Genomic DNA, 90269 nt, shown 5'->3' with positions numbered 1-90269 from the left:
TTGTCCACGTCGACCTCGACCGGCATCAGCTCGTTGTCGACCGGCCTCAGCTCGACCGACAGCTCGGTTGCTTCGCTGTCGACTTCGACGTCGACGGGGCTGTCGTCGGCAACCAGCTCGATCAGTTCGCTGTCCACCTCGACCTCGACCGGCATCAACTCGTTGTCGACCGGCCTCAGCTCGACCGATAGCTCGGTCGCCTCGCTGTCGACTTCCACGTCGACCGGCCTCTCGTCGGCGACCAGCTCGATCAGCTCGCTGTCCACTTCGACTTCGACCGGCATCAACTCGCTGTCGACCGGCCTCAGCTCGACCGATAGCTCGGTCGCTTCGCTGTCGACCTCCACGTCGACTGGCCTCTCGTCGGCGACCAGCACGATCAGCTCGCTGTCCACTTCGACTTCGACGGGGATCAACTCGCTGTCGACCGGCCTCAGCTCGACCGATAGCTCGGTCGCTTCGCTGTCGACTTCGACGTCGACGGGGCTGTCGTCGGCTAACAGCTCGATCAGCTCGCTGTCCACTTCGACTTCGACGGGCATCAGCTCGCTGTCGACCGGCCTCAGCTCGACCGACAGTTCCGTGGCGTCCCTGTCGACCTCCACGTCGACCGGCCTGTCGTCGGCGACCAGCTCGATCAGCTCGCTGTCCACCTCGACCTCGACCGGCATCAACTCGCTGTCGACCGGCCTCAGCTCGACCGATAGCTCGGTCGCTTCGCTGTCGACCTCCACGTCGACTGGCCTCTCGTCGGCGACCAGCTCGATCAGCTCGCTGTCCACTTCGACCTCGACGGGTATCAGCTCGTTGTCGACGGGCCTGAGCTCGACCGACAGTTCCGTGGCGTCCCTGTCGACCTCGACGTCGACGGGCCTGTCGTCGGCAACCAGCTCGATCAGCTCGCTGTCGACTTCGACCTCGACCGGCCTCTCGTCGGCAACCAGCTCGATCAGCTCGCTGTCGACTTCGACCTCGACCGGCCTGTCGTCCGCGACCAGCTCGATCGGCTCGCTGTCCACCAGCCTCAGCTCGACCAACAGCTCGCTGACGTCGTTGTCCACGTCGACCGCAAGCAGCGTCACGTCTCTGTCGACGGGCCTGAGCTCGACCGACAGCTCGGTCGCCTCGCTGTCGACTTCGACGTCGACCGGCCTCTCGTCGGCGACCAGCTCGATCAGCTCGCTGTCCACGTCGACCTCGACCGGCCTGTCGTCGGCAACCAGCTCGATCGGCTCGCTGTCCACGTCGACCTCGACCGGTCTCTCGACGGCCACCAGCACGATCCTGTCGCTGTCCACGTCGACCTCGACCGGTCTCTCGACGGCGACCAGCTCGATCACGTCGCTGTCCACCTCGACCTCGACCGCGATCGAAGCCGCGAAGACGCACTACTACAGCGTCAACGACAACGGCACGCAGCAAGGCAACTACGACAACAAGGGCGCAACGGGCATCAACTCGATGGCAGCCGGCGTGAACGCCAGCGCGGCAGGCGACAGCAGCGTGGCAGTCGGCGACGGCTCGAACGCGCAGACGGCGGGCGCGGTCGCCATCGGCCAGAACGCATCGGCCACCGGCGGCAAGGCGGTGTCGATCGGCTCAGGCAACACCGCGAGCGGCGACGGCGCGGTCGCGATCGGCGACCCGAGCGTCGCAACGGGCACCGGCGCAGTGGCGCTGGGTGCGAACGACACGGCGACCGGCACCGGCGCAGTGGCACTCGGCAACGCGAACACGGCAACCGGCAACAGCGCGCTCGCCCTCGGCAGCTCGAACCAGGCCACCGCGGACAACACGATCGCGCTCGGCAACAAGGCGGTCGCGAGCGCGACCGGCGCCCAGGCCTACGGCTCGGGTGCGTCGGCCACCGCCGCGGATGCGCTCGCCTTCGGCACGAACGCGCAGGCCAATGTCGCCAACTCGATCGCCATGGGCGCGAACTCGACCACGGGCAACGCTGTCGGCGTGTCGAGCGTCACGGTCGGCGGCATCACGTACCCGGTCTACGGCACCTCGCCAGTGGGCGTCTTCAGCGTCGGCGCACCCGGTGCGGAACGCCAGATCACGAACGTCGCGGCAGGCCAGGTATCGGCCACCAGCACGGACGCGATCAACGGCAGCCAGCTCAACGCGACGAACCTGGCGGTCAACAGCCTGTCCACGTCGACCGCGTCGAACATCGCGTCGCTGTCGACCGGCATCGGTTCGCTGTCCACCGGCCTCAGCTCGACCAACAGTTCGCTGACGTCGCTGTCCACGTCGACCTCGACGGCGGTCAACTCGCTGTCGACGGGCCTCAGCTCGACGAACAGCAATCTCACGTCGCTGTCCACGTCGACCTCGACCGGCATCGGCTCGCTGTCGACCGGCCTGAGCACGACGAACAGCACGGTGGCTTCGCTGTCGACCGGCGTGACGAACCTCGGCGATCAGGTGAACCAGTTGTCGACCACGATCAACAACAACACGACGCGTGCGGCGAACAACACCGCCATCGCGGCCGACATGAACGGCACCGGCAACGACAAGCCGACCGTCACCGCCGGCTCGAACTCGGTGGCGATCGGCGCGAATTCGAACGACGGCGGTCGCTCGAACGTGGTGTCGGTCGGCAGCGACCAGCAGCAGCGCCAGATCACGAACGTCGCGCCGGGTACGCAAGGCACCGACGCGGTGAACGTGAACCAGCTGACGCAAGTGCAGACGACGCTGTCGACCGCGCTGTCCGGCCAGCAAGGGCAGATCAACGCGCTGGGTTCGCAGCTGCAGCAGACCGACCAGATGGCGAAGCAGGGTATCGCGGCCGTCGGCGCGATGGCGTCGATCCCGCAGCTCGATCGCGACGCCAACTTCGGGATGGGTGTCGGCACCGCATCGTTCCTCGGCCAGAAGGCGATGGCGGTCAACATGCAGGCGCGCATCACGGAGAACCTGAAGGCGTCGATCAACGGCGGCTTCAGCGGCGGTCAGAAGGTGATCGGCGCCGGCATGCTGTACCAGTGGAAGTAACCCGTCGCACCGCCACGCCGCCGGCTCACGAGCCGTCGGCGCCGGGCGGCCCCGACGGCAGGACGAGCCCGCCGCGCAACGCGCGGCGGGCTTCAGTCAACCCAAGTATTGAGGACGTAACCGTGAACAAACTCGCTCTTGCGCTCGCGCTTTCCGCGATGGCCCTCGCCGCGTGCTCGACCGCATCCGGCCCGACCTACAGCGCATCCGAACTGCAGCCGCGCGACGGCGTGCGCACCTTCCAGGTGGACTGCCACGGCCTGCTGTCGGGCCCGCAGACCTGCATGAAGGCCGCCCGCAAGATCTGCGGCGACCAGCCGGTGCGCACCGTCGATTCCGCCCGCGCGCTGCGCGACAAGTCCGATCCCGCGACGCTGGTGTTCCAGTGCGGCGCCGCGCCGGCCCAAGCTACGTCGGCGGCCGAACCGACCCCCGCGCCCGCCGCGATCGAACACGTCAACCTCGCGGGCGACGCGCTGTTCGCGACGGGCCTGGCCACGCTCACGCCGGCCGCGCGCGCGTCGCTCGACAAGCTGCTGAGCGAACGCGAAGACCGCACGTACACGCAGGTGACGGTCACCGGCTTTACGGATTCGGTCGGCAACGACGCCGCCAATCTCGCGCTGTCGAAGCGCCGCGCGGAAACCGTCGCAAGCTACCTGAAGGCACACGGACTGAAAGCGCAGGCCGTGTCGGTCACGGGCAGCGGCAGTGCCGATCCGGTCGCGTCCAACGCGACGGCCGAAGGCCGCGCGCGCAACCGCCGCGTCGAGATCTCGCTGCAGCGCTGAGCAGCCGGCCGTCGCGGCCCCGGCGCACCCCGCGCCCGCACGCGACGGCCTTGACCGGCAACGCGCAGCCGCCCCGCCGGCCACCGCACCCCACCGCACCGACCCCGCTTCGCCGGGGCCCCGGCTCCCGCGCCGGCGGCTATGTCAAAGTTCGTCAGGCCCCCTCCACAAGACGGCGCCTTCCGTGCCACAATCGCCGCAGACAGCTGCCGAGGCGTTCCGCCCGCGTCGCGCGCCGTGACCCGCCCGACGACACACCGGAATCCGGCGGCCGCCCCGCGATCCGCGCTGCTCGCTCATCTTCCAGCGCGCGCCGGCGCGAACACAACCACGACAATCCACGGCGCGCCGTTTCGCGGCCACGGCCGAACGCACGACGCCGCAGAGGAAACCAACCGGTGACGGATATCAATCAAGCCGCCTCGGGCGGCACCCGCAAGCAACGGCCGGCCGTCGGCATCTCGCTGTTTGCGCGGGACGGCCAGGCGATCTGGGAAAACGGCATTCACCAGAACATCGCGTTCCTCGCGATGATGCTCAAGCGCTCCGATCGCGTCGGCCCCGTCTATTTCCTGAACGGCGGCGACGCCAACGCGTTTCCGGCCGGCCTCGATCTCGACGGCCTCGACGTGCCGCTCGTGAAGCCTTCCGACGTCACGCACGACCTCGACGTCGTGATCGAGATGGGTGCGCAATTGCCGCTCGAATGGCGCAGGCACATGAAGGCGCTCGGCAAGAAACTCGTCGCCTTCTTCTGCGGACACGTCTACGCCGGCCTGGGTGAAACACCGATCTTCGGCAAGCCGTCGGGGCACATCTTCAACGACACGCCGTTCGACGAAGTATGGCTGCTGCCGCAGTACGAGAAGACCGGCGCACCGATGCTGCAAACCCTGTTGCGCGCGCCGGTGCACCTGATGCCGCATATCTGGTCGCCGTACTTCCTCGATCGCCGCATCGCCGCGCTGGCGAGCGAAGGCCTGACGTTCGGCTATCGGCCCGGCCGTCGCCCGTGGAATCTCGCCACGCTCGAGCCGAACATCTCGGTCGTGAAGTCCTGCCACTACCCGATGCTCGCGTGCGACGAGCTCTACCGCGCGCATCCGGACGCCGTGCAGCATCTGTTCGTCGTCAACTCGATGCACATGAAGGCCCATCCGACCTTCGTGCACTTCGCGAACAGCCTCGACCTCGTGCGCCAGCACAAGGCGACGTTCGAGCCGCGCATCGACCTGCCGGGCTTCATGGCGCGCCATGCGGACGCCGTCGTGTCCCACCACTGGGAAAACGCGCAGAACTATCTGTACTACGACGTGCTGTACGGCGGCTATCCGCTGATCCACAACTCGACGCTGATCGGCGACGCCGGCTACTACTACCCGGACTTCGATTCCGCCGCGGGCGGCCGCGTGCTGCGCGATGCCTGGCTGCATCACGACGAGCAGCTCGACGACTACCGCGCGAAAGCCGACCGGCTGCTGCGGTCGGTCTCGATCGACAACCCCGCGAACCTCGACGCGTTCGTCTCGCGTCTGGTCGCCTGAACCGGAGAATACGCATGTCGGACTCCAATGCCCGTCAAGCGCCCGGCGAGGGCAAGCGTCTCGTCATCGGCGTGTCGCTGTTCGTGCGCGGCGCCGGCCAGTCGCTGTGGGAAAACGGCATCTTCCAGAACTGCCTGCTGCTGATCCTGCTGCTGCGCCAGTCGCCGCTCGTCGCGGAAGCCGTGATGGTGAACGGCGGCGAACAGCTCGCCGATCCGCAGATGATGCTGGGCGAATGGGACGTGCCGCTGCTGTCGATGGACGAAGCGCTCGAGCGCTGCGACGTGCTGATCGAAATGAGCGCGCAGTTCGGTGCGGACTACCTGCGCGCGTTCCGCGACCGTGGCGGCAAGGTCGTCACGATGCGGGTCGGCAACGACTACGTGATCGACATCGAGCGCGCGATGTTCGACAAGCCTTCGGGCTTCCTGTTCTCGGGCGCGCCGTACGACGCGGTCTGGACGATTCCGGAATTCGAGCGCTCGTGCCTGCACTATTACCAGACGGGCCTGCGCGCGCCGGTGACGATCGTCCCGCACATCTGGCATCCGATGCTGTTCGACAAGGCACGCGCGACGCTCGGCGCCGGTTTGTCGTTCGGCTATCGACCGGGCAAGCCGCGCTGGCGCGTGACGATGTTCGAGCCGAACATCTGCATGGTGAAGACGAGCATCATCCCGATGCTGGTGACCGAGGAAGCGTATCGCGCGAAGCCCGATTTCGTCGAATTCGTGCGCGTGTGCAACACGTTGCACCTGAAGGAACATACGACGTTCGTCCATTTCGCGAAGAGTCTCGACATCGTGAACCACGGGATCACGACGTTCGAAAGCCGCTACGCGGTGTACGAGTTCATGGCCGCCTACGGCGACGCGGTGGTGTCGCACACGTGGGAAAACGCGCAGAACTACCTGTACTACGAACTGCTGTACGGCGACTATCCGCTGATCCACAACTCGCCGTTCCTCGGCAAGGCCGGGTATTTCTATCCGGACTTCGACTGCCAGGCCGGCGGCCGCGCGCTGCTGCGGGCATTTGCCGAACACGACGCGAATCTGGATGCATACCGCGAGCAATCGAAGCACGTGCTCGACTCGGTCAGCATCTACAACCCCGACAACGTCGCCGCGTATTCCGACGCGATCGCGTCGCTCTATCGCGACGCTTGACGCGCACCGTCCGCCCGGAGCCGCCGATGAAGATCAATGTCGCGATTACGATGAACGTGCAGCGCGACGCAACGCAGTCGATCTGGTACAACGGCGCGAACCAGCATTGCGTGTACCTGTACATGCTGCTGAAACGCTCGCCGCTGATCGGCGAAGTGTGGCTCGCGCACGACGACGGCATCACCGACTACCCGCAGGCGCTGATGATGGACGCGTTCGGCGACGCGCTGCGGCCGTTGTCGGCGATCGTCCACCAGACCGACCTGCTGATCGAGATGAACGCGTTCGTCGACCCGTCGCACACGGACGCGGTGCGCCAGCGCGGCGGCAAGTGCGTGTCGTACCGCTTCGGCAACGACTACGTGATCGCGGTCGAGACGATCAACTTCGAGAAGAACAACTGGCGGCCGAACCCGAACCGCGTGCAGTTCGACGAGATCTGGACCAACCCGCAGCACATGCACACGTGCGCGGCTTACTTCCAGGCCGTGTATCGCGCGCCGGTGATCGAGCTGCCGCACATCTGGTCGCCGTACTTCATCGAACGCAGCCTCGACGCCGACCCCGAGCTGAAGGCGCGCTTCGGCTACCGCAACCACGGTCCGGCCAAGCGCATCGCGTTCTTCGAGCCGAACCTGAACGTCGTGAAGAGTTCGATCGTGCCGATGCTGGCCGCGAACGCGTGCTACGTCGAGCATCCCGAGCTCGTCGAACACGTGTACATGACCAACACGTTTGACAAGAAGGAAAACGTCGCCTTCAAGCATCTCGCGCTCGGGCTCGAGATGGTGCGCGACGGCAAGGCGACGGCCGACGTGCGCGCGCCGTTCGTCGCATGGGCCGCGCATCACACCGACATCGTCGTGTCGCACCACTGGGAAAACGGCCTGAACTACCTGCTGTACGACGCGCTGTACGGCAACTACCCGCTCGTGCACAACTCGCCGTTCCTGCGCGACGTCGGCTATTACTACCCGGACTTCGAGATCTTCGACGCGGCACGCGCGATCGCGACCGCCGCGCAGACGCACGACGCGCGGCTCGACGACTACGCGGCAGCGGCCCGCCGCTGCCTGCAGCAGGTCGACACGCTCGCCGACCACAACGTCCGCGCGTATTCCGAGCAGATCCAGCGCCTGTTCGCCGGGCGCGCGCTCGGCTGACCGCACCCGTCCGCCATCCGTTCATGAAGCACACCGTCCGCCACTTCGTCGTGATCGATTCGATCCACGGCCCGTTCGTCATCGACCGGCACAGCACGCGGCAGGCCGACGCGCTGCTCGAGACCGGCCGGCCGCACAACCAGGGCGAGCTCGACACGATCATGCAGGTGATCGACCAGTTGCCCGACGGCGCGCTCGCGGTGGACGGCGGGGCGAATGCGGGATTCGTCTGCGTGCCGATCGCGCAGCGCTTGCGCGATCGCGGCGGTCACGTCCATGCGTTCGAGCCGCGGCGCACGCTGTTCCATGCGCTCGGCGGCACCGTCGCGCTCAACCAGCTCGACAACCTTCATCTGCTGAACATGGGGCTCGCGAGCCGCAACGGCACGATGACGGTGCCCGACGTCGACGGCGGGCAGCCCGCCGGCGCCGAACCGGCCGCACGTGTCGACGCGCACGCGGCCAACAGCACGCCCGCCCCGACCGTCAGGCTCGATTCGCTCGGCCTGCCGCGCCTCGATTTCCTGAAGCTCGACATCGACGGGATGGAGATCGACGCGCTGCACGGCGCGCGCCAGTTGATCGAAACGCATCTGCCGTGGTGCTGGATCGCCTGCCGGAACGCGGATGACGCACGCGTCATCGATACGTTCGCCGACCTCGATTACACGTTCTACCGGTTCGACGGGCCGAATCTGCTGTGCGTTCCGAACCCGCGTTGGGACCGGCAACGCCTGTTCATCTCGGGCGAGCCCGTCGGCCGCGTATCCGCCCGGGCAGACGATGATGCGAATGCCGCCGTGGCAGCCGAGACCGACGACGCGCCCGAAACGCACTGGAACGTTGCGCTCGACCACGAATCTCGCTGCGAATGGGGCCACGCGATCGCCCGCTGGCTGCGCGCGCGCGGCCGGGGCCTCGACGACGATGCGATCGCGTTCCAGCTCGCGTCGTGCTACGGCTTCGCCGGCGCGCCCGACGCCGGGCTCGCGGCACTCGAACGCATCGGCGAACCGGCCGCGCTGCCCGACGCGCTGCGCGGGCGTGTCGAGCTCGCGCGCTCGGCGCTGCTGCTGCGTGCCGGCCGGCGCGACGAAGCCGCGCGCGCGACCATCGCCAGCGAGAACGTGCTGACGGCCGCACAGTTCGGGCTGCCGACGGAACGGCTCTACGACGGCCAGCCGCTGCACGGCAAGCGGCTGCTCGTGATCAGCTACGGCGGGGTCGGCGACCAGCTCCAGTACGCGCGCTACCTGCATGCGCTCGACGCGCTCGGCAGCGTGGCGGTGACGGTCATCGTCCCCGCCGCGCTGGCCGACCTGATGCGCCATACGTTCCCGCGCATCGAAGTCGTCGCCGCACATGGCGCCTGGGTCGACACGTCGCAGATCGCTCACGACTACTGGTGTTCGTTCCTGGTGCTGGCCGCGCAGTTCGGCTACGCGCCGGCACCGGCCGGCGCGCCGGCCGCCTACCTGTCGTGCCCGCCCGAACGGGCGGCGGCATGGCGCGAACGCGTCGCGCGCGATGGCAGCGCACCGGGCACGCGCCGCATCGGCCTCAACTGGCGCGGCCGCGACGAAAGCGATGCGCGCTTCCTGCGCGCGGCCAGCCTGCGCGACCTCGCGCCGCTCGCGCGGCTGCGCGGCCATGCCGCGTACTGCATCAACCGCGATATCGCCGCGCAGTCCGAGCCGTCGGATCTGCCGGTCACGTTCCCGCATCACGCGATCGGCGATTTCAGCGATCTGGCCGCACTGATGCTCGCGATGGACGCCGTGGTCACCACCTGCACCGCGCACATCCACCTGGCCGGCGCGCTGGGCGTGCCGGCCGTCCTGCTGCTGAGCCCGAAAGCCGATGCGCGCTGGGAAACCGGCTCGCGTACCGCGCTGTACCGGGGCATCCGGATCGTGCGCGCCGCGCATCCGGGCCGATGGGACGATGCGGTCGACCGCGCGCTGGCGCTCGTGCTGGGTGGCTTCGGGAAGGATTGACGAGTGACCTTGCCGCGCGACGCCTGGCGGCAGTACTCCTGAGGAGTGCGATGAGAACCTGACGAGGACGTGATGCGCGAACCGGCGTCAAGCCGGCACACGCTGCCCGCGTCGCTCGGCGAACGCACGGCCATGCCGCCGGCCGATGCGCGCAAGCCTCGCGAAACAACGTGCCGCCGCGGGGCCGACATCGCCGGCCTGTTGCGCCAGACTGCCCGATACACCACACGCGATCGCCGAATCGTCGCCGCAAGCGCCCGCGAACACACCGGCGAAATAGTGTCGCGCCGCGCGCTCGCGACCGTCGGCATCGAGCGGTTTCATCCGGTGAATGTGTTGCGAGACGTTCTTCAGGCCGTCGAGAAACGGCATGACGTCGACCGGTGCATCGGTCGCTTCAATCGCGTCGGCGCCGAGTTGCTCCAGCATCTGGGCCAGTTCGGCGATCGCGACGAGCTCGCGTGCATCGGCCGCCTGCGTGCCCGTTCCGTGCCCGGCCTTCTTCGTCGCCGCCATGCCCACGTCCCCTTTTCAATTCTTCGTTGCCTGATGCCGGCGCGCAGCGCCCGCGCCGCGGCGTCATGCGGCGGCCGGTGACCGCCATGTAAAGCGGATGCCCTGCGCCCATGCGACGCCGGAATCCAGGATGATCTGCCGGTCGATCTCGTTCTCCACGCCTTCGACGACGACGTGCCGCGCGCTTTCGTGCGCGAACGCGATCAGCCGGCGAAACTGGTAGCGCCCGATCGCGTTGCGCTTGATCAGCGACAGGACCGACCTGTCGAGCTTCACGATGTCGGGGTTGCCGACCACCAGGTTGTTCAGCGCGCTGAAGCCGACGCCGAAGTCGTCGATCGCGACGCGGCACCCGGCCTGGCGGAACCGGTTCACGAACGACCGGCCCGCGACGGGGTTCAGCGGCCCCGTCTCGGTGATTTCGACGACCAGCCGCGCCGCGACCGATGGCTCGCGCTCGAGCCGCCTGAACAGGGCGAGCCACGCGTCGTCCACGACTGCGCTCGTCGCCGCGACGTTGCAGCCGTACACGGCCTTCGGATCGGCGCGCAGCGCGTCGATCATCCGGCCCACCACGAGCCGGTCGAACCAGCGCATCAGCCCGAGCGATTCGAGGCGCGGCAGGAACGCGAGCGGCGGCAAGACATCGCGCGCGCCCCAGCGCAGCCGCGCGAGGCATTCGTGATACAGCACGCCGCCCGACAAATCGGCGCGGCAAACCGGCTCTTGCGCGAATCCGAGCCGGCTTTCGACGAAACTGCGTACCGACGCAAGGTCGGGGTGATCGTCAGGCGAGCCGAACACGAGATCGATCTCGTCCCGATTCGCTACGCTATTCGCCTCCAGGCGAGGTTCGACCGCATTCATCCGGCGCTCCGGCAAATGTCGGACCGCCGATGACGGCCCGCGCTCTCGATACATATGGCGCGAGCCGACCACGACACGCACCACCGCCTACCCGGCCCATCCTCTTTTTCGATCTTTTTCGGGAGCGTACTTTTTATTCCGGCGTGCCGTCAAATCAGATATTGTCAACGATATTCAAATATGGAAAATACACCACACGCACACATCGACAACAGTGCGACAGGTTACACAAAAACGTCGACGATACTCCGGTCGATACTGAGTATTTTCCCCACTCGAACATCTTCGGGCGAATCGATTTATCGCAAGATCCGTTTCAAAAATCGGACGTTTGAAATATCGTATGACAAATACACGCCGACGAAACGCTGCCCGGACCCGGCGCCCGGATTCCCCACAATCGCCCGCAAACCGCGCTGCCATTGGGTTGCGACGACGCATTCGGTCTCCGCAGAACTCAATTTGGCCGTTTCAAACGATATTGATAATATTCGAATAATAATCAGGCAAGACTTGAACGATAATCTCCAGTCGAATTATACGACAACCATCGATCGGAAGATATTTAACAATTTTTTCGACTAGTTAACCTATAAAATTGTTTTTGACGGACTTCCCTCGGAGCCGTCAAATTCGTGCCTTCGAAAACCGTCGAATCTCCCCGGTTCGACGGTTTCTTTTTTAACGGCTCATTTCTTCAGACATTAACCCGGGACAATCCGGTTGACGGCAGGCGGCGAAATCGAGCTGACCGCCTCGATCGCGCAAATCGCGATCGAATGCGGCCGCGGGCGGCGACGCGTGCCGTGCCGTGCAGCCTTATGCCGCCGTCGCGCCGATCAGGTTCGCGAGCAGCGCGTCGTAGTCGGCGACGAGCGCGGGGTTCGCCGACGTATAGCGGCGCAGGATCTCGCGCTGTCGCCGCGCGTACCCTTGCCAGTCGTCGTCGTGCGTATGCAGCACGTGCAGCAGCGCTTCCGTGCCCTTCTGCACGTCGTTGTCGGGATAGTAGTAGCCGAGGTCCGGCACGAGGCTCGCGTTGTGTACGAGCGGATAACCCTGCCAGCACACGTCGAAATAGAAGTAGTTGAGCGGATTCGACCATTGATGCGACACGACGATGTCGGTCATGTCGGCCAGGAACAACGGCGTGTCGAAACGCCCGACGAAGCTCGCCTTGCCCGCGCGCACGATGTCCAGGTAGTTCATCAGCGTCACGAACTCGGGGCTGTTGTGCGCGAGGCGATCGGCGTTCGTCACGTGCGTGAAGCAGATCGCGTCGGGGTCGCGGCGATACGCCTCGTCGATGATCAGCATCGGGTACATGCAGAACTTCACGATGTTGTGGTTCGGCTCCATCACCGTCAGCCGCTTGCCCGGTTCGCTGCGCGGCCGGTATTCACCACGCTCCGGCAGCGATTGCGCACGCGCCTCCAGACACATCGGGTCCCACACGAACGGCACGACGCGCCCCGGGCAACGGCGCAGCGACTGCAGGAACGGCAGCGACGACTCCGCGATCTGCGGAATGGCCCACAACTCGTCGTAGCCGCGGTTGATGAACAGCGAATCCCACATGCGGCGGCCGAACAGTATCGATTCCATCGAGGTGATGTACTCGAAGCCGCAGCAGTAGCTGACGATCTTCGCGCCGCGCGCCTTCAGGTAGGCCGTCTGCTCGCCGTCGATCTGACCGCCCAGTTCGATCACCACGTCGAGCGCATCCTTCATCTCGGCGAACGCGCGCGTGTCGTATACGCGGCGATCCCAAGGCAGCGCATCGGTAAGCGCCACGTCGGTCGTGTTGACCAGCGTCACGCGATAGCCATGCGGCGACGCCATCAACAACTTCGCGAGAAACAACGCGTTCTGCTTGATGCCGTTGATCCACAGGCTTTCGTCGGGGGCGCGCAGGCCGATCGTGATACCGATGCGCAGGCCGTTCAGGGCAGGAGACTTCATCTCGTCGGCGGGGTGCGTGATTGAATGGATGCAGTGTAGCTCACGGCAATGGGCCACGTGAGCAATCCGCCAGTCTAGCGGAGCGCCGGCCGCCAGACTGTCAGGCATGGTCATACGCGATGCGGCAGCGCTTTCCAATGGAGCAGGAGCCTGGGCGAGGGTTTGCGGTGGCTCTTGTGTAGCGCCGTTGGCGCGTTTCCAATGCAAATGAGCCCGTTGTTGGCCCGACACGCACGAGTTGACCGACACCGGAGCACCGGGGTGGATGATCATTTACCGGATGATCATCAACTTGAACGAATCGCAAATCCGCGCCCTGGAGGTGCGCGCCGTCCTTGACGGTACACAAACGCTCGACTTTGCACCCGCCGCGTGCCCTCACGAACGTCGCGAATGGGTCGCGTCTGTTCTACGGCGCTTTCGCTACGACCAACTCAAGCGAGCTCACCGGGGGCTCGTGCTGCGCTATCTGCGACGCTTTAGCGGCTTCAGCCGCGCTCACATGACACGGCTGGTACAACGCTGGGTGCAAGGGCAAAGGCTCGCATGGCTGAAGGGCTCGCCCGCGAATGCCTTCGCCCGCCGCTACACCGATGAGGACATCTTCACGCTTGCCGAGACCGAGCGCGAGTACGGCAGGCTTTCCGGCCCAGCGATGGTCGTCGTGCTGCGCCGGATTCATCCGCATCGACAGCGTTCATCAGGGCAACATCGAGGAACAGCCGATGTATGGAGCTTTGCTCGAACACGCAGCGCATAGCCCACGAGGGGAAAGCCGCTACGGGCTACGCCCTTCGCGGCTTCCCCCTCGCGATCGAGTCTCCCCATGCCCTAAAACGCAGCTCCCTTTAACGATCACCCCCCAGAACTTCTCTTCTTCCAGGCTCCTTTTCGGTTTTGGAAAGTACTGACGCAACACGCGATGCTTTCGCAACGGTTATATCCTCCATCGTCCGGTCTCGATTGCAGACTCCATCATTTTAATGGTCAGCGGACGCTCCAGTATTTTATCCCTGGCGCCGGCACTGAACGGAGATCTCAGCACCTCCATCAAAAACTGACCGAATCGCATTTTTCTCGACGGATAGTAATAATCTATATCGAAGTCCGACATATCAACACCAAATTCATCCGAAAGCCTTCTCATTAGCCGCAACATAGCCCGATCGGAAATTTCGAGATCGACACAGAGATCTGTTTCCGGAGAAATTTCGAGCTCGCCCCACAATGGTGAGTCAGCCTCATCCCGCACCATCTCGATTAGACGAGCATCCATTAGATGCGATCCTCCTGCTTGACCAAGTCATTGTACTTGACTGCAGAACGATACATTATGATCGATATGTCGGCAGCGGTAATAACCCATCCAACCACCGGCACGGCCCGCCCGACAAATACACCGAGTTCCCTAGTAAATTTGACTCTCAGAAGCACAAGACTCTTGAATGACGTCACCGTCGGCAAAATTTTGTGCTTGACCTCATAAGGCAGCAATCTCCGCGAAACCCGCGATGCGATCGAGGTTCCCTTGACCGCTCCGCCAAACTTTCCCCTTGTCGGCACGAATCGTTGCCCCAGCAAAATCATTGCGATCCCGACCGCGTCGTCGACACCCAATTCATCGCAGGCTACGTCGATAACAATCAGGAAAAAAAGTTCTGGCGGCGTAAGGTTTCCATGCACCCCATAATTATATTTTTTCGTCATCTCGATTCGTCTCTCGGCAACGCTCATTTGATGAGTGTGCAGCGCACGTGCTGCACCCCGGCTGTTACCGTAGCCTAATCACTCGAACGCGGGCAGGAAGATGCGACCACTTCTCGAACGAGCCTGACCTTTTTGACGCCAACAAACGATGGTTGCTGTGGCTCGCCCCCTTCATTTACAAGAGGAAGAAGCCGGCTTGGCTTGACGAAGCAGTCCGGACAAGTCGGCTGTCAATTCTTCAACAACCGTTGCAGCAAACGAACCAGTGCGAAACGGTGCCGCTGTGCCGCCGGTCAACAGTTGGAAACAGTTGAATTGTCAAAAGACTCGACAGCGTTGCATGCGTATCATTGTTTTTTTTCTGCAGGCAACGAAAGCGACCATCAACACGAAATGCGGATGTCGTCCTGATGCATTTGCGTCGGACATCCCGCTACAGGATGCTGCCGGAACGATTCAGCAGCACGAGCCACGATGGCCGGCGTCGGTCACCGCTGCGACGCCGGGCCTTTTTCTGCATCGAAGCGCGGAGCTTGCGCCATCCGTGAGAGCCGACAGCGGCTCTCACGCACACACGTCACTCAATCTTCCGCCATCATCAGCAACTGCGCGCCATCCGCGACCTGATCGCCGACGCCGTACAGCACTTCCGCGACGACGCCCGCGCCCGGCGCGCCGATCGTGTGCTCCATCTTCATCGCTTCCATCACGATCAGCGGCGTGCCGGCCTCGACCTTCTGGCCCGGCTCGACCAGCACCGCGATCACCTTGCCGGGCATCGGCGCAGTGAGGCGGCCGCCGCCATGCTCGGCATCGCCCGCGTGCGCGAGCACGTTACGCCATTCGAAGGTCTCGGCGACACCCTGCGTGAACACGTGGAAACTGTCGCCGTCCGCATACACGCGGCCGCTGCTGCGCACGCCGTCGAGCGTCACGTCGAAGTCGAGCGGCGTCGCGCCGCGCGTCCACGCGAACGGCTGCGCGGCCGCGTCGCCGTTGGCGAGGCGCGTGCTGCCGCGGTCGTCCTCGTAGGTGACCGTCACGTCCGCTTCGCGATCGGGCGCATGCCATTCGAGCGTGCGGCGATAGCCGCCGTTCAGCCGCCAGTCCGGCAGTGCCCCCCACGGCGACGCGCCTTCCCGTGCGGCCGCGCCGCGTTCGCGCGCGAGCAGTGCCGCACAGGCCAGCGCGAGCGTCGCGCGCGGCGGCTGTTGCGGCGCGAACAGCGCATCGTGGTTGCGCTCGATCAGGCCCGTGTCGAGATCGGCGCTCGCGAACGGCCCGCAGGTGACGATCCGCTGCAGGAACGCGGCATTCGTGTGCAGGCCCACCACCTCGCAGGCCCGCAGCGCGCGCAGCATCCGGCCGAGCGCTTCCGCGCGGTCCGCGCCGTGCACGATCAGCTTCGCGATCATCGGATCGTAGAACGGCGTGATCGCGTCGCCCTCGCGCACGCCGCTGTCGACGCGCACCGGCGCGCCGATCGCGAACTCGACGCCGTCCGGCAGCCGCAGGTGCTTCAGCGTGCCGGTGGACGGCAGGAAGCCGCGCGCCGGATTCTCCGCATACAGACGCGCCTCGATCGCATGACCCTGCACGCGCAGTTCGTCCTGCTTCAGCGGCAGCGGCTCGCCCGCTGCGACGCGCAGCTGCCATTCGACGAGATCGAGCCCCGTGACCATCTCGGTGACCGGATGCTCGACCTGCAGGCGCGTGTTCATTTCCATGAAGTAGAACGCTTCGCCCGTCATGATGAATTCGACGGTGCCTGCACCGACGTAATTCACCGCGCGCGCGGCCGCGACGGCCGCCTCGCCCATCGCCTGGCGCACGTCTTCATGCAACCCCGGCGCCGGCGCTTCCTCGAGCACCTTCTGGTGACGACGCTGCACCGAACAGTCGCGATCGAACAGGTAGACGGTGTTGCCGTGCGTGTCGCCGAACACCTGCACTTCGACGTGACGCGGGCGCGTCAGGTATTTCTCGATCAGCACGCGATCGTTGCCGAAGCTGCTCGCGGCCTCGCGCTGGCACGACGCGAGCGCCGCCGGGAAATCGTCGGAGCGCTCGACCACGCGCATGCCCTTGCCGCCGCCGCCCGCGCTCGCCTTCAGCAGCACCGGATAACCGATCTCGTCGGCTTCGAGATGCAGGTTCGCCGCGTCCTGGTCGTCGCCGTGATAGCCGGGCACGAGCGGTACCGCGGCCGCGTGCATCAGCGCCTTGGCGGCAGCCTTCGAGCCCATCGCCGCGATCGCGTCGACCGGCGGCCCGATGAACGCGATGCCGGCCGCCTCGCAGGCATGCGCGAAATCCTCGTTCTCCGACAGGAAGCCGTAGCCCGGGTGGATGGCCTGCGCACCGGTCGCGCGCGCAGCCTCGATGATGCGCTCGATGCGCAGGTAGCTGTCCGCGGCCGCCGCGCCGCCGATGTGCACGGCTTCGTCGCAGGCGGCGACGTGCTTCGCATTCGCGTCCGCGTCGGAATAGACGGCGACGCTCGCGATCCCGAGACGTTTGCACGTCGCGGCGACGCGGCAGGCGATTTCACCGCGGTTGGCGATCAGAATCTTGTCGAACATGGCTTCGATGTCGTCCGGAAAGTTAGGGGCACGCCGTCATTCACGCCACGAAGGCGTGCGTTTCTCGAGGAAGGACGCGATCCCTTCGCGCGCTTCCGCGCCGGCGCGGGTGCGCGCGATCCAGTCGGCCGTCTGCTCGATCAGCGTCGCGTCGAGCGGCCGGCCAGCCACGTCGGCGACGAGCCGCTTGCACGCCTGCACGGCGTCGGGGCCGTTCGCGACGAGCGTCGCGGCCAGCTTCGCGACCGTTTCGTCGAGTGCATCGGCCGGCACGGCGTCGTGAATGAAGCCGAGCGACGTGGCGCGCGCGCTGTCGAACACCTCGGCCGTCGTGAAGTAGCGGCGCGCCGCGCGCTCGCCCATCGCCCGCACGACGTACGGTGCGATCGTCGCGGGAATCAGCCCGAGCCGCGCTTCGGACAGGCAGAACTTCACGCCGTCGGCGGCGATCGCGATGTCGGCCGCCGCGACGAGACCCACGCCGCCCGCATACGCGTCGCCATGCACGCGCGCGATCACCGGCTTGCCGCAGCGGTGGATCGCCTCGAGCATGCGCGCGAGCTTGCGTGCGTCGGCGCGGTTCTCGTCGTCCGAGTAACCGGCCATCTTCTTCATCCAGTTCAGGTCCGCGCCCGCGCAGAACGCCGCGCCTTCCGCGGCGAGCACGATCGCACGCACGCCGGCGTGCGCGTCGAGCCACTCGAACGCGGTGGTCAGCTCGGCGATCGTCGTCTCGTTGAACGCGTTGCGCACGTCGGGCCGCGCGAGCGTGACGGTCGCCACGCGGCCGGCTTCGCTTACCTTGATCGTTTCGTATCGCATCGGTCAGCCCTCCCGGCCGTTACATGCGGAACACGCCGAAGCGCGTGTCGTCGATCGGCGCGTTCATCGACGCGGCGAGGCCGAGGCCCAGCACGTCGCGCGTCTGCGCGGGGTCGATCACGCCGTCGTCCCACAAGCGCGCACTCGCGTAGTACGGATGCCCCTGGCGCTCGTACTGGTCGCGAATCGGCTGCTTGAATGCCTCTTCGTCCTCGGCCGACCACGCGCCGCCCTTTGCCTCAATACCGTCGCGGCGCACGGTCGCGAGCACCGACGCGGCCTGCTCGCCGCCCATCACCGAGATCCGCGCGTTCGGCCACATCCACAGGAAACGCGGGCCGAATGCGCGGCCGCACATCCCGTAGTTGCCGGCGCCGAACGAGCCGCCGATGATCACCGTGAACTTCGGCACCTTCGCGTTCGACACGGCCGTCACCATCTTCGCGCCATGGCGCGCGATGCCTTCGTTCTCGTACTTGCGGCCGACCATGAAGCCCGTGATGTTCTGCAGGAACACGAGCGGAATCTTGCGCTGGCAGCACAGCTCGATGAAATGCGCGCCCTTCACGGCCGACTCGGAGAACAGGATGCCGTTGTTCGCGACGATCCCGACCGGATGGCCCCAGATATGCGCGAAGCCCGTGACGAGCGTCGTGCCGAAGCGCGCCTTGAATTCGTCGAACTCCGAATCATCGACGATGCGCGCGATCACCTCGCGCACGTCGAACGGCTTGCGCGTGTCGACCGGAATCACGCCGTACAGGCTCTTCGCGTCGTAGCGCGGCGGCTTCGGTTCGCGCAGCGCCACCGGCGACGCGATCTTCGGCGCGAGGTGATCGACGATGTTGCGCGCGATCGACAGCGCATGCGCGTCGTTCTGCGCGAGATGGTCGGCCACGCCCGACAGGCGCGTGTGCACGTCGCCGCCGCCGAGATCCTCGGCGCTCACTTCCTCGCCGGTCGCGGCCTTCACGAGCGGCGGGCCGCCGAGGAAAATCGTGCCCTGGTTCTTCACGATGATCGACTCGTCGCTCATCGCCGGCACATACGCGCCGCCCGCCGTGCACGAGCCCATCACGACCGCGATCTGCGCGATCCCCGCGGCGGACATCGTCGCCTGGTTGAAGAAGATGCGGCCGAAGTGGTCGCGATCGGGAAACACGTCGTCCTGGTTCGGCAGGTTCGCGCCGCCCGAATCGACGAGATACACGCACGGCAGCCGGTTTTCCGCGGCGATTTCCTGCGCGCGCACGTGCTTCTTCACGGTCATCGGGTAGTAGGTGCCGCCCTTGACCGTCGCGTCGTTGCACACGATCACGCACTCGCGGCCCGCGATCCGGCCGATCCCGGTGATCACGCCCGCGCCCGGCGCGTCGTCGTTGTACATGCCGTTCGCCGCGAGCTGCGACAGCTCGAGGAACGGCGCACCCGGATCGAGCAGTTGCGCGATGCGGTCGCGCGGCAGCAGCTTGCCGCGCGACAGGTGCTTGTCGCGCGCGGCCTGGCCGCCGCCTTGCGCGAGCTGTTCGATCTTCGCGCGCAGGTCGGCGACCACCGCCTCCAGCGCCGCGGCGTTCGCGCGGAAGTCTTCCGAACGCGGGTTCAGTTTCGATTCGATGATCGGCATCGACGGGGCTCCGTTCGCGTGACGTGGGGCGTTACATCGTTTCCGCGAACAGCTCGCGGCCGATCAGCATGCGGCGGATCTCGCTCGTGCCGGCGCCGATCTCGTAGAGCTTCGCGTCGCGCCACAGGCGGCCGACCGGGTATTCGTTGATGTAGCCGTTGCCGCCGAGGATCTGGATCGCCTCGCCGGCCATCCACGTCGCCTTCTCGGCCGTGTAGAGGATCACGCCCGCGCAGTCCTTGCGCACCTGGCGGATGTGGTCGCTGCCCGCCGAGTCGAGATGGCGGCCGACCGCGTACAGGTACGCGCGGCACGCCTGGAACGTGGTGTACATGTCGGCGACCTTGCCCTGGATCAGCTGGAATTCGCCGATCGACTGGCCGAACTGCTTGCGGTCGTGGATATACGGCACCACCGCGTCGAGACACGCGGCCATGATGCCCGTCGGGCCGCCCGACAGCACCGCGCGTTCGTAGTCGAGGCCGCTCATCAGCACCTTCACGCCGCCGTTGAGCTGGCCGAGGATGTTCTCCTCCGGCACCTCGACGTCCTGGAACACGAGTTCGCCCGTGTGCGACCCGCGCATGCCGAGCTTGTCGAGCTTCTGCGCGACCGAGAAGCCCTTCATCCCCTTCTCGACGATGAATGCGGTGATGCCGCGCGGGCCGGCGTCGAGGTCCGTCTTCGCGTAGACGACGAGCGTGTCGCAGTCGGGGCCGTTGGTGATCCACATCTTCGTGCCGTTGAGCACGTAATGATCGCCGCGCTTATCCGCGCGCAGCTTCATGCTGACGACGTCGGAGCCCGCGTTCGGCTCGCTCATCGCGAGCGCGCCGATGTGTTCGCCCGACACGAGCTTCGGCAGGTACTTCTGCTTTTGCGCGTCGGTGCCGTTGCGGTGGATCTGGTTCACGCACAGGTTCGAGTGCGCGCCGTACGACAGGCCGATCGACGCCGATGCGCGCGAGATCTCCTCCATCGCGACCATGTGCGCGGTGTAGCCCATGTTCGCGCCGCCGTATTCCTCGGCCACCGTCATGCCGAGCACGCCGAGATCGCCGAACTTCTTCCACAGATCCATCGGAAACTGGTCGGTGCGGTCGACCTCCGCCGCGCGCGGCGTGATTTCCTTCGCCGCGAACGTCGCGACGGCGTCGCGCAGCATCTCGATGTCTTCACCGAGCATGAATTGCACACCGGGCAGGTTGATCATGTCTCCTCCGTCTCCAGAAAGTGGGTCGCACGCGCCGATTTCTGAGTTTCGCTCAAATCGGATCAATGCGTCGATTCATTAAGCCAATACAGCGGAAATTTTGCACAGTTTCGCGCCTCGCCCGGCTTGCCGTCAATAGTTTTTTGAGTGACACTCAGATATCATTGCAGCATGACAGCCGCTACCGCCGACACCATGACCACCACCGCCAAAGCCGACCGCGCCGAGCCGTCGCGCGCACCCGCCGGGCGCAAGTCCCAGCAGCGCGTGCAGGACATCCTGCGCGCCGGCCGTGAAGTGTTCGCCGAAAAGGGCTACGAGCATGCGACGGCCGCCGAGATCGCGCAGCGCGTCGGCGTGTCGGAGGCGACGGTGTTCAGCTACTTCCGCGGCAAGCGCGAGCTGTGCGCGCGTGTGATCGCCGACTGGTATGACGAAATCATTGCCGCGTTCGAACTCGGGATGCCGCAGGACGCGCCGGTGCAGCAGCAGTTCGCGTTCATCGTGCGCACGCACCTGCGGCTGATGCTGGTGAACGGCACGGGGTTGTGCGCGCTGGTGCTGTCCGAGGGGCGTGCGAAGCAGCATGCGCTGAGTGACGAGCTCACCGCGCTGCAGCGCCGCTACACGGCGCCGCTGATGGACGTGCTCGCGCGCGGCCAGGCGGCCGGGCAGGTGCGCCGCGACATGCCGCTGAGCCTGCTGCGTTCGATGGTGTTCGGGCCGATCGAGCACGTGCTGTGGGATGCGATCCTCGGGCACCGCAAGCTCGATACGGAAACGACGGCCACGCAGCTGATCGACATGCTGTGGGCGGCCGTGCAGCCGCCCGCGCCGGAGCAGGCGGCGCTGGTGCGCTTCAGGAACGAAGTCGCGGAAGCGGTGCGGCGGCTGGAAGGCGAAGCGTCACGCCCGTGACGCCGGCAGGCGGTGCGGCGCGCCTGGCGCCTTGCCGCATCACCTGCTCCATCGAGCGGAGCCCAACCGCTACGACTCCTCGCCGACCCGCAGCGGCGCGCGGCTCTGCTCGTTGTTCAGATGGACGAACTTGCGCAACAGGCGCATCAGTTCCTGCGAGTCGTCCTCGCCCATGCCGTCGAACAGGCCGGCACGCAATTCCTTCACCGACGGAATCAGGTGCGTGAGCAGCTCGACGCCCGCCGGCGTCAGCAGCAGGCGCCGCTGACGCCGCGGCAGCACTTCGCGGACGATCAATCCTTTCGCCTCGAGCCGGACCGCGAGATCGGCAGTGGTCGACGTGTCGAGCGCCACCCGCTGCGCGAGCGTCACCTGATCGAGCCCCGGGCACTCGTAGAGCATCCGCAGGACCGCGTACTGCACCGGCGTCACGTCCCGGCCCAGCTTCTCGTAGAACATCGCGACCGCGATCTGGTGCGCGCGCCGGATCAGGTGCCCGGGCTCGTCGTACAGGTCGAGCGGGAAAACCGGCGCGTCGGCGGGATTCGTTTTTTCCATGAATGAGTCGATGACATAGGCGGCGCACGCCGTTGCGTGCGCCGACGGCATGGCGCTGCCTCGCGCCATTTCCCGGGAAAACCAGTATACCGCTCGCCTTGCTCCAGCCAATCTCAATGAGTACACTGAATCACATTCAGTACACGGAATGACGAGTTGCCGCGTACCGGCGGCACCGCCCTGAAGGAGACGAACAACGTGTTTCTCAAGAACGCTTGGTATGTGGCCTGCACGCCCGACGAGATCGACGGCAAGCCGCTGGGACGCAAGATTTGCAACGAATCGATGGTGTTCTACCGCGCGGCGGACGGCCAGGTCGCCGCGCTCGAGGATTTCTGCCCGCACCGCGGTGCGCCGCTGTCGCTGGGCTTCGTGCGTGACGGCGTGCTCGTGTGCGGCTATCACGGGCTCGAAATGGGCTGCAACGGCAAGACGGCCGGCATGCCGGGCCAGCGCGTCGGCGGCTTTCCGCCGATCCGCAGCTTTCCGGTGGTCGAGCGGTACGGGTTCGTCTGGGTCTGGCCGGGCGAGGCGTCCGAAGCCGATCCCGCCAGGCTGCTCGCGCTGCAGTGGGCCGAAGATCCGGCCTGGGCGCACGGCGGCGGCCTGTATCACATCCGTTGCGACTACCGGCTGATGATCGACAACCTGATGGACCTCACGCACGAGACCTACGTGCATGCGACGAGCATCGGCCAGAAGGAGATCGACGAAGCCGCGCCGAAGACCACCAGCAATGGCGACGAAGTCGTCACCAGCCGCTTCATGGAGAACGTGATGCCGCCGCCGTTCTGGCGGATGGCGCTGCGCGGCAACGGGCTGGCCGACGACGTGCCGGTCGACCGCTGGCAGATCTGCCGCTTCACGCCGCCGAGCCACGTGATGATCGAAGTGGGCGTCGCGCATGCGGGCCACGGCGGCTACGACGCGCCGGCGGAGCTGAAGGCGTCGTCGATCGTGGTCGACTTCATCACACCGGAGACGGACACCTCGATCTGGTACTTCTGGGGGATGGCGCGCAACTTCCGGCCCGACGATCACGCGCTGACCGCCGAGATTCGCGAAGGCCAGGGCAAGATCTTCGCCGAGGACCTCGAGATGCTCGAGCGCCAGCAGCTCAACCTCGAGCAGTGGCCGGAGCGCAAGCTGCTCAAGCTCAACATCGACGCCGGCGGCGTGCTGTCGCGCAAGGTGATCGAGCGGCTGCTCGCCGAAGAAGGTGCGGCGAGCCCGCAGCGGCCCGTGATTCCGGTCGCGCAGATCAAGGAGGCGTCATGAGCGCCGCGACGCTGACGGTCCGCGTGGCCCGCAAGTGGCAGGAAGCGCGCGACATCTGCGGCCTCGAATTCGTCAGCGATGACGGTTCGCCCCTGCCGCGCTTCGACGCCGGCGCCCATATCGACGTGCATCTGCCGGGCGGGCTCGTGCGCCAGTACTCGCTGTGCAACCACCCGGAGCACGGCGATCGCTACCAGATCGCGGTGCTGCGCGATGCCGAGGGCCGCGGCGGGTCGCGCGCGATTCACGACCAAGTCCGGCAAGGCGACACCGTGCGGATCGGCATGCCGCGCAATCAATTCCCGCTCGCGCCCGACGCCCCGCACCACGTGTTGCTCGCGGGCGGAATCGGCGTCACGCCGATCCTCAGCATGGCGGAACGGCTGTTCTCGTCCGGCCTGCCGTTCGACATGCACTACTGCGCGCGTTCGACGGATCGCATGGCCTTCGTCGAGCGCATCAACGCCGCCGGGTTCCATGACCGCGTCCGCTTCCACGTCGACGACGGCGACCCCGCGCAACGCTTCGACCTGGCCGCGGTGCTCGCCGCCGCGCCGGACGGCACGCACCTGTACGTATGCGGCCCGCGCGGCTTCATGGATGCGGTGCTGAACGCCGCGCGCGAGCGCAACTGGGCCGAAGCGCGGCTGCACTACGAGTTCTTCGGCGGCGCGGTTGCGTCGTCCGGCGCGGATCGTGCATTCCAGGTCCGGATCGCGAGCAGCGGCAAGGTGATCGACGTGCCGGCCGAATGCACGGTCATCGCGGCGCTGGCGGCCAATGGCGTCGACGTGCTGACGTCGTGCGAGCAAGGCGTATGCGGCACCTGCGTGACGCGCGTGCTCGAAGGCGAGCCCGATCATCGCGATTCGTATCTGACGGACGCGGAACAAGCGGCGGGCGACCAGTTCATGCCGTGCTGCTCCCGATCGCGAAGCGACCTGCTGGTCCTCGATCTGTAGACGGACCGCCCGATACGCGGCGGCCAACCACAATACTGGAGACGATCAATGGAACAACATGCCCGGCCCCCCATCAGTACTGCTCAATTCCTGGTCGACCGATGGTGGGTCGCCGCGCTGTCATCCGAACTGACGGACCAACCCGTCGCCCGCACGCTGCTCGGCCGTCCGGTCGTCCTGTTCCGGTTGCCGTCCGGGGAAGTCGGCGCGCTGGAGGATCGCTGCTGCCACAAGTCGCTGCCGCTGTCGTGCGGCTCGCTCGAAGCGCGCGGCCTGCGCTGCGGCTATCACGGGCTGCTGTTCGACCGCGGCGGCACCTGCGTGGAGATTCCCGGCCAGGAACGCATTCCGGCGAAGGCGTGCGTGGCGTCGTATCCGGTGCAGGAGCAGGACGCGATCGTATGGATCTGGATCGGCGCCGACGCGCACGCCCAACCGACCTGCGCGCCGCCGCGCTATGCGTTCCACACGGATCCGCAATACCGGTTCGGCGGCGGCCACTACCATTACGACGCGCCGTATCAGCTGATTCACGACAACCTGATGGACCTGAGCCACCTCGGCTACGTTCATCTGAAAACGATCGGCGGTAACGCGCCGCTGCATATGGGCGCGGAAACCCGCGTCAGCAGCGACGGCGACACGGTGACGCTGGTCCGCCGGATGCCGGAGTCCGACCCGCCGCCGACCTACACGGCCGCGTGGCCGTTCGCGGGCCGCGTCGACCGCTGGCAGGAAATCGAATTCCACGTGTCGCATATCCGGATCTGGACCGGCGCGATGGACGCCGGCATCGGCGACCTGCACGATCCGGCGCGCGGCGGCTTTCACATGCGCGGCTTCCACGGCATCACGCCCGAGACGGAAACGACGACGCACTACTTCTGGACCGTCGCGACCAATCCGCAACACGACGTCGAACGCATCGCGCGAACGGTCATCGAGCAATCCGCGGCGACGTTCGATGAAGACAAGACCGTGATCGAAGCGCAATACCGGAATCAGTTGCGGTTTCCGCACGGCCGCCAGATCGACATTCATGTAGACGCGGGCCCCAATCGCGCGCGGCGCGTGATCGAGCGGCTGCTGATGCAGCCCGACCCCGCGTAACCCTCGCGCCGGCGCGCGAACGACGCGAGCCGGCGCGATGGGCGTTCCCCGGGTTGGCCATCAACCCACGCATTCGCTTTCGTCCCGTTCGCAGCTGCCGGCTTCGATTTCATCCCATTCGATTAGTCATACTATTTTTATCAAGGATCTTTGACGTGAGCGACAATATCCGCAATACGATCGACGCGTCCCCGATGAGCGCGTTCCAGACGATGGCGGTCACGGCCTGCGTCGTGCTGAACATGCTCGACGGCTTCGACGTGCTGGCCATCGCGTTTGCCGCACCGCACCTGGCCGCCGAGTGGAAACTGAGCGGCAAGGAAATCGGCCTGCTGCTGAGCGCCGGGCTGGCCGGCATGGGGATCGGCTCGGTACTGATCGCCCCGCTGGCCGACCGCGTCGGCCGCCGCCGCATCATCCTGCTCTGCCTCGCCGTGATCTCGACCGGAATGCTGGCCTGTGCGGCCACGCACAGCACGTTGCAACTCGCCGTCGCACGTGCCTATACCGGGCTCGGCATCGGCGGGATGCTCGCAAGCCTGACCGTCATCAGCGGCGAGTACGCCTCGAACAAATGGCGCAGCGCCGCGATCGGCATGCAGTCGACCGGCTACGCGATCGGCGCCACCGCCGGCGGCGTCATCGCCGGTTATCTGCTGTCGGTATGGGGATGGCGCAGCGTGTTCGCGTTCGGCGGCATCCTGACCTTGATGGCGATCCCGATGGTGCTCGCACTGTTGCCGGAATCGCTCGACTTCCTGCTGGCGCGGCGTCCCGACAACGCACTGCAGAAGATCAACCGCATCCTCGCGAGAATGAAGCGCGCGCCGATCGACGCGCTGCCGGCCGCGACTGCGTCCGTCGACACGGCGAGCCCCGCGTCAAGTTGGACGGCCGTGCTGCGCGCGCCGCTCACGCGTCGCACGATCGCGCTGTGGGTCGCGTTCTTTCTCGTGATGGGCAGCTTCTATTTCGTCGTGAGCTGGACGCCGAAGCTGCTGGTCCAGGCCGGCCTGTCGGCCTCGCAGGGCGTGACCGGCGGCGTGCTGCTCAACCTCGGCGGCATCGCGGGTGCGTCGCTGTTCAGCCTGCTGTCGACCCGGTTCCGCCTGCGCAGCCTGCTGGGCGCGACGCTGCTGCTGGGCGGCGCACTGATGGTCGTGTTCGGCGCGAACACCGGCTCGCTCGGCATCGGGATGACCGTCGCGGTGTTCCTCGGCGCCGTGATCAACGCATGCGTTGCCGGCATGTACGCGCTGTCGCCGACGCCGTATCCCGCCGAGATCCGCACGACCGGCATCGGTCTCGCGGTCGGCATCGGCCGCCTCGGCGCGATCCTGTCGCCAATGACGGTCGGTGCGCTGCTGGACGACGGCTGGTCCGTGCCCCATCTCTATTTCGCGTTCCTCGTGCCGATGGCCGGCGCGGCAATCGCCGTCGCCGTGGCGGGCGCGCGTGTCGCGGCGCCGCACCGGCAACGCGATCCGGCGATCTCGTAACACGCGACACCCGCAGTCCTGCCGATACCCGTCGGCATCCCGGGCATGTCCGGGGCAATAAATAAATCGATAAGTAGATCTACATACTGTTTGGAGACAGCCATGAAAACGAAACTGGGCGTCGCACTCGCGACGGCGACGGCGATGGCGCTGGCCGGACCGGCCTGCGCGCAAAGCAGCGTCACGCTGTACGGGATCATCGATACCGGCGTGTCCTACTACAACAACGCCGCGCGCGGCGGATCGTTCACCGGGATGCCGACGCTGACCGGCGAAGTGCCGTCACGCTGGGGCCTGAGAGGCACGGAGGATCTCGGCGGCGGCTACCAGGCCTTCTTCGTGCTCGAAAACGGCTTCCAGCCCGGCACCGGCGTGCTGAACTACGGCGGGCGCCTGTTCGGGCGGCAAGCCAACGTGGGCGTGAACAGCCCGTTCGGCGCGCTGACCCTCGGCCGCCAGATGAACATGTCGATGATCGTGCTGACCAATGCCGACGTGATCGGCCCGTCGATTCATTCGATGGCGGATTTCGACTCGTATCTGCCGAACGCGCGCAGCGACAATGCGATCGGCTACAAGGGCACGTTCCACGGCGTGACGCTCGGCGCGACCTACAGCTTCGGCCGCGACGCGGCCGGGCCGGCGGGGCCGTCGGCGACGGGCTGCGCCGGACAGGTGCCCGGTGACATCGTCGCGTGCCGCCAATACACGGCGATGCTCGCGTATGACGCGAGCAATTTCGGGCTGGCCGCGTCGCACGACGTGATGCGCGGCGGCGGCGGCGCGCTCGCGCCGCTGAACAATCCGGCCTACACCGACACGCGCGATATCGTCGCGGGCTACGTGAAGATCGGCCCCGCGAAACTCGGCGCCGGGTGGATCCGCCGCAACCTCGCGGCGGCCGAGCACCTGCAGGCCGACATCGTGTTCGCGGGCGGCACGTACTACGCGACGCCCTACCTCGCGCTCGACCTGCAGGGCGTGCGCTACCTGCAACGCCGCGAAAACAAGGAAGGCACGAACGCCACGCTGGTCGTCGGGCGCGCGAACTATTTCCTGTCGAAGCGGACGACCGTCTATACGTCGGTGGGCTACATGTTCAACAGCGCGCTGGCCGCGAACGCGGTTGCCGCCGGCGGGACGGTCGGCACCGGGATGAATCAGCTCGGCGTGATGGCCGGCATCCAGCAGAAGTTCTGAACGCCGGACACCGCACCTCGATCAATCGGCGAGCCGGCAATGCGACAGCTTCAGCCCCGGCAGCACCGGCGCGTCGATATAACCTTCGTTCACGCAGCTGAAGCGGAAATTCGCGGACGCCGTGAACGGCTTGATCTCGCCGCCCGGGAATTTCGGTTTCAACGCGGCCTGGTCGGCCGCGTCGAAATGCGTGTCGAACTGCTCGCCGTCGGCCGTCAACGCACCGAAGTACGTGCCGCCCGGGTCGCTGCCCATCCGCATCACCGCGCCGACGAACGCGAGGCGCCTGCCATCGTATTTCGTCTTCGCGGCTGCCATGTCCTGCGTGTAGGCCTCGATCACGGTGGCGTAGTGCGCATCGATCGCGGGCTCGGCAGCCGGCGCGGCGTAACCGCTCTGGTGAACGCCCGCCAGCATCGCGCAGGCAGCCAGCGCGGCCGTCATGAACGGCGCGGAACTCTTTTTCATTGGGTGGTCTCCCGTCAAGCGTGGTGGTTGAAGTAATCGATCGCGGCGCTTCGCCGGCTGGCCGGCGAAACACCACTGAATGATCGTGCTGCCGTTGCGTCAATCGTTCGAATCGTGGAACACGGCTGCGATCACTTCAGCACCCGCACGGTCGGCTGCGGTGCGCGACGTCGCGCGGCACGCGACGTGACAGGAAGATGACATGGTGCGGCCCCCGGCTCTCATTGAATTTCACTGCGTCTGATTTTGGGCGCTACGGTAGCAGACGGCCGGCGGCCCGGCAATCGCGATGCCCGGTTCGAATCGGCCTCTTTACAATTGCAAACGATTCTCATTACGTATATCATGCGCATCCTCCGCGCGACGCAGTAAAGGCGCTGCGGCCCGCGTCATCGTCCTTAGCACTCCGTCCATTCATCGATTCATGCCATCCCGCCGAACGCCCCACCGCGCCCGGACTCTTCGTCCGTGGCGCGCGAGCCTGCCTGCCCTGATCACGTTTTGCGTCGCAAGCGGCGCGCATGCGGATGCCGAACCCGCCGCCACGGCCTCGGCGGCCACGTCCTCGCCCTCGTCGACGCCCGCGCGCCCCGAACGCGAACTGCCGACGATCAGCGTCAGCGCATCGTCAGCCGTCGATCCGACCGTCGGCTACCAGCCGCGCACGAGCAACGTCGCCGGCGGCGACGATCGCCCGCTCAAGGAGATTCCGCAATCGGTAGCCGTGGTCAGCAGCAGCGTGATGCAGGACCAGCAGGCGCGCTCGCTCGATGACGTGCTCGGCAACATCAGTGGCGTCACGCAGACCAACACGCTCGGCGGCACGCGCGACGCGTTCATCAAGCGCGGCTTCGGCTCGAACAACGACGGCTCCGTGCTGGTCGACGGCGTGCGCACGCCGGTGCTGCACAGCTACCTCGCGACGATCGACCGCGTCGAAGTGCTGAAGGGCCCGGCTTCGCTGCTGTACGGGATGCAGGACCCGGGCGGCGTGATCAACCTCGTCACGCGCAAGCCGGAGGATACGTTCGGCGGCTCGATCTCGGCCTCGCGCACGAGCCACGGCGGCAGCAGCGCACAGTTCGACCTGACCGGCCCGCTCGGCAAACCGGGGCAGGTCGCGGGCGGCACGCTCACGTTCCGGCTCACCGGCGAATACGACACGAGCCGCTACTGGCGCAGCTTCGGCCGCGAGCGCAACGCGCTGATCGCGCCCGCGCTGTCGTGGCACGACGCGAACACGTCGATCGACGTCAGCTACCAGTACGTCGACTACACGATGCCGTTCGATCGCGGCACGGTGCTCGTGAACCGCCGCCCCGACGATGCGCTGCGCTATCGCCGCTACGAGGAAGCGTGGGCGCAAAGCAGCGGCATCCAGGAAACGCTGCGCGCGCGCGTCGAGCACCGCTTCTCCGACGCATGGCGCGTGCGCGCGACCTACGGCTGGGGCCGCGACCGCTACGATCAATACATCGCCCGCGCGACCGCCTTCAACAGCACGACCGGCGCGCTGTCGCGCTCGTCCGACGCGAACCTCGGGCGCAACGACTCCGACCAGATCGCGACGCTCGGCCTGCTCGGCAACCTGACGCTCGCGGGGATGAACCACGCGCTCTATATCGGCGGCGAATACGAGCGGCAGCGCAGCTTCCGCGGCGACACGATCCGCGGCACCGCGACGAAGGGCTTCGATCTCTACGATCCCGTCTACGGCCTGCTCGCGCCCGGCGGCACGGTGAGCGCGAAGCAGAGCGATTCGCTCTCGAAGGTCCACACGTATTCGATGATCGTGCAGGACTCGGTGAAGATCACCGACCGGCTCACCGCGGTCGGCGGGCTGCGCTGGGAGGACTGGCAGCAGGAATCGGGAATGGGGCGGCCGTTCGTGTTCGCCGACCGCTCGCACGGCAACGTGTGGCTGCCGCAGTTCGGGCTCGCGTATGCGCTCACGCCGTCGCTGACCGCGTATGCGAACGTGAGCCGTTCGTTCAAGCCGAACGTCGCGTCGAATGTGGCCGCGCCGCTCGCGCCGGAATTCGGCCGCGTGCTGGAAGCCGGCCTGAAGTTCAGCCTGAAGCCCGGCATCACCGGCACGCTCGCGGCCTATCAGATCGACAAGCGCAACGTCGCGGTCGCGGTCACGGTCAACGACATCACGTCGACGATCGGCACCGCGCGCTCGCGCGGGATCGAACTCGACGTCGCCGGGCAGCTCACGCGGCACCTGAGCCTGATCGGCAGCTATGCGTACACGAACGCGAACGACCGCGACAGCAACACGCCGCTCGTCAACGTCGCGCGCCATACCGGCAGCCTGTTCGCAGTGTACGACACGGCGATCGCGAACCTCCCGGGGCGCTGGCGCTTCGGCGGCGGCGCGCGGCTCGTCGGCGCACGGCCCGGCGACACCGCGAACAGCTTCACGCTGCCCGGTTACGTGACCGTCGATGCGTTCGCGGCCTACGAAACGACGATCGGCAAGTTCCCGACGCGCATCCAGCTCAACGTGAAGAACCTGCTCGACAAGACCTACTATCCGTCGAGCAACAGCAACCTGATCGTCGCGGTCGGCGAGCCGCGGCTCGTCACGCTGACGACGACAGTGTCGTTCTGACGCATCTTCGCGCCGGGTGGCCGGGGCCGGGGCCGTGCCACGCGCCCCGGCCGTCGACGCGAGCCGGTCTCAGCCGCCCGCGAAATCGAGCAGGATCTTGCAGCTTTGCTCGGGATTGCGCTCGGCCATCTCGAACGCCTGCGCGACGTCGCGAAAGCCCACCTTGTGCGTAACGATGTGCTCCGGCTGGATCAGCCCGCGGGCAATCCAGTCAATCACCTGCGGGAACATCGCGCAGTTCAGCCGCGATGCCGCGAGCGTCAATTCCTTCTTCGTCAGCTCCGCCTGCACGATCGCCGACGGCTCAGACGAAAACCCGAGCACGCCGATCCGGCCGGCCGGCGCGGCGATCCGCACGGCCTCCTCGAGAATCGACGGATGGCAGACCGCATCGAAGATCAGCGTCGGGCCGCCGTCGACGCCGCGCTTTTCCAGCGCGTCGGGCAACGACTCGACGCTCGTATTGATGATTTCGTCCTCGGCCGCGCCGCACTTGCGCGCGAGCTGAAGCCGTGCGTCGAGCCGGTCGGTAATGAATGCGCGAATGCCGTACACGCGCTTGAGCACCTGCAGGATCGTCAGCCCGACCGTGCCGGCGCCATAGATCAACGCGACGTCGCCCGGCAGCACGCCGGTGCGCGACGTCGCGTTCGCGGCCACCGCGAACGGCTCGACGATCGCCGCGCAGGGTTCGGCGATCGCGTCCGGAATCCGGTACGCATTGCCGGCCGGCACGCACGTGTACTGGCTGAAGCCGCCGTCGCGATGCACGCCGAGCACGGTCAGGTGCCGGCAGACGTTGCGCCGGCCGATCGTGCACGCGTGGCAATGCCCGCAGCTGATCACCGGATCGACCGCGACGGTCTCGCCGAGCCGCGCGGCGTCGACGCCCGCGCCGACCGACTCGATCGTGCCGACGAACTCGTGGCCGATGATGCGCGGATACGACACGAACGGATTCTTGCCGTGAAAGATGTGCAGGTCCGACCCGCAGATGCCCGCATAGCGCACCTTCACGCGCACTTCTCCGGCGGCTGCCGCGGGCAGCGGCACCTCGCGCACGCCCATGCTGTTCGGACGATCGACAACGACGCTCAACATTTCGGTTCTCTCCTTCTGGTCTTCGGCGCTCACCAGTTCCACATCGATCCGTCACGCAACCGGGCGACCGGCAGGTACGCGCGCTCGTACGGATATTTCGCGGCCAGCGTCTCGTCGATGTCGACGCCGAGGCCCGGCACGTCGTCCATCACGAGATAGCCGTCCTCGAAGCGGTAGCTGTGCGGAAACACTTCGTCGGTCAGCGCGCTGTGCGGCATCAGTTCCTGGATGCCGAAGTTCGGCGCCCACAGCCCGAAATTCACGGCCGCCGCCATGCAGACGGGCGACAGGTCGGTCGCGCCGTGGAAACCGGTGCGCACCTGGTACATCGCCGCGTAGTCGGCGATGCGCCGTACGTGCGTGATGCCGCCCGCGTGCACGATGGTCGCGCGGATGTAGTCGATCAGCTGGTCGCGGATCAGGTCCTTGCAATCCCAGATCGAGTTGAATACCTCGCCGACCGCGAGCGGCGTCGTCGTGTGCTGGCGGATCAGGCGGAACGCGTCCTGGTTCTCCGCGGGTGTCGCGTCCTCAAGCCAGAACAGGCGATGCGGCTCGAGATCGCGGCCGAGCCGCGCGGCCTCGATCGGCGTGAGCCGGTGATGCGCGTCGTGGAGCAGGTGCGGCGCATCGCCGACCGCGTCGCGCACCTTGCGGAACAGTTCCGGCGTGTGGCGCAGGTAGAGCGCGGTGTCCCACGGCTCCTCGGGCGGCAGCCCCTTCTCGGCGGGCTCGTACGCGCCGGCCGTCTTGCCGACGCCGTACACCTTGTCGAGCCCCGGCACACCGGACTGCACGCGGATCGCGCGGTAGCCGGCCTCGATGTGCGCGCGCACCGCGTCGACCGCTTCCTCGTGATCGCGTCCGTTCGCGTGGCCGTATACCATCAGGCCGTCGCGGCTCTTGCCGCCGAGCAGCTGATAGACGGGCATGCCCGCGAGCTTGCCCAGGATGTCCCACAGCGCCATGTCGATCGCGGCGATCGCCGTCATCGTCACGGGCCCGCGCCGCCAGTACGCGCCGCGATACAGGTATTGCCAGATGTCCTCGATGTTGCGCGGGTCGCGTCCGACGAGGCACGGAAACACGTGGTCTTCCAGGTACGCGCGCACCGCGAGCTCACGCCCGTTGAGCGTCGCGTCGCCGAGGCCGTGGACGCCTTCGTCGGTCACGATCTTCACCGTCACGAAATTCCGGCCCGGACACGTGACGATGGTCTGCAAGCGTTCGATTTTCACTGCGCTCCTCCAGCGGGCGTTTCAGTCGACAAAGTAATGGGGCGCGCGGCTGCGCACTTCCGGCAGATGCGAGCCGATCCGGTCGACGTGCGCCGCGACCGATGCGCCGAGCAGCGCCATGTTGCGCGACGCGATGTGCGCGAGAATCTGTTCGTGTTCCTGCAGCGCGCGGCGCGCGTGATCCTCGACGCGGTCGAGCAGCAGCCAGCGCACACGATCGAACTGGCGCTTCATCGGCTGCAGCATTTCCCACACGTGCGGCCGGCCCGCGAACGCGAACATCCGGCCGTGCATTGCCTCGTCGAGATCGAAGAACGCTTCGACGTCGCCCACGGCCACCGCCTCGCGCTGCGCGTCGATGATCCGCGACAGCTCCGCGAGCTGCGCCGGCGTGATCTTCTGCGCGAGCTCGACATGGTTCGCGCATTCGAGCGTGCTGCGCGCGAAGCGCCCTTCCTCGAGGATCGACACCGGAATCGGCGCGACCAGCGTGCCGACCTTCCGGATGATCTGCACGAGCCGCTCGTCGGCGAGCTGCGCGAACGCCTCGCGCACCGGGGTGCGGCTGACCTTGATCGTCGTGGAGATCACCGCCTCCGACAGCGCGGTGCGCGGCGGCAGCGCGCCGCGCACGATCGCGTGGCGCAGCAGCGCATGCACCTGCTCCGTATACGACCGGCTCTCGTCCAGCGAGAACCCCTGCAGCGCCGTGACCACGACGTCCGCTTCTTCCAATGCTGCCGTTTCGCTCATGGTTGCGATGGATCCGACTTGATATCGATATCTACCATGGTACATAAGCAGTCGATTTCAGGCGATCTAGCGTTTACACCGATAACTTCGCCGTAAAACTCGAAATAACCTGCAGGCATTCCTCCATCTACCATGGTACGGACCGTTGACGACTGTCATGTTATCTGCCCCCGATTTTCTGCGCACCGCGCCGCCCGGCACGGGCCGTCCCGGTTATGACCGGCAAGCGGTTCGCACGGGTATCGTCCATCTCGGCCTCGGCGCGTTCCATCGCGCGCACCAGGCGCTGCATACGGAAACGGTGCTCGAACAGGGCGACCTCCGCTGGGGCATCGTCGGCGTCGAACTGCGGCGGCGCCATACCGTCGACCTGCTCGCCGCGCAGGATCACCTGTACACGGTGATCGAACGCGATGGCCAAGGCGCGCGCGCGCGCATCGTCGGTGCGGTGCACGACGCGCTGTTCGCGCCCGAATCGCTGCCCGCGCTACTGGCGCTGATCGCCGATCCGGCCGTGTCGATCGTCAGCCTGACCGTCACCGAGAAAGGCTATTGCCGCCGCCCCGGCGGCGGTCTCGATGCCGACGATCCCGCGATCCGGCAGGATCTCGCGACACCCGACACGCCGCGCACCGCGCTCGGCGTGATCGCGGCCGGCCTGCGCCTGCGGTCGGCCCGTGCGCCGCTGACCGTCGTCTGCTGCGACAACATGACGGCGAACGGCGACACGCTGCGCGCGCTGCTGATCGACTACGCGGAACGCATCGACGGCGCGCTCGCGCGGCGCATCCGCGACGACGTCGCGTTCCCGAACAGCATGGTCGACCGGATCGTGCCGGCCGCGACGCCCGAATCGCTCGACTGGGCGCACGCCCATCTCGGCGCGCGGGATGCGGCCGCGATCGTCTGCGAGCCGTTCTCGCAATGGGTGATCGAGGATCGCTTCGCCGGCCCGCGCCCGCGCTGGGAAGACGCCGGCGCGCACCTCGTCGGCGACGTGCGGCCCTACGAAACGATGAAGCTGCGGCTGCTGAACGGCTCGCATTCAGCGATCGCGTATGCGGGGCAGCTGCGCGGCCGCGCGACGGTGTCCGACGCGATGGCCGATCCGGCGATCGCGGCGCTCGTCGACGGCGTGATGACGCGCGACCTGCTCGCGACCGTCGACGTGCCGTCCGGCTATGACGCGCACAGCTATTGCGCGACGCTCGTGCAGCGCTTCCGCAATCCGACGCTCGCGCATCGCACCGAACAGATCGCGATGGACGGCACACAGAAGGTGCCGCTGCGCTGGCTGCCGGCGCTTGGCGAAAGCGCGGCGACCGGTATCGAGCGGCCGTATCTGGAACGCGCGCTCGCGCTCTGGCTGCACTACCTCGCCACCGCGCGCGACGAATCGGGCCGCGCGCTCACGGTCAGCGATCCGGGCGCGGCCGCACTCGGCGCGACGCTGTCGGCAGCCGGCGATGCCACCAGCGCGGTTCGGGCCGCCCTCGGCAGCCTCGCGCTCGCCGGTTCGGCGGCATGGCCCGATGCAGTGATCACGCGCATCGGTGCCCATCTCGCGACGCTACGCGCGAGCGGCACCGATGGGCTGCTCGCACCGTTGTACGCGCGCTGAACGACCGCTTACCCCGGTTCGCAGGATTCCTCAGCGAACCGCGCAGTGCCCCTGCCCGCTGACGCACATGCCGACGCGGCAAACGATCGACAAGACAACCATGACAGCCGGCCCACCGGCACGAAGGAGACGGACATGAAGCAGAAGTCGCAGGCGTGGTTCACGGTATTCCTGCTGTTCCTGGTGTATGGCATCAACTATCTCGACCGCGTCGCGCTGTCGATCGTCGCGCCGATCGTGCAGACCGATCTCGGCATCGACGCCGCGCAGATGGGCCTCGTCTTCAGCACGTTCTTCATCGGCTACGCGCTGTTCAATTTCATCGGCGGGCTCGCGTCCGACCGGCTCGGGCCGAAGCTCGTATACGTACTGTCGGTCGGGCTGTGGTCGGTGTTCTGCGGAATGACCGCGCTCACCGTCGGCTTCGTGAGCCTGCTGATCGTGCGGCTGCTGTTCGGCATGGCCGAAGGGCCGCTGTGCTCGGCCGCGAACAAGATGGTCAACAACTGGCTGCCGCGCGACGCCGCCGCGACCGCGATGGGCCTGCTCAGCGCCGGGTCGCCGCTCGGCGGCGCGATCGCCGGGCCGATCGTCGGCCTGCTGGCCGCGCACTTCGGCTGGCGGCCGGCGTTCTGGATCGTATGTGCGATCGGGCTCGTGTGGGTCGTCGTGTGGATGATGTCGACCTCGGACCGTCCGGCCACGCCGGTCGGCGACGCAGCGGGTGCGCCCGCAGCGACACCCGCCGCCGCGCCCGCCCACGCAGGTGCCGCCGCCGGCCCCGCAACGCCCGCACACACGCTGTCGCATTACGTGCGCCAGCCGCGCATCCTCGCGACGGCCGCCGCGTTCTTCAGCTACAACTACGTGCTGTTCTTCTTCCTGAGCTGGTTCCCGAGCTACCTCGTGCGTGCGCACCATCTGAACATCAAGGAGATGAGCGTCGCCACCGTCGTGCCCTGGCTCGTCGGCACGGTCGGCCTTGCGTGCGGCGGCGCGATCTCGGATGCGCTGTACCGGCTCACCGGCAACCTGCTGCTGTCGCGCCGGATCGTGCTCGTCACCTGCCTGCTCGGCGCCGGCGCGTGCGTGGCCGTCGCGGGCGCCGTGCAGTCGACGCAAGGCGCGGTCGCGCTGATGTCGGTGTCGCTGTTCTTCCTGTACGTGACGGGTGCGATCTATTGGGCGATCGTGCAGGACGTCGTGCATCCGGCGCGCGTCGGCGGCGTCAGCGGCTTCCTGCATTGCATGGGCAGCCTGTCGGGCGTGATCGGGCCGGCGGTGACCGGCTTCATCGTCGAGCGCAGCGGCTCGTTCGCGTCCGCGTTCGTGCTGGCCGGCGCGATCGCACTCGCGGGCGCGGTGCTGGCCGGCGTGTTCGTGCGCAACGCACGGCCGTCGGAAGTGCTGCGCGAACGCACCGCACACTGACCTTTCAAGGCTGACGAAGGCCGCGCGGCGCCGCATGAGTCGGCACCGCGCGGCCTTGTCGTTTCATCCAATCATCGCACCCTCGAATATCTCCCATCCGATATCGCGATTTCCGCTGTCGATCGCGCGCCTCTAGACTGGCTACGCGATGGCGACGCTGCGCAGCGGCACGGCGCTGCGGCACGCCCCCACAAAAACGATATGGGAGAGTTCGATGTCCGACCGGGATGCGCGCCGCGGCGCGCTCAAGACACTCGGCCTCGCGGCCGGCACGGCGCTGCTCGGCGCCGCGCGCGCCGCGCAGGCTGCGACACCCGAATCCGGCGCGCTGCTGGCCGGCGGCGCGACGCGCCTCGCAGACCTCACCCGCCGCCTCGCGGCCACGCCGAGACGACGCGACTTCAAGACGGTGCCGATGATCGTCGAGCGTCCCGATCAATGGGATCACGCGGCGCTCATGGAAGTGATCGGCTATCGCGGCGGCCCGAAGCAGGTGTGGGACAACACCGAGCTCGGCGGCCCGTGGCTGAACCTGATGCGCAATGCGCTGAACGCGCAGGTCTGGGGGTTCGGTCATCCGGACTTCCTCGTCGTGTCGGCCACGCACGGCGCCGCGCATCTCGCGCTGTTCGACCCGGCCGCGTGGGACAAATACGGCCTCTCGACATTCGCCGGCGCCGCGTTCGCGACCAACACGCTGCTCGCCGCGAAACCCGCGCAGTCGAAAGACGCGAAGGATCACGAACTACCTGATGGCGCGTTCTCGTCGCACGACAACAGCATCGCCGCGCTGCAGCAGCGCGGCGTCGTGTTCCTGGCGTGCCACAACGCGATCTGGGAGCTCGCGGAACGGCTCGACCGCGCGAATGCGAATCCGGACAAGCTCCCGCTCGACGCGCTCGCCGCCGACCTGACCAACCATGTGATTCCATCGGCGATCGTCACGCCGGGCGTGGTCGGCACGCTGCCCGAGCTGCAGCACGCCGGTTTCACCTACGCGAAATGAGGCGCTCGATGACACCGATCCGCACGCGCTCTCCGTTGCGACGCCGCTGGTGCATGGCGCTGCACGCCACGCTGGCCGCGCTCTGCTGTGCGTCGACGCTGTCGCTCGCCGCCCCGGCCGATGCTTCAAACAGCGTGTTTCCGCCGTGGCAGGACGGCCGCAACAACGACGCGACGAACCGCGGCCTCGAATTCACGGTGCCGCAGGTCGACGTGCTCGCCGATTTCCACGGCGACCTCACCGCGCCGAAGCTCGTGCTGTACGTCGGCGGCAACTACTTCTTCGCGATGGCGCCGCTCGTCGCGCAGTTCGAGACCGATCATCCGGAATACCGCGGCCGCATCTACTGGGAAACGATCCCGCCCGGCCTGCTCGTGAAGCAGATTCACGCGGGCGGCACGATCACCGTCGGCAACATGACGTGGACGGTCGAGCCCGACGCGTATTTCGCCGGGCTCGGCAAGATCGACGAACTGATCGCCGACGGCACGCTCGACGGTCCGGCCGTGCCCTACGTGACCAACCAGTTGACGATCATGGTGCGCGCGGGCAATCCGAAGCACATCGCGTCGCTGAGCGATCTCGCGCGGCCCGACGTGAAGCTCGCGATGCCGAACCCGGCGTTCGAAGGCGTCGCGCGGCAGATCCGCGCATCGCTCGTGAAAGCCGGCGGCGATACACTCGCGCGCACCGTCTACGACGACAAGGTGCGCGCCGGCACGACCGAACTCACGCACATCCATCATCGCGAAACCGCGCTGTTCCTGATGCAGGGGCGCGCCGACGCCGGCGTGCTGTGGCAATCGGAAGCGGCGTTCCAGGAACAGGTCGGGCATCCGCTGATGCACATCGACATTCCGGCCGCGCACAATACGACGGCGCTCTATGCAGGCGCGATGGTGAAGCACGCGCCGCATCCGGAAGCCGCACGCGCGTGGCTCGCGTTCATCCGGTCGCCCGAGGCGTTCCGGATTTTCGCGCGCTACGGCTTCGGGCGATACGACGCGACGGCACCGACACCGCAGCTTGCGCCACGGCAAGACCGGCCCGACGCGGGCTGACCGCGCAATTGCACAATTGCGCACGCCACAAGACAGACAACAAGGAGGGGACACGTGAACGATTCGGTCGACACACCGCGACGCCGGTTCGGGCCGCTTCTGCTCGCCGCGGCAGCGCTCCTGGCCGGCAACGCGCGCGCGGACGACGTCGCGCTCGGCAAGACCATCGCCACCCGGGGCACGACGACGGGCGTGGCTGCATGCATCGGCTGCCACGGCGCCCAGGGCGAAGGCAACGCGGCCGCCGGCTTTCCGCGGCTCGCCGGCACACATGCCGCCTATCTTTCGGCTCAACTCGCCGCGTTCGCCGACGGCAGCCGCCAGAATCCGGTCATGCAGCCGCTCGCGAAACTGCTGTCGCCGCGCGATCGCGACGCGGTCTCCGCGTACTTCGCGAGCCTGCCCGCGCCGCCCGCCATTGCCGCTTCCGACGCCGCGTCGATCGACCCGGCGAACACCGGCGCGTGGCTCGCGACGCGCGGACGCTGGTCGCAGGGTCTGCCCGCCTGTGCGCAATGCCACGGCGCGGGCGGCCTCGGCGCAGGCACCGCGGTTCCGCCACTCGCCGGCCAGCCGGCCGCGTACATCGCGGGCCAGCTGAACGGCTGGAAGCGCGGCACGCGTGCGCCCGGCCCGATGGCGCTGATGCCGATGGTTGCCGGCAAGCTGTCCGACGCCGATATCGACGCGGTGGCCGCCTACTATGCGCGCGGCGGCGCCGCGAACGGAGAACAACGATGATCGATCGCTCGACGCTGATCCGCGGCGCGCGTGCCGCGCTGCTCGGCGCGGCCTGGCTGCCCGCGCTCGCCTGCGCGGCCGCGCCGCAGGACGCACCGGCCGCCGCTTCCGCCTCCGCCGCGGCCACCGTTCCCGCAACGACGACGGTGAAGCCGTTCACGCCGCCGCCCGAATCCGCGATACCCGCCGACGACTTCGGCAAGACCGTGAAGCTCGGCGAGCAGATCTTCCTGCACACGCCCGAACTCGCGGGCAAGTACGTCGGCAACAAGCTCACCTGCGCGAGCTGCCACCTCGACGCGGGCCGCCGGCCCGATTCGAGCCCGATGTGGGCCGCCTACCTGCTGTACCCGGCCTACCGCATCAAGAACGGCCACGTGAACACGTTCGCCGAACGCCTGCAGGGTTGCTTCAGATACAGCATGAACGGCAAGGCGCCGCCGGCCGGCGATCCGATTCTCGTTGCGCTCGAAACCTATTCGTACTGGCTCGCGAAGGGCGCGCCGGTCGGCACGAAACTGCCCGGCCAGGGTTTCCCGAAACTGCCGCCGCCCGCGCAAAAAGCCGACTACGCGCGCGGTGCCGCCGTCTACACGCAGCACTGCGCGCTGTGTCACGGCGCGGACGGCCAGGGACAATCGAGCGGCGGCAAGCCGGTCTTTCCGGCGCTCTGGGGCGCGCGCTCGTTCAACTGGGGCGCGGGGATGGGCGACATCCGCAACGCGGCCGGCTTCGTGAAGGCCAACATGCCGCTCGGACTCGGCGGCACGCTGACCGATCAGGAAGCGTGGGACGTCGCGACCTTCATGGACAGCCACGAACGCCCGCAGGACCCGCGCTTCACCGGCTCGGTGCAGGACACCCGCGCAAAATTCCACGACACGCCCGACTCGATGTACGGACGCGAGGTGAACGGCCGCGTGCTCGGCGCGCCATGAGACCTGGCCGGCCCGGGCGGCGCGGCGTGCACGATCACGGATGCCAGCGATACACGACGAGGCTCGACCCGTTGTAGTTGTCCTTCGTGATCACGTATTCGCCGGTCGAGCGCAGGTACGCACGGATGCCGTACATCGAGTCGACGTCGTTGCCGACGTCCATCGCCGACGTGTTCGAGTTCGTCAGCGTGGTGACGAGGCTGCCGGTGTTCAGGTCGAACACGTCGACGTTCGGCACCGTGTGCACGTAGCCGACGAACAGGTAGTGGCCGGCCGCCGCCATCGATTTCGGATTCGCGCTCGTCAGGTTGATCGCCACGTTCGGCGTGCTCGTGTTGCCGGCCTTCCAGCCGCGATAGACCTCGATGTGCCCGTTCATCGCGGTCCAGTCCCAGCTGCCCGAGATGCCCTGCGCGAGGATCATCGTGTCGCTGTCGGCCTGGTAGATGATCCGCGTGAGCGGCAGCACGGTGCGCGGAATCGGAATCTGCACCGGCTTGCCCCATGTCGGCTTCCCGGCCGCGTCGAAACCCGTCATCGGATAGTGCGAGATGTTGTTGGTGCGATCGAGCCCGGCCCACACGTCGCCGTTGTCGTCGAGCGCGAAACCGGCCGTTACCTGCAGCGTCGTGTTGAACGGCTTGCCGGGAATCGAGCCGTCCGGAATCGCGATGTAGCCGCTCGCGCCGTTGAAGTGATAGACGTTGTAGTTGCCCGGGTTCTGCCCGGTCGCGACGAGCATCCGGGTGCCCCTTACCAGCGCGAGCTGGCCGAAATGCTGGCCGCGCTGGTAGTCGTTCATGTCGAGGCGCGGGTCCTTCGGATAGCTGAACGGATCGATCGTGTTCGCGACGAACGTGCCGCCCGCGGTGCCGGTGTACACGTTGTTGCCGCTGTAGAAGAACGCGCCGTCGGTCACCGGATCGGGCGCGGCGGCGCCTTCGAAGTTCAGCGCCTGCAGCTTCCATTGCAGCGCGCCCGTCGGGTTGTACGAATGCAGGTCGGTGCTGCCGTTGCGCCCGAGATCCCAGCCGCCGCCCCACGCGTTGTTCAGCACGTACAGGTTGCCGGCCGCGTCCTTGCCGATGCCTGCGACGCGCGTGAAGCGCTTGTCGCCGACCTGCCCCTTGATGCCCGACGTCGTGTCGAGATAGCCGCCCTGCACGCCGAACGTGCCGACCTGCACGGGCTGGCCCGCGAGCGTGTAGATCTTGATGTTCATGTCGGGGCCCTCGTCGCCCACCAGCAACTGCCCGCCCGGCGCATCGAAATACAGCGACGCCGGCCGCGCACGGGCCGCCATCTGGATCGTGTTCATCGCCGTGCCCGTCGGGCCGAACTGCGCGACGACGCCCGCACTCTTGCGCGCGACCCACAGGTTGCCGGCCGCGTCGAGCGCCAGCGCGCCGGGGCCCGATACGCCGATGTCGCGCTGCCACACGCCGTCCGTCGTGTAGACGCGCACGCGGTTGCCGTAGAAGTCGCTCACGTACAGCAGGTTGCCGGTCGTCGCGAGGCCCGTGATCACGTCCGCGTACTGGATGCCCGTCCACGTGCTGACCGGAATGCGCAGGTCGCGCTGGTTCGTGCTGCGGTTGTAGCGGCCGACCGAGCCGCTGCCGAACGTGCGGTTATAGCCGAGCGCGACGAACAGCACGTTCGCGTTGCCGGTGATCGCGCCGCCCTGGAATTCATCATGGATGCCGATCGTGCCGAGCGTCTGCCCGTTCTGGTAGATCGCGACGCCGCCCGCGTTCTCGTCCCAGCGCGACGCCGTATAGATCACGCCCTCGGGGGCGACCCACAGCGAGCGCGCGCCGTTGCCGACGTGCGCGGCGAGCGTGCCGAACGTGTTCGCGAGCCAGTCCGTCGTGTATTGCGCTTGTGCGTGACTGACCGGCGTCAGCATTGCCATGCACAACCCGAGCAATGCCGCGCGAATTTTTTTCGATAACATGAATGATGCTCCCGGACGATCGTTTTTCGACACTCTAATTCGCCGCGTATGAAATATTGGTGATTTTTTCAAAGACCGGTTCAATTGCGCTTCGAATTGTTCATTGCGTTCCTTTACCGCGCAACGCCGGCTGACTGAAGATCGACCGATCCGGAGGTCGCACCGCAGATCCCCGTCAGGCAGCGCTCTCGCGATCCGTTTTCTCCGGCACTTTATTCCGAATCGCCCAATACAAATACGTCATTTTTTCTGATTCTCGCGCATTGAATTTCCATTGCCGGCAAGTCGATTCAATTATTACAAATCGAAATTAAAATGAAAGAGAAAAAATATTGTCCGACGCATGCGACATCACGTCACCAGACGCGCAGGCCGCATACCGTATTGCCGGGAAATCGTGAATAAGTGAAATAAGACGATGCGCAACGGAATGCCGTTGCCGATGCAGGCGGCACGGAAGAGGTGCCGAGAATTCGGCGGAAGGAGACGCGGCCGCAGGTCAACCGGGAAGGCCGCACGCCGGCCGAACGTGAAGGCGATGCGCTCCGGCGCGGGCCGTCGGGCATCGCGCCGTCCGAGCCACCCGGATACGACAGGATTGGATATACGTCGCGCAGCCAGTGGCCCGCATCGAATGCGGGCCACTGGCTGCACATGACATCAGAACTTCTGACGCAGCCCGAGGCTGACGATCGCCTGCGATCGCGAGTCGGACGAGTGGCCGTTCGCCTTGTCCGACACCGATGCGGTCGCGGCCACCGGCCGGCCGAGCGCGTCGAGCGTCGTGCCCGACGCATGCTGGTACGCGCCGAGCAGGTACACGCTGGTGCGCTTCGACAGGTCGTAGACCGCGCCGAGCGTGACGTTGTGATACTGCGCGCGGTTGTCGATACCGTCGACGTCGCTGCCGCGCGTGTAGCTGTAGCCCGCGAACAGTTGCGTCTGCGGCTGCACGTTCCAGCGCGTGAACACGCCCGCGACGTTGAACGTCGCATGACCGCTGAACAGCGACTGGGCACCGCTGCGGTACTGCACGTTGCTGTAGTTCACGCCGACCACGGCCGGGCCGAAGTCGTATGTCGCGCCGGTCGCGATGATCTGCTGCGACTGCGCGCTCGCATAGCCTTCGTTGATCGACGAGTTGAACAGACCGTCGTCGGTGCTCCGCCACTTGCCGGCGGTCGGGTCGGTCGCGCCCGTCTTGCTGTTGTCCGAACGCTCGTAGCCGACGCCCACGCGCAGCGGCCCCGCCGCGTACGCCGCGCCGACGCTCCACGTGTTGCGCTGCTTCATGCTGCCCGGCTGGCTGCCGAAGCCGTACAGCGCGCCGAACGTGAAGCCCGAGTAGTTCGCGCTCGTGTACTTGATCGAGCTGTCGACGCGCGCGGTCTGGTCGAGGTCGTCGATGTCGCCCGGGTGCGCGCCGAAGCCGCCGATGAACGACGACGGGCCGACCGGGCTCACGAAGTCGTCGAGCGACGTGTACTGGCGGCCGAGCGTGACCGTGCCGTAGCGATCGCTGCCGACGCCGACGAACGCCTGCCGGCCGAACTGGCGGCCGCCCTGGCCCGACGTGCCGTTGGTGATGTCGAAGCCGTTCTCGAGCACGAACAGCGCGCGCATCCCGCCGCCGAGATCCTCCGCGCCCTTGATGCCCCAGCGGCTGCCGGACAGGTTGCCGGTCGTCAGGCCGACGTCCGAATGCCCGGTATAGGCGCCCGGCGAGCCGACCCGTTCGTTGCTGCGGTAGGTCACGCCCGCGTCGACAATGCCGTACAGCGTGACGGAGCTTTGCGCGGAGGCGATGCCCGCGAGCGAGAGCAGCAGCGGTGCTGCGATCAGTTGCTTGTTCATGGTTTTAGCGTCTCCGGGCGGTGAGCCCGTTGTTCTATGCGAGTAGCGCGTGCGGTCGGCGAGATCCGCCGGCATGGCGAGGCCGGCAGCGTCCGCACACGGGAATGCGCGCATGCGAAACGCGCGCGCGACGTCGCGGCCAGCATGCCCGCCGCGGCCGCCATGGTAGTTGGAACCGGTTCCGGTCGATAGCGCAATAATGAAAACAGCTTCTTGCCAAAATCGAGATAATCGGCCGCGCGGCGGACGTCCGTGTACAGCGCGTACCTGTCGAACCCCGACGTCGTCCGCCACACGAGCTGGAACCTGCATGCGCGCGACGATCTGCTGCCGCTGTTCGACGGCATCGAATCGGCTCATCCGGATTCGATCCGCCGCCTCGCGATCGTCGACGACGCGTCGGGCGTGCTCGCCGGGACCATCGGGCTGCATACGGTATCCACCGCGAACCGCTCGGCCGAGATCGCGTACGACCTCGCGCCGTCGCACTGGGGGCGCGGCATCGCGAGCGCGATGTGCGCGAGCGTCACCGCGTGGGCGTTCGCCGAAGGCGGCTTCATGCGTATCCAGGGCGTCGTGCTGACCAGCAACGCCGGCTCCGCGCGCGTGCTGCAGAAATGCGGCTACCGGTACGAAGGATTGCTGCGCGCATACCGGATGGTGCGCGGCGCGCCGGGCGATTTCGCGCTGTACGCGCGCCTCGCGACCGACTGACGGGCCGACGCGACGCGCGACATGCCGATCCGCGCGCCGTCGACGCGAATGGACGACCCGCGTCGAATTCGCGACAATCGCCGTTCCCCGCCTCGACTCCTTCGCCATGAAAATCGCCGCGCTGTCCGACATCCACGGCAACCTCGCCGCGCTCGACGCGGTGCTCGACGACGTGCGCCGCCGCGGCGCCGACGTGATCGTCAACCTCGGCGACATCGTGTCGGGCGCGCTCCATCCTGCCGCAACGGCCGACCGCCTGATCGCGCTCGACCTCCCGACCATCAAGGGCAATCACGAACGGCAACTGCTGACCGGCGATCGCGACATGATGCGGCTGTCCGACCGCTGGGCGCACGACACGCTGCGCGACGACCATCGCGCATGGATCGCCGCGCTGCCCGAGCGCCTGACGCTCGGCGACGATGTGCTGATGGTGCACGGCACGCCTGCCAGCGACCTCGTCTATTTCCTCGAGACGGTCACGCCCGACGGCTGCCGCGCGGCGACGCCCGATGAAATCGCGCAGCGTGCGGGCGACGAGACGGCTTCACTGATTCTGTGCGGCCATACGCATGTGCCGCGCCTCGCGAAACTCGACGACGGCCGGCTGATCGTCAACCCCGGCAGCGTCGGACTGCAGGCGTACGCGGACGATCTACCGCACCCGCACCGGATCGAAACGGGTTCGCCGCATGCGCGCTACGCGATGGTGTCGCGCACGCCGGCCGGCTGGCACGCCGAATTCCATGCGGTCGAATACGACTGGCATACGGCCGCCGCCACCGCGGCATCGCGCGGCCGCGACGACTGGACCGTCGCGCTGCGCACCGGCCGGTGCTGACGCATCGCCGCCTGCCATTCACCCGCTTCGTTCACCAGAAGACCGATCCGTCATGCCCGTTCCGTCACAACTGCTGTTCCTGCCCGGCGCATCGGGCAGCACCGCCTTCTGGCAACCGCTCGCGAGCCGCCTCGCGCATCCGGCCGAGCATCGGATCGTCGGCTATCCGGGCTTCGGCGACACACCGCGCGATCCGGCCGTCGACGACTTCGACGGTCTCGTGCGCCATGTGCTGACCGCAATCGACCGGCCGACCGCCGTGATCGCGCAATCGATGGGCGGTGTAATCGCGATGCGCGCGGCACTCGAACGTGCTGCGCTCGTCACGCACCTGGTGCTGACGGTCACGTCGGGCGGCCTCGACATGCAGGGGCTCGGCGCGCAGGACTGGCGCGCCGGCTTCGCGCAAGCGAACCCGCACTTGCCCGACTGGTTCCTGACGTTGCACACCGACCTGTCGCAGGACATCGGCCGCATCGCGCAGCCGACGCTGCTGCTGTGGGGCGACGACGATCCGATCAGCCCGGTCGCGGCAGGCAAACGCCTGCTCGAACGGCTGCCCGATGCACAGCTGCATGTGGTGCCGGGCGGCCGGCACGATCTCGCGGCCGTGCATGCCGAAACGCTCGCGCCGCTCGTCGACGCGCATCTGCAGCGCGTGTGACGCAGCCCGCTTCGACCCCGAAGCCCGCGACGCGCTTGACGCCGCATTACACGGCGTCGCGTCAGGTCGCGTTCACCAGCGTCAACCGCGCTTCGAGTCCGCCGCCGTCCGGCCGGTTGCGCAACGTGAGCGTGCCGCCCATCGCGAGCGCAAGCTGCCGCGCGATCGCGAGGCCGAGCCCCGTGCCGCCCGTCTCGCGATTGCGCGACGTCTCCACGCGCCGGAACGGTTCGAACACCGCGTCGAGCTGATCGTCCGGAATGCCCGGCCCGCGATCGAGCACCGCAATGACCGCGCCGCCGCCCGGCGCCGCCTGCACGTCGATCTCGGCCGCGCCCGCGAACTTCAGCGCGTTGTCGACGAGGTTGCCGACGATCCGGCGCAGCGCCTTCGGCCGCGTGACGAGCGCGAGCGGGCCGCCGCCATGCAGCGCGACGTCCTGCCCCGCATCCGTGTAGTCGCATACGATGCTGTCGAGCAGCGCATCGAGATCGATGCGGCGCGCGGCCTCTTCCGTGCCGTGCAGCGTGCGCGCATACGCGACGCCTTCCTTGACCAGATGCTCCATCTCGAGCAGGTCCTGGCGCAGCTTCGCGCCCTGCGCGTCGTCGTCCATCACGTCGACGCGCAGCCGCATCCGCGTGATCGGCGTCTGCAGGTCGTGCGAGATCGACGCGAGGATCTGCATGCGCTCGGCTATGTACTGCGCGATGCGGTCCTGCATCGCGTTGAACGCCCGCGCGGCCCGCGCGACTTCGGATGGCCCGCCCTCGTTCAGGCGTTCGCCCTTCAGGTCGGGGCCGAGCGCGTCGGCTGCCTGCGCGAGCTGCTTCAGCGGTCGCGTCGCGAGCCGCACCGCGAGCCAGCAGCACGCGGCCAGCACCGCGAGCTGCAGCGCGAGCACGACCGGCAGCCAGCCCGACAGCGGCACCGTCGACATCGGGTGGATGTCGATCGTCAGCGGCGAGCCGTCGGTCAGGCGCAGATGCACCTGCAGATGCTCGCGATCGCCGGGGATCGCGTTCGCCGTCAGCGGATAGTCGCCGCCGATGCCGTCCGAGATCGAACGCTCGACGCGCGCCGAGAGCCGCGCCTCCGGCGGCGTGCCCGTCTCGCCGGGCCCGAGGATGAACGCGTAGCTGCGCCGTGCGAGCCGCGGCAGCCACGCGGCACGCTGGTCGGGCGGCAGGTGATCGAGCAGCGCGACCGAACTCGCGACCTCGCGTTCGATATAGCCCATCATCAGGTTGGTGGTCGCCTGGTCGCGCTCGGTGACGGTGAGCCAGAACGACAGCGTCTGCGCGAGCGCGAGGCCCACGCACAGGATCAGCGCGAGCCGCGCGAACAGCGAGCGCGGCCAGTGCCACGGGGTGCGCGCGCTCATGCGTCGCCTTCGACCGCGGTCACCACCGACGAGAACACGTAGCCCTCGTTGCGCAGCGTCTTGATGTAGCGCGGCTCGCGCGCGCCGTCGCGCAGGCGCTGGCGCAGCCGGCTCACGAGCAGGTCGATCGACCGGTCGAACGGATCGGACTGCCGGCCCTGCGTGAGGTTGAGCAACTGGTCGCGCGTCAGCACGCGCTGCGGATTGTCGAGGAACACGCGCAACAGCCGGTATTCGGCGCCGCTCAACGCGACCAGCGTGCCTTCGGCGTCGAGCAGGTGGCGCCCCGTCGTGTCGAGCCGCCATTCGCCGAACGCGAGCATCGCGGCCGACTCTGTCACCTGCATGCCGGGCGGCAGCATGCGCGCGCGGCGCAGCACCGAGCGGATCCGCGCGAGCAGCTCGCGCACCGCGAACGGCTTCGCGAGATAGTCGTCGGCGCCCATCTCCAGACCGATGATGCGGTCGGTTTCCTCGCCGCGCGCGGTCAGCATCAGCACCGGCACCGTCCGGAACCTGCCCGCGCGCAGATCGCGGCACAGCGTGAGGCCGTCCTCGCCGGGCATCATCAGGTCGAGCACGATCAGGTCGGGCGCGCCGTCATCGAGCACGTTGCGCATCTCGCGGCCGTTCGCGGCGAGCGACACGCGCATGCCGTTCTTCTCCAGGTAGTCCGCGATCAGTTCGCGGATCGCGCGATCGTCGTCGACGATCAGTACGTGGTCGATCTTGTCCATGGGTCGGTGTCGTTGGCGTGATGTTCCGGCTGGCGATGTCCGCTTTTATACCCCACTGCGGGCACGCGTTTGTATCCCAATGTATCGCGCCGCCGTGACGACACACAACATTGCACGCGCGCGGCTTGCCGGACACATCGCAGATACGTCGGCGCGGCCCAATGAGGGCTGTCGAAACCTGTCCGGCCGCCGCCCTCGCGCGGCGGCCGGCCGAACCGGAGAACCGCCATGCCGACCAGACTCAAGACCGCCGCCCTCGTGATCGCCCTCGCCGCCACGGCCGGGCTCGCCGCGTTCGCCGGCACCCGCGACGACGCGGACATGACCGCCTCGCTGGCCGGCACGCCGGCGCCCGACTTCACCGGCATCGAGCGCTGGCACAACAGCGCGCCGCTCAAGCTCGACCAGCTGCGCGGCAAGGTCGTGCTGGTCGATTTCTGGACGTACTCGTGCATCAACTGCATTCATACGATTCCGTACGTGAACGACTGGTACCGGAAGTATCGCGACCAGGGGCTCGTCGTGGTCGGCGTCCATACGCCCGAGTATCCGTTCGAACGCGATGCGAAGAACGTCGCCGATGCGGTCAAGCGCTTCGGCATCCAGTATCCCGTTGCGCAGGACAACCGCTACGACACGTGGCGCGCGTACGGCAACCAGTACTGGCCTGCGCTGTACCTGATCGACGCGAACGGGAAGGTCGTCTATACGCGGTATGGCGAGGGCGGGTATGACAAGACGGAAGCGGCGATTCGGGGAGCGCTGGCGCAGGCGGGGGAAGGGACGACGGGGACGAAGGGCGCGACGCGTACGCAGTAGCGTGCGCCAGCGGGGGCGCGCAATGCGCCCCCGTGCGATTCACCGTGACTCATCCGCGCTTCGCGTCGGCTTCCGCCAGCATCGCCTCCCCGATCGCGAGATTCCCGTCCGCGATCAGCGCGTCGCCCGCGCCGCGAATATCGTCGACCGCCTTGTTCTGCCCGAGCTTGCGCTTGCCGACGAGCCGCGTGATCTCGATCTGCAGCCCGACGATCGACTGCAGCATCGTGTCGAGATAGTCCTTCGGCGCGTCGGCCATCTTCCACGGCGCCGGCTGCGACGCCTCGTGCGTGCGCGTCAGCCGCGCGACCACGCCGCGCACGAACTTCTCGTCGTCGCGCACGGTGATGCGGCCGTGCGCATGCACGACCACGTAGTTCCACGTCGGCACCTGCCGATGCGCGACATGCTTGCTCGGGTACCAGTTCGGCGAGATGTACGCGTCGCCGGCGCGGAAGATCACGAGCACCTCGTCGCCGTTCGCGACGTCCTGCCAGACCGGATTCGCGCGCGCGACGTGCGCATGCAATTCGCCGAGGCCGCCGTCGCCCGGCAGCAGTTCGAACGGAAAGTGGTTCGCGTCGAGCCCGCTCTTCCCGCGCGTGACCAGGGTGCCGAACGGATGCTGGACGATCAGTTCGCGCAGCACGTCGGGACGGGATTCGGCGAAATCGGCGGGGACATACATGGCGGCTCCACGGTCGGACAGGGTTGGGAGGAAACGGGTCGGAACCGGCCCGTCATGCCCCGATTGTGATCGCTAACTGGTTTATTCTGTAGAGCCGGTTTAGAACATTTTCAGCAGACCAGAATCATGGCCAGAACCGCCCGGATCGTCGAAATCCCGTCGCTCGGCGCGCTCGACCGCGCGGCCGGCGACCTGAGCCGCCAGCTCGCGCAGGCGTTGCGGGACGCAGTGCGCCGCGGCGACGTGCGGCCCGGCGACACGCTGCCGTCCACGCGGCTGCTCGCGGCATCGCTGCAGGTCGCGCGCGGCACCGTCGTCGACGCGTATGCGCAACTCGTCGCCGAAGGCTTCCTGGAGTCGCGCGGCGGCGCCGGCACGCGGGTCGCGAACGCGCTGGCCGAGCCGTCGCCGCCGGCTGGCGCACCGCCCGCCGCCCGCCAGCGCGCCGCCCATGCCGGCCTGCCCGAACCGGCCGCGACGTTCGCGCGGATCGCCCGCGAATTCCGCCCGCTGCCGGCCGCGCCGTTCGCGATCTCGGTGCCGGTCGGGCTCACCGCGCCCGACGACATCTGGCGCCGGCTCGGCAACCGCCTGCGCGCCCGCGGCGCCGGCGCGCCGTCCGGTTATGCGGATCCGCAAGGCGCGCTGCCGCTGCGCGAAGCGATCGCCGATTACGTGCGCCGCTCGCGCTCGGTGCGCTGCAGCGCCGAGCAGGTCGTCATCACGAGCGGCACGCAACAGGGGCTGCACCTCTCGAGCCAGGTCCTGCTCGGCCCGAACGATCGCGCGTGGGTCGAGAATCCCGCCTATCGCGGCATCACCGCGCTACTCGAGAGCACCGGGCGGCGCGACGCGATGGTCCGCGTGCCGGTCGACGCGGACGGCATCGACGTCGAGGCCGGCATCCGACTCGCGCCGGACGCGCGCGCGGCGTTCGTCACGCCATCGCACCAGTATCCGCTCGGGATGCCGATGAGCATGGCGCGCCGCAACGCGCTGCTCGGCTGGGCGCGCGCGCATCGCGCATGGGTGGTCGAGGACGACTACGACAGCGAGCTGCGCTACGAAGGCTATCCGTTCCCGTCGCTGCAAGGCCTGGATCCAGACCACGTGATCTATCTCGGCACGTTCAGCAAGATCCTGTTCCCGTCGCTGCGGCTCGGCTACGTGATCGCGCCCGCCGAGCTCGTGCCCGCGTTCTGCGGCGCGCGCGTGCTGATGGATCGCCATGCGCCGACCGCCGATCAGCACGTGCTCGCCGCCTTCATCGCGGAAGGTCATCTCGACCGCCACATCCGCCGCGTGCGCGGCGTCTACGCGGAACAGCGCGCGCTGCTGATCGACACGCTCGGCGCGCGGCTGCCGCGCGAGCGCGCATGGGTGCAGCCAGGCGATCAGGGGATGCACGTCGTGCTGTGGCTCGCGGAAGGGATCGACGATCTCGACGTGGTGGCGCGCGCCGCGCAGGCCGGCGTGGCGGTGCGCGCGGTGTCGCCGATGTTCGCGCCGGGCACCGCGCGTCCGGGCCTCGTGCTCGGCTTCGGCGGGTTCGATCGCGCACGGATGGAAGCGGCCGCGCAGCGGCTCGCGGATGTGGTCGGCGAAGCGGCCGGCGTCGATTCATCGGAGGAATCGCGGCGGCGCATGCGACCAAAGGTTGTCCGCGGGCAACAAACGTAATCGTCTGTAACGGCTGCAAGAAAACCGGCGTTTTGGCCACAGGTGACGCTGCGCGGTTTGCTAGGATCGCGCCTTTTCCGCTCGCGCTCCTGCCGCCGTGAATCGCTTCGTGCCGTATCTTCGAGATCTGTGGCTTCGCTGCCGTACCGGCGCCCGCGCGCTCGGCGCCGGCGCGTGGCATCGCCTGCGCCATCCGACGCGCCGCGGCGTCGCGCTGACGCTCGCCGCGATCCCCGTGCTCGGCCTGCTGGTCCTGCTCGCGTTCGTGCCGTTTACGCCGAGCATCGGCGACATCCGCAAGGCGCGCATCGACCGTCCCGCGCGCGTGCTGTCGGCCGACGGCCAGCTGATCGCCGAGTTCCGGCCCGTGAACCGCGAATGGGTGCCGCTCAAGCAGATCTCGCCGCACATGGTCGACGCGCTGATCGCGACCGAGGACCACCGCTTCTACGCGCATCACGGCATCGACTGGCGCCGCACGCTCGCGGCCGGGCTGCATACGTTCTCGGGCAGCCGCCAGGGCGGCTCGACGATCACGCAGCAGCTCGCCCGCAACCTGTATCCGGACGAAGTCGGCCGCGCGCCGACGCTCACGCGCAAGGTGAAGGAGCTGATCACCGCGTTCAAGATCGAGATGGTGTACAGCAAGGCCGAGATTCTCGAGACTTACCTGAACACCGTGCCGTTCCTGTACAACGCGTACGGCGTCGAAATGGCCGCGCGCACCTATTTCGGCAAATCGGCGGACCAGCTCGACATCGTCGAAAGCGCGACGCTCGTCGGAATGCTGAAGGGCAACAGCTACTACAACCCGGTGCTGAATCCGGAGCGCGCGGTCCAGCGCCGCAACATCGTGCTCGCGCGGATGGCCGCGATGGGCATGCTGTCGCCGCGGCAGCTCGCGCAACTGCAGCGCCGCCCGCTGCGCGTCGACTTCGAGCCGCAGACCGCGCAGCCGGGCCCCGCCCCGCACTTCGCGGTGCAGCTGCGCAAGTGGCTGATCGCCTGGGCCGACCGCAACAACTACGACCTCTACTCAGACGGCCTCGTCGTGCGCACGACGCTCGATGCGCAGCTGCAGGACATCGCGACGCAAGCGCTGACGCAGCAAACCGATCGCCTGCAGGCGATCGCCGATGACGCGTGGCACAACCCGTCCGGCTGCGGGCTGCGCAACGACCTGTTCCGCGGCTTCATCCGGCAGACGCCCGACTATCGCGACGCGCGCGCCGCCGGGCTCGCCGACGCGGCGGCGCTGAAGCAGCTCGGCGCGAATCGCGCGTTCGTGCGCGCGTTGTGCGAGCGCAAGACGCAGGTACAGGCCGGCTTCGTCGCGCTCGATCCGCGCAACGGCGCGATTCGCGCGTGGGTCGGCAGCCCCGACTTCGGCAGCGAGCCGTTCGATCACGTCGTGCAGGCGCGGCGCCAGCCGGGCTCGACGTTCAAGCCGTTCGTCTATGGCGCCGCGTTCGCGGACGGCATGCAGCCGGGCGATACGTTCGTCGATCGCCCGGTGGCGATCCCGATCGGCGCGCACGCGGTGTGGCGCCCGACCGATGCCGAACCGCCGACGGACGCGCCGATGACGCTGCGCGACGCGCTCGCCCTGTCGCGCAATCGCATCACCGCGCAGGTGATGCAGCGCGAAGGCGCGGCCAGGGTCGCACAGCTCGCACGTGCGATGGGCGTGCGCGAAAGTCCGCTCGACGCGGTGCCGTCGCTCGCGCTCGGTACGAGCGCCGTCACGCTGAAGGAAATGGTGTCCGCGTACGGGACGATCGCGAACCGCGGCGTGTACGTCGCGCCGCAGATGATCACGCGCATCGAGGATCGCGACGGCAAGGTGCTCGCCGCATTCGGCAGCGCGCCGCCCGAACGCGCGATGCCGGTGGCCGCGGCACAGACGCTGGTCGACGTGATGCGCAGCGTCGTCGATTACGGGACCGGTGCCGACATCCGCTCGCGCTACGGGATTCGCATCGACGTCGCGGGCAAGACCGGCACGACGCAGGACAACACGGACGGCTGGTTCATCCTGATGCATCCGCAACTGGTGGCCGGCGCGTGGGTCGGCTTCGACGACGGCAACGTGACGCTGCGCAGCGACTACTGGGGGGCGGGCGCGCACAGCGCGCTGCCGATCGTCGGCTCGTTCTACGATGCGGCGCTGCGTGCGCGTGCGATCGACCCGCACGTGCAGTTCTCGCCCGACTTCCGGCCGCGCAGCGCGCCGGCGCCGGCACCGAGGCGGCGTCCGCATCCGGGCCTGTTCGACTGGCTGAAGATCTTCCGCTGAGCGCTGCACGACAAAGACGCTTCGTCCACCCGGACGAAGCGATCCCGGCACGCACCGCGCATCATCGACGCAACCCGTCCATCGATGCCGGAGGCCGCATGACCCACAGCGCTGTCCAAATCGCGAACCTGCTGTACCGCTACGCGGAGTTGCTCGACGCCGGCGACCTGCCGGGGATGGCGGCGCTGTTCCGGCATGCGCGGATCAAGGTCGAGGAAGAGGCGCCGACGATCGGCGCCGATGAATTGCTCGCGCTGTTCGACGCGCGCGTGAAGCGCTACTCGTGCGGCACGCCGCGCACGAAGCATGTAATCACGAATCCGCTCATCGAGATCGACGAAGCCGCGCATCGCGCGACGGCACGCTCGTACTACACGGTGCTGCAGGCCGTCGACGGCCTTGCGCTGCAGCCGATCGCGGCGGGCCGCTATCACGATGCGTTCGAGCGCGTCGACGGAACATGGCGTTTCGCGTTCCGCGACTACACGCTGTTCGATTTCGCGGGCGACCTGCGTCGCCACCTGAACGATGCGCCGGCCGGTTGACGCGCCGGCCGGCGAACGTGGCCGGCAACGCGCTCAGGCCGCCACGAGCGTCGCGGCCAGTGCGTCGAACTCCAGCGCCCACGCCGCGCGCCTTCGTCGCGCCGGCGGACCGGCTGTCGTCAGTCCGCCGTGTCGCCGCTCTTCGGCAGCTTCGACCATGCGTTGCGTCCCGGCGCCGGCGACCATGCCGGACGCGTCTTGCGCGTGCTGTCGATCACGACCAGGTAGCGGCCGGCGATCGGCGTGACGTCGCGATCGCGGCGCAGCACCCACAACGACTTGCCGTCCTCGACGCGCGCCTCGTAGTCGTCGTCGAGGATGCCGTGCCGGTCCAGGAACGCGTTCAGCGAAGCAGGAATCCGCACGCAGCCTTTCGAGTGCCGGATGCCGAGCAGCGGCTCGAGGCGATCGGGATCGGTCGCGTGCATCTGGAAGCGCATCGGCGACTTGCCGCCCTTGCCCCAGCCGCGCTCGCCGTCCACCCAGCCGAAGTCGTAGATGCGCATGTCGCGTTTGCCGTAGCCGCGAATGCCGTTGTCGTTCGTCGTGCCTTCCGCGCGGAAATCCATGTTGTCGGGCGAGTGGTGGAACACGCCGAGCGGCGTCAGGAAGTGATCGTATTTGCCGGGCCAGCCGGTGCCGACCGGCGACGCGCCGATCATCAGCCACGCATTGGACGGCGTCGCGCGGAAGTAGATGAACAGCGCCTGCACGTTCGGCGCGCGGTCGACGATCGCGACGTATTCGCCGGCCAGGTCGTCGAGGTCCGCATCGGCGAGCGCCTGCTGAAGGCGGACGCCATACGTGCGCTGCTCGTTCGCGGGCACGTTCAGGCGTCGCGTGACTTCCTGCGTGAAGCGCTTGCGCATGTCGATCGCACGCGCGGTTGCGCTCTTCGCTTCGTCGGCCGACAGCGGCGGATGCCGGCGCGGCGGCGTCGGTGCGGGTGCTTCGGCTTCGCTTGCCGGCGTGCCGGATGCTGCCGACGCAGGCGATGCAGGCGATGCCGCGGATGCTGCCGATGCGGCGGAAGCCGGGGATGCCCCCGATGCCCCGCTGGCGGGCGATGCATGATGCGCGGCGGATGCCGCGAATGACGGTGCGACTTCCGATGACACATGCTCCGGCGAAGCCGGATGCGCGGCCGAAGCCGCAGATGACGACGCGACTCGCGACGACATATGTGCCGACGAAGCCGGATGCGTGGCCGAAGCCGCGGACGACGACGCGACTCCCGACAGTACGTGCGCCGGCGAAGCCGGATGTGCGGCCGAAGCCGTTGATGAGGATGACGTAGCAGTGGCCGACGGCACGCCGGACGCGGCAATGGCGGGCCGCGCGACAAGCACGGAGATCGGGAGAACGGCCGCGAGCCACACATACGTGGCGACTGCGAGGGCACGGCCACGCGGCTTGGGCAACTGCCGCGTCAGGTCGGAGAGCGTCATACGATCGAAGCCATCGGCCGATCCGGCCGCCGCACATCGCGAACGGCGCATCTTCCGCACGAGCCATCGACACGCCGGAGGCATCGCGGGCGCCCGGCGCCGACGCCTCTTCGCGGCGGAGCCGTTCGCGAATGCAACGCGTTCGGTCCGATGGCGGCTAATGAGTCGTCAGGTCTTTCATTCTACTCGCGCGAACAACGATCGGCTGGGCCGAATCCCCGGTTTTGCAGCGCTTTTGCGCTTCGTCACGCTTTGTTTCAACTCGTTGCCGCATGCTTCGCCGCCGCATGGCTGGTTGCTTCGCCGGGCGTTTTCGGCCACATGAAACCGCGGGAATTCACCCGCGTGCCGCACGCGACGCGCGGCACGCGAGCGCGCAACCCCCGTCTACTTCGAAATGGTTTCGAGCGCGATGCCTTTGGTGCGCGGCCCCATGAACCCGATCGCCGCCATCACGATCACCATCGCGCCGGCGATGAACGCGAACACGCCGAACGTGCCGAAACCCTTCAGCACGGCCGCGATCACGAACGACGAGAAGATCGCCGAGAAGCGGCTCCACGAATAGACGAAGCCCACCGCGCGCGCGCGGATCGACGTCGGGAACAGCTCGGCCTGATACGCGTGGAAGCTGTACGACATGATGTTGCTCGCGAGCGTGAGGCCGATGCCGAGCACGATCAGGAACGCGCCCACCGTCGTCTGGCTGAACAGCAGCCCGCAGACGACGATCGCCGCCGCCATCGCGACGATCACCGACTTGCGCTCGAAGCGGTCGGCGATCACGAGGCCGATCAGCGGGCCGATCGGAGCCGCGAGCGCGATCACGCTCGAATACATGAGACTCGACGTGATCGTGATGCCCTGCTTGATCAGCAGCGTCGGCACCCAGTTCGCGAAGCCGTAGAAGCCGACCGTCTGGAACACGTTGAAGATCGTCATCATGATCGTGCGGCTGCGATACGGCGGCACCCACATGTCGCGGAAGCTGCCGCGCGGCGGCACCGGCTCGGCCGGCGCGGGCGGCGGCAGCGGCCGGCCGTATTCGGCTTCGACCTTCGCCTCGAGCGCGCGCATGATGCGGTCGGCTTCGTCGACGCGGCCCTGTTGCGCGAGCCAGCGCGGGCTCTCGGGCAGCGCGCGGCGAATCCACCACACGAACAGCGCGCCGTGCGCACCGATCAGCACGACCCAGCGCCAGCCGTCGAGGCCGATCGGTGCGTGCGGCACGAGCAGATACGCGAGGAACGCGACCACCGGCACCGCGACGAACCCGACCGCCTGCTCGCACGCGAACGCGCGGCCGCGGATCTGCTTCGGCACGAGTTCGGAGATGTACGTGCCGATCGTCACCATCTCGACGCCGAGGCCGAGACCAACGACGAAGCGCCAGAAGTTCAGCCCGCCTGCCGTGTCCTGGAACGCCATCACGACGTTGGCGGCCGTGTACCACAGCAGCGACCACGTGAAGATCGCGCGGCGGCCGAAGCGGTCCGCGAGGAAGCCGCATGCGATCGTGCCGATGAAGAGGCCGGAGAACAGCGCGGCGATGAAGCTCGCGACGCCCGTGGTGCCGAACAGGCCGTGCGTCGTCGCGGACAGGATCCCGCTTTTCACGAGGCCCGGCGCGACGTAGCCGCTGTACAGCAGATCGTAGAGTTCGAAGAAGAAGCCGAGGCTCAGCAGCACGACGAGCTTCCAGACGCTGCGGGTCGGCGGCAGGCGGTCGAGGCGGGCTGAAATCGAGCCGGCGTCGATGGAAGAGGACGAGGTGGCTGCCTGGGGAAAGCTGTCCGTTGAGACCATCTGGGTCGTGTCTCCTGATCGTGTCGTGTGTTGTTGTCCGGCGGCCGACCGGCCCGGCCGCCGTCGGGCGATTCGTCGCATTGTACCGGCACGCCGCGCGCGCCGCGTCGCGTGGCGAACCGGTTCGGACACCCCACTTTCGCGCCGGACAATGTGTAACTTGCGTAACTGTCTGTCGAATCTGTAAGGTTCGAAGGCATCGCGATCGTCTGCCACTGACGCGCATCCGAAACCGGCACGGCCCCGTCTGCAAGGGGCCGCCGGGCCGTCGCGCGCCCGCGCCGGCACCGCGAGACACGACAGGCAACGTGCGCGATCGGCAGCACCGCCGCCGCCACGCCCCGGTAACATGCTACCGGGCCAACTCCCGGCTTCCGGACGCCTTTCGGCGCCCGGCATTGTCGGCAAAACGTAAGTATTCCATGTTCATACAACGACTCTCCACGTACGCACGCCGGATCGCGCTGTTCGCACTGCTGCAGTTCGCGGCGATCGCGACTGCGTCGGCGTTTCCGACGGCTGCGTCCGCACCGGGCGCGAGCGGTGTCGGCGTCCCCGTGCCGACCATTTCGCTGAACGACGCGGTTGCGCGGCTCAAGCAGATGCAGGTGCAACAGGACCGCATCAAGCAGCAGACGTCGAACGCGACCAACAGCAAGGAGCTCGACGAGCTCGGCGACGCGACCCAGGAACTGAGCGCCGACGTCGACAAGCTGCAGAGCCAGCTCGCGCCGCAGCGAACACAAGTCCAGGCGCAGCTCGACGTGCTCGGCCCGCCGCCGGCCCCGGGCGCATCGCCCGAAACGCCTGCCGTCGAACAGCAGCGGGAGACGCTGAACGCGCGCAAGGCGCAGATCGACGCGGCGCTGAAACAGGCTGCCGACCAGAAGACCAACCTCGCGAACCTGAACGACCAGTTCGCGAAACTGCACCGCAGCCTGCTGAGGAACCAGCTCGCGTTCCGTTCGGGCAGCATCTTCGGCGCGCAGTTCTGGCTGCCGCTGTTCCACCTGTCGCCGGACGACGTCCAGCGGCTCGAGGACTTCAACGACGAACTGCGCGACATGCTGCGCTCGTCATGGACACGCGGCCAGCGCGCCATCACCACGCTGCTGCTGATCGCCGCGCTCGCTGCGTGGCTCGGCGGCCGCCGCATCGTCGAACGCGGGCTCGCGTGGTTCTGCCTGAACCGCCTGCCGCCCACCCGGCTGCGCCGCAGCGCGCTGGCGCTGGCGACGGCGTTCTCGACGCTGCTCGCGACCGCGGTCGCCGTCCAGATCCTCTATCTCGCGCTCGCCCGCCACTCCGAACTCACGTCCTCGATGACCGATCTGTGGGACCAGTTCGCGAAGCTCGCCGTGACCTGCGCGCTGATCGCCGGCCTTGGCCGCGCGCTGCTCTGCACTAAGCATCCGTCATGGCGGCTGCCGGCGCTCGCCGATCCCGTCGCGCTCGCGATGAAGCCGTTCCCCGGCGTGCTGGCCGCGCTGCTGCTGATGTCCGGCACGCTCGAATCGATCAACCGGATTGTCGATACCAGCCTGTCCGTCACGCTGTTCGGCCGCGGCATCGTCTCGCTCGTCGTCGCGCTGACCGTCGGCGCGTCGATCCTGCGCGCGAATCGCGTCCGCACCGCGCTGGCGGCATCCGGCGAGGCGCCCGAGGAACGCTCGACGCTCGCCGGGCTGATTCACGCCGGCGTCACGCTGGCGATCGTCGTGTCGCTGGTCGCGCTGCTGATCGGCTACATCACGGTCGCGCGCTTCATCACGTACGAGCTCGTGTGGTTCGAGATCGTGCTGTGCAGCGTCTATATCCTGATCCAGCTGACGCGCGACGCGAGCGAAAGCCTGTTCTCCGCGAACCTGTCGACCGGCAAGCAGATCAAGCACCTGTTCGCGCTCGACGACCGGCATCTCGACCAGGCCCACACCGTCGTGTCCGGCCTCGGCACGAGCCTGCTGATGCTGGTCGCGGCGATCGCGCTGCTGACGGGCGGCTTCGGCACGACGCCGAGCGACCTGCTCGACAGCGCGATCGCGATGATCGGCGGCCAGCGGCTGCAGAGCCTGAACATCATGCCCGACCGGATCCTGAACGCGGTGATCGGGTTCGCGATCGGCTTCTACCTGCTGCGCTCGGTGCGCCGCTGGCTCGACGGCGAGTTCATGCCGGCACTCGGCATGGACACGGGGATGCGCGTGTCGCTGATCACGCTGTTCACCAACGTCGGCTACGTGCTGCTCGTGCTGATGACGCTGGGCCTCCTCGGCGTCAGGTGGAGCAACCTCGCCTGGATCGTCAGCGCGCTGTCGGTCGGTATCGGTTTCGGCCTGCAGGAGATCGTGAAGAACTTCGTGTCGGGGCTGATCCTGCTGACCGAGCGGCCGGTGAAGGTGGGCGACATGGTCAGCATCGCGGGCGTCGAAGGCGACATCCGCCGCATCAACGTGCGCGCGACCGAGATCCAGCTCAGCGACCGCTCGACCGTGATCGTGCCGAACTCGCAGCTGATCTCGCAGAACGTGCGCAACGTGACGATGGGCAACAGCACGCAGGGCGTCGCGACGCTGATGCTGACGTTCCCGCTGAACACCGACCCCGAGCAGGTGCGCGACCTGCTGCTCGACGCGTACAGCGAGCACCCGGCGATTCTCGACAAGCCGGCGCCGTCGGTCACGTTCAGCCAGCTCGCGCCGGACGGGATCACGCTGAGCGTCACGGGCTACGTGGCGAGCCCGCGGATCGCCAGCTCGACGAAGAGCGACCTGCTGTTCGAGATCCTGAAGCAGTTGCGGGCGGCGCAGATCACGCTGTCGACGCCGCAGATGCTGGTGGTGCAGAACATGCCGGCAAGCGACGCTTCCGCCCCGCACGAGTAAGCGATCGAGCGGGTATGCGCCGATCGGGCGTCGCCGCGCACGCATCGCCGAAAGCGACAAGGGCCGGTTGCCGCTTTCGCGGCAACCGGCCCTTTTCATTCGATCGATTCGACCGTCGCGACGCCCTCCCGGACGCGCTCCGTCAGACGTCGAACTTCACGCCCTGCGCCAACGGCAGCTGACGGCTGTAGTTGATCGTGTTCGTTGCACGGCGCATATACGCCTTCCACGCATCCGAACCCGACTCGCGGCCGCCGCCCGTTTCCTTCTCGCCGCCGAACGCGCCGCCGATTTCCGCGCCGCTCGTGCCGATGTTCACGTTGACGATCCCGCAGTCGCTGCCCGCTGCCGACATGAACTGCTCGGCCTCGCGCATGTCGTTCGTGAAGATCGCCGACGACAGGCCTTGCGGCACCGCGTTGTGCAGTTCGATCGCATCGTCGAAGTTGTCGTAGACCATCACGTAGAGAATCGGCGCGAACGTCTCGCGCTCGACCACGGCCGATTGCTTCGGCATCCGAACGATGGCCGGGCGCACGTAGTACGCATCCGCGTGACCGACGTCGACGCGCTCGCCGCCCTTCACCTCGCCGCCCTGCTCGCGTGCGTCGCCCAGCGCCTTCTGCATCGCATCGAACGACGCGCGATCGACCAGCGGGCCGACCAGCGTGCCTTCTTCAAGCGGGTTGCCGACCTTCACCGACGTGTAGGCCTTCTCGATGCGCGGCAGCAATTGCTCGACCAGGCTGCGATGCACGATCAGGCGGCGCAGCGTCGTGCAGCGCTGGCCGGCCGTGCCGACCGCCGCGAACGTGACTGCACGCACGACGAGATCCAGATCCGCGCTCGGCGCGACGATCATCCCGTTGTTGCCGCCGAGTTCGAGGATGCCGCGTGCAAGGCGCTGGCTCAGCACCTTCGCGACTTCCTGGCCCATCCGCACGCTGCCCGTCGCGCTGACGACCGGCACCTTCTTCGACGCCGTCAGCACCTCGCCGACATCGCGCATGCCGAGCACCAGCTGGCTCAGCTCCGCCGGCGCGACACCCGGATGCGTCTTGTCGAATTCGCGGATCGCCTTCTGGAGCAGCACGTGGCACGCGATCGCGGTGAGCGGCGTCTTCTCGGACGGCTTCCACACGACCGAATCGCCGCACACGAACGCCAGCGCCGCGTTCCACGCCCACACCGCAACCGGGAAGTTGAACGCCGAGATCACGCCGCACACGCCGATCGGGTGCCACGTTTCCATCATCCGGTGGCCCGGGCGCTCGGACGCGATCGTCAGGCCGTAAAGCTGGCGCGACAGGCCGACCGCGAAATCGCAGATGTCGATCATTTCCTGCACTTCGCCAAGGCCTTCGGACGTGATCTTGCCGGCCTCGAGCGTGACGAGGCGGCCGAGCTCGGCCTTGTGCTCGCGCAGCACGTTGCCGAACACGCGCACGAGTTCGCCGCGCACCGGCGCCGGCACCGTGCGCCACTTGAGGAATGCGTCGTGCGCGGCGTCGATCTTGCGCTCGGCGTCGGCGGGCGAGTCGACCGCCAGCGTCGCGAGCGTCGCGCCGTCGAGCGGCGAACGCGCGGTCAGCGCATTGCCTTTCCACTGGGCGAGATCGATGTCGAGCGCAGCAAGAATGTCGTTGAATTGCATCACTTCCTCTTCAGGGACAGATTGATCGGTGCGGCGGCGACGCCGCCCGCGTGATTCGATTGGAGCGCGTTCGCGCGCCCTGTGCAAGCGGATGCGCAGCTCGGCAGGCCCGGTGCGCCGCACGGCGCATCGCGCGGCGCCGCCGCCGGAAACCCGGCCGGGCGGCGCGCCCCCACCTCGCGAGGCACGATCCATGAGACACATTGTCGATGGCCACAAGTCCGGCCGCTATTGATATTAACTCACGACTTCATTCCCAAAACGCAACAACCCAGCGGGACGAATCCGCCCGTTTCGGCACCGGCATGGGACGTATCCAAGGCCGATGGCCGGGCCGCCGCGGCGGTTTCGATGCGCGGCAAGTTGATGACAAAGTTGCATCACCCTGTGCGGAAATATCGTTTGCCGCGGCTGTGGCCGGCACCGACAATCGGGGCGGCGTCGAGGTGCACCGCACCCGGCGCGCCGACGGCCGCCCAACGGCGGCCGGACGACAGACGAAGGCAACACGCGTCGCGGCCCGGCGGCCCCGGTCGATCCGGACCAGACCTGCGAAGCAGTGCCGCTGCCCGGCCGGCGGCCGGCAACGCGCCGCCCTTCGTAGCCAAAAAACAATCCCGGAGACAGCGCCCAGCACCCGCCATGCATTCAGATGCCCGCCCCGACTCGCCCCGTCCGTCCGGCTCGCCGCCCGCGCAGCCGTCCCTCCACCGCAGCCTGCAGGCGCGCCATCTGCGAATGATCGCGATCGGCGGCTCGATCGGCACGGGACTGTTCGTCGCGTCCGGCGCGTCGATCTCGCAGGCCGGCCCCGGCGGCGCGATGCTCGCGTACATGCTGATCGGCCTGATGGTCTACTTCCTGATGACGAGCCTCGGCGAAATGGCCGCGTTCATGCCGGTGTCGGGCTCGTTCGCGACCTACGGCGCGAAATTCGTCGACGAAGGCTTCGGCTTCGCACTCGGCTGGAACTACTGGTACAGCTGGGCCGTGACGCTCGCGGTGGAACTCGTCGCCGCGCAGCTCGTGATGCACTACTGGTTCCCGCACGTGCCGGGGGTCTGGTGGAGCGCGATCTTCCTCACGTTGATCTTCGCGCTCAACGCGCTGTCGGTGCGCGGCTTCGGTGAAGCCGAATACTGGTTCGCGCTGATCAAGGTCGTCACCGTGGTCGCGTTCGTCGGCGTCGGCCTGCTGATGATCTTCGGGATCATGCAGGGCGGCCCGAGCGCGGGCTGGGGCAACTTCACGATCGGCGACGCGCCGTTCGCGGGCGGCTGGGCCACGATGCTCGGCGTCGCGATGATCGCGGGCTTCTCGTTCCAGGGCACCGAAATGATCGGCGTCGCGGCCGGCGAATCGGAGAACCCGCGCACGACGATCCCGCGCGCGGTCAGCCAGATCTTCTGGCGCATCCTGCTGTTCTACGTGTTCGCGATCTTCGTGATCGGCGTGCTGATTCCGTATACCGACCCGAGCCTGCTGAAGAGCGACGTGACCGACGTCGGCGTGAGCCCGTTTACGCTCGTGTTCCGCCACGCGGGCCTCGCGTTCGCGGCCGGCGTGATGAACGCGGTGATCCTGACGGCCGTGCTGTCGGCCGGCAACTCGGGCATGTACGCGTCGACGCGGATGCTCTACAACCTCGCGGTCGAGGGCCGCGCGCCGAAGCTGTTCGCGAAGCTGTCGCCGGGCGGCGTGCCGCGCAACGCGCTGTACGCGACGACCGCCGTCGGCGCGCTGTGCTTCCTCACGTCGTTGTATGGCGATAAAACCGTCTACCTGTGGCTGCTGAACACGTCGGGCATGGCCGGCTTCATCACCTGGCTCGGCATCGCGGTCAGCCACTACCGGTTCCGCAAGGGCTTCCTGAAGCAAGGCTACCGGCTCGACCAGCTGCCGTACCGGTCGAAGTGGTTTCCGTTCGGCCCGCTGTTCGCGTTCGCGTTGTGCGCAGTCGTCGCGCTCGGCCAGGACTACCAAGCGTTCCTCGCCGACAAGATCGACTGGGCCGGCATCGCCGCGACCTACATCGGCCTGCCGTTCTTCCTCGCGATCTGGCTCGGCTACGCGCTGGTGCGCAAATGCCGCCTCGTCCGCTACGAGGACATGGAGATCGCGCCGTGGATCGAGCGCAACGCGGCGCCCGACGCCACGGTCAAGACCGACGCCGGCTATCCGGCCTACGTCGCCGCTCCGGTCAACCCGACGCCGGGCGCGTGATGCCCGGTCGCGCACCGGCCGCCGCCCGACCGCGGCGGCCGGTGCGCTGAACACCCCATTCGACGCGGCGCGCGTGTTCAGGCAAGATCGACGCGCGCCGTCCGTTTTTCCGTCGTCACGAGTCATCGAAAACGCATGCAGAACTTCTACGAAGCCACCGTTACCCGCCAGCCCTACCCGCAACTGACCGGCACCATCGACACGCAGGTCTGCATCGTCGGCGGCGGCCTCGCCGGCCTGTGCACGGCGCTCGGCCTCGTCGAGCGCGGCGTGCGGGATGTCGTCGTGCTCGACGGCGAACGGGTCGGCTTCGGCGCGTCCGGCCGCAACGGCGGCTTCGTGTTCGGCGGCTACAGCCTCGACAACGCGGACCTGCTGCGCACGCTCGGCCGCGACGAAGGCCGCCGCCTCTACCGGCTCACCGTCGATGCGGTCGACCTGATCCGCGCGCGGATTGCCCGCTACGGCATCGACTGCGACATCGTCGACGAGGGCGTGATGCTCGCGAACTGGTTCGACGATCCGTCGCGGCTCGACGGCGTGCGCACGCTGATGAAGCAGGAATTCGACGTCGACTGGGAACCGGTCGCGACCGACGCGCTGCGCGCGCGGCTGAAGACGCAGCGCTATTACGGCGGCCTGTTCGAGCCGAACGCGTTCCACTTCCATCCGCTCAAGTACGTGCTCGGCGTCGCGGCGGCCGCCTCGCGCGGCGGCGCACGCGTGTACGAACGCTCGGCCGCGCTCGGCATCGCGCGCGAGGGCGCCGGCTACGTCGTGCGCACGGCGCAGGGCACGGTGCGCGCGAAGGACGTCGTGTTCGCCGGCGGCGGCTATGCGCGCGGCGTGTCGCCGCGCATCGAACGCGCAGTGCTGCCGATCGCGACCTACGTGATCGCGACCGAGCCGCTCGGCACGCGGCTGCCGGACGCGATCGACGCGCCTTACGCGATCTACGACACGCGTTTCGCGTTCGACTACTACCGGCCGCTGAAGGACACGCGGATTCTGTGGGGCGGCCGGATCTCGGTGCTCGACCGCGGCCCCGACGCGATCGCGCGGCTGCTGCGACGCGACCTGCTGCGCGTGTATCCGCAACTCGACGGCGTGAAGGTCGAGTACGCATGGGGCGGGCTGATGAGCTACGCGCGGCACAAGATGCCGCAGATCGGCCGCGACGCGGACGGCATGTGGCACGCGATCGCATTCGGCGGTCACGGGATGGCGCCCACCACCGTCGCCGGCGAAGCGCTCGCCGCCGCGCTGGCCGGGGAACAGCCCGTACCGGAAGGCTTCGCCGCGTTCGGGCTCACGCGCACGTTCGGGCTCGCCGGCCTCGCGGCCGCGCAGCTCACGTACACCGCGTACCAGGCCCGCGACGCGCTCGCGTCGTGCCGGCGCTGAGCGGCGACAGCCGCCGAAACCGCGCGGCCGATTAGAGCAGAAGGTCGGCCGGGCGGCGATTTCCCGCATGCTAGAATGATTTCTTCATGCCGCCGCGAACCCACAACAAAGTCACATGAAAGCTGGAAGCAAGGCCGCCACGTCCGAAAGCCGCGCGCTTGCGACCGATGCGCGGCGCAAATACGATCCCGAGCAAACCAAGCGCAACATCCTCGACGTCGCCACGCAGGAATTTTCCGCGATGGGCCTCGCCGGCGCGCGCGTCGACGCGATCGCCGAGCGTACCAACACGACGAAGCGGATGCTCTACTACTACTTCGAAAGCAAGGAAGGCCTGTACGAGGCCGTGCTGGAGAAGGTGTACGGCGACATCCGCGCGCTCGAGCAGGAACTGCACGTCGGCGACATGGAGCCGCGCGAAGGCATGCGCCGGCTCGTCGAATTCACGTTCGACTATCACGACAAGCATCGCGACTTCGTCCGCCTCGTGTCGATCGAGAACATCCACGGTGCGAAATATCTCGAACAGCTGAAGTCGTTCAAGAACCGCAACGTCAGCATCATCAAGACGCTCGAGGAACTGCTCGAGCGCGGCGCAACGAGCGGCGCGTTCCGCAAGGACATCGACGCGTTCGACCTGCACCTGCTGATCAGCTCGTTCTGCTTCCACCGTGTGTCGAACCGCTATACGTTCGGTGCCGCGTTCGGCCGCGATCCGTCGGCGCCGCGGCTGCGCGCGCGGCATCGCGAGACGATCGCCGACTCCGTGCTGCGCTACGTCGCCGCGTAAGCGCACCGCGCGGTTTCATCTGCAGGCCGGCGGCGAGCGCTGAACCCGCCGCCCGCCCCCCCTCCCGACCGACACCACGACGCGTGCAACCGGCATCAGCCGGATTCACGCGGCGCGTCCCTTCAAGCCGCTCAGGCCGCCTCAGGCCGAACGTCCGCCTCACGCCAGTCCGTCGGCGCCGACGCCAATGCGATCCGCGCCTTCTCTTCCGGGCTTCCCGCCACGTAATACTTCCTCGCCCAGCTCGAATCCGGCGCGAGCGCGAGGTGCCGATACGCACCGGCGCCCTGCCGTTGCGACTCGATCGACAGCGCCCGTGCGCGGTAGTGCTCGTAGAGCCGCAGGAATTCCGCGAGATAGATCGCCGCGATCCGCGCGTCGCGAATCTCCAGCAGGTTCTCGTCGTTGTACTGCTCGGAATTGCGGCTCATGTTCGCCGAACCCGTGTAGACGATCGGGTTCGCGCCTTCCGCATCGATCACGATGAACTTGTGGTGGATCACGACCGGCGGATAGGCCGGCGCCGGCTCGCCCGGAAAGAGGCGCAGTTCCGGCTCGAAACCCTGCGGCGCCGTCGCCGGTGAAAAATACGCGGCATCGATCACGTCGCGATGATCGCGCCGGCGATGGTAAAGCTCGAGGTTCGCGAGCGTCGCCGCATCGAGCGGCTGGCCGTCGTGCTGCGCAGCATCGGCCTGCGTCGCGCTGCCGGCGTTGATGCGGTTCATCAGGCCGAACATCATCAGGCCGCGGTCGCCGGCGGCAAAGCATGCGTCGCGCAGTGCCGCGTCGGTCGGCATGAACAGGCAGAACGACACCGAATGCTGCGCGGCCGCGATCGCGGCGACGATCGTATCGATCTCGGTGCGCTGCCCCGCCGGCTCCGGCGAAAACGCGACGCGCACCTGCGCGCTGCCGATCGTCAGCGGCTCGGACCAGCCCGGCGACAACTTCGCCGTCTCCGCGATCGGCGGATTCGCGGCCAGCGCATGCGCACGCGCGTTGTACAGCGCGGCGAGCGCCGGCGAATCGAATGCGTGCAGCACGTTCGCCTGCTCCGTCAGCCCTTCGGTCGTGAAGTTCGCGGAACCGGTCAGCACGCGCGCCGGCGTCGGCGCAGTCGCCCCGTTCGCCGGTGCGTCGGTCACGATGAACTTGTCGTGCATGATGTGCGTCCGGTCGCGCGGCGCGCGCGTCGCGAGGCCCTGCAGCGCGTCGACGGCCGGCTGGTTCGGCGACGGCAGCGGCGGCTTGCCCTTGCGTGCGGTCACGTGCGCGTCGTAGACGATCGCGAGCGACGCTTCGCCGTGCTGCCGTCCGAACGCCTCGAATGCGGGCAACGCCCACAGCGTGTCCGTCAGGTGATAAACGGCCGAGACCGCGCGCGACGCGGGGTCGAGCATCTCCGCGAACACCTGTTCCATGTCGTTCGCGAGCCACGTGCGCAGCTTCAACGCCTGGTCCGCGCTCGGCGCCGCATGCGGCGCGAGACCCAGCGCCGCGACCTGCTTCGCGAACGCCTGCGAGCTGACCACCGCGCGATTGAACCACGTGCCGACGCCGTCCACGGTGTGCGCGGGCAGCACGACATCGCACACGCCGGCCTCCGCATCGAGCACCTGCAGGTTCTCCGGCGTGCCGATGACCGGATAGACGTCATAGCGGAACGACGCATCGCGATCCTGCGGATCGATGCGCGCGTCCCACCACATGAATTTCTGGATCGGCGCCTGGTCGGTCGGCGCGTCGCCCTGCGTGCCGGCGGCCGGGCCGTCGAACGTGAGCCGGTTCGGCAGCCAGCTGTCCGGCGCCCGCGTCTTGCCGTCGGCCGACCAGAAGCCCGGCGTGCGCCGGATCGCAAAGCCGAGGAAGTCGGTGCGCGAGGCGGCCTCGGGCCAGTCGAAGGCGAGGAGAACCAGGGTCGGGGAAAGATAGCTGCGTACGCTGACGGTCATTCTTTGCTCCTGCCGTGGCGGCCGGTCGAAAGGAATGAGTCAGTGTCGAAGGCGCATCTTCCCGTGCGATGACCGTTCGATGAACCTTGTATGTCGGAGCCGCGTCAGTCGCACACGAGCAGCTCGATGCCGCGTGCGGTCAGCGCGCGGCGCACGGCCTTGTCCGGCATGCGTTCGGTGACGAGATAGCGCGCGGCCGAGGTGCCGTTGATCCGCACCGGCGTCACGCGGCCGAACTTCGAATGATCGGCGACGATGATCGCCGTGCCGGCCGCCGCGATCATCCGGCTGCGCACTTCGGCGGCGAGCCGCGAGTAGTCGGTGCAGTCGCCGTCGGCCGTGATGCCGCCCGCGCCGACGAACGCGAAATCGACATGGTATTGCGCGAGCTGCTGGATCGTATCGAGCCCGAACGTCGCATCCTCGTCGTCGGACAGTTCGCCGCCGAGCAGCGTCACGCGATTGCCGTTGCGCCGCGCGAGCACAAACGCGGTGCGCCAGTCGTTCGTGTAGATCGACAGCCGGTGCCGGTCGGCCAGCGCGAGCGCGACCGCATGCGGCGTGCTGCCCGAGTCGATCAGCACCGAGGCGTCGTCGGGCACGAATTCGGCCGCGCGTCGCCCGATCGTGCGCTTCGCTTCGGCATTCGCCGCCTCACGCTCGGACAGGCTCGGCTCGCGGCGATCCGCCGCCAGCGCGCCGCCGTGTGTCATCACGAGCAGGCCGCGCGCCGCGAGCGCGTTCAGGTCCCGCCGTACCGTCTCGCGCGACACGTCGAGCGAGCGCACGAGCTCGGCGACCGACAGCGCGCCCGATCGTCCGAGCTCCGACAGAATGTATTGATGACGTTGTTCCGCCAGCATCGCAATGCGCCCGAGGCGACTGGTAATGGGTAGGCCGACCATTGTATTACGGCCGTTTGACCGCCATTTGACGGCGGCGCGTCCGGCCGCGGCCGCGTTTCACGAAAGCGAAATTCTGTATTGCCCGATGCGCGCGAATCGGCGTGGCAAGCGATTGCTACACTTTGCGTTTCGCCGAACGACAGACCATCAAGGGGCTTGCGTCATGTACCGCAAAGGCAGTGTGCTCGAAATCCAGTTTTCGCCGGAACGACTCAACGACGGGGCCGGCGATCCGTACTGGATCGACCTGACGCTCGACGAAGCCCGGCGGCTGTACGAACAGCTCGCCGCACGCTTCGCGACCGATGCGCGCGCGAACCAGCCGCTCGACACGTTTTCGCTCGACTGATCCCCGTTCCTCTGCGCGCGCCACGGCGCGCTTTCATGCAGCCGCGCCTTCGCCCGGACGGCCGCTAACCGGACGGCCGGCGTGCTGCCGCGCTCGTGGTGGATCACGCCCGCGGCCAACGTGCCGCGCACCGCTGCTGCATGCGTTCCGCACGCGCCACGCGCGACTGCAGAATCCGACAAGACGGCCGCACCGCTTCATCCGATACTGGCCGGCTCACGATTCGTCCGGCCGTATCGCGGCCCGCCACGCATGTTTACCTCGCTCGTCGCCGCGGCTTTCGTCGCGCTGTGGTCCACCGGCTTCATCGTCGCCCGGGCAATCAAGCCGTACGCCGACCCAAACCTGTTCCTGCTCGCGCGTTTCGCGGGCACGGCCGTGCTGTTCGGCGCGGTGGCGCTCGCCGCGCGCGCGCCGTGGCCGGCGCGCCGCGAATGGCCGCGCCACCTGATCGCGGGCGCGCTGCTGCAGGGCGTCTATCTCGGCGCCAGCTACTGGGCCGTCGCGCAAGGGCTGAACGCCGGCGTGATGGCGCTGCTCGGCGCACTGCAGCCGCTCGCCACCGCCGTGCTCGCGGTGCCGCTGTTCAACGAGCGGCTGCCCGCGCGCGGCTGGCTCGGGATGGCGCTCGGGCTCGCCGGCGTCGCGCTCGTCCTCGCACCGAAGGTCGCGGGCGGCGTCGCGCCGCCGGCGGGCGCCGCGCCCGCGTGGTTCGTCGTGACCGTGTCGATCCTGTCGGTCGGCTCGATCACCGCGGGCTCGCTGTACCAGAAGGGCAAGCTCGCGCAGAACGACCTGCGTACGGCCGTCGCCGTGCAGAACCTCGGCGCGGCGATCGTCGCGGCCGTCTTCGTCGTGCTGCTGCACGAAACGCGCTGGATCGGCGCACCGGCGCTGTGGATCTCGCTCGTGTGGGGCGTCGTGTTCCTGTCCGGCGGCGCGGTCACGATGCTGATGTGGATGCTGCGGCGGGGCAACGCCGCGCGCGCGACGTCGTTGCTGTTCCTCGCGCCGCCGCTCGCCGCGCTGCAGGGCTACCTGCTGTTCGGCGAAACGCTCGCGACCGTCCAGCTCGCCGGCTTCGCGCTCGCGCTGGCGGGCGTCGTGCTCGCGCGACGCTGACGCGGGCGAGCGCGCGGGTTCGTCACCGCGCCCCGCCACGCGCGGCGTCGCGCCGCCGACGGGCGCCGCGCCCCGTGGTTCGTCGTGGCGCGCCCCGCCATGCCTCGAAACGAAGCATCCGCGCGCACGCTGGGGGACGCCGCCCCGCGCGCCGCATCATGACGATGCATCGCGTCTCGCCGATGCAACGCGCGGCCGCCGGATCGCATGCCCGGCGCGGCGCCGGGCCGCGATTGCGCTTATGATGGGCGCCTTGCATTTCGTTCCGGAACCACCTTCATGACATCCGCCGATTACGCCAGCCGCCAACGCGCGATCATTGCCGAACTGAACGTCGCCCCGCACTTCGACGTCGATGCCGAAATCGCCCGCCGCGTCGATTTCCTCGCGCAGTACCTTCGTTCGACCGGCCTGCGGACCTACGTGCTCGGCATCAGCGGCGGCGTCGATTCGTCGACGGCCGGACGGCTCGCGCAGCTGGCGGTCGAACAGCTGCGCGCCGGCGGCTACGACGCCCGCTTCATCGCGATGCGCTTGCCGAACGGCGTGCAGAACGACGAAGCCGATGCGCAACGCGCGCTCGCGTTCGTGCGCGCGGACGAAACGTTCACGGTCGACGTCAAGCCCGCCGCCGACGCGATGCTCGCATCGCTCGTCGCGTCCGGCCACGCATTCGAAAACCCGGCCCAGCAGGACTTCGTGCACGGCAACATCAAGGCGCGCGAGCGCATGATCGCGCAGTACGCGGTGGCCGGCGCGCGGCGCGGCATCGTGATCGGCACCGACCACGCGGCCGAATCGCTGATGGGCTTCTTCACGAAATTCGGCGACGGCGGCGCGGACGTGCTGCCGCTCGCCGGCCTGAGCAAGCGCCGCGTGCGTGCGGTCGCCCGCGCGCTCGGCGGCGATGAACTGATCGTGATGAAGGTGCCGACGGCCGACCTCGAGGAACTGCGTCCGCTGCGCCCCGACGAGCACGCCTACGGCGTCACCTACGACGAAATCGACGATTTCCTCGAAGGCAAACCCGTCGCCGACAACGTGTACGAAACGGTGCTGCGCTTCTACGACGGTTCGCGCCACAAGCGCGCGCTGCCGTACACGCCGTTCGACTGGCCGGCCGCGTAAGCCGGCTCGTTCAGCCGCAACACCGCGCCGCGCGAACCCTGGCGGTTACGCGCGGCGCCTGCGCGACGGGCAGCGCTACGCGTGCCCGCCCGCCTTCTTCGCCTGCAGCGCGCGAATCCGCAGCCGCGCGCCCGTATCGCTGACCGTCGCGTCGTACATCGTCGCGAGATCGCGCTTGAGCGCGGTGCGCGAACCGCCGTCGAGATACACCATGTGCCCGGACGGATAGAAACGCGCGGACAGGTTCTGCCGCACCTTCTGATCCTCGAGCGGCATCTGCTGCAGGTCGATCACGGTCTGGTAGAACGGCGTGACGAAATCGTAGAGGCCGTTCGCCGACAGCACCTTCAGGTCGACGTTCAGCGCCATCACCGCGGCGAGATCGCCCGCCGTGTAGAGGATCAGGTTCCCCTGCGCATCGATGCCCTGCTGCGCGCCGGTCGGGTCGATGTGGCTGAAGTCCCAGTTCCGGAACGCCTGGTCGTTCAGGTCCGTGAACGCGGAATTCGACGTGAACTTCAGCTGCTCGTTCAGGTAGCTGTTCCACATCGCCGTGTAGACGCCCGTCACGGCCGTCATCGTCGGATCGTTGCCGCCCGAGTTCGGGTCGATCTTGCCGGCGATGCCCGACGAGATCCCGGTCACGCGGCCGTCGTACGACCCGAGCGCGAGCCCCTGCGCGTGCAGCAGCGTCGTCAGGAACAGCGAATTGCCGCGCGTGTCGTAGCCCGCGATGTCGAGGCTCCACGACTGTAGCGTCGCCGTATCGATACCCGTGTATCGCGACAGCTTCTGCACGGCGGCCGGTTCCGCATGCGGAACCGAGCGCAGCGCCTTCAGGTAGTCGGTACGCGCGAATTGCGCGACTTCCTCGACGAACGCGCCGAGATCGGTCGGCGCGGGCGCGACGCCGAGCTTCTTGTGATACCACGCGTCGGCCGCCGCGGTCGGCAGCGCGCCGACCGGGTTGCCGGCCTGCCGGTAGTCGAGGATCGACGACTGCAGCGTGACGCCGTTCAGGTCGACGCCGTCCTCGTGCAGCTTGTACGCGAGCACGCAGCTGCGCGCGGTGCCGTACGACTCGCCGAACAGGTACTTCGGCGAATTCCAGCGGTTGTTCTTCGTCAGGTAGCGCTTGATGAACTGCTTCAGCGAATCCGCATCCTGGTCGACGCCCCAGAAATTGCGGTTCTTGTTCGGCGCGACGGCCGCCGAATAACCGGTGCCGACCGGGTTGATGAACACCAGGTCGCTGTGGTCGATCATGCTGTCCGGATTGTCTTCCATCTGATACGGCGCGGGCGGCGTGAACCCCGGCATCGACGTCCTGATGCGCTTCGGCGCGAACGAGCCGAGCAGCACGAACACCGACGACGACCCGGGCCCGCCGTTGTAGAAGAACGTGACGGGCCGCGTTTCCTCCTTCGCGCCGTCGGCCGTGAACGCGACGTAGAAGAGCTTCGCGGCCGGCTGCGAGCTGCTCGGGTCGACCGTCACGAGGTGGCCGGCCGTCGCCGTGTACGCGATACGCTTGCCGTCGATCAGGATCGTGTGATGCGTGATCGCGGCCGCTTCGGTCGTGTCGGTCACCGAGTCGTCGGGACCGTTGCCGTACGCGACCGGATCGAAGAACGGCTGGTCGCGGCCGTGGCTCAGCGCGACCGGACTGATGGTCGGCGGCACGCCATGCGAATTGTGGTCGCCGTGATGCAGCGGATACACGCCGCCGGAAGATGCGGAATCGATGCCCATCGTGCTGCTCCTGGAGGTGAAAAAAGACGCGGGCAGGAAACCCGCGTCGCGTGGAAAGGCCGGCGCCGGCGCGTCAGCTCGACGGCTTGCGCGCGAGGATCGCCGCGAGTTTCGCGCCGTCGGGGCTGCCGAGGCCCGTGCACGCGTCCCAGCCGGACGCGGCGGCATACGTGCCGTTCGAGCCTTTCGTGATGTCGCGCAACGCGCCGGGATTCTTGTACAGCGCCGGGTTGATCCAGCCGGACGATGCACTCGCCGCCGCACTGGCCGCCGCACTCGCCGCCGCATTGATCCGTGCGATCAGCGCGGCCCACAACGGCGCGACCGCGCTCGTGCCGCCCATCACCGCGGCCGTACCGGCGACCGACACCTCGTAGCCCGTCTGCGGCGATGCATCGGCGGCGACGTCCGGCACGCCGCGCTTCGCGAGCGGCGTGGTGCTGCCGTCGGCGCGCGTGACGGTCAATCCCTTCTGCCACGCCGGCAGGTCGAACAGCGTGCTGACACCACCGCCACCCGCGCCGCCGCCGGCCGCCTCGTCGTTCCACGCGACTTCGCTGCGAATACCCTGCCCCGGCAGCGCATCGAGCTGCGTGCCGCCGCAGCCGAGCACGTACGGACTCGACGCCGGGAAGTCGACGTGATCCGTGCCGTCCTGCAGCCCGTCGCCCGAGCCGCTATCGCCCGATGCCGCGCACACCGTGATCCCCTGCGCGGCGGCCGCCTGCAGCACGCGGTTGAACGCATGCGCCGACTGCGCCTGCCAGATCGCTTCCGGCCCGCCCCAGCTGATCGAGATCACCGACGGCCGGTTGGTCTTGTCGGTGACGGCCGCGTTGACGGCCTGGACGAAGCCCGCGTCGCTGTTCGGCGCGAAATAGACGGCGAGCTTCGCGGCGGGCGCGATCGCACCGGCGATCTCGATGTCGAGCGCGACTTCGCCGTCCGGACCGTTCGCCTCGCCGGTCGGCGCATTGCGGCCGGTGCCGACGTTCACGTCGACGAGCGTCGGCGGCGTCTTGATGCCGAGCCCGTGGAAATACTGCTGGATATCGGCCGCGCGATAGCCGCCGCCGAGTTCGACGATCGCGATGCATTGTCCGGCACCGTCGCCGGCCGGAAAGCCGTACAGCGATGCGAGCTGGATCGGCGTGAACGTGACGGCGGGCGCGCCGCGCGCGGGCTGGAACGGTGGACGCAGCCGGAAGTGCGGCCGCGCCTGCGGACGGCTGTCGAGGCCGAGCACGGCCGTGACGGCATCGCCGAGCTCGTCCGGCAGCGCGATCGGGCCCGAGCGGCCGCGGTACTGGCCGATCGAACGATGCTCGAAACGCTCGAGCTTCACGCTGAATGCCGCTTCGAACTGCTGGATCGAGCCGGACAGCACGACGACGCTTTCGACCGGATCGACGCGATCGACCGTGAGCTTGTGACGGCGCGCGAAGTCCTCGGTCTTGCGGATGTCGTCGGGATTGGCGGAGAAACGCTGCGCGAACGCTTCGCGCGACAGCGGTTTCGCCTGTGCGTCGCCGGTGGCGAGCTGCTGGACCAACGTGTCGAGTTGCCCTTCTTCCTGCCGCCGCAACATGATCGTGACGTGGATACGTTCTGCCGGATCGCACGGGCCGAGACACTTCGACTCGGCGACGATCCGGGGTTCACGGTCGGCGTGAAGATGCCTTGCCATGTTCAGACCCTCCTTGGTACCGCGTTGCACGGAACAGCCAGGAAATCGGACATAGCCGGCGGAAGTCGGTTCCGTTCGGTCAGTCGGTTCGCGAAAGCGCGAAGTTACAGGGAGTTTAGATCAGTCAGATGATTTACGCGCACGCCCTTCCGCCCCAAGGCATGCGCGCGAAGCCCGGCATGGCGCCCGGCCCGCGTTCGGCAGCGCATCGCGGCCGCGCAGCGAGTCCACCCGCGCGGCCGTGATGCAATGCAGCGACTCAATCCATCGACAGGCGCAGCGCGAACCCGATCAACGCCGCGGAAAACGTCCAGCGCTGGACCGTCTGCGCGAGCGGATGCGCGCGCATCCACGCCGCGATGCGCGACGCGCCGAACACGCATGCGAGGTCGAAACACACGCCGGCCGCGACGAGCAGCGCGCCGAGCTCGAACATCTGCCACACGACGGGCCCGGCCTCGGGGCGCACGAACTGCGGCAGCAGCACCGAGCAGAACAGCAGTGCCTTCGGATTCAGCAGGTTCGTCAGCAGCCCCTTGAAGAACGACTGCCGCAGTTCGCCCGGCGCCGCCGCATCGCCGTCGCCGAGCGCGAACACCGGCGAGCGGAACACCTGGATCGCGACGTAAGCGAGATAAAGCGCGCCGCCGTAGCGGATCACTTCGTACAGCCACGGCGCACTGCGGATCAGCGCCGCGACGCCGCAGGCGGACAGCGTCACGTGCGCGGCGCGCGACAGCGACAGGCCGGCCGCCGCCGCCATGCCCGGGCGCACGCCGCGGCCGATGCTGGTCTGCAGCACGAGCGCCATGTCGGGCCCGGGCACCGCGTAGATGGCCGCCAGCGCGGCGAGATAAATCAACAGCAAATGCGTGGAAATCATGGTCCGCCCCCGTTCTTCAATGACGATATGTTGCCGCTGAAGGGAGAGGGATTATTGGCCATCTTTGGCTCAGGATTGGCGTTCCATGGTGGAATCCGCCACAATCACGGAATCAAGGAAAGGATTCCGCCAACATGACCGAGCTCGACAAAACCGATCGCGCGATCCTCGCCGCGGTGCAGCGCGACGGCCGCCTGCCGATCGCGCGTCTAGCCGATTCCGTCGGCCTGTCCGAGACGCCGTGCGCACGGCGCCTGAAGCGTCTCGAAAACGACGGCTACATCGAGCGCTACCGCGCGCAGCTGTCGCGCCAGGCGCTCGGCTTCGGCGTCGTCGCATTCGTGCTCGTGCGGTTCGCGACGCACGACCGCAAGGTCGCCGACCGGTTCGAACGGGAAGTGCTCGGCATCGAGCGGATCCTCGCGTGCCACAACGTCGCGGGCACGGCGGACTACCTGCTGCAGGTCGTCGCGCGCGATCTCGACGACTACGGCACGTTCCTGCGCGACTCGCTGCGGATGCTGCCGGGCGTCACGTCGATCGAATCGGCGTTGTCGTTGCGGGAGGTGAAGCACGATGCGGGGTTGCCGGTGCCGTGATGCGGCAGTGACCCGCTCCGGCGTGACATTCGTTCACGTTGCCGGCCTGAGGCGACCGCGCGCGACCTCATGCGACCTCACACGACATCGGGCGATTGATGCGCGCGCTCGAGATCCTCGAGAAACGCTTCGACGAGCGGATCGCCGCGCCCGTCGCGCGCCACGACCATGTGGAACGTGACGTCGTAGTGCAGCTGGTCCGGATTGAGCGGCGCAAGCAGCCCCTGCGCGACATACGGCGCCGCAAAGTGCTGCGGCAGATAGCCGAGGTGATGGCCTGACAGGATCAGCAGCGCGACGGCCTCCATGTTGTCGGCTGTCGCCGTCACGCGATCGGGCGTCGTCGACATCTGCGCCTCCGGCAGCGGATACGAGCGCCACGCCCATTCGAATCCCGCGACGTCGGCCGGCGTCAGCGCGCCGGCGCGTTCGAACAGCGGATGGCCGCGCCCGCAGTACGCCACCTGCCGCTCGATGAACAGCGGCGTGTAGTGCAGCGACGGCACGCGGTGCCAGAAATAACCGACCGCGATCTGGATCTCGTTGCTCAGCAGCTTTTCCTCGAGATCGCCCGGCGCGCGCACCGAGATCGAGAAGCGCACGGCCTCGTCGCGCGTGCGGAACGCGGCGATCGCCTCGGCGATCCGTGCGTTCTGGCTGACCGGCGTATGGCCGATCAGGCCGATGTGCAACGTGCCGACCAGCTGGCGGTCCATGTGCCGCGCCGCCATCCCGAATTCGTCGAGCGCGGCGAGCAGCTTGCGGCTCATCGCGTGGAACCGCTCGCCTTTCGGCGTGAGCCGGAAGCCGCTGCGGCCGCGCTCGCAGAGCCGGTAGCCGAGCCGTGTCTCGAGCGACGACAGCTGCGCGCTGATCGTCGACTGGCCGACGTTCAGGATCGCCTGCGCGGCCGACACGCCGCCCGCGTCCGTGACCGCGAGAAACACGCGGATCAACCGCAGATCGAGGGTCGACAGATTCCCCAGCACGCTATTCCCCTTTTGTTCCCCTTCCATACATCGATGAAAATCGATGTTTACGTCGATATCTTCGCATTCTTCTTTCCGGCCGGACGCGTAAAACTATGTGCCAGGCCGCGTCGAATGATACGGCAACCCCACATCGGAAGAGACAAGCCCATGAACGACCACACCCATTTCCAGCCGCTCGGCGGCAATGAAATGCCGCGCAGCGGCGGCATCGCGACGATGATGCGCCTGCCGCACGTGGCGAGCGCCGAAGGCCTCGACGCCTGTTTCGTCGGCGTGCCGTTCGACCTCGGCACCTCCAACCGCACCGGCGCGCGCTTCGGCCCGCGCCAGATCCGCACGGAATCCGTGCTGCTGCGCCCGTACAACATGGCCACACGCGCAGCGCCGTTCGATTCGCTGCAGGTTGCCGATATCGGCGACGTCGCGATCAACCCGTACAACCTGCACGATTCGATCGCGCGCATCGAGGCTGCGTACGACGCGATTCTCGAGCACGACTGCAAGCCGATCACGCTCGGCGGCGACCATACGATCGCGCTGCCGATCCTGCGCGCGATCCACCGCAAGCACGGCAAGGTTGCATTGATCCACGTCGATGCACACGCCGACGTGAACGACACGATGATGGGCGAGAAGATCGCGCACGGCACGCCGTTCCGCCGCGCGGTCGAGGAAGGCCTGCTGCTCGGCGACAAGGTCACGCAGATCGGCCTGCGCGGCACCGGCTACGCCGCCGAGGATTTCGACTGGTGCCGCGAGCAGGGCTTCCGCGTGGTCCAGGCCGAGGAATGCTGGAACAAGTCGCTCGCGCCGCTGATGGAAGAAGTGCGCGCGCGCATCGGCGACACGCCCGTCTACATCAGCTTCGACATCGACGGCATCGACCCGGCCTACGCGCCGGGCACCGGCACGCCGGAAATCGCGGGCCTCACGGTGCCGCAGGCGCTCGAGATCATCCGCGGCGCGAAGGGGCTGAACATCGTCGGCTGCGATCTCGTCGAAGTGGCGCCGCCGTACGACCCGTTCGGCACCACGGCCCTGCTCGGCGCGAACCTCGCCTACGAGCTGCTGTGCGTGCTGCCCGGCGTCGCCTATCGCGACTGATCCCGGCACACGACCTATTCCAAATCAGAGGATTCCAGAGGAGCACATAACAGATGGGGACATCCGTCAAGCAACCGAAGCGGGCAGCGCTCGCTTCGTTCGTCGGCACCACGATCGAGTGGTACGACTTCTATAGCTACGCGACCGCCGCCGCCATCGTGTTCGGACCGCTGTTCTTCCCCGGTGAAAGCCGTTTCGTCAGCCTGCTCGCGTCGTTCGGCTCGTTCGCGGTCGGCTTCTTCGCGCGGCCGCTCGGCGGCGTGATGTTCGGCTATCTCGGCGACCGCTTCGGCCGCAAGCGCTCGCTGCTCGCGACGCTGATGCTGATGGCCGTGTCGACGGTCGCGATCGGCCTGTTGCCGACCCATGCGCAGGCCGGTGTGATCGCGCCGATCCTCCTGGTGCTGATGCGCGTGCTGCAAGGCATCGCCGTCGGCGGCGAATGGGGCGGCGCGGTGCTGCTCGCCGGCGAGCATGCGCCCGAAGGCAAGCGCACGTTCTTCGCGTCGTTCGCGCAGCTCGGCAGCGCGAGCGGCCTGATCCTGTCGATGCTCGCGTTCGGCGCGATCAGCACGCTGTCGAAGGACGACATGATGAGCTGGGGCTGGCGCGTGCCGTTCCTCGCGAGCGCCGTGTTGCTGGCGGTCGGCTTCGTGATCCGCGCGAGCGTGTCCGAGTCGCCCGAGTTCGAGGAAGTCAGGAAGAGCGGCAACATCGCGCAAAAGCCGCTGCGTGAAGCACTCAAGTACTGGCCGCTGCTGCTGCTCGCGATTGGCGCGAACGTGTACGGCATCGCCGGCGTGTATTTCAGCAACATCTTCATGATCAGCTACGCGACGCAGTTCCTGTCGCTCGACCGGTCGATGGTGCTGCATTGCATGACGATCGTCGCGGTGCTGCAGTTCGTCGTGCAGCTCGCCGCCGCGTTCCTCGCGCAGCGCTTCGGCACGACGCGCGTGCTGCTGATCACCGGCGCGTGGGCCGCGATCGTGCCGTTCGTGATGCTGCCGCTCGTGCACCTCGGCACGCCGCTGTCGATCACGGTCGGCGTCGGCCTCGCGACGCTCGCCGAATCGGGCTACTACTCGGTGGTCGCCGGTTTCGTCAGCGGCATCTTCATCGCACGCATCCGCTATACGGCGATCTCGATCGCGTACCAGGTGTGCGGCGCGCTCGCCGGCGGTCTCACGCCGCTCGTCGCCACGCTGATCGCGCAGAACACCGCGCCGCAATGGTGGCCGCTCGCGATCCAGTACACGAGCGCCGCCGTGCTGTCGTCGCTGTGCGTGTGGCTGATCTCGCGCCGCGTCAGCATCGACGATGCCGGCGCACCGGGCAGGGCGGACGAAGCGCTGCCGCGCGGTGCGCGTACCGCGTAACTTCACGCAAACGGGCAGGCGACATCGCCTGCCCGTTTGCGTCGGGCGTTGGGCGATACGCCGCAACGCCCCGCCTCGCCCCGGACATTCATTGCGACAAACGACCCGCCCATGCGGGCCGCTTGTTTGCCGCCCGATCGTCGATCGGGACGGCCGGCGCGCAGCGTTCGCGCGTCATTGCACCTGGCTGCGCAGCGTCTTCGCCGCGGCGACCATATTCGTCAGCGCCGGAATCACTTCCGCCCACTGACGCGTCTTCAGCCCGCAGTCCGGGTTCACCCACAGGCGCTCCGCCGGAATCCGCTCGGCCGCCTTCTTCATCAGGCCGACGATGTGATCCTGCGTCGGGATGTTCGGCGAATGGATGTCGTACACGCCCGGCCCGATCTCGTTCGGATACCTGAAGCTGTCGAACGCATCGAGCAGTTCCATGTCCGAGCGCGACGTCTCGATCGTGATCACGTCCGCATCCATGTCGGCGATCGACGCGATGATGTCGTTGAACTCCGAATAGCACATGTGCGTATGAATCTGCGTATCGTCCCGCACACCGTTCGCGGTGATGCGGAACGACTCGACCGCCCACTTCAGGTACGCGCCCCATTGCGCGCGACGCAGCGGCAGCCCTTCGCGCAGCGCGGCCTCGTCGATCTGGATCACGCGCACGCCGGCCTGCTCGAGATCGAGCACTTCGTCGCGGATCGCGAGCGCAAGCTGATGGCACGACACCGAACGCGGCTGGTCGTCGCGCACGAACGACCAGTTCAGGATCGTCACCGGGCCGGTCAGCATGCCCTTCATCGGCTTGTTCGTCAGCGACTGCGCGTACGCGATCCATTCGACCGTCATCGCCTTCGGGCGGCTGATGTCGCCGAACAGGATCGGCGGCTTCACGCAGCGCGAACCGTACGACTGCACCCAGCCGAACTGGCTGAATGCGTAGCCGTCGAGCTGCTCGCCGAAGTATTCGACCATGTCGTTGCGTTCGGCTTCGCCGTGCACGAGCACGTCGAGCTCGAGCGATTCCTGTTCGCGCACGCTGCGCGCGATTTCCGCTTGCATCGCCGCGCGGTAGCCGGCTTCATCCAGCGCGCCGGCCTTGAACCGGCTGCGCGCCTGGCGGATCTCGGCAGTCTGCGGGAACGAGCCGATCGTCGTCGTCGGGAAGGCCGGCAGGTTCAGGCGCGCCGACTGCTTCGGCGCACGCTGCGGGTACGGGCTCGCACGGTTGCCGAGCTGCGCGTCGATGCGCGCGATCGCGGCCTTCACCGCCGGGTTGTTCACGCGCGGCGAGCGGCGGCGCGAGCCGATCGCGGCCGCGTTCGCAGCGAGCGCGTCGGCCACCTCGTCGCGGCCTTCGTTCAGCGCGGTCGCGAGCACCTTCAGTTCGTCGAGCTTCTGCAGCGCGAATGCGAGCCACGAGCGGATCTCCGCGTCGAGCGTCTGCTCGCTCGCGAGATCGACCGGCACGTGCAGCAGCGAGCACGACGGTGCGAGCCACAGGCGATCGCCCAGTTGCTTCGCGAGCGGCTCGAGCCAGTCGAGCGCCGCGTTCAGGTCCGTCTTCCAGATGTTGCGTCCGTTGATCGCGCCGACCGACAGCACGCGCCCGGCCGGCAGTTCGCGCACGAGTGCGTCGATTTCGTCGCGGGCGTTGATCGCGTCGACATGCAGGCCGTCGACCGGCAGCGAGGCCGCGAGCGCCAGGTTGTCCTGCAGCTGGCCGAAATACGTCGCGAGCAGCAGCTTGATGCGGCGCGTCTCGAGCGCATCGTATGCCGTGCGCAGCGCCTGGCGCCACGCGGCGTCGAGCTCGGTCACGAGGATCGGCTCGTCGATCTGCACCCATTCGACGCCTTGCGCGGTCAGCGTGTCGAGCAGCGCGCCATATACCGGCAGCAGCTTCGGCAGCAGCGCGAGGCGATCGGAATCGTCCTTCGCCTTGCCGAGCCACAGATACGTGACGGGGCCGAGGATCACCGGCTTCGCGGCGACGCCCTGCGCCTGCGCTTCCGCCAGTTGCTGGAGCAGGCGCGACGGATCGAGCGAGAAGTTCGTATCCGCATGGAATTCCGGGACGATGTAGTGATAGTTCGTGTCGAACCACTTCGTCATTTCACCGGCCGCGACTCCGCCGCAGCATGCCGCGTGTGCGTCCGCCGACTGCGCCGAGCGGCCGCGCGCGACGCGGAAATAGTTGTCGAGCGCATCGCCATGGAAGTCCTGCACGCGTTTCGGCAAGTTGCCGAGCGTGAAGCTCATGTCGAGCACCTGGTCGTAGAACGCGAAATCGCCGATCGGCACGAGATCGAGGTCGCGCTGGTCGTTCCAGTGGCGCTGGCGGAGTTCGGCGCCGAGTGCCTTCAGCGCGTCGCGCGACGACTCGCCCTTCCAGTAGCGTTCGAGACCGAACTTGAGTTCGCGCTTCGCGCCGATGCGCGGAAAACCGAGGTTGTGGGTCGTAACCATGAAGCTGCCGTCCTGAAGAAATAGTCGATCCGGCAGCCATCATAGGGATTTCATCCCATGAAATAAAATGGCATTATTTCATTCATCCATTAAATCTGTTCATGTATCTGTTGGGCAAGCGATATCCATGCTGGAACGATTCCATCTCGTCGTGATCCGCGAAGTCGAGCGCCAGGGCTCGTTGACGGCGGCCGCCAACGCGCTGCATCTCACGCAATCGGCGCTCAGCCATACCGTCCGGAAAATCGAGCAGCAACTCGGCACGCCGATCTGGGACCGGGAAGGACGCGGCCTGCGGCTCACGCAGGGCGGGCAGTATCTGCTGAAGCTGGCGAACCGGCTGCTGCCGCAGTTCGAGCTCGCCGAGGAGCGCATGAAGCAGTACGCGAAGGGCGAGCGCGGCACGCTGCGCATCGGGATGGAATGCCATCCGTGCTACCAGTGGCTGCTGAAGGTCGTGTCGCCGTACCTGTCGCGCTGGCCGGACGTCGACGTCGACGTGAAGCAGCGCTTCCAGTTCGGCGGCATCGGTGCGCTGTTCGGCCATGACATCGACGTGCTCGTGACGCCCGACCCGCTGAACAAGCCGGGCCTGCGCTTCGATCCCGTGTTCGATTACGAACAGGTGCTGGTGGTCGCGGATGCGCACCGTTTCGCGAACGCCGACTACGTGACGCCCGAGCAGCTGACCGACGAGATCCTGATTACCTACCCGGTCGAGACCGACCGGCTCGACATCTACAACCAGTTCCTGACGCCGGCCGGCATCGTGCCGCGGCGTCACAAGTCGATCGAAACGACCGACATCATGCTGCAGATGGTGGCGAGCGGGCGCGGCGTGGCCGCGCTGCCAAGATGGCTTGCAGATGAATACGCGGACCGGATGCCGGTCGTGCCGGTCAAGCTCGGCAAGAAAGGGATCGCGAAACAGATCTTCCTCGGCATCCGCGAGGCGGATGCGTCAATCGACTATCTGGCCGCATTCGTCGCGCTGGCGCGTGAATCGACATGGAGCGCGCCGCGCATGCTGCGCTAGCCGCGCTCGCGCCGTGCGCGCTTCCCGCGGCCCGCATGCCGGTGCGCGGGCCCGTGTTCACGATATGGATGACGACGCGAGCCGGCACGACATGTCGCAATTCGACGTAACGGCACCCTCCCTTACACATCTGTAAGACGATGATTCGAGGTCCCGACTGTCATCAAACTGACTGGTAGCGAAAGCTAGGATCAGACGCGGTTCCCTTACGAGATGCCGTCATGAATCAACCTGCTTCGTCCGCACCGAACAATTCGGGTTCCGTCGAACGCACCAGGCAGGTCGGCTATGCCGTCTTTCTGCTGGTGCTCGCGTTCGGCGCCCTCTATATCGCCACGCACCTGATCGCCGATCTGTCGCCGGTCCGCGAAGGCTCGCTGTTTCCGTACCTGATGCTCGGCGCCGCGCTGCTGATCGCGCTCGGCTTCGAATTCGTCAACGGCTTCCACGACACTGCAAACGCGGTCGCCACCGTGATCTATACGCACTCGCTGACGCCGAACGTCGCGGTGATCTGGTCCGGCATGTGGAACTTCCTCGGCGTGATGGTCTCGAGCGGCGCCGTCGCGTTCGGCATCCTGCAGTTGCTGCCGGTCGAGCTGATCCTGCAGGTCGGCAGCGGCGCAGGCTTCGCGATGGTGTTCGCGCTGCTGATCGCCGCGATCGTGTGGAACCTCGCGACCTGGTATTTCGGATTGCCGTCGTCGAGCTCGCATACGCTGATCGGGTCGATCATCGGTGTCGGTCTGATGAACCAGCTGATGCACGGGCCGTCAGGCACGAGCGGTGTCGACTGGGGCCAGGCGCTCGGCGTCGGCAAGTCGCTGCTGTTCTCGCCGATCGTCGGCTTCCTGTGCGCGGCACTGCTGCTGCTCGTGCTGAAGGCGCTCGTGCGGATTCCGGAGTTGTACAAGGAGCCGCCGAAGGATCAGCCGCCGCCGTTCTGGATTCGCTGCCTGCTGATCCTGACCTGCACGGGCGTGTCGTTCGCGCACGGGTCGAACGACGGGCAGAAAGGGATGGGCCTCATCATGCTGATCCTGATCGGCACGGTGCCGACCGCGTATGCGCTGAACAAGGCCGTCACGCCGGCCGAAACGCAGACCTTCGTCGCCGTCGCGAACCAGGCTGCCGCGACGTTCGGGAAGTACACGAACGGCGTCGCGCCGTCCGCGAACCCGCGTGCCGACGTCGAACACTACGTGCAGCATCGTGAACTGACGCCCGCCGTGCTGCCGGCCGTGCAGCAGCTGTCCGCGTCGCTCGCGAACGCGGTCGGCGCGTCGGGGTCGATGGCGGCGGTGCCGCAACGCGACGTCGATAACGTGCGCAACACGATGTATCTGGTGTCCGAAGCCATTCGCCTGATCGAGAAGTCGGGGCAGCCCGCGTTCGCCGCCGACGACAAGCTCGCGATCGACAACTATCGCAAGCAGCTCGACCACGCGACCAAGTTCATTCCGACTTGGGTGAAGGTGGCTGTCGCGATCGCACTGGGCCTCGGCACGATGGTCGGCTGGAAACGGATCGTCGTGACCGTCGGCGAGAAAATCGGCAAGGAGCATTTGACGTATGGGCAGGGCGCGTCGGCCGAACTCGTCGCGATGCTGACGATCGGCGCCGCCGACGTGTACGGGCTGCCCGTGTCGACGACGCACGTGCTGTCGTCGGGTGTCGCGGGCACGATGGCGGCGAACGGATCCGGATTGCAGTGGAGCACGGTGCGCAGCCTCGTGCTCGCGTGGGTGCTGACGCTGCCCGCGTCGATCGTACTGGCTGGCGGGCTCTACTGGTTGTTCCGGTCGGTGGCTTGATCGGGGAAACGGCAGGTGGCCGGTGAAAACCGGCCGCCTGCCGTGGAAGGTTCCTCAGTCGCTTCTCCGCTTCTCCGCTTCTCCGCTTCTCCGCTTCTCCGCTCCGACACATCGCGGCATCCAATGTGTCCGTGCCGCGTTCCCAACCTTTCCCTCCCCCTTCCGAATTGAAGCGCAAGATCTGGAGCGCGCCGGCACGCGGACGCCGCTAGACTGGGTTCATCGACTTTCATCGTGGCTTCAACCGTGCACGCGACGCTGGCGAGTATTTCGCGCGACCGTACGGCGCCACACTGCTGACGAACCGAGGGATGCCCGTGAATATCGCCGATCTGCAACCTGCCGTCGAATCGCCGGACATCGCGCAACGCGTCGACGCAATCGACTGGCCGACCGTCGATGTCGAGCTCGATCGCTACGGATGTGCGCGGGTACCAGGCCTGATCTCCACAAGCGAGTGCGATGCGCTCGCCTCGCTCTATGCGCGGGATGCGCTCTACCGTTCACGCGTCGTGATGGCACGGCACGGGTTCGGGCGCGGCGAATACAAATACTTCGCGTACCCGCTGCCTGCGGTCGTCGCCGAGTTGCGCGCGACGCTCTATCCGCGTCTCGCGCCAATCACGAATCGCTGGAACCAGGCACTCGGGATCGACGTCCGCTATCCGAAAGAGCACCGGACCTTCCTCGATCGCTGCCACGCGGCAGGACAGACACGCCCGACGCCGCTGATCCTGCAATACGGGCCTGACGACTACAACTGTCTCCATCAAGACCTGTATGGCGAGCATGTCTTTCCGCTCCAGGTCGCGATCCTGTTGTCGGCACCTGGACGGGATTTCACGGGCGGCGAGTTCGTGCTGACGGAACAGCGGCCACGCATGCAGTCACGCGCGGAAGTGGTGCCGCTCATGCAAGGCGACGCGGTGATCTTCGCCGTGCACGGCAGGCCCGTGCAGGGAACGCGCGGCGTCTACCGCGTCAACTTGCGCCATGGTGTGAGCAGAATTCGAAGCGGCCACCGCCACACGGTCGGCATCATCTTCCATGACGCACAGTGACGGCCCGCGGAGCGAACATGGCGCTGTCGTGCCATTCGCACGCGGACGGGGGCGTGCAACCGGCACCGCACGTCGTTGCTCGAGGCTCGTTGTACCCTGGCGTCGCCGTACGGTCCGCTCATCGCCCGCGGTAACGGATAACGGGTGTGCCGCCCGTCGGACCATCGTCGCCTTGACCGATCGATGTTTCAGGTGAGCGACGAAAAGCCGCCGCCCTCACCTGTCACGACGCCAAGACAACGCGAGATCCGGCCTACCCTCGGGCCACATTTGCCCGCAGGCGATCGCCAGCATCGGAAGCCAGCCGCGCATAGCCCGGCAACGTCAGCAGCGCGAGCACGCCCGCCGCAACGAACGCCCAGCGAAAATCGTCGAGTACGTAGTGCATGCCGACTGCGTCGCCACGTACCAACGCCGCGAGCCGCAGCGACAACGCACCGAATGCGATCCCCATCCCGATCGTCATCTGCTGCGCAGCGCTCCACAGCGTGCTGGCCGCGCTCGTCTGCCGGGCCGGGATATCCGCATACGCCAGCGTCGCGAGCGTCGTGAACTGCATCGACCGCGTGAGCCCGTAGACGAATACGACGAACAGCGTGATCGCCAGCGGCGTCGACGCGGTCAGCCAGCCGCACGCGATCGTGAAGATGCCGACGATCGTCACGTCGACGAGCGCAACGCGCCGGAAACCGAAGCGGTCGAGAATCCACGACGTTCCCGCCTTCATCCCGAGATTGCCGAGCGCGCTCGCGAGCAGCAGCAGGCCGGACTGGAACGGCGACAGCCCGAAGCCGATCTGGAACAGCAGCGGCAGCAGATATGGCACGGCGTTGATCGCCATTCGCGTGATCGAGCCGGTGATCACCGTCACCGAGAACGTCGGCACCTTCAGCGTCGTGAAATCGAGCAGCGGGTGCGCGCAGCGTTGCGCGTGCATCCACGCGGCGATGCCGAACAGCACGCTCGCCCCCACCAGAATGCCCGCGCGCGTGAAGTCGACGTCCTGCTGGCCGGCCGCTTCGGTACCGATCAGCAGACAGGTCAACGCTCCGCCGGCCAGCACGAACCCGACCCAGTCAAGCGGCCGTTGCTCATCGGCCCGTGTGTTCCGGACGATCAGCCAGGTACAGACGAGCGCAGCGATGCCGAACGGGACATTCAACAGGAAGATCCATCGCCATGACGCGTAGGTCGTGATGAAGCCACCGATCGGCGGCCCGACGACCGGCGCGACGATGCCCGGCCACGTAATCGTCGCGATCGCACGCATCAGCCTGGCCTTCTCGGTGCTGCGCACGACGATCATCCGTCCGACCGGCACCATCATCGCCCCGCCGACACCCTGCAGCAGTCGCGCGGCCGTGAACGTCACCACGCCTTCGGACAGCCCGCACAGCACCGACGCACCGGTAAAGACGAAGATGGCCGTGGCGAACACCGTACGCGAGCCATAGCGATCCGCGATCCAGCCGCTGATCGGGATGAACACCGCGAGCGCCAGCATGTAGGCTGTCATCCCGAGGCTCAAGGCGTTCGGCCCGACGCCGAACGAGCGCGCCATCTGCGGCAACGCGGTCGCGATCACGGTCGTGTCGAGATACTCCATGAAGAACGTTGCGGCGACGAGGTACGGCAAGAAGTCGGTCGTCCGACCACCTTGGGCAGGGCTGTCAGTCATGAACGGTACAGGAGACGCAATGCGAAGAATGCCGAGTTCCGGCAGGTACAGACGACGCCGGGAATCGGGACGAGTGGCGATATTACCCTGAAGGATTGGTTGCCCGCTCTGTCGGGCATGTCGCGCGAATGGACTTTATGCGCATAGATTTTTATGACGATATCGTGCCGCGTTCGCCGAATGGTGCACACGATCAGGTCGACGCGACACATCGAGGGACGGGTGGATCAAGCGGGGGATTGCGCCGCAAGGCGGCATTTATCGACAATTGCGAATCAACGTCATACATCGCCGGTCATTATGACGTCATCGTCATGCGCCTCGACATTGACTGGTGCTGACTGATGGTGGATTGGCGTGATCTGGAGAAGGATGTACCGAGTAGATCTCGGCGGGCAAAGTGGTGGGTTGTTCGAGAACCGTGGGTACATGGATTAACGCCATCGGCGCCCCAGCTCCAGCCACGTTGCACTTCGCCATTGCGCACACATTTTCTGCGCC

At 67.4% G+C, this 90269-nt stretch carries 70 protein-coding genes and 1 pseudogene; 40 read left to right on the top strand and 31 right to left on the bottom strand.

What is annotated here, in order from left to right; translation table 11 throughout:
* The 6 genes from U4Y91_RS34200 to U4Y91_RS34175 form a co-directional block, all read left to right on the top strand.
* A partial coding sequence (locus tag U4Y91_RS34200; protein WP_321808773.1) for a YadA family autotransporter adhesin occupies positions 1-3009 on the top strand: 3009 nt, incomplete at its 5' end.
* A gap of 122 nt (positions 3010-3131) precedes the next feature.
* Complete coding sequence (locus U4Y91_RS34195) at positions 3132-3800, top strand: OmpA family protein (RefSeq protein WP_321808772.1); 669 nt, start codon at positions 3132-3134, stop codon at positions 3798-3800.
* 398 nt (positions 3801-4198) lie between these two features.
* Positions 4199-5344, top strand: a complete 1146-nt coding sequence (locus U4Y91_RS34190; protein ID WP_321808771.1) for a DUF2827 domain-containing protein — start codon at positions 4199-4201, stop codon at positions 5342-5344.
* A 14-nt stretch (positions 5345-5358) separates the two neighbouring features.
* Entirely contained in the window at positions 5359-6513 is a 1155-nt protein-coding gene (locus tag U4Y91_RS34185) for a DUF2827 domain-containing protein (protein WP_321808770.1), read from the top strand.
* Positions 6514-6539: 26 nt separating this feature from the next.
* Entirely contained in the window at positions 6540-7676 is a 1137-nt protein-coding gene (locus U4Y91_RS34180) for a DUF2827 family protein (RefSeq protein WP_321808769.1), read from the top strand.
* 23 nt (positions 7677-7699) lie between these two features.
* The gene (locus U4Y91_RS34175) at positions 7700-9673 is read left to right on the top strand and encodes an FkbM family methyltransferase (protein ID WP_321808768.1); all 1974 of its coding nucleotides are present in this window, start codon (positions 7700-7702) and stop codon (positions 9671-9673) included.
* 87 nt (positions 9674-9760) lie between these two features.
* On the opposite strand, the gene U4Y91_RS34170 is transcribed toward U4Y91_RS34175, so the two are convergent.
* The 3 genes from U4Y91_RS34170 to U4Y91_RS34160 form a co-directional block, all read right to left on the bottom strand.
* Entirely contained in the window at positions 9761-10189 is a 429-nt protein-coding gene (locus tag U4Y91_RS34170; protein WP_321808767.1) for a hypothetical protein, read from the bottom strand.
* 63 nt (positions 10190-10252) lie between these two features.
* On the bottom strand, positions 10253-11056 hold the full coding sequence (locus U4Y91_RS34165) for an EAL domain-containing protein (protein ID WP_321808766.1): 804 nt from the start codon (positions 11054-11056) through the stop codon (positions 10253-10255).
* A gap of 819 nt (positions 11057-11875) precedes the next feature.
* Positions 11876-13018, bottom strand: coding sequence for a DUF2827 domain-containing protein (locus U4Y91_RS34160; RefSeq protein ID WP_321808765.1), 1143 nt, complete (start codon positions 13016-13018; stop codon positions 11876-11878).
* A gap of 265 nt (positions 13019-13283) precedes the next feature.
* On the opposite strand from U4Y91_RS34160, the gene U4Y91_RS34155 reads away from it, so the two are divergent.
* The gene (locus tag U4Y91_RS34155) at positions 13284-13778 is read left to right on the top strand and encodes a hypothetical protein (protein WP_321808764.1); all 495 of its coding nucleotides are present in this window, start codon (positions 13284-13286) and stop codon (positions 13776-13778) included.
* A 177-nt stretch (positions 13779-13955) separates the two neighbouring features.
* On the opposite strand, the gene U4Y91_RS34150 is transcribed toward U4Y91_RS34155, so the two are convergent.
* The 6 genes from U4Y91_RS34150 to U4Y91_RS34125 all read right to left on the bottom strand — a co-directional run bounded on the left by U4Y91_RS34150 (position 13956) and on the right by U4Y91_RS34125 (position 20969).
* A complete protein-coding gene (locus U4Y91_RS34150; protein WP_124488644.1) occupies positions 13956-14294 on the bottom strand; it encodes a DUF1493 family protein in 339 nt (112 codons plus the stop codon).
* Positions 14294-14725, bottom strand: coding sequence for an STM2901 family protein (locus tag U4Y91_RS34145; protein ID WP_321808763.1), 432 nt, complete (start codon positions 14723-14725; stop codon positions 14294-14296). Before U4Y91_RS34145 ends, U4Y91_RS34150 begins: the two co-directional genes overlap by 1 nt.
* Positions 14726-15306: 581 nt before the next feature.
* Complete coding sequence (locus U4Y91_RS34140; protein ID WP_321808762.1) at positions 15307-17307, bottom strand: acetyl/propionyl/methylcrotonyl-CoA carboxylase subunit alpha; 2001 nt, start codon at positions 17305-17307, stop codon at positions 15307-15309.
* Positions 17308-17343: 36 nt separating this feature from the next.
* A complete protein-coding gene (locus U4Y91_RS34135; RefSeq protein WP_321808761.1) occupies positions 17344-18129 on the bottom strand; it encodes an enoyl-CoA hydratase/isomerase family protein in 786 nt (261 codons plus the stop codon).
* Between the two features lie 19 nt (positions 18130-18148).
* Positions 18149-19756, bottom strand: coding sequence for a carboxyl transferase domain-containing protein (locus tag U4Y91_RS34130; RefSeq protein WP_321808760.1), 1608 nt, complete (start codon positions 19754-19756; stop codon positions 18149-18151).
* A 31-nt stretch (positions 19757-19787) separates the two neighbouring features.
* The gene (locus tag U4Y91_RS34125) at positions 19788-20969 is read right to left on the bottom strand and encodes an isovaleryl-CoA dehydrogenase (RefSeq protein WP_321808759.1); all 1182 of its coding nucleotides are present in this window, start codon (positions 20967-20969) and stop codon (positions 19788-19790) included.
* 171 nt (positions 20970-21140) lie between these two features.
* On the opposite strand from U4Y91_RS34125, the gene U4Y91_RS34120 reads away from it, so the two are divergent.
* Positions 21141-21887, top strand: a complete 747-nt coding sequence (locus U4Y91_RS34120) for a TetR/AcrR family transcriptional regulator (RefSeq protein WP_321808758.1) — start codon at positions 21141-21143, stop codon at positions 21885-21887.
* A gap of 69 nt (positions 21888-21956) precedes the next feature.
* Here the strand turns inward: U4Y91_RS34120 and U4Y91_RS34115 are convergent, their stop codons facing one another.
* Positions 21957-22445: a MarR family winged helix-turn-helix transcriptional regulator gene (locus U4Y91_RS34115; protein WP_257775268.1), complete on the bottom strand. Its 489-nt coding sequence runs from the start codon at positions 22443-22445 to the stop codon at positions 21957-21959.
* A 198-nt stretch (positions 22446-22643) separates the two neighbouring features.
* Here U4Y91_RS34115 and U4Y91_RS34110 point away from each other — a divergent pair, with 198 nt between their 5' ends.
* The 5 genes from U4Y91_RS34110 to U4Y91_RS34090 all read left to right on the top strand — a co-directional run bounded on the left by U4Y91_RS34110 (position 22644) and on the right by U4Y91_RS34090 (position 28494).
* A complete protein-coding gene (locus U4Y91_RS34110; protein WP_321808757.1) occupies positions 22644-23723 on the top strand; it encodes an aromatic ring-hydroxylating dioxygenase subunit alpha in 1080 nt (359 codons plus the stop codon).
* Positions 23720-24685: a PDR/VanB family oxidoreductase gene (locus tag U4Y91_RS34105; protein ID WP_321808756.1), complete on the top strand. Its 966-nt coding sequence runs from the start codon at positions 23720-23722 to the stop codon at positions 24683-24685. The genes U4Y91_RS34110 and U4Y91_RS34105 overlap by 4 nt, the downstream gene beginning before the upstream one ends.
* Before the next feature lie 48 nt (positions 24686-24733).
* Positions 24734-25795 (top strand): aromatic ring-hydroxylating dioxygenase subunit alpha, encoded by a 1062-nt coding sequence (locus tag U4Y91_RS34100; protein WP_321808755.1) that lies wholly within the window; start codon positions 24734-24736, stop codon positions 25793-25795.
* Between the two features lie 155 nt (positions 25796-25950).
* The gene (locus tag U4Y91_RS34095) at positions 25951-27294 is read left to right on the top strand and encodes an MFS transporter (RefSeq protein ID WP_321808754.1); all 1344 of its coding nucleotides are present in this window, start codon (positions 25951-25953) and stop codon (positions 27292-27294) included.
* Between the two features lie 102 nt (positions 27295-27396).
* The gene (locus U4Y91_RS34090) at positions 27397-28494 is read left to right on the top strand and encodes a porin (protein WP_321808753.1); all 1098 of its coding nucleotides are present in this window, start codon (positions 27397-27399) and stop codon (positions 28492-28494) included.
* A 21-nt stretch (positions 28495-28515) separates the two neighbouring features.
* Here U4Y91_RS34090 and U4Y91_RS34085 read toward each other — a convergent pair whose 3' ends face one another.
* A complete protein-coding gene (locus U4Y91_RS34085) occupies positions 28516-28962 on the bottom strand; it encodes a hypothetical protein (protein WP_044847414.1) in 447 nt (148 codons plus the stop codon).
* A 424-nt stretch (positions 28963-29386) separates the two neighbouring features.
* Here U4Y91_RS34085 and U4Y91_RS34080 point away from each other — a divergent pair, with 424 nt between their 5' ends.
* A complete protein-coding gene (locus U4Y91_RS34080) occupies positions 29387-31579 on the top strand; it encodes a TonB-dependent siderophore receptor (RefSeq protein ID WP_321808752.1) in 2193 nt (730 codons plus the stop codon).
* Between the two features lie 69 nt (positions 31580-31648).
* On the opposite strand, the gene U4Y91_RS34075 is transcribed toward U4Y91_RS34080, so the two are convergent.
* From U4Y91_RS34075 to U4Y91_RS34065, 3 genes are read right to left on the bottom strand one after another with little or no spacing between them, the layout of a single operon-like run.
* A complete protein-coding gene (locus U4Y91_RS34075; RefSeq protein WP_321808751.1) occupies positions 31649-32680 on the bottom strand; it encodes a Zn-dependent oxidoreductase in 1032 nt (343 codons plus the stop codon).
* A gap of 29 nt (positions 32681-32709) precedes the next feature.
* Positions 32710-33918 carry a D-mannonate dehydratase ManD gene (gene manD, locus U4Y91_RS34070; protein WP_321808750.1) on the bottom strand — a complete coding sequence of 403 codons (1209 nt, stop codon included), beginning with the start codon at positions 33916-33918 and terminating at the stop codon, positions 32710-32712.
* A 21-nt stretch (positions 33919-33939) separates the two neighbouring features.
* The gene (locus tag U4Y91_RS34065; RefSeq protein WP_321808749.1) at positions 33940-34671 is read right to left on the bottom strand and encodes a GntR family transcriptional regulator; all 732 of its coding nucleotides are present in this window, start codon (positions 34669-34671) and stop codon (positions 33940-33942) included.
* A gap of 157 nt (positions 34672-34828) precedes the next feature.
* Between U4Y91_RS34065 and U4Y91_RS34060 the strand changes: the two genes are divergently transcribed.
* From U4Y91_RS34060 to U4Y91_RS34035, 6 genes are all read left to right on the top strand, one after another.
* The gene (locus tag U4Y91_RS34060) at positions 34829-36292 is read left to right on the top strand and encodes a mannitol dehydrogenase family protein (protein ID WP_321808748.1); all 1464 of its coding nucleotides are present in this window, start codon (positions 34829-34831) and stop codon (positions 36290-36292) included.
* A 135-nt stretch (positions 36293-36427) separates the two neighbouring features.
* Positions 36428-37723, top strand: coding sequence for an MFS transporter (locus tag U4Y91_RS34055; protein ID WP_321808747.1), 1296 nt, complete (start codon positions 36428-36430; stop codon positions 37721-37723).
* Between the two features lie 214 nt (positions 37724-37937).
* Positions 37938-38729 carry a transcriptional initiation protein Tat gene (locus tag U4Y91_RS34050; protein ID WP_321808746.1) on the top strand — a complete coding sequence of 264 codons (792 nt, stop codon included), beginning with the start codon at positions 37938-37940 and terminating at the stop codon, positions 38727-38729.
* A gap of 8 nt (positions 38730-38737) precedes the next feature.
* Positions 38738-39790, top strand: coding sequence for a substrate-binding domain-containing protein (locus U4Y91_RS34045; RefSeq protein WP_321808745.1), 1053 nt, complete (start codon positions 38738-38740; stop codon positions 39788-39790).
* 54 nt (positions 39791-39844) lie between these two features.
* Complete coding sequence (locus tag U4Y91_RS34040; RefSeq protein ID WP_321808744.1) at positions 39845-40531, top strand: c-type cytochrome; 687 nt, start codon at positions 39845-39847, stop codon at positions 40529-40531.
* Complete coding sequence (locus U4Y91_RS34035; RefSeq protein ID WP_321808743.1) at positions 40528-41469, top strand: c-type cytochrome; 942 nt, start codon at positions 40528-40530, stop codon at positions 41467-41469. Before U4Y91_RS34040 ends, U4Y91_RS34035 begins: the two co-directional genes overlap by 4 nt.
* Positions 41470-41503: 34 nt before the next feature.
* Here U4Y91_RS34035 and U4Y91_RS34030 read toward each other — a convergent pair whose 3' ends face one another.
* The gene (locus tag U4Y91_RS34030; RefSeq protein WP_321808742.1) at positions 41504-43426 is read right to left on the bottom strand and encodes an SMP-30/gluconolactonase/LRE family protein; all 1923 of its coding nucleotides are present in this window, start codon (positions 43424-43426) and stop codon (positions 41504-41506) included.
* 660 nt (positions 43427-44086) lie between these two features.
* Positions 44087-45280 (bottom strand): porin, encoded by a 1194-nt coding sequence (locus tag U4Y91_RS34025; protein WP_321808741.1) that lies wholly within the window; start codon positions 45278-45280, stop codon positions 44087-44089.
* Between the two features lie 261 nt (positions 45281-45541).
* Here U4Y91_RS34025 and U4Y91_RS34020 point away from each other — a divergent pair.
* The 3 genes and pseudogenes from U4Y91_RS34020 to U4Y91_RS34010 all read left to right on the top strand — a co-directional run.
* Positions 45542-45994, top strand: a pseudogene (locus U4Y91_RS34020) (GNAT family N-acetyltransferase); the annotation flags it as partial.
* A 106-nt stretch (positions 45995-46100) separates the two neighbouring features.
* Positions 46101-46835: a metallophosphoesterase family protein gene (locus U4Y91_RS34015; RefSeq protein ID WP_321808740.1), complete on the top strand. Its 735-nt coding sequence runs from the start codon at positions 46101-46103 to the stop codon at positions 46833-46835.
* 52 nt (positions 46836-46887) lie between these two features.
* Positions 46888-47499 (top strand): alpha/beta fold hydrolase, encoded by a 612-nt coding sequence (locus tag U4Y91_RS34010; RefSeq protein WP_321808739.1) that lies wholly within the window; start codon positions 46888-46890, stop codon positions 47497-47499.
* Positions 47500-47560: 61 nt separating this feature from the next.
* Here U4Y91_RS34010 and U4Y91_RS34005 read toward each other — a convergent pair whose 3' ends face one another.
* Both U4Y91_RS34005 and U4Y91_RS34000 read right to left on the bottom strand, forming a co-directional pair.
* On the bottom strand, positions 47561-48883 hold the full coding sequence (locus U4Y91_RS34005; RefSeq protein ID WP_321808738.1) for an ATP-binding protein: 1323 nt from the start codon (positions 48881-48883) through the stop codon (positions 47561-47563).
* Positions 48880-49620 carry a response regulator gene (locus U4Y91_RS34000; protein WP_321808737.1) on the bottom strand — a complete coding sequence of 247 codons (741 nt, stop codon included), beginning with the start codon at positions 49618-49620 and terminating at the stop codon, positions 48880-48882. The genes U4Y91_RS34005 and U4Y91_RS34000 overlap by 4 nt, the downstream gene beginning before the upstream one ends.
* Positions 49621-49848: 228 nt before the next feature.
* On the opposite strand from U4Y91_RS34000, the gene U4Y91_RS33995 reads away from it, so the two are divergent.
* Positions 49849-50439 carry a thioredoxin family protein gene (locus U4Y91_RS33995; protein WP_321808736.1) on the top strand — a complete coding sequence of 197 codons (591 nt, stop codon included), beginning with the start codon at positions 49849-49851 and terminating at the stop codon, positions 50437-50439.
* A 49-nt stretch (positions 50440-50488) separates the two neighbouring features.
* Here U4Y91_RS33995 and U4Y91_RS33990 read toward each other — a convergent pair whose 3' ends face one another.
* Positions 50489-51127 (bottom strand): FMN-binding negative transcriptional regulator, encoded by a 639-nt coding sequence (locus tag U4Y91_RS33990; protein WP_321808735.1) that lies wholly within the window; start codon positions 51125-51127, stop codon positions 50489-50491.
* A 126-nt stretch (positions 51128-51253) separates the two neighbouring features.
* Between U4Y91_RS33990 and U4Y91_RS33985 the strand changes: the two genes are divergently transcribed.
* The 3 genes from U4Y91_RS33985 to U4Y91_RS33975 all read left to right on the top strand — a co-directional run bounded on the left by U4Y91_RS33985 (position 51254) and on the right by U4Y91_RS33975 (position 55648).
* Entirely contained in the window at positions 51254-52807 is a 1554-nt protein-coding gene (locus U4Y91_RS33985; protein ID WP_321808734.1) for a PLP-dependent aminotransferase family protein, read from the top strand.
* A 97-nt stretch (positions 52808-52904) separates the two neighbouring features.
* Entirely contained in the window at positions 52905-55103 is a 2199-nt protein-coding gene (locus tag U4Y91_RS33980; protein ID WP_321808733.1) for a penicillin-binding protein 1A, read from the top strand.
* A gap of 98 nt (positions 55104-55201) precedes the next feature.
* A complete protein-coding gene (locus U4Y91_RS33975; protein ID WP_321808732.1) occupies positions 55202-55648 on the top strand; it encodes a nuclear transport factor 2 family protein in 447 nt (148 codons plus the stop codon).
* A gap of 119 nt (positions 55649-55767) precedes the next feature.
* Here the strand turns inward: U4Y91_RS33975 and U4Y91_RS33970 are convergent, their stop codons facing one another.
* Both U4Y91_RS33970 and U4Y91_RS33965 read right to left on the bottom strand, forming a co-directional pair.
* Positions 55768-57180, bottom strand: coding sequence for a hypothetical protein (locus U4Y91_RS33970; RefSeq protein ID WP_321808731.1), 1413 nt, complete (start codon positions 57178-57180; stop codon positions 55768-55770).
* 303 nt (positions 57181-57483) lie between these two features.
* Complete coding sequence (locus tag U4Y91_RS33965) at positions 57484-58902, bottom strand: MFS transporter (protein ID WP_321808730.1); 1419 nt, start codon at positions 58900-58902, stop codon at positions 57484-57486.
* Between the two features lie 422 nt (positions 58903-59324).
* Here U4Y91_RS33965 and U4Y91_RS33960 point away from each other — a divergent pair, with 422 nt between their 5' ends.
* Positions 59325-61784: a DUF3772 domain-containing protein gene (locus tag U4Y91_RS33960; RefSeq protein WP_321808729.1), complete on the top strand. Its 2460-nt coding sequence runs from the start codon at positions 59325-59327 to the stop codon at positions 61782-61784.
* Positions 61785-61926: 142 nt separating this feature from the next.
* Here U4Y91_RS33960 and U4Y91_RS33955 read toward each other — a convergent pair whose 3' ends face one another.
* Positions 61927-63438 (bottom strand): aldehyde dehydrogenase family protein, encoded by a 1512-nt coding sequence (locus tag U4Y91_RS33955; RefSeq protein WP_321803353.1) that lies wholly within the window; start codon positions 63436-63438, stop codon positions 61927-61929.
* A gap of 642 nt (positions 63439-64080) precedes the next feature.
* On the opposite strand from U4Y91_RS33955, the gene U4Y91_RS33950 reads away from it, so the two are divergent.
* The 3 genes from U4Y91_RS33950 (at position 64081) to U4Y91_RS33940 (ending at position 67855) form a co-directional block, all read left to right on the top strand.
* The gene (locus tag U4Y91_RS33950; RefSeq protein ID WP_415750526.1) at positions 64081-65661 is read left to right on the top strand and encodes an amino acid permease; all 1581 of its coding nucleotides are present in this window, start codon (positions 64081-64083) and stop codon (positions 65659-65661) included.
* Between the two features lie 135 nt (positions 65662-65796).
* Positions 65797-67065: an FAD-binding oxidoreductase gene (locus tag U4Y91_RS33945; protein ID WP_321808728.1), complete on the top strand. Its 1269-nt coding sequence runs from the start codon at positions 65797-65799 to the stop codon at positions 67063-67065.
* 115 nt (positions 67066-67180) lie between these two features.
* Complete coding sequence (locus tag U4Y91_RS33940) at positions 67181-67855, top strand: TetR family transcriptional regulator (RefSeq protein WP_321808727.1); 675 nt, start codon at positions 67181-67183, stop codon at positions 67853-67855.
* 131 nt (positions 67856-67986) lie between these two features.
* Here U4Y91_RS33940 and U4Y91_RS33935 read toward each other — a convergent pair whose 3' ends face one another.
* Positions 67987-69810, bottom strand: a complete 1824-nt coding sequence (locus U4Y91_RS33935) for a phospholipase D-like domain-containing protein (protein ID WP_321808726.1) — start codon at positions 69808-69810, stop codon at positions 67987-67989.
* 104 nt (positions 69811-69914) lie between these two features.
* A complete protein-coding gene (locus U4Y91_RS33930) occupies positions 69915-70673 on the bottom strand; it encodes a DeoR/GlpR family DNA-binding transcription regulator (RefSeq protein ID WP_098551096.1) in 759 nt (252 codons plus the stop codon).
* 205 nt (positions 70674-70878) lie between these two features.
* On the opposite strand from U4Y91_RS33930, the gene U4Y91_RS33925 reads away from it, so the two are divergent.
* The 3 genes from U4Y91_RS33925 to nadE all read left to right on the top strand — a co-directional run bounded on the left by U4Y91_RS33925 (position 70879) and on the right by nadE (position 73314).
* Positions 70879-71064 (top strand): hypothetical protein, encoded by a 186-nt coding sequence (locus U4Y91_RS33925; protein WP_006752380.1) that lies wholly within the window; start codon positions 70879-70881, stop codon positions 71062-71064.
* A gap of 252 nt (positions 71065-71316) precedes the next feature.
* Positions 71317-72186: a DMT family transporter gene (locus tag U4Y91_RS33920; RefSeq protein ID WP_124488688.1), complete on the top strand. Its 870-nt coding sequence runs from the start codon at positions 71317-71319 to the stop codon at positions 72184-72186.
* 279 nt (positions 72187-72465) lie between these two features.
* On the top strand, positions 72466-73314 hold the full coding sequence (gene nadE / locus U4Y91_RS33915; RefSeq protein WP_321808725.1) for an ammonia-dependent NAD(+) synthetase: 849 nt from the start codon (positions 72466-72468) through the stop codon (positions 73312-73314).
* A 75-nt stretch (positions 73315-73389) separates the two neighbouring features.
* On the opposite strand, the gene U4Y91_RS33910 is transcribed toward nadE, so the two are convergent.
* From U4Y91_RS33910 to U4Y91_RS33900, 3 genes are all read right to left on the bottom strand, one after another.
* Complete coding sequence (locus U4Y91_RS33910; RefSeq protein ID WP_321808724.1) at positions 73390-75066, bottom strand: S10 family serine carboxypeptidase-like protein; 1677 nt, start codon at positions 75064-75066, stop codon at positions 73390-73392.
* A gap of 73 nt (positions 75067-75139) precedes the next feature.
* Positions 75140-76753: a S53 family peptidase gene (locus tag U4Y91_RS33905; RefSeq protein ID WP_321808723.1), complete on the bottom strand. Its 1614-nt coding sequence runs from the start codon at positions 76751-76753 to the stop codon at positions 75140-75142.
* 259 nt (positions 76754-77012) lie between these two features.
* A complete protein-coding gene (locus U4Y91_RS33900) occupies positions 77013-77636 on the bottom strand; it encodes a LysE family translocator (protein ID WP_321808722.1) in 624 nt (207 codons plus the stop codon).
* A 134-nt stretch (positions 77637-77770) separates the two neighbouring features.
* On the opposite strand from U4Y91_RS33900, the gene U4Y91_RS33895 reads away from it, so the two are divergent.
* Complete coding sequence (locus U4Y91_RS33895; protein ID WP_044848788.1) at positions 77771-78235, top strand: Lrp/AsnC family transcriptional regulator; 465 nt, start codon at positions 77771-77773, stop codon at positions 78233-78235.
* Positions 78236-78312: 77 nt separating this feature from the next.
* Here U4Y91_RS33895 and U4Y91_RS33890 read toward each other — a convergent pair whose 3' ends face one another.
* Positions 78313-79224, bottom strand: coding sequence for a LysR family transcriptional regulator (locus tag U4Y91_RS33890; RefSeq protein ID WP_321808721.1), 912 nt, complete (start codon positions 79222-79224; stop codon positions 78313-78315).
* A 150-nt stretch (positions 79225-79374) separates the two neighbouring features.
* Between U4Y91_RS33890 and speB the strand changes: the two genes are divergently transcribed.
* On the top strand, positions 79375-80331 hold the full coding sequence (gene speB / locus U4Y91_RS33885; protein ID WP_321808720.1) for an agmatinase: 957 nt from the start codon (positions 79375-79377) through the stop codon (positions 80329-80331).
* Between the two features lie 53 nt (positions 80332-80384).
* A complete protein-coding gene (locus U4Y91_RS33880) occupies positions 80385-81710 on the top strand; it encodes an MFS transporter (protein WP_321808719.1) in 1326 nt (441 codons plus the stop codon).
* Positions 81711-81884: 174 nt separating this feature from the next.
* Here U4Y91_RS33880 and metE read toward each other — a convergent pair whose 3' ends face one another.
* Complete coding sequence (gene metE / locus U4Y91_RS33875) at positions 81885-84179, bottom strand: 5-methyltetrahydropteroyltriglutamate--homocysteine S-methyltransferase (protein ID WP_321808718.1); 2295 nt, start codon at positions 84177-84179, stop codon at positions 81885-81887.
* 127 nt (positions 84180-84306) lie between these two features.
* On the opposite strand from metE, the gene U4Y91_RS33870 reads away from it, so the two are divergent.
* The 3 genes from U4Y91_RS33870 (at position 84307) to U4Y91_RS33860 (ending at position 88090) form a co-directional block, all read left to right on the top strand.
* Positions 84307-85215: a LysR family transcriptional regulator gene (locus tag U4Y91_RS33870; protein WP_124488697.1), complete on the top strand. Its 909-nt coding sequence runs from the start codon at positions 84307-84309 to the stop codon at positions 85213-85215.
* Positions 85216-85436: 221 nt separating this feature from the next.
* Complete coding sequence (locus U4Y91_RS33865) at positions 85437-87029, top strand: inorganic phosphate transporter (protein ID WP_321808717.1); 1593 nt, start codon at positions 85437-85439, stop codon at positions 87027-87029.
* A 317-nt stretch (positions 87030-87346) separates the two neighbouring features.
* On the top strand, positions 87347-88090 hold the full coding sequence (locus U4Y91_RS33860) for a 2OG-Fe(II) oxygenase (RefSeq protein WP_321808716.1): 744 nt from the start codon (positions 87347-87349) through the stop codon (positions 88088-88090).
* Between the two features lie 253 nt (positions 88091-88343).
* Here U4Y91_RS33860 and U4Y91_RS33855 read toward each other — a convergent pair whose 3' ends face one another.
* Both U4Y91_RS33855 and U4Y91_RS33850 read right to left on the bottom strand, forming a co-directional pair.
* Positions 88344-89768: a DHA2 family efflux MFS transporter permease subunit gene (locus U4Y91_RS33855; protein ID WP_321808715.1), complete on the bottom strand. Its 1425-nt coding sequence runs from the start codon at positions 89766-89768 to the stop codon at positions 88344-88346.
* 312 nt (positions 89769-90080) lie between these two features.
* Positions 90081-90269 (bottom strand): hypothetical protein (locus U4Y91_RS33850; protein ID WP_321808714.1); only part of this gene is annotated, 189 nt, incomplete at its 5' end.

Source organism: Burkholderia sp. BCC1993, assembly GCF_905339865.1.
Lineage (GTDB): Bacteria > Pseudomonadota > Gammaproteobacteria > Burkholderiales > Burkholderiaceae > Burkholderia.
The sequence above is the reverse complement of the archived record's forward strand: the minus strand, read 5'-3'. Positions and strand labels throughout refer to the sequence as shown.

Coding starts and splice junctions, on each gene's coding strand:
- U4Y91_RS34185 (WP_321808770.1), top strand. CDS start 5,359: ATGTCGGACTCCAATGCCCGTCAAGCGCCCGGCGAGGGCAAGCGTCTC.
- U4Y91_RS34180 (WP_321808769.1), top strand. CDS start 6,540: ATGAAGATCAATGTCGCGATTACGATGAACGTGCAGCGCGACGCAACG.
- U4Y91_RS34175 (WP_321808768.1), top strand. CDS start 7,700: ATGAAGCACACCGTCCGCCACTTCGTCGTGATCGATTCGATCCACGGC.
- U4Y91_RS34170 (WP_321808767.1), bottom strand. CDS start 10,189: ATGGCGGCGACGAAGAAGGCCGGGCACGGAACGGGCACGCAGGCGGCC.
- U4Y91_RS34165 (WP_321808766.1), bottom strand. CDS start 11,056: ATGAATGCGGTCGAACCTCGCCTGGAGGCGAATAGCGTAGCGAATCGG.
- U4Y91_RS34160 (WP_321808765.1), bottom strand. CDS start 13,018: ATGAAGTCTCCTGCCCTGAACGGCCTGCGCATCGGTATCACGATCGGC.
- U4Y91_RS34155 (WP_321808764.1), top strand. CDS start 13,284: ATGATCATTTACCGGATGATCATCAACTTGAACGAATCGCAAATCCGC.
- U4Y91_RS34150 (WP_124488644.1), bottom strand. CDS start 14,294: ATGGATGCTCGTCTAATCGAGATGGTGCGGGATGAGGCTGACTCACCA.
- U4Y91_RS34145 (WP_321808763.1), bottom strand. CDS start 14,725: ATGACGAAAAAATATAATTATGGGGTGCATGGAAACCTTACGCCGCCA.
- U4Y91_RS34140 (WP_321808762.1), bottom strand. CDS start 17,307: ATGTTCGACAAGATTCTGATCGCCAACCGCGGTGAAATCGCCTGCCGC.
- U4Y91_RS34135 (WP_321808761.1), bottom strand. CDS start 18,129: ATGCGATACGAAACGATCAAGGTAAGCGAAGCCGGCCGCGTGGCGACC.
- U4Y91_RS34130 (WP_321808760.1), bottom strand. CDS start 19,756: ATGCCGATCATCGAATCGAAACTGAACCCGCGTTCGGAAGACTTCCGC.
- U4Y91_RS34125 (WP_321808759.1), bottom strand. CDS start 20,969: ATGATCAACCTGCCCGGTGTGCAATTCATGCTCGGTGAAGACATCGAG.
- U4Y91_RS34120 (WP_321808758.1), top strand. CDS start 21,141: ATGACAGCCGCTACCGCCGACACCATGACCACCACCGCCAAAGCCGAC.
- U4Y91_RS34115 (WP_257775268.1), bottom strand. CDS start 22,445: ATGGAAAAAACGAATCCCGCCGACGCGCCGGTTTTCCCGCTCGACCTG.
- U4Y91_RS34105 (WP_321808756.1), top strand. CDS start 23,720: ATGAGCGCCGCGACGCTGACGGTCCGCGTGGCCCGCAAGTGGCAGGAA.
- U4Y91_RS34100 (WP_321808755.1), top strand. CDS start 24,734: ATGGAACAACATGCCCGGCCCCCCATCAGTACTGCTCAATTCCTGGTC.
- U4Y91_RS34090 (WP_321808753.1), top strand. CDS start 27,397: ATGAAAACGAAACTGGGCGTCGCACTCGCGACGGCGACGGCGATGGCG.
- U4Y91_RS34085 (WP_044847414.1), bottom strand. CDS start 28,962: ATGAAAAAGAGTTCCGCGCCGTTCATGACGGCCGCGCTGGCTGCCTGC.
- U4Y91_RS34080 (WP_321808752.1), top strand. CDS start 29,387: ATGCCATCCCGCCGAACGCCCCACCGCGCCCGGACTCTTCGTCCGTGG.
- U4Y91_RS34075 (WP_321808751.1), bottom strand. CDS start 32,680: ATGTTGAGCGTCGTTGTCGATCGTCCGAACAGCATGGGCGTGCGCGAG.
- U4Y91_RS34065 (WP_321808749.1), bottom strand. CDS start 34,671: ATGAGCGAAACGGCAGCATTGGAAGAAGCGGACGTCGTGGTCACGGCG.
- U4Y91_RS34060 (WP_321808748.1), top strand. CDS start 34,829: ATGTTATCTGCCCCCGATTTTCTGCGCACCGCGCCGCCCGGCACGGGC.
- U4Y91_RS34055 (WP_321808747.1), top strand. CDS start 36,428: ATGAAGCAGAAGTCGCAGGCGTGGTTCACGGTATTCCTGCTGTTCCTG.
- U4Y91_RS34050 (WP_321808746.1), top strand. CDS start 37,938: ATGTCCGACCGGGATGCGCGCCGCGGCGCGCTCAAGACACTCGGCCTC.
- U4Y91_RS34045 (WP_321808745.1), top strand. CDS start 38,738: ATGACACCGATCCGCACGCGCTCTCCGTTGCGACGCCGCTGGTGCATG.
- U4Y91_RS34035 (WP_321808743.1), top strand. CDS start 40,528: ATGATCGATCGCTCGACGCTGATCCGCGGCGCGCGTGCCGCGCTGCTC.
- U4Y91_RS34030 (WP_321808742.1), bottom strand. CDS start 43,426: ATGTTATCGAAAAAAATTCGCGCGGCATTGCTCGGGTTGTGCATGGCA.
- U4Y91_RS34025 (WP_321808741.1), bottom strand. CDS start 45,280: ATGAACAAGCAACTGATCGCAGCACCGCTGCTGCTCTCGCTCGCGGGC.
- U4Y91_RS34015 (WP_321808740.1), top strand. CDS start 46,101: ATGAAAATCGCCGCGCTGTCCGACATCCACGGCAACCTCGCCGCGCTC.
- U4Y91_RS34010 (WP_321808739.1), top strand. CDS start 46,888: ATGCCCGTTCCGTCACAACTGCTGTTCCTGCCCGGCGCATCGGGCAGC.
- U4Y91_RS34005 (WP_321808738.1), bottom strand. CDS start 48,883: ATGAGCGCGCGCACCCCGTGGCACTGGCCGCGCTCGCTGTTCGCGCGG.
- U4Y91_RS34000 (WP_321808737.1), bottom strand. CDS start 49,620: ATGGACAAGATCGACCACGTACTGATCGTCGACGACGATCGCGCGATC.
- U4Y91_RS33995 (WP_321808736.1), top strand. CDS start 49,849: ATGCCGACCAGACTCAAGACCGCCGCCCTCGTGATCGCCCTCGCCGCC.
- U4Y91_RS33990 (WP_321808735.1), bottom strand. CDS start 51,127: ATGTATGTCCCCGCCGATTTCGCCGAATCCCGTCCCGACGTGCTGCGC.
- U4Y91_RS33985 (WP_321808734.1), top strand. CDS start 51,254: ATGGCCAGAACCGCCCGGATCGTCGAAATCCCGTCGCTCGGCGCGCTC.
- U4Y91_RS33975 (WP_321808732.1), top strand. CDS start 55,202: ATGACCCACAGCGCTGTCCAAATCGCGAACCTGCTGTACCGCTACGCG.
- U4Y91_RS33970 (WP_321808731.1), bottom strand. CDS start 57,180: ATGCCTCCGGCGTGTCGATGGCTCGTGCGGAAGATGCGCCGTTCGCGA.
- U4Y91_RS33965 (WP_321808730.1), bottom strand. CDS start 58,902: ATGGTCTCAACGGACAGCTTTCCCCAGGCAGCCACCTCGTCCTCTTCC.
- U4Y91_RS33960 (WP_321808729.1), top strand. CDS start 59,325: ATGTTCATACAACGACTCTCCACGTACGCACGCCGGATCGCGCTGTTC.
- U4Y91_RS33955 (WP_321803353.1), bottom strand. CDS start 63,438: ATGCAATTCAACGACATTCTTGCTGCGCTCGACATCGATCTCGCCCAG.
- U4Y91_RS33950 (WP_415750526.1), top strand. CDS start 64,081: ATGCATTCAGATGCCCGCCCCGACTCGCCCCGTCCGTCCGGCTCGCCG.
- U4Y91_RS33945 (WP_321808728.1), top strand. CDS start 65,797: ATGCAGAACTTCTACGAAGCCACCGTTACCCGCCAGCCCTACCCGCAA.
- U4Y91_RS33940 (WP_321808727.1), top strand. CDS start 67,181: ATGAAAGCTGGAAGCAAGGCCGCCACGTCCGAAAGCCGCGCGCTTGCG.
- U4Y91_RS33935 (WP_321808726.1), bottom strand. CDS start 69,810: ATGACCGTCAGCGTACGCAGCTATCTTTCCCCGACCCTGGTTCTCCTC.
- U4Y91_RS33930 (WP_098551096.1), bottom strand. CDS start 70,673: ATGCTGGCGGAACAACGTCATCAATACATTCTGTCGGAGCTCGGACGA.
- U4Y91_RS33925 (WP_006752380.1), top strand. CDS start 70,879: ATGTACCGCAAAGGCAGTGTGCTCGAAATCCAGTTTTCGCCGGAACGA.
- U4Y91_RS33920 (WP_124488688.1), top strand. CDS start 71,317: ATGTTTACCTCGCTCGTCGCCGCGGCTTTCGTCGCGCTGTGGTCCACC.
- nadE (WP_321808725.1), top strand. CDS start 72,466: ATGACATCCGCCGATTACGCCAGCCGCCAACGCGCGATCATTGCCGAA.
- U4Y91_RS33910 (WP_321808724.1), bottom strand. CDS start 75,066: ATGGGCATCGATTCCGCATCTTCCGGCGGCGTGTATCCGCTGCATCAC.
- U4Y91_RS33905 (WP_321808723.1), bottom strand. CDS start 76,753: ATGGCAAGGCATCTTCACGCCGACCGTGAACCCCGGATCGTCGCCGAG.
- U4Y91_RS33900 (WP_321808722.1), bottom strand. CDS start 77,636: ATGATTTCCACGCATTTGCTGTTGATTTATCTCGCCGCGCTGGCGGCC.
- U4Y91_RS33895 (WP_044848788.1), top strand. CDS start 77,771: ATGACCGAGCTCGACAAAACCGATCGCGCGATCCTCGCCGCGGTGCAG.
- speB (WP_321808720.1), top strand. CDS start 79,375: ATGAACGACCACACCCATTTCCAGCCGCTCGGCGGCAATGAAATGCCG.
- U4Y91_RS33880 (WP_321808719.1), top strand. CDS start 80,385: ATGGGGACATCCGTCAAGCAACCGAAGCGGGCAGCGCTCGCTTCGTTC.
- metE (WP_321808718.1), bottom strand. CDS start 84,179: ATGGTTACGACCCACAACCTCGGTTTTCCGCGCATCGGCGCGAAGCGC.
- U4Y91_RS33870 (WP_124488697.1), top strand. CDS start 84,307: ATGCTGGAACGATTCCATCTCGTCGTGATCCGCGAAGTCGAGCGCCAG.
- U4Y91_RS33865 (WP_321808717.1), top strand. CDS start 85,437: ATGAATCAACCTGCTTCGTCCGCACCGAACAATTCGGGTTCCGTCGAA.
- U4Y91_RS33855 (WP_321808715.1), bottom strand. CDS start 89,768: ATGACTGACAGCCCTGCCCAAGGTGGTCGGACGACCGACTTCTTGCCG.